The organism is Pseudonocardia sp. N23, assembly GCF_002583555.1.
Taxonomy (GTDB): Bacteria; Actinomycetota; Actinomycetes; order Mycobacteriales; family Pseudonocardiaceae; genus Pseudonocardia.
The window spans coordinates 59,762-173,574 of the sequence record NZ_BEGX01000077.1; the positions used below are offsets into that span (position 1 = coordinate 59,762).

Annotated in this window: 113 protein-coding genes and 3 pseudogenes (1 of these 116 cut by a window edge); 77 read left to right on the forward strand and 39 right to left on the reverse strand. The window is 72.9% G+C overall.

Translation table 11 applies throughout. The features are described 5' to 3' along the window. The 7 genes from TOK_RS31885 to TOK_RS21925 form a co-directional block, all read left to right on the forward strand. A partial coding sequence (locus TOK_RS31885; protein ID WP_216362050.1) for a hypothetical protein occupies nt 1–452 on the forward strand: 452 nt, incomplete at its 5' end. 11 nt (nt 453–463) lie between these two features. Further along, nucleotides 464–1,327: an ABC transporter permease subunit gene (locus TOK_RS21905; protein WP_098959877.1), complete on the forward strand. Its 864-nt coding sequence runs from the start codon at nt 464–466 to the stop codon at nt 1,325–1,327. Beyond that, nucleotides 1,324–2,109, forward strand: a complete 786-nt coding sequence (locus TOK_RS21910; RefSeq protein ID WP_216362051.1) for an ABC transporter permease — start codon at nt 1,324–1,326, stop codon at nt 2,107–2,109. The genes TOK_RS21905 and TOK_RS21910 overlap by 4 nt, the downstream gene beginning before the upstream one ends. Nucleotides 2,110–2,153: 44 nt before the next feature. Further along, nucleotides 2,154–3,266 carry an ABC transporter ATP-binding protein gene (locus TOK_RS21915; protein ID WP_172457699.1) on the forward strand — a complete coding sequence of 371 codons (1,113 nt, stop codon included), beginning with the start codon at nt 2,154–2,156 and terminating at the stop codon, nt 3,264–3,266. Next, nucleotides 3,259–3,387 carry a hypothetical protein gene (locus TOK_RS34765; protein WP_256387998.1) on the forward strand — a complete coding sequence of 43 codons (129 nt, stop codon included), beginning with the start codon at nt 3,259–3,261 and terminating at the stop codon, nt 3,385–3,387. Before TOK_RS21915 ends, TOK_RS34765 begins: the two co-directional genes overlap by 8 nt. A gap of 27 nt (nt 3,388–3,414) precedes the next feature. Next, nucleotides 3,415–3,801 carry a hypothetical protein gene (locus TOK_RS21920; protein ID WP_098959879.1) on the forward strand — a complete coding sequence of 129 codons (387 nt, stop codon included), beginning with the start codon at nt 3,415–3,417 and terminating at the stop codon, nt 3,799–3,801. Nucleotides 3,802–4,080: 279 nt separating this feature from the next. Further along, nucleotides 4,081–4,380 (forward strand): hypothetical protein, encoded by a 300-nt coding sequence (locus tag TOK_RS21925; RefSeq protein ID WP_141566492.1) that lies wholly within the window; start codon nt 4,081–4,083, stop codon nt 4,378–4,380. 213 nt (nt 4,381–4,593) lie between these two features. On the opposite strand, the gene TOK_RS35450 is transcribed toward TOK_RS21925, so the two are convergent. Next, the gene (locus TOK_RS35450; RefSeq protein WP_374754920.1) at nt 4,594–4,830 is read right to left on the reverse strand and encodes a hypothetical protein; all 237 of its coding nucleotides are present in this window, start codon (nt 4,828–4,830) and stop codon (nt 4,594–4,596) included. A 533-nt stretch (nt 4,831–5,363) separates the two neighbouring features. Between TOK_RS35450 and TOK_RS21930 the strand changes: the two genes are divergently transcribed. The 15 genes and pseudogenes from TOK_RS21930 (at nt 5,364) to TOK_RS33485 (ending at nt 21,034) form a co-directional block, all read left to right on the forward strand. After that, nucleotides 5,364–6,512 carry a DUF932 domain-containing protein gene (locus TOK_RS21930; protein WP_098960043.1) on the forward strand — a complete coding sequence of 383 codons (1,149 nt, stop codon included), beginning with the start codon at nt 5,364–5,366 and terminating at the stop codon, nt 6,510–6,512. A 92-nt stretch (nt 6,513–6,604) separates the two neighbouring features. After that, nucleotides 6,605–7,741, forward strand: coding sequence for a hypothetical protein (locus tag TOK_RS21935; protein ID WP_098959881.1), 1,137 nt, complete (start codon nt 6,605–6,607; stop codon nt 7,739–7,741). A 770-nt stretch (nt 7,742–8,511) separates the two neighbouring features. Then, nucleotides 8,512–10,266 (forward strand): ParB N-terminal domain-containing protein, encoded by a 1,755-nt coding sequence (locus TOK_RS21940; RefSeq protein WP_098959882.1) that lies wholly within the window; start codon nt 8,512–8,514, stop codon nt 10,264–10,266. A 64-nt stretch (nt 10,267–10,330) separates the two neighbouring features. Continuing rightward, nucleotides 10,331–10,765 carry a hypothetical protein gene (locus tag TOK_RS32780; RefSeq protein ID WP_098959883.1) on the forward strand — a complete coding sequence of 145 codons (435 nt, stop codon included), beginning with the start codon at nt 10,331–10,333 and terminating at the stop codon, nt 10,763–10,765. Between the two features lie 319 nt (nt 10,766–11,084). Further along, nucleotides 11,085–11,552, forward strand: a complete 468-nt coding sequence (gene ssb, locus TOK_RS21950) for a single-stranded DNA-binding protein (RefSeq protein WP_172457700.1) — start codon at nt 11,085–11,087, stop codon at nt 11,550–11,552. 215 nt (nt 11,553–11,767) lie between these two features. Continuing rightward, the gene (locus tag TOK_RS21955; protein ID WP_172457701.1) at nt 11,768–12,706 is read left to right on the forward strand and encodes a bifunctional DNA primase/polymerase; all 939 of its coding nucleotides are present in this window, start codon (nt 11,768–11,770) and stop codon (nt 12,704–12,706) included. Between the two features lie 307 nt (nt 12,707–13,013). Beyond that, nucleotides 13,014–13,235: a hypothetical protein gene (locus TOK_RS21960; RefSeq protein WP_098959886.1), complete on the forward strand. Its 222-nt coding sequence runs from the start codon at nt 13,014–13,016 to the stop codon at nt 13,233–13,235. A gap of 312 nt (nt 13,236–13,547) precedes the next feature. After that, nucleotides 13,548–15,341 (forward strand): DUF4041 domain-containing protein, encoded by a 1,794-nt coding sequence (locus tag TOK_RS21965; protein WP_172457702.1) that lies wholly within the window; start codon nt 13,548–13,550, stop codon nt 15,339–15,341. A 123-nt stretch (nt 15,342–15,464) separates the two neighbouring features. Continuing rightward, entirely contained in the window at nt 15,465–17,234 is a 1,770-nt protein-coding gene (locus tag TOK_RS21970) for a TerD family protein (protein ID WP_141566494.1), read from the forward strand. A 494-nt stretch (nt 17,235–17,728) separates the two neighbouring features. After that, nucleotides 17,729–18,193, forward strand: coding sequence for a hypothetical protein (locus TOK_RS21975; RefSeq protein ID WP_098959889.1), 465 nt, complete (start codon nt 17,729–17,731; stop codon nt 18,191–18,193). A gap of 269 nt (nt 18,194–18,462) precedes the next feature. Then, nucleotides 18,463–18,651, forward strand: a complete 189-nt coding sequence (locus TOK_RS31890) for a hypothetical protein (protein ID WP_141566495.1) — start codon at nt 18,463–18,465, stop codon at nt 18,649–18,651. 225 nt (nt 18,652–18,876) lie between these two features. Continuing rightward, nucleotides 18,877–19,635 (forward strand): SDR family NAD(P)-dependent oxidoreductase, encoded by a 759-nt coding sequence (locus tag TOK_RS21980; protein WP_098959890.1) that lies wholly within the window; start codon nt 18,877–18,879, stop codon nt 19,633–19,635. A gap of 125 nt (nt 19,636–19,760) precedes the next feature. Then, nucleotides 19,761–20,420: an aminotransferase class III-fold pyridoxal phosphate-dependent enzyme gene (locus TOK_RS35455; RefSeq protein ID WP_098960044.1), complete on the forward strand. Its 660-nt coding sequence runs from the start codon at nt 19,761–19,763 to the stop codon at nt 20,418–20,420. 13 nt (nt 20,421–20,433) lie between these two features. Further along, nucleotides 20,434–20,571, forward strand: a pseudogene (locus TOK_RS35460) (hypothetical protein); the annotation flags it as partial. 76 nt (nt 20,572–20,647) lie between these two features. Continuing rightward, nucleotides 20,648–21,034, forward strand: a complete 387-nt coding sequence (locus TOK_RS33485) for an aldehyde dehydrogenase family protein (RefSeq protein ID WP_216362053.1) — start codon at nt 20,648–20,650, stop codon at nt 21,032–21,034. Nucleotides 21,035–21,279: 245 nt separating this feature from the next. On the opposite strand, the gene TOK_RS21995 is transcribed toward TOK_RS33485, so the two are convergent. Both TOK_RS21995 and TOK_RS22000 read right to left on the reverse strand, forming a co-directional pair. Next, nucleotides 21,280–21,624 (reverse strand): helix-turn-helix domain-containing protein, encoded by a 345-nt coding sequence (locus TOK_RS21995; protein WP_098959891.1) that lies wholly within the window; start codon nt 21,622–21,624, stop codon nt 21,280–21,282. A gap of 64 nt (nt 21,625–21,688) precedes the next feature. Continuing rightward, a complete protein-coding gene (locus TOK_RS22000; RefSeq protein WP_216362062.1) occupies nt 21,689–23,740 on the reverse strand; it encodes a DEAD/DEAH box helicase in 2,052 nt (683 codons plus the stop codon). Between the two features lie 552 nt (nt 23,741–24,292). Between TOK_RS22000 and TOK_RS22005 the strand changes: the two genes are divergently transcribed. From TOK_RS22005 to TOK_RS22020, 4 genes are all read left to right on the forward strand, one after another. Then, a complete protein-coding gene (locus TOK_RS22005) occupies nt 24,293–25,327 on the forward strand; it encodes a LacI family DNA-binding transcriptional regulator (RefSeq protein WP_098959893.1) in 1,035 nt (344 codons plus the stop codon). Between the two features lie 61 nt (nt 25,328–25,388). After that, a complete protein-coding gene (locus TOK_RS22010) occupies nt 25,389–26,585 on the forward strand; it encodes a CaiB/BaiF CoA-transferase family protein (protein WP_098959894.1) in 1,197 nt (398 codons plus the stop codon). Next, on the forward strand, nt 26,585–27,514 hold the full coding sequence (locus TOK_RS22015; protein WP_098959895.1) for a CoA ester lyase: 930 nt from the start codon (nt 26,585–26,587) through the stop codon (nt 27,512–27,514). Before TOK_RS22010 ends, TOK_RS22015 begins: the two co-directional genes overlap by 1 nt. After that, nucleotides 27,511–28,842 carry an LLM class flavin-dependent oxidoreductase gene (locus TOK_RS22020; RefSeq protein WP_253258551.1) on the forward strand — a complete coding sequence of 444 codons (1,332 nt, stop codon included), beginning with the start codon at nt 27,511–27,513 and terminating at the stop codon, nt 28,840–28,842. The genes TOK_RS22015 and TOK_RS22020 overlap by 4 nt, the downstream gene beginning before the upstream one ends. A 34-nt stretch (nt 28,843–28,876) precedes the next feature. Here the strand turns inward: TOK_RS22020 and TOK_RS22025 are convergent, their stop codons facing one another. The 4 genes and pseudogenes from TOK_RS22025 to TOK_RS34335 all read right to left on the reverse strand — a co-directional run bounded on the left by TOK_RS22025 (nt 28,877) and on the right by TOK_RS34335 (nt 30,809). Beyond that, nucleotides 28,877–29,557: an LLM class flavin-dependent oxidoreductase gene (locus tag TOK_RS22025; RefSeq protein ID WP_253258552.1), complete on the reverse strand. Its 681-nt coding sequence runs from the start codon at nt 29,555–29,557 to the stop codon at nt 28,877–28,879. Nucleotides 29,558–29,639: 82 nt separating this feature from the next. Then, a pseudogene (locus tag TOK_RS35465) lies at nt 29,640–30,005 on the reverse strand (AAA family ATPase); the annotation flags it as partial. 316 nt (nt 30,006–30,321) lie between these two features. Next, nucleotides 30,322–30,600, reverse strand: a complete 279-nt coding sequence (locus TOK_RS34330; RefSeq protein ID WP_306305161.1) for a cytochrome P450 — start codon at nt 30,598–30,600, stop codon at nt 30,322–30,324. Further along, nucleotides 30,582–30,809, reverse strand: a complete 228-nt coding sequence (locus tag TOK_RS34335; protein ID WP_253258553.1) for a cytochrome P450 — start codon at nt 30,807–30,809, stop codon at nt 30,582–30,584. Before TOK_RS34335 ends, TOK_RS34330 begins: the two co-directional genes overlap by 19 nt. A gap of 442 nt (nt 30,810–31,251) precedes the next feature. On the opposite strand from TOK_RS34335, the gene TOK_RS22040 reads away from it, so the two are divergent. Together TOK_RS22040 and TOK_RS22045 are read left to right on the forward strand one after the other, a co-directional pair. Then, on the forward strand, nt 31,252–32,469 hold the full coding sequence (locus TOK_RS22040) for a 3-keto-5-aminohexanoate cleavage protein (protein ID WP_253258554.1): 1,218 nt from the start codon (nt 31,252–31,254) through the stop codon (nt 32,467–32,469). A 10-nt stretch (nt 32,470–32,479) separates the two neighbouring features. After that, on the forward strand, nt 32,480–33,334 hold the full coding sequence (locus TOK_RS22045) for a CBS domain-containing protein (RefSeq protein ID WP_098959896.1): 855 nt from the start codon (nt 32,480–32,482) through the stop codon (nt 33,332–33,334). Nucleotides 33,335–33,541: 207 nt separating this feature from the next. Here TOK_RS22045 and TOK_RS22050 read toward each other — a convergent pair whose 3' ends face one another. Further along, on the reverse strand, nt 33,542–34,165 hold the full coding sequence (locus tag TOK_RS22050; RefSeq protein WP_098959897.1) for a trimeric intracellular cation channel family protein: 624 nt from the start codon (nt 34,163–34,165) through the stop codon (nt 33,542–33,544). A gap of 125 nt (nt 34,166–34,290) precedes the next feature. Between TOK_RS22050 and TOK_RS22055 the strand changes: the two genes are divergently transcribed. Then, nucleotides 34,291–36,333, forward strand: a complete 2,043-nt coding sequence (locus TOK_RS22055) for an NAD(+) synthase (RefSeq protein WP_098959898.1) — start codon at nt 34,291–34,293, stop codon at nt 36,331–36,333. 75 nt (nt 36,334–36,408) lie between these two features. On the opposite strand, the gene TOK_RS22060 is transcribed toward TOK_RS22055, so the two are convergent. From TOK_RS22060 to TOK_RS22080, 5 genes are all read right to left on the reverse strand, one after another. Continuing rightward, nucleotides 36,409–36,669, reverse strand: coding sequence for a hypothetical protein (locus TOK_RS22060; protein WP_098959899.1), 261 nt, complete (start codon nt 36,667–36,669; stop codon nt 36,409–36,411). A gap of 90 nt (nt 36,670–36,759) precedes the next feature. Next, the gene (locus TOK_RS22065; protein ID WP_253258555.1) at nt 36,760–37,338 is read right to left on the reverse strand and encodes a PadR family transcriptional regulator; all 579 of its coding nucleotides are present in this window, start codon (nt 37,336–37,338) and stop codon (nt 36,760–36,762) included. Nucleotides 37,339–37,419: 81 nt separating this feature from the next. After that, on the reverse strand, nt 37,420–38,619 hold the full coding sequence (dinB, locus tag TOK_RS22070; protein WP_098959900.1) for a DNA polymerase IV: 1,200 nt from the start codon (nt 38,617–38,619) through the stop codon (nt 37,420–37,422). A 46-nt stretch (nt 38,620–38,665) separates the two neighbouring features. Further along, the gene (locus TOK_RS22075; RefSeq protein WP_098960047.1) at nt 38,666–39,040 is read right to left on the reverse strand and encodes a VOC family protein; all 375 of its coding nucleotides are present in this window, start codon (nt 39,038–39,040) and stop codon (nt 38,666–38,668) included. A gap of 42 nt (nt 39,041–39,082) precedes the next feature. Beyond that, nucleotides 39,083–39,532 carry a nuclear transport factor 2 family protein gene (locus tag TOK_RS22080; RefSeq protein WP_098959901.1) on the reverse strand — a complete coding sequence of 150 codons (450 nt, stop codon included), beginning with the start codon at nt 39,530–39,532 and terminating at the stop codon, nt 39,083–39,085. Nucleotides 39,533–39,534: 2 nt separating this feature from the next. On the opposite strand from TOK_RS22080, the gene TOK_RS22085 reads away from it, so the two are divergent. The 4 genes from TOK_RS22085 to TOK_RS22100 all read left to right on the forward strand — a co-directional run bounded on the left by TOK_RS22085 (nt 39,535) and on the right by TOK_RS22100 (nt 42,460). Continuing rightward, nucleotides 39,535–39,714: a YciI family protein gene (locus tag TOK_RS22085; RefSeq protein ID WP_098959902.1), complete on the forward strand. Its 180-nt coding sequence runs from the start codon at nt 39,535–39,537 to the stop codon at nt 39,712–39,714. Then, entirely contained in the window at nt 39,711–40,931 is a 1,221-nt protein-coding gene (locus TOK_RS22090) for an RNA polymerase sigma factor (RefSeq protein ID WP_098959903.1), read from the forward strand. The genes TOK_RS22085 and TOK_RS22090 overlap by 4 nt, the downstream gene beginning before the upstream one ends. A gap of 110 nt (nt 40,932–41,041) precedes the next feature. Further along, nucleotides 41,042–41,416 carry a hypothetical protein gene (locus tag TOK_RS22095; protein WP_141566496.1) on the forward strand — a complete coding sequence of 125 codons (375 nt, stop codon included), beginning with the start codon at nt 41,042–41,044 and terminating at the stop codon, nt 41,414–41,416. A gap of 138 nt (nt 41,417–41,554) precedes the next feature. Continuing rightward, a complete protein-coding gene (locus tag TOK_RS22100; protein ID WP_098959905.1) occupies nt 41,555–42,460 on the forward strand; it encodes a cation diffusion facilitator family transporter in 906 nt (301 codons plus the stop codon). On the opposite strand, the gene TOK_RS22105 is transcribed toward TOK_RS22100, so the two are convergent. Further along, a complete protein-coding gene (locus TOK_RS22105; RefSeq protein ID WP_098959906.1) occupies nt 42,406–44,715 on the reverse strand; it encodes an FUSC family protein in 2,310 nt (769 codons plus the stop codon). The genes TOK_RS22100 and TOK_RS22105 overlap by 55 nt on opposite strands. Nucleotides 44,716–44,831: 116 nt before the next feature. Here TOK_RS22105 and denD point away from each other — a divergent pair, with 116 nt between their 5' ends. The 5 genes from denD (at nt 44,832) to TOK_RS22130 (ending at nt 49,812) form a co-directional block, all read left to right on the forward strand. After that, complete coding sequence (gene denD / locus TOK_RS22110) at nt 44,832–45,791, forward strand: D-erythronate dehydrogenase (protein ID WP_098959907.1); 960 nt, start codon at nt 44,832–44,834, stop codon at nt 45,789–45,791. A gap of 73 nt (nt 45,792–45,864) precedes the next feature. After that, nucleotides 45,865–46,566 (forward strand): FadR/GntR family transcriptional regulator, encoded by a 702-nt coding sequence (locus TOK_RS22115; protein WP_098959908.1) that lies wholly within the window; start codon nt 45,865–45,867, stop codon nt 46,564–46,566. Beyond that, nucleotides 46,563–48,083, forward strand: a complete 1,521-nt coding sequence (locus TOK_RS22120) for a four-carbon acid sugar kinase family protein (RefSeq protein WP_098959909.1) — start codon at nt 46,563–46,565, stop codon at nt 48,081–48,083. The genes TOK_RS22115 and TOK_RS22120 overlap by 4 nt, the downstream gene beginning before the upstream one ends. Further along, entirely contained in the window at nt 48,080–48,979 is a 900-nt protein-coding gene (locus tag TOK_RS22125; RefSeq protein WP_098959910.1) for an NAD(P)-dependent oxidoreductase, read from the forward strand. Before TOK_RS22120 ends, TOK_RS22125 begins: the two co-directional genes overlap by 4 nt. A 2-nt stretch (nt 48,980–48,981) precedes the next feature. Next, nucleotides 48,982–49,812 (forward strand): oxidoreductase, encoded by an 831-nt coding sequence (locus TOK_RS22130; protein WP_098960048.1) that lies wholly within the window; start codon nt 48,982–48,984, stop codon nt 49,810–49,812. Nucleotides 49,813–50,079: 267 nt separating this feature from the next. Here the strand turns inward: TOK_RS22130 and TOK_RS22135 are convergent, their stop codons facing one another. Next, complete coding sequence (locus TOK_RS22135; protein WP_098959911.1) at nt 50,080–51,063, reverse strand: helix-turn-helix domain-containing protein; 984 nt, start codon at nt 51,061–51,063, stop codon at nt 50,080–50,082. Nucleotides 51,064–51,149: 86 nt separating this feature from the next. Here TOK_RS22135 and TOK_RS32785 point away from each other — a divergent pair, with 86 nt between their 5' ends. Next, nucleotides 51,150–51,365, forward strand: coding sequence for a hypothetical protein (locus tag TOK_RS32785; RefSeq protein ID WP_098959912.1), 216 nt, complete (start codon nt 51,150–51,152; stop codon nt 51,363–51,365). 209 nt (nt 51,366–51,574) lie between these two features. Here the strand turns inward: TOK_RS32785 and TOK_RS35470 are convergent. The 15 genes and pseudogenes from TOK_RS35470 to iolC form a co-directional block, all read right to left on the reverse strand. Beyond that, nucleotides 51,575–51,628: pseudogene (locus TOK_RS35470) on the reverse strand (hypothetical protein); the annotation flags it as partial. Next, a complete protein-coding gene (locus TOK_RS34340; protein ID WP_098959913.1) occupies nt 51,604–51,882 on the reverse strand; it encodes a Gfo/Idh/MocA family oxidoreductase in 279 nt (92 codons plus the stop codon). The pseudogene TOK_RS35470 and the gene TOK_RS34340, both read right to left, overlap by 25 nt. Next, complete coding sequence (locus TOK_RS22150) at nt 51,879–52,751, reverse strand: TIM barrel protein (RefSeq protein WP_098959914.1); 873 nt, start codon at nt 52,749–52,751, stop codon at nt 51,879–51,881. The genes TOK_RS34340 and TOK_RS22150 overlap by 4 nt, the downstream gene beginning before the upstream one ends. Continuing rightward, complete coding sequence (locus TOK_RS22155; RefSeq protein ID WP_253258556.1) at nt 52,748–53,785, reverse strand: Gfo/Idh/MocA family oxidoreductase; 1,038 nt, start codon at nt 53,783–53,785, stop codon at nt 52,748–52,750. The genes TOK_RS22150 and TOK_RS22155 overlap by 4 nt, the downstream gene beginning before the upstream one ends. Continuing rightward, nucleotides 53,782–54,651 (reverse strand): sugar phosphate isomerase/epimerase family protein, encoded by an 870-nt coding sequence (locus TOK_RS22160; protein ID WP_216362055.1) that lies wholly within the window; start codon nt 54,649–54,651, stop codon nt 53,782–53,784. The genes TOK_RS22155 and TOK_RS22160 overlap by 4 nt, the downstream gene beginning before the upstream one ends. A gap of 2 nt (nt 54,652–54,653) precedes the next feature. Further along, nucleotides 54,654–55,667 (reverse strand): Gfo/Idh/MocA family protein, encoded by a 1,014-nt coding sequence (locus TOK_RS22165; protein ID WP_098959915.1) that lies wholly within the window; start codon nt 55,665–55,667, stop codon nt 54,654–54,656. Between the two features lie 32 nt (nt 55,668–55,699). Further along, complete coding sequence (locus TOK_RS22170) at nt 55,700–56,518, reverse strand: ATP-binding cassette domain-containing protein (RefSeq protein ID WP_098959916.1); 819 nt, start codon at nt 56,516–56,518, stop codon at nt 55,700–55,702. 4 nt (nt 56,519–56,522) lie between these two features. Then, nucleotides 56,523–57,599 (reverse strand): ABC transporter permease, encoded by a 1,077-nt coding sequence (locus TOK_RS22175; protein WP_098959917.1) that lies wholly within the window; start codon nt 57,597–57,599, stop codon nt 56,523–56,525. Between the two features lie 87 nt (nt 57,600–57,686). Next, complete coding sequence (locus tag TOK_RS22180; protein ID WP_098959918.1) at nt 57,687–58,673, reverse strand: substrate-binding domain-containing protein; 987 nt, start codon at nt 58,671–58,673, stop codon at nt 57,687–57,689. Between the two features lie 89 nt (nt 58,674–58,762). Then, nucleotides 58,763–59,686 (reverse strand): TIM barrel protein, encoded by a 924-nt coding sequence (locus TOK_RS22185; RefSeq protein WP_098959919.1) that lies wholly within the window; start codon nt 59,684–59,686, stop codon nt 58,763–58,765. Next, nucleotides 59,686–61,182: a CoA-acylating methylmalonate-semialdehyde dehydrogenase gene (locus TOK_RS22190; RefSeq protein ID WP_098959920.1), complete on the reverse strand. Its 1,497-nt coding sequence runs from the start codon at nt 61,180–61,182 to the stop codon at nt 59,686–59,688. Before TOK_RS22190 ends, TOK_RS22185 begins: the two co-directional genes overlap by 1 nt. Beyond that, entirely contained in the window at nt 61,179–63,083 is a 1,905-nt protein-coding gene (iolD, locus tag TOK_RS22195) for a 3D-(3,5/4)-trihydroxycyclohexane-1,2-dione acylhydrolase (decyclizing) (protein ID WP_098959921.1), read from the reverse strand. Before iolD ends, TOK_RS22190 begins: the two co-directional genes overlap by 4 nt. Next, the gene (gene iolB / locus TOK_RS22200) at nt 63,080–63,949 is read right to left on the reverse strand and encodes a 5-deoxy-glucuronate isomerase (RefSeq protein ID WP_098959922.1); all 870 of its coding nucleotides are present in this window, start codon (nt 63,947–63,949) and stop codon (nt 63,080–63,082) included. The genes iolD and iolB overlap by 4 nt, the downstream gene beginning before the upstream one ends. Beyond that, complete coding sequence (locus tag TOK_RS22205; RefSeq protein ID WP_253258557.1) at nt 63,946–64,830, reverse strand: aldolase; 885 nt, start codon at nt 64,828–64,830, stop codon at nt 63,946–63,948. Before TOK_RS22205 ends, iolB begins: the two co-directional genes overlap by 4 nt. Beyond that, on the reverse strand, nt 64,823–65,833 hold the full coding sequence (gene iolC / locus TOK_RS22210; RefSeq protein ID WP_216362056.1) for a 5-dehydro-2-deoxygluconokinase: 1,011 nt from the start codon (nt 65,831–65,833) through the stop codon (nt 64,823–64,825). The genes TOK_RS22205 and iolC overlap by 8 nt, the downstream gene beginning before the upstream one ends. 166 nt (nt 65,834–65,999) lie before the next feature. Here iolC and TOK_RS22215 point away from each other — a divergent pair, with 166 nt between their 5' ends. Next, a complete protein-coding gene (locus tag TOK_RS22215) occupies nt 66,000–66,746 on the forward strand; it encodes a GntR family transcriptional regulator (protein WP_098960053.1) in 747 nt (248 codons plus the stop codon). Between the two features lie 16 nt (nt 66,747–66,762). Here the strand turns inward: TOK_RS22215 and TOK_RS22220 are convergent, their stop codons facing one another. The 3 genes from TOK_RS22220 to TOK_RS22230 all read right to left on the reverse strand — a co-directional run bounded on the left by TOK_RS22220 (nt 66,763) and on the right by TOK_RS22230 (nt 70,829). Next, complete coding sequence (locus TOK_RS22220; RefSeq protein WP_098960054.1) at nt 66,763–68,355, reverse strand: FMN-binding glutamate synthase family protein; 1,593 nt, start codon at nt 68,353–68,355, stop codon at nt 66,763–66,765. Nucleotides 68,356–68,455: 100 nt separating this feature from the next. Beyond that, nucleotides 68,456–69,847: an MFS transporter gene (locus TOK_RS22225; protein ID WP_098959923.1), complete on the reverse strand. Its 1,392-nt coding sequence runs from the start codon at nt 69,845–69,847 to the stop codon at nt 68,456–68,458. Between the two features lie 211 nt (nt 69,848–70,058). Further along, the gene (locus TOK_RS22230) at nt 70,059–70,829 is read right to left on the reverse strand and encodes an IclR family transcriptional regulator (RefSeq protein ID WP_172457704.1); all 771 of its coding nucleotides are present in this window, start codon (nt 70,827–70,829) and stop codon (nt 70,059–70,061) included. Nucleotides 70,830–70,992: 163 nt separating this feature from the next. Here TOK_RS22230 and TOK_RS22235 point away from each other — a divergent pair, with 163 nt between their 5' ends. From TOK_RS22235 to TOK_RS22260, 6 genes are all read left to right on the forward strand, one after another. Next, nucleotides 70,993–71,889 (forward strand): CoxG family protein, encoded by an 897-nt coding sequence (locus TOK_RS22235; RefSeq protein WP_098959925.1) that lies wholly within the window; start codon nt 70,993–70,995, stop codon nt 71,887–71,889. After that, nucleotides 71,886–72,806, forward strand: coding sequence for a xanthine dehydrogenase family protein subunit M (locus tag TOK_RS22240; protein WP_098959926.1), 921 nt, complete (start codon nt 71,886–71,888; stop codon nt 72,804–72,806). The genes TOK_RS22235 and TOK_RS22240 overlap by 4 nt, the downstream gene beginning before the upstream one ends. Continuing rightward, on the forward strand, nt 72,763–75,117 hold the full coding sequence (locus TOK_RS22245) for a xanthine dehydrogenase family protein molybdopterin-binding subunit (protein WP_098959927.1): 2,355 nt from the start codon (nt 72,763–72,765) through the stop codon (nt 75,115–75,117). The genes TOK_RS22240 and TOK_RS22245 overlap by 44 nt, the downstream gene beginning before the upstream one ends. Continuing rightward, nucleotides 75,114–75,596 (forward strand): (2Fe-2S)-binding protein, encoded by a 483-nt coding sequence (locus TOK_RS22250; protein ID WP_098959928.1) that lies wholly within the window; start codon nt 75,114–75,116, stop codon nt 75,594–75,596. The genes TOK_RS22245 and TOK_RS22250 overlap by 4 nt, the downstream gene beginning before the upstream one ends. Further along, entirely contained in the window at nt 75,593–76,369 is a 777-nt protein-coding gene (locus tag TOK_RS22255; protein WP_098959929.1) for an alpha/beta fold hydrolase, read from the forward strand. The genes TOK_RS22250 and TOK_RS22255 overlap by 4 nt, the downstream gene beginning before the upstream one ends. 232 nt (nt 76,370–76,601) lie before the next feature. Next, entirely contained in the window at nt 76,602–76,817 is a 216-nt protein-coding gene (locus TOK_RS22260; RefSeq protein ID WP_141566497.1) for a hypothetical protein, read from the forward strand. Nucleotides 76,818–76,906: 89 nt separating this feature from the next. Here the strand turns inward: TOK_RS22260 and TOK_RS22265 are convergent, their stop codons facing one another. Then, complete coding sequence (locus TOK_RS22265; protein WP_098959931.1) at nt 76,907–78,808, reverse strand: primary-amine oxidase; 1,902 nt, start codon at nt 78,806–78,808, stop codon at nt 76,907–76,909. A 15-nt stretch (nt 78,809–78,823) separates the two neighbouring features. Next, entirely contained in the window at nt 78,824–80,287 is a 1,464-nt protein-coding gene (locus tag TOK_RS22270; RefSeq protein ID WP_098959932.1) for an APC family permease, read from the reverse strand. Between the two features lie 260 nt (nt 80,288–80,547). On the opposite strand from TOK_RS22270, the gene TOK_RS22275 reads away from it, so the two are divergent. From TOK_RS22275 to TOK_RS22300, 6 genes are all read left to right on the forward strand, one after another. Then, a complete protein-coding gene (locus tag TOK_RS22275) occupies nt 80,548–81,993 on the forward strand; it encodes an APC family permease (protein WP_098959933.1) in 1,446 nt (481 codons plus the stop codon). Then, nucleotides 81,990–82,745 (forward strand): IclR family transcriptional regulator, encoded by a 756-nt coding sequence (locus TOK_RS34940; RefSeq protein ID WP_098959934.1) that lies wholly within the window; start codon nt 81,990–81,992, stop codon nt 82,743–82,745. The genes TOK_RS22275 and TOK_RS34940 overlap by 4 nt, the downstream gene beginning before the upstream one ends. Nucleotides 82,746–83,056: 311 nt before the next feature. Next, nucleotides 83,057–83,920, forward strand: coding sequence for an IclR family transcriptional regulator (locus tag TOK_RS22285; protein ID WP_253258558.1), 864 nt, complete (start codon nt 83,057–83,059; stop codon nt 83,918–83,920). A 351-nt stretch (nt 83,921–84,271) separates the two neighbouring features. Further along, nucleotides 84,272–84,667 (forward strand): cupin domain-containing protein, encoded by a 396-nt coding sequence (locus TOK_RS22290; protein WP_098959935.1) that lies wholly within the window; start codon nt 84,272–84,274, stop codon nt 84,665–84,667. Next, nucleotides 84,664–85,095 carry a carboxymuconolactone decarboxylase family protein gene (locus TOK_RS22295; protein WP_374754921.1) on the forward strand — a complete coding sequence of 144 codons (432 nt, stop codon included), beginning with the start codon at nt 84,664–84,666 and terminating at the stop codon, nt 85,093–85,095. Before TOK_RS22290 ends, TOK_RS22295 begins: the two co-directional genes overlap by 4 nt. Further along, nucleotides 85,092–85,976: an NAD(P)-dependent oxidoreductase gene (locus TOK_RS22300; protein WP_216362057.1), complete on the forward strand. Its 885-nt coding sequence runs from the start codon at nt 85,092–85,094 to the stop codon at nt 85,974–85,976. Before TOK_RS22295 ends, TOK_RS22300 begins: the two co-directional genes overlap by 4 nt. 6 nt (nt 85,977–85,982) lie before the next feature. Here the strand turns inward: TOK_RS22300 and TOK_RS22305 are convergent, their stop codons facing one another. Together TOK_RS22305 and TOK_RS22310 are read right to left on the reverse strand one after the other, a co-directional pair. After that, nucleotides 85,983–87,626: a class I adenylate-forming enzyme family protein gene (locus TOK_RS22305; RefSeq protein WP_253258559.1), complete on the reverse strand. Its 1,644-nt coding sequence runs from the start codon at nt 87,624–87,626 to the stop codon at nt 85,983–85,985. Nucleotides 87,627–87,672: 46 nt separating this feature from the next. Beyond that, nucleotides 87,673–88,437 carry an IclR family transcriptional regulator gene (locus TOK_RS22310; protein ID WP_098959937.1) on the reverse strand — a complete coding sequence of 255 codons (765 nt, stop codon included), beginning with the start codon at nt 88,435–88,437 and terminating at the stop codon, nt 87,673–87,675. Nucleotides 88,438–88,829: 392 nt separating this feature from the next. Here TOK_RS22310 and TOK_RS22315 point away from each other — a divergent pair, with 392 nt between their 5' ends. Genes TOK_RS22315 through TOK_RS22330 form a run of 4 tightly spaced genes read left to right on the forward strand, consistent with a single transcriptional unit; the run spans nt 88,830 to nt 92,289 of the window. After that, nucleotides 88,830–89,720 (forward strand): branched-chain amino acid ABC transporter permease, encoded by an 891-nt coding sequence (locus tag TOK_RS22315; RefSeq protein ID WP_172457705.1) that lies wholly within the window; start codon nt 88,830–88,832, stop codon nt 89,718–89,720. Further along, complete coding sequence (locus tag TOK_RS22320; protein ID WP_098959939.1) at nt 89,717–90,784, forward strand: branched-chain amino acid ABC transporter permease; 1,068 nt, start codon at nt 89,717–89,719, stop codon at nt 90,782–90,784. The genes TOK_RS22315 and TOK_RS22320 overlap by 4 nt, the downstream gene beginning before the upstream one ends. Before the next feature lie 3 nt (nt 90,785–90,787). Further along, complete coding sequence (locus TOK_RS22325) at nt 90,788–91,534, forward strand: ABC transporter ATP-binding protein (protein ID WP_098959940.1); 747 nt, start codon at nt 90,788–90,790, stop codon at nt 91,532–91,534. Continuing rightward, entirely contained in the window at nt 91,531–92,289 is a 759-nt protein-coding gene (locus tag TOK_RS22330; RefSeq protein WP_098959941.1) for an ABC transporter ATP-binding protein, read from the forward strand. The genes TOK_RS22325 and TOK_RS22330 overlap by 4 nt, the downstream gene beginning before the upstream one ends. A 69-nt stretch (nt 92,290–92,358) precedes the next feature. Here TOK_RS22330 and TOK_RS22335 read toward each other — a convergent pair whose 3' ends face one another. Continuing rightward, nucleotides 92,359–92,919, reverse strand: coding sequence for a carboxymuconolactone decarboxylase family protein (locus tag TOK_RS22335; protein WP_098959942.1), 561 nt, complete (start codon nt 92,917–92,919; stop codon nt 92,359–92,361). Nucleotides 92,920–93,146: 227 nt separating this feature from the next. Here TOK_RS22335 and TOK_RS22340 point away from each other — a divergent pair, with 227 nt between their 5' ends. The 15 genes from TOK_RS22340 (at nt 93,147) to TOK_RS22405 (ending at nt 106,130) form a co-directional block, all read left to right on the forward strand. Then, a complete protein-coding gene (locus TOK_RS22340) occupies nt 93,147–93,944 on the forward strand; it encodes an SDR family NAD(P)-dependent oxidoreductase (RefSeq protein WP_253258560.1) in 798 nt (265 codons plus the stop codon). A gap of 92 nt (nt 93,945–94,036) precedes the next feature. Then, a complete protein-coding gene (locus TOK_RS22345) occupies nt 94,037–95,014 on the forward strand; it encodes a thiamine pyrophosphate-dependent dehydrogenase E1 component subunit alpha (protein WP_098959943.1) in 978 nt (325 codons plus the stop codon). Then, a complete protein-coding gene (locus TOK_RS22350; RefSeq protein WP_098959944.1) occupies nt 95,007–96,026 on the forward strand; it encodes an alpha-ketoacid dehydrogenase subunit beta in 1,020 nt (339 codons plus the stop codon). The genes TOK_RS22345 and TOK_RS22350 overlap by 8 nt, the downstream gene beginning before the upstream one ends. 14 nt (nt 96,027–96,040) lie before the next feature. Then, on the forward strand, nt 96,041–96,940 hold the full coding sequence (locus tag TOK_RS22355) for a sugar phosphate isomerase/epimerase (protein ID WP_172457706.1): 900 nt from the start codon (nt 96,041–96,043) through the stop codon (nt 96,938–96,940). After that, nucleotides 96,937–98,193, forward strand: a complete 1,257-nt coding sequence (locus tag TOK_RS22360; RefSeq protein ID WP_098959946.1) for an ABC transporter substrate-binding protein — start codon at nt 96,937–96,939, stop codon at nt 98,191–98,193. The genes TOK_RS22355 and TOK_RS22360 overlap by 4 nt, the downstream gene beginning before the upstream one ends. An 87-nt stretch (nt 98,194–98,280) precedes the next feature. Further along, nucleotides 98,281–99,054: an SDR family oxidoreductase gene (locus TOK_RS22365; protein WP_098959947.1), complete on the forward strand. Its 774-nt coding sequence runs from the start codon at nt 98,281–98,283 to the stop codon at nt 99,052–99,054. Next, nucleotides 99,055–100,062, forward strand: coding sequence for a Gfo/Idh/MocA family protein (locus TOK_RS22370; RefSeq protein WP_098959948.1), 1,008 nt, complete (start codon nt 99,055–99,057; stop codon nt 100,060–100,062). Beyond that, nucleotides 100,059–100,412 carry a DUF4286 family protein gene (locus tag TOK_RS32790; protein ID WP_172457707.1) on the forward strand — a complete coding sequence of 118 codons (354 nt, stop codon included), beginning with the start codon at nt 100,059–100,061 and terminating at the stop codon, nt 100,410–100,412. The genes TOK_RS22370 and TOK_RS32790 overlap by 4 nt, the downstream gene beginning before the upstream one ends. A 1-nt stretch (nt 100,413) precedes the next feature. Beyond that, nucleotides 100,414–101,136 (forward strand): alpha/beta fold hydrolase, encoded by a 723-nt coding sequence (locus tag TOK_RS22375; protein WP_172457708.1) that lies wholly within the window; start codon nt 100,414–100,416, stop codon nt 101,134–101,136. Then, nucleotides 101,133–102,035: an amidohydrolase family protein gene (locus tag TOK_RS22380; protein WP_098959950.1), complete on the forward strand. Its 903-nt coding sequence runs from the start codon at nt 101,133–101,135 to the stop codon at nt 102,033–102,035. The genes TOK_RS22375 and TOK_RS22380 overlap by 4 nt, the downstream gene beginning before the upstream one ends. Next, on the forward strand, nt 102,032–102,727 hold the full coding sequence (locus TOK_RS22385; RefSeq protein WP_098959951.1) for a cyclase family protein: 696 nt from the start codon (nt 102,032–102,034) through the stop codon (nt 102,725–102,727). The genes TOK_RS22380 and TOK_RS22385 overlap by 4 nt, the downstream gene beginning before the upstream one ends. Next, nucleotides 102,724–103,548 (forward strand): SDR family NAD(P)-dependent oxidoreductase, encoded by an 825-nt coding sequence (locus tag TOK_RS22390; RefSeq protein ID WP_098959952.1) that lies wholly within the window; start codon nt 102,724–102,726, stop codon nt 103,546–103,548. The genes TOK_RS22385 and TOK_RS22390 overlap by 4 nt, the downstream gene beginning before the upstream one ends. 90 nt (nt 103,549–103,638) lie before the next feature. Continuing rightward, complete coding sequence (locus tag TOK_RS22395) at nt 103,639–104,427, forward strand: IclR family transcriptional regulator (protein WP_172457709.1); 789 nt, start codon at nt 103,639–103,641, stop codon at nt 104,425–104,427. A gap of 9 nt (nt 104,428–104,436) precedes the next feature. Further along, complete coding sequence (locus TOK_RS22400; RefSeq protein WP_098959954.1) at nt 104,437–105,180, forward strand: hypothetical protein; 744 nt, start codon at nt 104,437–104,439, stop codon at nt 105,178–105,180. A gap of 2 nt (nt 105,181–105,182) precedes the next feature. Continuing rightward, nucleotides 105,183–106,130, forward strand: coding sequence for a D-2-hydroxyacid dehydrogenase family protein (locus tag TOK_RS22405; RefSeq protein ID WP_216362065.1), 948 nt, complete (start codon nt 105,183–105,185; stop codon nt 106,128–106,130). Nucleotides 106,131–106,132: 2 nt separating this feature from the next. On the opposite strand, the gene TOK_RS31900 is transcribed toward TOK_RS22405, so the two are convergent. Then, nucleotides 106,133–107,185: a zinc-binding dehydrogenase gene (locus tag TOK_RS31900; protein WP_172457710.1), complete on the reverse strand. Its 1,053-nt coding sequence runs from the start codon at nt 107,183–107,185 to the stop codon at nt 106,133–106,135. 224 nt (nt 107,186–107,409) lie between these two features. On the opposite strand from TOK_RS31900, the gene TOK_RS22420 reads away from it, so the two are divergent. From TOK_RS22420 to TOK_RS22445, 6 genes are all read left to right on the forward strand, one after another. After that, on the forward strand, nt 107,410–108,414 hold the full coding sequence (locus tag TOK_RS22420) for a helix-turn-helix domain-containing protein (protein ID WP_098959957.1): 1,005 nt from the start codon (nt 107,410–107,412) through the stop codon (nt 108,412–108,414). 184 nt (nt 108,415–108,598) lie between these two features. Continuing rightward, nucleotides 108,599–109,951 carry a dihydrolipoamide acetyltransferase family protein gene (locus tag TOK_RS22425; protein ID WP_098959958.1) on the forward strand — a complete coding sequence of 451 codons (1,353 nt, stop codon included), beginning with the start codon at nt 108,599–108,601 and terminating at the stop codon, nt 109,949–109,951. Then, entirely contained in the window at nt 109,948–110,829 is an 882-nt protein-coding gene (locus TOK_RS22430) for a sugar phosphate isomerase/epimerase (protein ID WP_098959959.1), read from the forward strand. Before TOK_RS22425 ends, TOK_RS22430 begins: the two co-directional genes overlap by 4 nt. A 5-nt stretch (nt 110,830–110,834) precedes the next feature. Then, nucleotides 110,835–111,857 carry a thiamine pyrophosphate-dependent dehydrogenase E1 component subunit alpha gene (locus TOK_RS22435; RefSeq protein WP_253258571.1) on the forward strand — a complete coding sequence of 341 codons (1,023 nt, stop codon included), beginning with the start codon at nt 110,835–110,837 and terminating at the stop codon, nt 111,855–111,857. A gap of 36 nt (nt 111,858–111,893) precedes the next feature. Beyond that, nucleotides 111,894–112,877 carry an alpha-ketoacid dehydrogenase subunit beta gene (locus TOK_RS22440; RefSeq protein WP_098959961.1) on the forward strand — a complete coding sequence of 328 codons (984 nt, stop codon included), beginning with the start codon at nt 111,894–111,896 and terminating at the stop codon, nt 112,875–112,877. Continuing rightward, nucleotides 112,874–113,813, forward strand: the 5' portion of a protein-coding gene (locus TOK_RS22445) for a thiamine pyrophosphate-dependent dehydrogenase E1 component subunit alpha (RefSeq protein WP_253258561.1). The gene runs 23 nt beyond the window's last position; the window shows 940 of its 963 coding nt (coding positions 1–940); its start codon is at nt 112,874–112,876; its stop codon lies beyond the right edge, outside the window. The genes TOK_RS22440 and TOK_RS22445 overlap by 4 nt, the downstream gene beginning before the upstream one ends.

The following is a 113,813-nucleotide window of genomic DNA, read 5'->3' on the forward strand; positions in this document are numbered from 1 at the left end:
ACCCGACCAGCCAGGACGCCGTGGAGCAGCTCTACGCCTCCGGCGAGATCTCCGCCTACTTCACCTACGGCCCGGGCACGGTGTCGTCGAAGGTCGCCGACGGCGTCTTCCCGGCGGGCACCCGCACGACCGTGCCGGACGTCGGGAACATCGCGAACACCAGCTACCTCGCGATCCCCGCCGACGCCGCCGACTGGGCCGCCGCGCTGGTGCTGGCGAACCTGCTGCAGGACCCGCGGACGCAGCTGCGGTTCTACGCCGACGGCGGGATCTACCCGGTGATCGACCTCGACCGGGTGCCTGCCGACCTCCGCGCGCAGTTCGCTGCCGTCGACCTCGGCCCGTCGGTGCTGCCGCTCGCGGACCTCACCGCCCGGGTCCTCCCGGAGCTCGACGCGGGGCTCGCCGCCGCCGTCGACGACGGGTGGACGGCGCAGGTGCTGCAACGGTGAGGGCGGCAACGGTGAGCACGGTCCCGCGGGGCCTGCGCATCACGCTGTTGCTCGCGCCCGCGCTGCTGGTCGTCGTCGGGCTGTTCGGCGGCGGGCTCGCGCAGGCCGTGGCGCAGAGCCTCGGCTACCAGCCGTTCCTGCCGGGCCGGGAGCTCTCCCTCGACGCCTACCGCGCGCTGTGGGCCGACCCGGCCGTGCGCGCGTCGATCGGGATCACGCTGCGGGTCGCGCTGATCTCCACCGCGGCCGCCGCGGTGCTCGGGACGGCCGCCGCGCTGCTCGTGCGCTCGCTGGGCCGGCACCGGCGACGGTTCGCGGCGCTGCTGCAGGTGACGCTGCCGCTGCCGCACGCCGTCGCCGCGCTGGCGATGATCCTGCTGCTCGGGCAGAGCGGCGCGCTCTCGCGGGTCGCCGCCGCGCTCGGGCTGGTCGAGGACCCGTCGGGGTTCCCGGCGCTGACCCAGGACGGGTTCGGCTGGGGGATCATCGCCTCCTACGTGTGGAAGGAGGCGCCGTTCGTGGCCGTCGTGGTGCTGGCCGCGCTGTCGTCGGGGGTGGCCGAGCTGGAGGACGCCGCCCGCGCGCTCGGCGCGAACGCCGCGCAGCGGATGCGGCACGTGCTCGCCCCGGTGCTGGCACCCGCGGTCGCCGCCGCGTCGGTGCTGGTGTTCGCCTTCACCCTCGGCTCCTACGAGGTGCCGTTCCTGCTCGGGCGCCCCTTCCCGGCGACCCTGCCGGTGGTGGCCTACCAGCAGTTCCGCGACCCGGACCTGTCCGCGCGGCCGCTCGCGATGGCGATCGCCGTGGTCACCGCGCTGCTCGTCGGGGCGTGCGTGGTGGCGTACCTGTCGCTGAGCGAACGGCTGCGGCGGTGAGACGTGGGGCGGGCGCCGGCCTGCTCGCCGTCGGGTTGCTCGCGCCGCTGGTCCCGCTGCTGCTGTGGGCGGTGGCGGGGGAGTTCCGCTACCCGGCGCTGCTGCCGACCTTCTCCGGCCGCGGCCTGGCCCTGCTGGGGGACGCCGCCGTGCGGTCCGCGGTGGGCACGTCGGTGCTGATCGCGTCGAGCGTGGCCGTCCTCGCGACGCTCGCCGGGGCGGCCGCGGGCCGTGCGCTCGGGCTGTACGCGTTCCGGGGGCGGCGGGCGGTCCAGCTGCTGCTGCTGGCGCCGGTGCTCGTCCCGACGCTGGCGGTGACCCTGGGCATCCAGGTGTTCTTCATCCGCTACGGCCTCACCGACACCGTCGCGGGGGTGGTGCTGGTGCAGCTGATCCCCACCGTCCCCTACGCGAGCCTGGTGATGGCGTCGTCGTTCGCGTCGTTCGACCCGGACGTCGAGGACGCCGGGCGGGTGCTCGGCGCCGGTCCGCTGCGCCGGCTGCGGCACGTGACGCTGCCCGCCGTCGCCCCGGGACTGGCCGTCGCCGCGCTGTTCGCCTTCCTGATCTCCTGGAGCGAGTACATCCTCACGCTTCTGATCGGCGGGGGCACCGTGCAGACGCTGCCGCTGCTGCTGTTCGCCTCCATCGGCTCGGCCGATCTCGCCGCGGCGGCGGCGCTGTCGCTGGTGATCGCCGCGCCGCCGCTGTTGCTGGTGGGGCTCACCGCGCGGTTCCTCACCGGGGACCGGGCGGCCGTCGTCGGGTTCGGCCGCCTGTGATGCGGCTGCGCCGCCCGTGCGCGGACACCGCGGTCAGGGCCACGATGTCCGCTCACGAGCCCCGGAGGGGCGGGGAGCTGGTCGTCGACGGGCTGCGGGTGGCCTACGAACCGGGCGTCCCGGTCGTCGACGGGATCGACCTGGCCGTGCCTGCGGGCACGCTGACCGCGCTGCTCGGCCCGTCGGGCTGCGGCAAGACCACGGTGCTCAAGGTCGTCGCCGGGCTGCTCACCGCGGGCGCGGGCGAGGTGAGCGTCGACGGGATCGCGCTCGACACGACGCCCGCCGAGCGCCGCCCGGTTGGCATGGTGTTCCAGAAGCCGCTGCTGTTCGGTCACCTCACCGTCGGCGACAACGTCGCGTTCGGGCTGCGCATGCGCGGGGTCGGGCGGGCGGCGCGGCGCCGTCGGGTGGCGGAGATGCTGGAGCTCGTCGGGCTGCCCGAGCTGGCCGGGCGCCGGGTCGGGGAGCTCTCGGGCGGGCAGGAACAGCGCGTGGCGCTGGCCAGGGCGCTGGTGCTCGACCCGCGGGTGCTGCTGCTCGACGAGCCGTTCTCCGCGCTCGACGCGGAGCTGCGGCACCGGATGCGGGAGCTGGTCCGCCGGGTGCAGCGGGAACTGTCGATCACGATGCTGTTCGTGACCCACGACCAGCAGGAGGCGGTCGACCTCGCCGACGCCGTGGTTTTGATGCTCGGCGGCCGGATCGAGGGCGTCGGGTCGCCGTCGTCGTTCTACACCGACCCGCCGACGCTGGCCGCCGCCCGGTTCTTCGGCTCGACGAATGAGATTCCCGGCACCGTGACCGGGTCGGCGTTCACCTGCCCGCTGGGCGAGCTGCAGCTGGACCACCCCGGCCCCGACGGGCCTGGGGTCCTCGTCGTACGCCCCGAGGCCGTGCGCCTGCTCGGCGCCGACGGCCCACCTAACACCGTCACCACCACCGTGCGCGAGACGCGGTTCCGCGGCACCCACCGCACCGTCGTCACCGTGGCGGACGGGGGCACCATGGTCCTCACCGCCACGGTGGCGCCCGCCGTCCCCGTCGAGGCGGGCGACCGCGTCCACCTCCAGCTCCCCCCGTCCGCCTGCCGGGTGCTGCCCACCGCAGCACCCCGGATCGTCACCACCACCGAGAACGAGGACGCCCGTGCGTGAACTGACCGTCGACACCCCGCTCGAGGGTGTCGTGCTGACCGACGTTTCCACCGGCGGCCCCGTCGATCTCGGGCGCCTCGCCGGCGTCACGGTCGTGACGTTGATCCGGCACCGCTTTTGACTGCCCTGTCAGGAGCACCTGGTCCAGGTGCAGAACGAGCTGGACGGCGCCGTCCCGCTGATCGTCGTCGGGTTCAGCCCGGCCGACGCGCTCGCCCCGTTGGGTGAGTACCTCGGGCTGACCGGGCTGGTCCTCTCGGATCCCGGCCGGGTCCTCTACCACCGGCTGGGGCTGCGCCGGGCGCCGATCTGGCAGGTCTACTCGCCGGGCACGATCGCCCGGTACGCGCTGTTCAAGCTCCGGGGGGCGACGCTGCACAAACCGGTCGAGGACACCCGCCAGATGGGCGGCGACGCATTGGTCGTCGACGGGCGGGTCGAGCGGCTCTGGCGCCCCGCCACCCCCGACGACCGGGCCGCGCCCACCCGCATCGCCGCCGCTGCACGCGAACGGGGCCGCACTGGACCGGCGTGAACGCGGCCTCGGCACAGGCTTGCCGCGGTCACCTACCCGTCGGGGCCCGACACGCACCGAACATACTCGGCCGGTTCCGGAAGAGGGTGGTGATGCTCGCCTGCCGGGCGGCGTCGGCGAGGCGATCGAGGTTCTGGTGCGTTCCGCGCTCGACATCCTCAAAGCACACCCCGCCGTGACAACCAGCAGAAGGCCGTCGACCTCGCCGACGCCGTTGTGCAGATCCTCGGCGGCCGGATTGGGGGGACCGTCGGCTGGCCGGTCCAGCTTCGGTGGTTCATGGCCGGGCTGCTGCTCGACTCGGCGCCGCTCGGCCCGGTGACCTACGCCGTGGGATGCCGGGTGCTGCCCACCGCCGCACCCCGGATCGTCAGCACCACCGAGAACAAGGATGCCCCTGCGGTGACCGGGGCGGTGTTCGGAGCACCTGCTCGGTACCTCACGGGCCTGGGTCGGGCAGCTCTGGTCGCGTTCGTCCTGGCCAACCTGCCGTTCGTCGCGACGTACGGGCGGGAACGCCGAGCTGGGTGTCGAGTGCGTCTACGGCGCCAGCGGGTGGGCGGGGCGCAGCGGCATTAGGCGACTCTCGGCGTTCCGCGATTGCGGCCCGGCCGTGGTCCAAGCTCATCCACCCGGCCAGCTGGTAGGTCTCCGCAATGGTGGTGCTGAGACCGGGCCGCTGACCCTTGCCGACGCGGCCATGCACCCGTTCAGCGCGTCGCGCGTGGGCGAGGAGCCCGGCCGGTTCGGCGCGGTCGTTCATGGTGTGGTCGTCAGCACGGACAGTGTCGATCATCCGGTGCAGATCGGCAGGGCGGTGTCCGGCGACAGGCTTTCCTCGTCAGCAGTGTCCGCCGATCGGTGATGTCGTCGAGCAGGTCGGCACTTAGCTTGCGTCCGCCCGTCGGCCTCCAACACGACGTTGAGCCGCGTCAGCCGGTCGGGTTGCGGCCAGCGATCGGCCTTCTCGATCTTGCTGAGGAGATCTCCGCTGACGTGCACCAGCCTACCCAGCGCGGCCAACGCCAACCCACGACGGAGTCACAGCGCACGCAGCTCAGCTCCGAGCCACGCCCCGGGCGACGCGTGCGGGTCGAGCGTCCGTAGCCGGTTCGCCACCGGTCGCCTCCGGTCGCCGGTACGGCGCGTACCGGGCTGCCTCAGTACGCGAACCATGGCAGATCTGGCGCCGATGGGGGACCGCTCCGCAGGAGCGTCGGCAGAGCTGGCACGGGTCGGGCGAGCGAGGGGTCCGCAGGCAGTCGGGCAGGCTCGGATTCGACGGAGCCTCGGCTCATCACGACGTCCATCGGGTGGGGCATTCGACTCTGCCCGGCGTCGTCGCTTGCTGCGGAGGGGCCACATCACCCGCCCGATACGAGCGACACCGCCGGTAACCGCGGGCTGACGTGTCGAAGGGCGAGCGGCGGTCCCGCGTCGATCGAGCGAGTGCGTGGGTCCTCCGCGCTCGCGTCGCCGCCGGGCCGTGCAGTCGTGCCCCACCCGGCGGGTGGGGTCGCCGTGTCGATCCGCGCGGCGCATCCGACTCACCTGGAGTGATCATGCCCGCGCCCGACACCGTCCTCGGTACCCGCAACGCCTCCGTCGCCGATCTGGTCGCGCTGCTGCAGGCCCAGCACGCCGCGAAGCTCGACGTCGTCGCCCCCGCCCGACACCTCCTCGCCGACAACGGCCGCCTCCGGTTGATCGGGGTCGGCGAACCCCAACTCACCCCAGACGGGGTCACGGTGGGGGAGACCGTGCTGCGCCCCACCGCGGTCGCCGACGCCGGGATCGCCGACAAGCTGGGCATCCCACTGCCCTACCTGCGCCGGTTGCGCGCCGAGCAGGTCGGCCTGTACGACGCCAACGTCAACACCTGGCTGGCCGACGACCCGGACCGCCGCTTCCTCGTCCGCGGGCTGCACGACCCAGACGGCGGCACGGGGGTGGCGCGGGCGTTCCTGTCGGACTCCTACCGCATGGTCGACAACCTCGACGTCCTGATGGCCGCTCTCGAAGGAGTCCGCACCGCCGACGTTCCGGTCGACATCGCCGGCTGCGACCTTACCGAGCGCCGCATGTATGTGAAGGTCCGCGCCCAACAGGTCGCCGAGTACGCCCCCGAACTGCTGGCCGGGTATCGCAGCCCGTTCACCGGGGCGCGCGGGGCGGACAACCCCATGGTGTTCGCCGGGTTCGTGGTGTCGAACTCCGAGACCGGGCACGGCTCGTTCTCGCTGACCCCGCAGCTCACCGTCCAGGTCTGCGACAACGGCATGACCCTGACGAAGGACGCCGTCCGCGAGGTCCACCTCGGAGGACGCCTGTCCGACGGGGTCGTGCGGTGGTCGGCCGACACGCAGGACGCAGTGCTGGACCTGGTCGTCAAGCAGGCCCGCGACGCCGTGGCCACGTTCCTCGACCACGGTTACGTCCGGGCGAAGCTCGCTGAGATCACCCGTGACGCCGGGGTCGCGATCACCGATCCGGCCGCGACGTTGGAGCACGTCAGCAAGGCGCTGCGGTTCACCGCCGAGGCGCAGGCCACGATCCTGGCCCACTTCATCTCCGGCTCCGATATCACCTCCGGCGGTGTCCTGCACGCGGTGACCTCGGCCGCGCAGACCCTCGATGACGCCGACGCCGCGCATGACCTCGAGCGCCACGGGCTGCGCGCGATGGCGCTGGCCGCCGCCCACGCCGCCTAGCCACGCATCGACCACGTAGTGGGGCCGGTCCCGGGCGAGTCCTGGGACCGGCCCCGCCTCACCAGCTTCTACTCCGAGAAGGGACCTCCGTCATGACCATCGTTCCGAGTTCGTTCCCCACGATCCCTGCCGGGCAGTTGCGCGTCGGGGACCTCATCCACCACCCCGGCCACGGCGCCGCCACCTACGTCCTCGTGGCCCGGGTCGCCGTGGTCGACAACTTCGTGCACCTGATGGTCTACGACACTGCGTATCCCGAAGGCACCCCGGCGACCTACCGCCCGCAGGACCGGGTGTTGCTGGCGTGTCGGGACCTGATCGAACCCGACGACGGGCTCCGGGCGTGGACCGATGCGAGCTGGCGTCGCGCGCACCGGCGTGGCGCGGCGTTCGCGCTGATGGACCAGATCCGGGCTCGCAGCGTCGAGCTGCCCGCGATCATCGGCGCTGACACCGCCGTCGATGCGGAGATCGATCGCCTGCGCGGCCGCGACCCGCTACCGCCCCGGGTGGTGCCGGCCGCCGAGCTGGCCGATCTATTGGACATGCAGCATCGCGACGGTGCCCTGGTGCTGGACGTCGACCTGCCCGCGGTGCGCGCTGTTCTCGCCCTGTTCGCGCAGCTCAAGGATGCCGAGTACGGCGACGGGTCGTGGAACGGCGGGGACGTCGTCGCGATCGTGTCCGAGTGGTTCGCCCGGTTGGGGATCGACCCGGCCCGAACCCTCGACCAGCTCGAAGGCCGTGTCGTCACCACCCGCGGGGCTGCAGACCGCTTCATGCTCGACGAGGTCGCTCGCTCGACAGTGCGACCCGATCACGACGCGCCGGGCGGCGGGTTCGCGGTGATCGATCTGGACCGGGTCGCCGAGCTGGTCCGCGCCGCGAATGTCGAGTGTGTGATCGACACCCCGGGTGGCGGGGTCGCGGTGCTGCTGGCCGGTGCGCCGTCCGAGGAACCGGCGTGGGCGTTTCCCTGGGCGGTGCAGGTCGGGCCGGGTGGGTTCGACTGGGACGGGCCGTCGCTGGCCTCGACCCGTGACCTGCGGGTCGGCCCGGACACCGCCGACCGGGACGCCGCGGTACTGGTTCGGGAACTCGGCGCGGTGACCGAGGAGCAGATCGCCGACCTGGTCGTCACCCGGTCCCTGCGTCTGGGTGGCCGGGCGACGATGAGCGACCATACGGCGCAGCAACCGGTGACGCTCGCGGGCGGGTGGTCGGACTGACCGCCGGGTCGCGCTCGGCCGGTGTCACGCGCCTCTCCGGCCGAGCCTGTCAGCCAGGAACGGGGCCTCGGCCTTGCGACGGTCCGGGCTGGTGACAGCGGTTCGGACCGCCGGACCGCCGTCGGGCACTGCTCGCGGAACACCTGCTGGAGCCGGTCGTGATCGTGCGCGGTGACCCGGAAAGTCGGCCTACGGCAGGTAGTCGACCCGCCCCACGTCGCGACAGCCCAGCGGTTGACCAGCAGCGTGCTGACCAACACGGGTGTGCGGGCCGGACCTGGTCAGGCCGAGACGGCGTCGATTATGGACCAGCGGCCGTTCGCTCGCGCACCGCGAGCAGGTGCGGACGGCATGTGGGTCGATGTCGGGGACAAGCGCGCAGCCGTTGCCGCTCAGGCACAGCGGCGCGTGCAACCTCACGACCGAGTCGGTGCGTGGGGCGAGGCCGACGCTGGTGACGCCGAGGGTTGATCACGGGCCCGCTCTGGGTCAGGGGGCATCTGCGGTCGGCGAGGCGCCCGGGGTGTGCGCGGCGCCGCACTCTGGCATCACCGCCCGCGGCCATTGGGATGAACCCGGCCGACGCCATCGGGGTGAGCCGTCGCACCACCGACCCGTGCCGCCCACCGCTGGCTGCCGCCGGTCCACCCCGAGTGGCGCAGCCGGAACCCCCGCCCGCCGCGGACGGCGCTGCCCGGACGAGTGCGCCCCGCACCGGGGCGCCCGAACCGCCGGAGTCCCGCTCCGGCCAACCCTTCCAGGAGCCAGCCGTGACCCTCACCGCCAACCCCGGAGACACCGTCTCCACCATCACGCGACCCGACGAGCGACCGCACGCTGCCGTCCCCACCGCCGATGCCGCCGCCACTTCCGGTTCCGAGACCGATGACGCACCACCGCGTGCGGACGTCGATGCGACCACCGGCCAGGACAGTGAGCCGGTCGGCGAGCTGCTGCGTGTCGATCCACGCACTCTGGTGATCGGCGCGAACGTGCGCCGCGACGTGGTGCTGGACCGCCCGTTCCTGCGCTCGATCACCGACCGCGGTGTCCGAGAACCGATCATCGTCCGCCGTGACGACCACGGCGTGCTGGTGGTGCGCAAGGGCAAGCGCCGCACCCTGGCCGCGGTCGAGACCGGCCGCCCTACTGTCCCGGTGCTGGTCGAGTCCGGCCGGCCCGGTGAGGACCCGGACGCCGAGGACCGGGGAGAGGTGATCGACCGGATCGTTGATCAGCTCGAGGAGAATCATCATCGCGCCGCCACCCACGAGGCCGACGAGGTCCGGGCGCATCAGCAGCTGCTCGACCTCGGGTTGACCGCGGGGCAGATCGCTCGGCGCACCCACGTCCCGAACGCCCGGGTGAAGCAGACCACCGCGGTCGCGCGCAGCGAGATCGCCGCTGCGGCGATGGAGCGCTACGACCTCACCCTGGATCAGGTCGCGGTCATCGCTGAGTTCGACGGGCCGGACGGCCCGGACGTCGAAGCGGTGAAGGCGCTCACCGTGACCGCGGCCAAGGAGCCCGCCCAGTTCGCGCACGTCGCGCAGCGGCTGCGTGACCAGCGCGCCGACGCCCGCCAGGTCGCCGACACCGTCGCCGAGCTGACCAACCGGGGCGTGCGGGTCCTCGATCCGGAGGACACCGGCGGCGCGGCGCAGATCAGCGGGCTGCGGCTCGACGCGCAGACCCCCAGCGGAACCGAGTTCGACCCCACCACGCACAGCGGGTGTCCCGGCCACGCGGCCACGGTCGAGGTACACCGCAGCTGGGACCGCCAGCCCCAGGTCAAGGTCGTCCACTGGTGCACCGCCCCCGACGAGCACGGCCACGTCGCCCGGTGGGGCCGTGTCACGCCGACCGACGACAGCGGCGGCGGGGGCGACGGCGAGGTCGCACGCGAGCTCGCCCAGGCCGCCGAGCAGGCCAAGGCCGAACGGCGCCGGGTCATCGCGAACAATCGGGACTGGGCCTCCGCCACGTCCGTACGCCGTGACTGGATGCGCGGGCTTCTCGCCCGCCGTGCCGCTCCGCGCGACGCCTTGCCCTACATCGCGACGACTCTCGCCCGTGGCGGGCACGATCTGCGCCGGGCGATGGAATCGGGCCACCCCACGGCGTGCGAGCTGCTCGGCCTCACCCCGACCGGGAGCGTCTATGCCGGGAGTCCGAACCCGATCGAGGCCCTCACCGCGACAGCCACGTCGGCCCGGGCCACGCAGCTGATCCTCGCGGTGCTGCTCGGGGCAGCCGAGGATGCCAGCGGCCGCCAGACCTGGCGCAACCCGACCCGGGACAACCGCGCCTACTTCACCGCGCTGCGGGACTGGGGCTACCCCCTGTCCCCGGTCGAACAACTCGTCCTGACCGACGACGATGCCGCCACGCCATCGCAGCCCGCCGACACCACCACCCCCGCCGAGGCCACTCGCCCCGCTGAGGACGGTTCGCAGGACTGCGCGGTCCTCGACGCCGTCACCGAAGACGGCATGTCGGCCGCCGAGAAGCCGTCCACCACCTGACGTAGGACCGGGTGGGGCCGCTGAGACGGCCCCACCCGGTTCTTCACCGAGAGGAGTACCGGCGATGTCCCGGGACTGCTTCACCCCCTACGACTGGAGCCGCAGCTTCCTGCTGCCCGCCGACATGGCCAGCAACATCCCGCTGCGCGGCGCCGTCGGCATGCTCGGCGCCCACAACGCCGCTCGTGGCCTGCTCGTCGAGATCTGCCGCCACACCGGCGCGCACCCGACCTTCCTGCACTACGGCGAGACCGTGCTGGACCACGGCGCAATCATCGTTGTCGACGTCTCGGCGACCGCGCACCTTCCCAACGGCGAACCGCTATGTGTGAAGACCCGCACCCTGCACCGCCGCCACGACGACGACGCTCGCAACGGCGACTGGTCGATCAGCGTCGACGGTGTGACGTATCCCGGGGAGGACCGGAGGCGTTCGCCGTCGCCACCGATGCAGGGCTGGATCGTGCACCGGCTGGTGCGTCGTCCGACGTCGAGCTGATTGCGCCGCGGCTGGAGCGCATCGCCTGTGCACCGGCCGCGTGCCGTCGGGACGATCGTGTTCGCGGGTGGCGTCCTGGGAGCGCGGCGTGGGCAGGAGACGCCCGAAGGTCAGCACACCACGGGCGGGGCGAGCGGCGATGAACCCCGGCCCGGTCCGACCGGGTGGGACAGGCCTCGCTGCGCTCGGACGCCTGGCGGCGTTCCCACCCGCTCGGACGAGCCCGGAACCCCCGCCGTCCCTACCGGGACCCCACCCGCGGGGCGCTGAGGCCCAGGCCGCGTCACCCACCGACACCGAGCACCAGGGAGCCATCGTCATGAACAAGATCACCGTCCACGGCAACCTCACCGGCAAGCCCGAACTGCGCCACTCCCGCTCCGGGGTCCCGGTCGCCACGTTCACCATCGCCGCCAACCGGCGCCGCCTCAACCGCCAGACCGGGAACTGGGTGGACCTGCCCGCGGTGTTCCACCGGGTCGTGTGCTTCAACGCCCTGGCCGAGAACGTCGCCGCGAGCCTGGACAAGGGCACCCCGGTCGCGGTCACCGGCGAGTTCGCCGACGACAGCTACAAGCGTGAGGACGGCACCTCCATCCGCCGGATCCAGATCGAGGCCGCCGACGTCGCCGCGAGCCTGCGCTACGCCACCGCCACACTCACCAAGAACCCGCGAAACGGCGCAACCGCACAGCCTTCCGAGGAGCCCGGCCGCGCCGCAGACGTTGCCGAGGACGGCGCCGAAGCGGCCGACCGGCCGGCGCTGAGCGTCGTGGGAGCCGACTGAGTCGGCCACACGGCGGGCCTGGACCACAGCGGTCCGGGCCCGCCGCTGTGCCCAAAGACGCGCTACCACGGTGGGCGTCCTCGCGTCGGTGTCGCACCGTGCCCGCGAACCGGACCACGCGCCAAGCCGCTACCCGAGCACCCACACCCGGACACGATGCGGCGCGCGGCCCGGAACCACGGGCCGTCCCGGTGCTCCGACGCGAGGAGAACATCGTGAACGACGTCCCGCACCACCGACCCGCTGCGCCGACGCCCGCCCCGGGCCGGCTCGGCGCCGCAGCCGCACGCGCCGCTCGGAACGGCTGGCGGGTGTTCCCCGCCGTTCCCCGTGGCAAGGTGCCGGCGATCGCCGACTGGCAGAACGCTGCGACGATCGACCTCGACCAGATCACCGCATGGTGGCGGGCAATGCCGTGGAACGTGGCCGTCAGTGCGGGAAGATCCGGACTTCTCGTCATCGACCTCGACGTCCGGCGTAGCGCCTGCGCAGCGCCGCGGGGGGCCAGCACGCGGGACGGGTACGCCATGCTGCGTCAGCTCGCCGCCGCAGCCGGCGAGCCGCCGCCCACCGACACCTACACCGTCGCGACGCCGGGCGGGCTGCACCTGTACTTCCGCCAGCCCGACGGCGTACAACTGCGCAACACCCAGAGTGTTCTCGGGGCCAATGTGGACAGCCGCGGCCTCGGCGGATACGTCATCGCGGCAGGCTCCGTCCGCGCCGAAGGCACCTACCGGGTCGTCAGATCCTGCCCGGTCGCAGAGCTTCCGAACTGGCTGATCGCGGCGCTCACCCCAGCGCCGACACCCGCCCCACCGACGCGTGGCCACCCGTCGATGACACCGCTGCTCAACGGCAGGGCCGAGGCCTACCTGCGTGCGGTCGTCGACGGCGAATGCGCCGCCGTCACGGCGGCGACCGTCGGACACCGCCACCAGACACTGCTCCGCGCGGCGCGCCGACTCGGGCACTGGGTCGGTGGATCTGCCCTCAGCGCGACCGCCGTCCGCATCGCACTGGCCGATGCGGCCAAGGGCTACGTCGGCGTCGAGGGCTACACCGCCGCGCAGGTCGATCGCGACATCCGCGACGGGCTCGCCTACGGCGCGAGGTCCCCCCGATTCTTCGCCGGCGTCGAGAACCGGACATAGCTCCGGACGTCGCGGTCGGGCCGAAGGTAGGGAAGCGGCCCGGGTCGGCCGCAGCGATGGGTCGGGCCTCCGGTGCTCGGCTCAGGTGGATCGCCCGGAGGTCAGCACACCGGGGCGGGGGCGAGCGGCGATGAACCCGGCCCACCCATCCCGGTGAGATCGCGTACGGATCCGACATCGGCCGCCGGTCGGCAAGTCGATCACACCGGGATGAGCGAGCCGGAACCCCCGCCGTCCCTGCGGGACCCCCGCCCCGGCGCGCTGAGGCTGCGCCGCGTTCCCCCAACGCCGAGCACCGGAGGCCCTCATGATCATCACCGCCACCACCGAGATCACCGAGTCCGATACCCGCGCGACCCGACTCGCGGTCCTCGAAGCCCAGGTCTGCGAGGCCCGGGACGACATCCGCGTCGCCCGCCTCTGCGACGATATGTCCCTCGCCTTCGACGCGCTCGAGTCCCTGGCCACACTTCTGCAGCACACCCTGCAGGAGCTCGCACATCTCGGCATCGAGACCAGCCCGCGCTGACCGTCAGGGGTCATGGCCCGCCGAGCCGGGCGGGCCAGCTGGTGGGCTCCCGCGACACCATGCTCTGTGCCGATGGAGGGCCGGACCGCCGGCGACACGGGCGACCCTGCCGGGTGGTCAGGTCAGACCCGGGCACCGCGGCCGCCGACGATCAGTGGACGTCGCGTAACGGCATCCTGACTTACAGCGATGACGGGGCAGCGATCTCTTGGGGGACGAGTATGCGCCGAACCGGTGCAGCGACCGCGATCTCTGATGCCCCGACGATGCCGGGGTGTTCGGGCGCTGCCGCACCCAGAATATGGGCGGCGAATGTCTGAGCAGGTTCTTTCTCTTGCCGCTGGCCAAAATGTGGTGGCGCCGTCGGGCCTGTGGAACGTCGGGTTGGAGGTCCGGTCTGGCTGTGATGTCGATTTGTGCGCTCTGCTGGTCGGGGAGGACAGCAAGGTCGCGGGCGACGACGATTTCGTGTTCTACAACGCCCCCCACCACGTCAGCGGTGCCGTCACGCTGACTGACGATCCAACCGCGGCAGGGCTGCGAATCGACCCCGGCGCGGTGCCCGCGGGGGTGGCCCGGATCGTGATCGCGGTGACGGTCGAGGTCAAGGGCTCCTTGACCGGCATGGACGTGCGGCTGCAGGGGACGGGTGCCGGTCCGGTGTTGGCCTTCGCGCCGGTTCAGCTCGACGGGGTCACGGCGGCCGTGCTGTTAGAGATGTATCGGCGCGCTGGGTCCTGGAAGGTCCGGGCGGTCGGTCAGGGGTGGGCCACCGGACTGGCCGGTCTCGCCACCGACTACGGGATTGCGGTGGATGATGACTCGGGGGACGACGAGCCGGGCTCGCCGCACGGCGCCGGAACGCAGCGAGAGCCCGACGCTCGGCGCGTGGCCGGAGACGATCAGCAGGTGTCAGCGGACAGAGCTGCCCTGGCCGGCGACCTGAGCCGCCTCGCGGCACAGCGTGCAGCGCTGTCCGCCGAGTTGTTCTCGCTCACCAAGCGCGTCCGGGACGCCCGCGCCGAACTGGTGCAGACCGACGAGCTCGCTCTTCTTCAGGAGGTCGGCTACTACCAGTTCAGTCACCCGCTGGATGACGCGGTTGCCTATCGCGAGCGGCTCGAAGCGTTGCGCAGCAGGATCAAGGCGGCGATCAGGGACAAGGTGGCTGTGCGGAGCCGGCCGGGCTGGATGGTCAACGGTTCGGTGAAGGAGGGGGCGGCGCTCGTCCGCGATTTCGGCGCGCTGATGCTGCGCGCCTACAACGTGGAGGCGGACAACTGTGTCCGCACGGTGCGCCCGCACAGCATCGAGCCCGGTATCAAGCGGCTGGACCGCACCCGTGACGCGATCTTGAAGCTCGGGGCGTCGATGGGGATCACCATCGACGACGACTACCACGAGATGCGGGTGCGGGAGCTACGCCTGACGACGGACTTCTTGGCGAAGACTGCGCAGGAGAAGGAGGAGACTCGGGCCGAGCGCGAGCGGTTACGCGAGGAGGCGAAGGCACTCGCCGAGCTCCAGCGCGAGGAAGCGAAGCTGCTCAAGGAGCGCTCGCACTACGAGACCGCGCTGGCCCGGTTGCTCGAGGGCGACGATGTGGAGGCCCAGGAGCAGGTCCGTCAGCAGATCCGGGAGATCGACAGCAGCTTGGCCGGGGTTCGGGAGCGGGAGGCCAACACCCGCGCCGGCTTCGTCTACGTCATCTCCAACCCGGGCGCGTTCGGCGAGGTCATGGTCAAGATCGGGATGACGCGGCGCTATGACCCGATGGACCGGGTCAGGGAGCTGGGCAACGCCAGCGTCCCGTTCCGGTTCGACGTCCACGCGTTGATCTTCAGCAAGGATGCGCTCGGTCTGGAGGCGACCTTGCACAGGGCGTTCGACGCGCAGCGCGTCAATCGGGTCAACCTGCGACGTGAGTTCTTCTACGTCTCGCCCGCCGCGGTCCGCGAGGTATTGGTCGAGATCGGGCGCGATCACCTCCTCGAGTACAAGGACACCGCCGAGGCGCTGGAATGGCGACAGAGTCGGGACGGAGCGGGACCGGACCGCACGGCGGCCGGATTCGGGCGGGCCGGAGTCCAGCTGCGTCGGCAATAAGCATGAAGGTGCTCCCACCCGGGGACCGGGGGCGCGCTATCAGGGTGGGAAGCAGAACGGGCACGTCACGAGAGGGCAATCGTCATGGCACGACGGCGGGGACTGGTCGCGAGCATCGCGCGTATGCAGCGCGAGGCCGAGCGCGCACGAGCGGTACGTGAGCGTGATGCGGCACGCCGGGCACGTGACGCGCAGCGATCGCAGGCCGCGCGGGCGCGGGAGCGGGTGGCCGATCAGAAGGAACGAGCTCGCCTATACGCCGTGGCGCGGGCCGAGGAGGTCGCAGGGGACAACGCGGATCTCGAGGCCGAGGTCGCCGCGCTGGAGGGAGTGCTCGCCTCGACGCTGGACGTCGACGACTTCCTCGATCTGGAGACGCTCAAGCAGCCGCTGGTGCTGCCGCAGTTCGACCCGAGCGTTGCCGGTGCGGTGCGCCCGGCGCCGCGGTTGGAGGAGTTCCTGCCCGACGCGCCGTCCGGTTTGGGGCGGGCGTTCGGCGGAGCGGCGCGCCATCAGGAGCGTGTGCAGCAGGCGCAGGCTGCGTTCGGGCGGGCCGCCGCGGCGCACCAGGTGCAGCTACAGGCGCACGGCCGGGAGTTCGAGGCGGTCCGCCGTCGACACGACGCCGAGGTCGCGCGCCTGACCGATGAGCAGCGCGAGCAGATCGAGCAGGTCACGGCGTTGCAGCGTGGCCTTGCCGCGGGCCTGCCCGAGGCCGTCGTCGGATACCTCGACCTGGTGCTGGAAGCGGCGGCCTACCCGGACGGCTTCCCGCACGCCTGGCGCCTGGCGTACACACCCGAAACCCGCCAGCTCGTCGTGGAGTACGAGCTCCCCGCCCGCGAGGTGGTCCCGGTGGCGAAGGGCTACCGCTACGTCAAGAGCAGCGACACCGTCACGGCGGTTGCCCGGTCCCAGGCGCAGATCCGCGCTCTCTACAGCTCGGTCGTGGCCCAGACAGCGCTCCGGGTGGTGCACGAGGTCCTGGAATCCGATCGGGCGGGACGGGTCGCCTCGGTCGTGTTGAACGCGCATGTCACGGCCACGGATCCAGGGACCGGACGGCCGGTCCGGCCGTGCCTGGTCGCGCTCGGGACGACCCGGTCTCGGTTCATGGAGCTCGACCTGCGCCGGGTGGATCCGGCCGCCTGCCTGCGGCATCTCGAGGCCCGGGTCAGCCGGGACCCTGCCGCGCTCGTCCCGGTCGAGCCGATGGTGCGTTTCGATTCGATCGATCTGCGGTTCTCGTCCGAGACCGAGCAGGTCGGGTCGTTGGCGACCGCAGGTTCAGCGGTGGAGGAAAGCGCGCTGGCGCCGACGCCCGTGACGCCGGGATCCGACGAACGCCGACCCTCGGTTCCTGTTCGGCCGAAGCCCCCGCGTCCCAGCGCGGAGCAGGATCTGAGCGCGGGTCAGAACGTCGTACTGACCGGCCCGGTGATCGACATCAGTCTCCCCGAAGCGTGGACTTCGCCGGCCGACCTGTCCGTGCTGATGCTCGGTCCCGATGGCCGCGTCGGAGGGGACGACGACTTCATCTTTTTCAACAACCCGACCGCAGCCGACGGCGCGATCGGGCTTCGCGGAGGGGACAACCCCGACGGGGCCACGATCGACCTGTCGCTGCTGCCCGAGCACTGCGAACGCCTCGTTCTCGTCGCGAGCGGCGCCGACCCGACGGTCAACGTCGCGCGGACGGCTCTGCTGATCCTGGACCCCGCCGCCGAGACGAGCCAGTTGACGTTCCAACCGGCCGACGCAACCGTCATGCCCGCGCTCATCTGCGCGGAGATCTACCGTCGCCAAGGCGCCTGGCGACTGCGGGCAGTCGGCCAGGGTTACAGCGACGGCCTCGCCGGACTCGCTCGCGACTACGGCGTCAACGTCAACTGAGCAACGCCTCTGGCAGGCAAACCGTCACTGCGCGCTCGACCATCAGCGCTGGCGCCGTGGGCTGGTGCTCGGGTTCTGACCGCGGTAGTTGACAGCAACGTCCCCGACCACAGAGACATCCGCGGAAGTCGGTGTGGACCAGAACGCCACCTCAGCGACGGTCCGAGACCGTCCCACACGCGTCGGCCGAGCCTGGGGGTCAAGGGGTCGCAGGTTCAAATCCTGTCGTCCCGACGAGTCGCAAAGGCCGGTATCCATCCGTGGATGCCGGCCTTTTGTTGTGTCTGCCTGCGGAAACGCGGTACGGCGCGATCGCGCTGGTCCACGTCGTCGGCGCCCGCGGGGGCCCGGGCGAATGCCCCGGTGACCGGCCGGCGGGTGGTGACAGCGCGACCGGCGCGAACAGCTCCGCCGTGATCGCCGTCGGAGTGAATCGGACCGGTAGGTTCGTGGGTGGACCCGAGAAGCACTGACTCGCCGAGGAGCGTGCCCGAGTGGAACGACGCGTGGCGATCACCGGTACCCGCAGCATCGGTGATGCACCCGACGACCGGCTCGCTGCGGCGTTCGACGCCTACCTGCGTCCGTTCGCCGACTCCGCAGCCCACTTCTACGTGGGTGGGGCGTCGGGAGTCGACACCGCCGCGTTGCAGTGGCTGGCGACGAACACCGAGGCTGCGTTGACCGTGGTCGTGCCCTGCCGGATCGTCGACCAGCCGACCGGATCCGCGAACGTCATCGAGGCGTTGCGCGACGAGGGGCGTCTCGCCGACGTCGTCGAGATGGGCGCCACGCTGCTCGGCAAGGCCGCTTATCACGCGCGCAACCGGTGGATGGTGGACCACGCCGGCATCGTGATCGGGTTCCCGCGGGGGGACGAGTCCACCGGTGGCGGCACCTGGTACACGCTCAACTACGCCGCCGAGCAGGCGAAGGTCCGACTCGTCGTGCCGCTCTGACGAAGGGCTCCGACGCCGTTCAGACGGTCCGGGGCAGTGTCGGGGGCTCGCGGCGGACCGACGGAGACGTCGTCACACGGAGTCGCGTGCCGGGCCGGAGGACTCCGGTCCGGACGGCCGGGAGGGGCGGTGTCGGCCCGGCTCGCCGGAGTTCTGGAGCGAGGTCGGCGTACCGGTCTGGAAACCTGGAAACCTGAGGACGCCCGCGCCGCCCCCGCCCGCGGTCGCGGCTCGGGGGCGGCGATCAGGCGAACTCGTGACGATCGGGGGTGAGGGCCCGTCACGTCAGGCCGTCGACGCGGCGCGCCCGGGAATGTGTGACGCCGGGCGAGGAGCACAGCGACCACGGTGATCACGAGCGCCACGACGGCGACCACGAGCGCCTGGGTGGCCAGGCCGGCGACGAGGACACCGCCGACCAGGCCGCCGCCCGCGATGCCGATGTGCCCAGGCCGTGACCAGGATCGGCTGGGCGGTATCGGCTGCTCGTGCGCCGCAGCCATCTGTGCCCGCTGGACCAGCGGGGACGTCCCACCGAAGGCGAGACCCCACAGGACGACGGCGAGGTAGGTCACCACCTGGCTGTCGGTGCCGCGCGGGACGGTCGGCCCCTGCCCCGATCGGCGTCCGACCCTACAGTCCAGGGGTGACCGGAAAGACACCGAACAGGAAGTGACACCGCGATGACCGACCCGACGAGACGCGTCGCGCTGGTGACGGGGGCGACGTCGGGGATCGGCGTGGAGATCGCCCGCCGGCTCGCCCGCGACGGCCTGACCGTCGTGGTGAGCGGCCGCTCCGTCGAGCGGGGGAACGCCGTGGCGGACGAGGTGGTCGGCGACAGCGTCTTCGTCCGGGCCGATCTCACCGACCCCGGTGCGCCCGACCGGCTGGTCGACGAGGTGCTGGACCGGTGCGGGCACCTCGACGTGCTGGTGAACAACGCGGCCGTCGACCACACCGGCCCGCTGCTCGACGTCCCGGCCGCGGAGGTCCGCGCGATCTTCGAGACGAACACGTTCGCCACGATCGCCTGCCTGCAGGCTGCCGGGCGCGCCATGCGCACGCGCGGCGAGGGCGGGTCGATCGTCAACGTGACGTCCCGGCTGGCGAGCGTCGGGGTCCCGACGATGTCGGTGTACAGCGCGAGCAAGGGCGCGATCCGAAGCCTCACGACGGCCGCCGCGGTCGAGCTGGCGCCCTACGACATCCGGGTCAACGCCGTCGCGCCCGGCATGACCCGGACCCCGCTCTACGCCGAGTGGCTCGCGACCCAGGACGACCCGGCCGGGACCGAGCGGCAGGTCGCGGAGGCGATTCCCTTGCGCCGCATCGCCGAACCCGGCGACGTCGCCGCGGCGGTGTCCTATCTCGCGAGTCCCGACGCCGCATACGTCACCGGCACCACGATCCCCGTCGACGGCGGGTACCTGGCCCAGTAGGCCCCACCGTCGTCGACCCACCGACAGCGAGGACCGACACCTTGACCTCGACCGACGCATCCGCCGCGGGTTCCGCGCTCCTCGACGGGCCCGCTCTGTGGCCGGCCCAGGCACACACCCCCAGCGTGCTCGGTCGCCGGCTCGTCATCGAGCGCGGCGAGGGCTCCCACGTCCACACCACCGATGGGCGCCGCCTGCTCGACGGAACAGCCGGGCTCTGGCACGCCAACGTCGGGCACAGCAGGCCGGAGCTGGCCCCGGCCGCGTACGACCAGACGCTGCAGCTGGAGAGCTACCACACCTTCGCCCGCTACTCGAACGACAAGGCGATGGCGCCGGCCGAGCGGCTCGCCGCGATCTCGCCGATCGCCGACCCCAAGGTCGTTCTGAACTCGGGCGGGTCCGACGCCATCGACGTCGCGTGCAAGCTCGCCCGGCGGCACTGGCAGCGCGAGGGCCGCGAGGGCATGAAGACGATCATCAGCCGCGAGTTCACCTGCCGAGCGCGTCACCGACCGCCTCGTCGACCTCGGGTTCGTCTCACGTCCGCTGCGCGGCACCACGTTGCAGATCAGCCCGCCGTTCGTCACGACCCGACGACGGGCTGGTGTCGTTCGTGGCCGCGATCGAGCAGGCCGTCGGCGACGAGGAGAACCGGTGAACGCCCCCGCCCTGACCGCACTCGTCCCCGGCGACCCGGGGGCGGTCGGGATCGCGGACGCCGTCGTCCGTGGGCTCGGGCTCCTGTCCGAGGGCATCCCGGTCGCGGACCCCGCCACCGGTGAGGTCGTCGCCCACATCCCCGACGACGGTGTCGACGAGGCGGTCCGGGCCGCCGACGGACAAGGCCGGGCCTGGGCGGGCACGACGCCCCGGCAGCGCGCCGACGTGCTGCACGCCTGGTGGGAGTCGCTGGTCGCGCGCACCGAGGACCCGGCGCACCTGATCACGCGCGAGATGGGCAAGCCGCTCGCCGAGGCGCGGGCCGAGGTGAAGTGCGCGCACCGGGGGAGTGGAGCACGACGGCCCGGGCCACTTCTTCGGCCCCACGGTGCTCGACCGTCTGCCCCTCGCGGCGGACGCGGCCACCACCGAGATCTTCGGACCGGTCGCCGCGGTCCAGCGGTTCGCCGACCAGGCCGACGCCCTGGCCTGGGCGAACGGCACCGGGTTCGGCCTCGCGGGCCATGTCGTCACCGGGAACCTCGACCGCGCCCTCGACGTCGCGGACCGGCTCGCGACGGGGCTCGTCGGCATCAACCAGGGCGTTCCGTCGAACGCGGCGGCGCCCTTCGGCGGCGTGACGGCATCGGGTCTCGGCCGGGAGGGCAGCGCGGAGGGCCTCGACGAGTACCAGAGCATCCGCTTCTGCAACGTCGCGCGACGCGCCACCGACTGACGCCGGTCGCCGGGCCCGTGTTGCTGACCGTACGTTCGGTAACTCTGTGCGACGGGCAAGCTCGGCCCCGGAGGAACGACCGCACTGCCCCAGGAGGACGCGAAATGACCGTCGAGCAGGACTTCGCCCAGGTGGCCTCGGCGGCGCTGGAGGTCGTGATCGCGAGGCTACGTGTTCCCCGCCGGGGGAGTGGGCATGACGTCGATCCTCCCGATGATCACCGAGGCCGAGCGCTCGGGCGTCGGTCAGGCTGCGCCGGACTCCGGCACGAGCAGGGCGGGCAGGGCGGCGACGGCCTCGGCGAAGGCGTTGGTGCCGCCCGTCACGCGGGCCAGGACGAGCGCGCCCTCGATCCGCACGAACGCGTCGTTCGCGGCCCGGGACGCCGCCTCCGGGGGGCGTCCGGCGCGACGCGACGCGTCGGCCATCTCCTCCTTACCGTCGGGGAAACGGTGGTAGAGGCTCGCGCCCTGCAGGCCGGTGGCCGCCGCGAGGTCCGCGATCGCCGTGCCGTCGAAGCCCTTGTCGCGGAACACCGAGACGAGCACGTCGATCAGCTTGCCTTCTTCGATCGAGGGTGGACGCGCCATGGCCGCAGTGTTACCGAACTTTCGGCAACACTGCGGCGGTCGATCATCGGCGCGGCCGGGAACGTCAGTGGACCGCCACCGGCTGCTCGGCCAGCGCGTCCTCCAGCAGCGCGACGAGCGCCGCGTGCTGCACGTCGGCCGACGACCCGACCTCCTCGTCCGACCCGTCGAGGGCCTGCGCGGCGAGGCCGGCCTTGCTGTCGATCAGCTCGGCGATCCGGGCGTCGATCGTCTGCGCCGCGATGATCCGCCACGCCGTGACCGGCTTGTCCTGGCCGATCCGGTGGCTGCGGTCGATGGCCTGGGTCTGCTCGGCGGCGGTCCACGACAGCTCGGCGAGGACGACGTCGGAGGCGACCTGCAGGTTGAGCCCGACGCCCGCGGCGGTCAGCGAGCACACGGCAACCGCGACGTCGGGATCCTCGACGAAGGCGTCGATGTTGCGCTGACGCACCGTGCGTGTCTGATCGCCCCGGATCGAGGAGAACCGCACCCCGAGCTTGGTGAACGTCTCCTCGGCCGCGTCCATGACGTCGACGTGCTTGGCGAAGAACACGACCTTGCCCGCGCTGCGGGCCAGCTGCGCGGCGTAGTCCGCGGCGAGGCCGGCCTTGGCCTGCCCGATCCGCCGCATCATGCCGAAGACGTTGTCCCCGGCCGCGGACGTCGTCGCGTCCTTCTGCTCCCACTTCGCGACCTGACGCACGAGGTCGTGGTCGATTCCCTCGACGACGCTGCCCCCGCGGCGGGTGGCGAGCGCGTCGGTGTAGCGGGCCACCATCCGCCGGGCCAGTTCACGCTCGGCCGCCCGGATGGAGCGACCGGCGGGCCCGTCGAGCTCGACCGGGAGATCGGCGATGCGCCGGGCAGGGATGTCGGCGGCGACGTCGATCTTGCGCCGGCGGACGATGCCGCGCTCCACGACGCACTGCCGGGCCGCCGGGTAGAAGCCGGGATCCGCCGGCGTCAGCTCCGTCTCGGTCAGCGCGTTCATCAGCTCCGCGCGCGGCTTCGTCGCATCGATCCAGCCGAGGAACTGCCAGATGGCGAGGAAGTCCTCGATGTCGTTGATCAGCGGGGTACCGGTGAGCGCCATGAGCAGGGGCCGCGTGGTGAAGGAGCGGATCCGGTCGGCGAGCTGCAGCACGTGCTGCGACCGCTGCGACGTCTTGTTCTTGATGAAGTGCGCCTCGTCGACGACCATCCCGCGGAAGCCGAAGTCGCCGAGCCAGCCCATGTGCCGGTCGAGCACCTCGTAGTTGACGACGACGATGTCGGCGAACCCGTCGACGGTGTCGCCGTTGCCGTGGATGGCGGTGGCGGGGTGCCGCGGCGTCCACATTCCCGCCTCACGGACCCAGTTCGTCTTGACGACGTTGGGCACCACGACGAGCAGGGGATAGGCGTCCGCGGCCTCCGCGGCGAGCAGCGCCTGGGCCGTCTTGCCCAGACCCGGCTCGTCGGCGAGCAGGAACGTCCGGTGGCCGGCGGCCGCTGCGGCGATCAGCTCGGCCTGGTGCGGCATGAGCTCACGCCCACCGGGACCCCGCAGAGAGGACGGGCCGGGCAGCCGCATCGACGTGGACGCCCCGTCGGCGGCACGTTCGAACGACCGCAGCAGCGGCTCGAGCAGCTCCCAGCCGGCCAGCCGCGTCGGGCGCGTCGTGCTCGGGCGGGCGGCGGAGAAGTCGGGGGCGAGGAACGGGTTGGCCAGCTGCCGGGACACGACCGACTGCGGAACGACCCGCGGCTTCACGGGTGTGCCGGGCGCGGGCGCCGGTGCAGGCTCGACGACGTCGGTCTCGATGCCCGCGGTGCGCAGCACCTGCCGGGTCAGCGAGCGGGCCTCGTCCGAGACGGCGGCGTCCTCGGCGAGGGTCGCCAGCAACGTCGAGTCCCGGACGGCGATCATCGCGAGCGACTTCGCGAGGTCGTCGAGACGTTTGAGCTGCTCGTTGCGCTTGCGCTCGGTGATGGCGTCGTCGGCCCGCAGCCGGGTCCGCTCCTCGCGCAGCAGCAGCGTCGCGGCCTGCACCTTCGTGCGGGTGGTGGCGGTGGCGGGACCGCGGCGCAGCGCGGTCTCGATCTCGCGGACGGCGCGCGCGAGCGTCGACATCACGTCGGTCGGCTCGTCGGCGCGCTGACGCCGCCGGTCCTGCGGGGCACTACGGCGAGCCCTCGTCTGGGGCCTGCCTCGTCGAGCCACGTACTCCTCCTCCTGGATGCCCGTCGGCGGCCTGATGGCCGTGTCGGGACGCAGCGCCGGATCGGCCCTGCGTCGGCGACGAGCGCCGGGGGAGACGGCGACGTCTCCCCAGAAATTAGTGCGGCGTCCCCGGGGGCTGCGGCTGATCGCCGCTGCCGGGGACGGACTGTCTGCGGCGCTTGCCCGGGGGAGGCGATGCTTCCCGCCGAAGGGCTCGTCCGCATGGTGCCGACTGCCAGTGGCGACCGGCAGCGTGAACCTTCCTGTCAGATCATACCGCTACGGAGCCCGTTTCATTCCCGTGTCGCCGGTCCCGGGCGTGTCAGACGTCGCCAGGGCTGTCCCTCGGGGGTTGCCCGGTCACGGACGGGCGTGCTCTACTGATCTCGCAGGGTGATGTAAAGCTTTACATCAAATGGAACATCACCCGGAGTCATCGGCGACGGACACGGGAGACGGCACATGGGCGGGCGCACCCGGCGCAGCACGGTCGGCGTCGTCGACCTGGCGCGCGACCTGGGTGTGTCCACCGCGACCGTCTCGCGGGCCCTCAACGGCTCCCCGGCGGTGCGCCCCGAGCTCGCCGAGCGCATCCGGCAGTACGCAGCCGAGCAGGGCTACGTCGCCAACCGGCTGGCCCGCGGCCTGTCGGCCTCGATCAGCCGGGCCTTCGTCGGGTTCGTGATCCCGTACGTCGACACCCCGGCGTACTCGGGCGTGGCCGCCGAGTGCTCGCGGCAGCTGTCGACGGGCGGCACCCAGATGATCCTCACCGTCACGCAGAACGAGCCGGAGCGGGAGCTGCAGCAGCTGCGCGAGCTCGTCGCCAGCCGGATCGCCGGGCTGATCATCGCGCCGAGCACCGGGGTGCTGGAGGAGTCGCGGGCGATCCTGCGCGGCCTGCCCGTCGTCGAGCTGCACCGGTCCTGCGGGATCGGCGCGCCCGGCGTGTTCGCCGACGACGAGGGTGTCATGCGCGACGCCGTGACCCACCTCGTCGAGCTCGGGCACACCGACATCGCCTATCTCGGCACGCCCGAGGCCCTCTCCCACGGCGCGATGCGGCTGCGCGCCGTGTCGGGTGCGCTGGAGAAGGCGGGCCTGGACCCGGACCGGATGCCCGTGCGCCTCGTCGAGCCCACCCGCGACAACGGCAGGGCTGCGGTCAACGAGTTGCTCGACGGGCCCGTCCGGCCGACGGCGGTGGTCGTCGGCGGTGGCGCACTGTCCGTCGGTGCCGCCGAGGCGGTGCGGGCCCGCGGGCTGCGGCTGCCCGACGACCTGTCGCTGGTCGTCTACGGGGACCCGGCGTGGTTCTCCCTCAGTGACCCGCCGCTGACCGCGGTGAGCGTCCCGTACGACCGGCTCGCGAGCGAGGCGGCGACGCTGCTCTCCGGCCTGCTCGACGGCGCCGACGTCGCACCGGTCCCGCACCTTCTCGCCCCTGAGCTGCGCGTGGCCGGCTCCACCGGCCGACCGGGTCGCCCACTCCCGTGACGCTTCTCGGCGGCCGACCGCCCGCCGAGATCGACGACCGAGCCGACGAAGGAGCCGCGCCATGACCGACGGACCGTTGACGGGTCTGCGGGTGATCGACGCGGCCACGCTGGCGGCGGGCCCCCTCGTGGCGACGTGGCTGGGCGAGCACGGCGCCGAGGTCATCAAGATCGAGCAACCCGACGGCGGTGACCCCATGCGGCAGTGGGGGGCGCAGCGCGACGGCGTCGGCCTGATGTGGAAGAGCCTCAGCCGCAACAAGAAGTGCGTCACGCTGAACCTGCGCGAGGAGACGGGCCGCGACCTGCTGCGCGACCTCGCCCGCACCGCCGACGTCGTGATCATGAACCTGCGGCCCTCGACGCTGACCCGCTGGGGCCTGGACCACGAGAGCTTCGCCGCGGTGAACCCGAGCCTGGTGATGCTGCACGTCACCGGCTACGGCGCGGGCGGCCCGAAGTCCGACCGGCCGGGGTTCGGCACCCTCGGCGAGGCGATGTCGGGGTTCGCGCACATGACCGGCGAGGCCGACGGGCCGCCCACGCTGCCCGCCTTCATGCTGGCCGACGGCGTCGCCGCGCTCAACGCCACCTACGCCGTGATGATGGCGCTCTACCACCGCGATGTGCACGGCGGACCCGGGCAGCTGATCGACGTCAACCTCATCGAGCCGCTCGCCCGGCTGCTGGAGCAGCCACTGCTCACCTACGACCAGACCGGCGAGATCCCCGCCCGCATGGGCAACCGCTGGGACATCTCCGCCCCGCGCAACACGTACAGGACCTCCGACGGGCACTGGCTCGCGATGTCGGGCAGCGCGCCGTCGATCGCGATGCGTGCGCTCAAGGCCGTCGGCCGGTCCGACCTCACGACGGACCCGCGGTTCGCGCAGGCGCAGCAGCGGCTGCGCAACGCCGCCCTGGTCGACTCGGTGATGGCGGAATGGATCGCCGACCGCACCCTCGACGAGGCGATGACGGTCTTCGAGGATGCCGACGTCGCGGCCGCGCCGGTGTACGACGCGGCCCAGCTGCTCGCCGACCCGCAGCTGCAGGCGCGCGGGACCTACCAGCGGATCCCGGACCCCGACCTGGGGTCGATGACCGTGCAGGGCCCGGTGCCGCGGTTCTCCGCGACACCCGGCGGGATCGACCATCTCGGCGCCGGCATCGGCGAGCACAACGACGACGTCTACGGCGGGCTGCTGGGGCTGTCCGAGCAGCGTCGCCACGAGCTGCACGAGAACGGAGTCATCTGATGACGCGACCGATCCGGCCGCGGAGGTCGGAGCTGGCGACCCCCGCGAGCAACGACTGGATGTTCGCCAAGTCGGCGGCGTCCGACGCCGACCTCGTGTTCCTCGACCTCGAGGACGCGTGTGCCCCCGCCGAGCGTGAGGCCGCCCGCGGCAAGGCGGCCAAGGCGCTGCGCGAGCTCGACTGGGGCCGCACCGTCCGGGCGATCCGGTGCAACGGCGTCGGCACCCGCTGGGCCTACGGCGACGTGATCGAGGTCGTCACCGGCGCGCGGTCGGCGCTGGAGGTGATCATCGTCCCCAAGGTCCGCCGGGCCCGCGACGTCTGGTGGGTCGACACCCTGCTCACCCAGGTCGAGGAGACGCTCGGTCTGCCGCCCAAGGGGATCGGGCTCGAGGTGCTGATCGAGGAGACCGAGGGCCTGGAGAACGTCGGCGAGATCGTGCGGGCGTCGGACCGGCTGGAGGCGGTCATCTTCGGCGCCGGCGACTTCTCCGCCTCGCAGGGCGCCAAGGTCGACGGCAACTTCGACCCGCTCGTCGACTTCCCGGGCGACATCTGGTCCTATGCGCGATCCCGGGTCGTCGTCGCGGCCCGGTCGGCGGGGATCGACGCCATCGACGCGCCCTTCCCGAACTTCAAGGACCCCGACGCCTACCGCACGGCGTGCGACCGCGCCGCCGCGATGGGCTACGTCGGCAAGTGGGCGATCCACCCGTCCCAGATCGCGCTCGCCAACACCGCCTTCGCACCCACGCCGGAGGACATCACGAGGGCGCGGCGGCTCGTTGCGGCCTACCGCAAGGCCGAGGCCGCCGGCCGCGGCGCGGCGGCACTCGACGGGATGCTCGTCGACGCCGCGCACCTGCGCCACGCCGCGACCGTGACCCGTACCGCAGAGCTGTTGGGCCTCACCGAGGAGACCACGTGACCAGGCAGATGACCATGGTCGGGTTCATGCAGGCCGGCAACGTGACCGTCTACTCGGGATCCTGGCGGTACCCGTCCGCCGATCTCGGGTTCCTGACGATGGACTACTACCAGCACATCGCGAAGACCCTGGAGGCCGGCCGCTTCGACTGCGTGTTCTTCGACGACCGGCTCGCCATGCCCGGTGTCTACGGGAACTCCGTCGCCGACACCGTCCGCTACGGGGCCCGCCCGATCAAGCTCGACCTCACGGCCGTCCTCGGCGGGATCATCGGCGCCACCGACCGGATCGGCATCGGCGCGACGTACTCCACCACCTACTACGACCCGTTCCACGTCGCGCGCACTTTCGCGACGCTCGACCACCTCTCGCGCGGGCGGGCCGCCTGGAACGTCGTGACCTCGGTGAACGACTCGGAGGCCCAGAACTTCGGGCTCGAGTCCCACCTGGGCCACGACGAGCGCTACGACCGCGCCCAGGAGTTCCTCGAGGCCGTCTACGCGCTCTGGGACTCCTGGGAGGACGACGCGCTGATCCTCGACCGGGAGTCCGGTGAGTTCGCCGACCCGGCGAAGGTCCACGAGATCAACCACCACGGCACGTACTTCTCGGTGCGCGGCCCGCTGACCGTGCCGCGCACGCCGCAGGGCAGGCCCGCGATCCTGCAGGCCGGCTCGTCGGGACGCGGGCGGGAGTTCGCCGCCCAGTGGGCCGACATGATCTTCACCGCCGACCCGGGGCTCGCCGTCGCCCAGCAGCACTACAAGGACCAGCGGGAGCGGATCGCCGCGTCGGGCCGGGACCCGGACTCGGTGAAGATCCTGCCGATGGCCTACGCGGTGGTGGGGGAGACCCAGGCGATCGCGGAGGAGAAGGAGCGGCTGTTCCTCGACGCCTACGTGCACCCGGTCGCGTCGCTCGCACTGCTGTCGGAGGTCATGAACTACGACTTCGCCCAGCACGACCTCGACGACCCGGTGTCGGAGGAGATGATGGCCGCCGCCGGCGGGATCCGCGGGCTGGCCGACGGTGTGCGGCGCCACCTCGACCGGGAGGTCACCGTCCGCGACCTCGCGGCGCACCGCGCGACCCTGCTGCAGGGCCCGCGGTTCGTCGGTACGCCGGAACGGGTCGCCGACCAGATGCAGGAATGGGTCGAGTCCGACGGCTGCGACGGGTTCGTCCTCGCTGCGACCCACCTTCCCGGGGCATTCGAGGAGTTCGTCCGGATGGTCGTGCCGATCCTGCAGAAGCGTGGGCTGATGCGCACCGACTACGAGGGCACCACCCTGCGCGACCACCTCGGCATCGAGCGTCCGACGCGCTGACCCGCGTTCTCGTGTCCCGCGACGGCGGCCCCGCTCAGGACGACAGGGCCGCGGCCACCGGTGCCCAGCGGGTGACGTCGGCGGGGGACGTCAGGTCGGCCGGGGCGACGAACACCGTGCACACCCCGGCGTCGACGAGCCCGCGATAGCGCGCGACGTGCCGTTGCGCGGTGCCGGCGTGATGGCGGGCGGCGAAGGTCGTGGCGTCGGTGCGCCCACGCAGCCGTTCCACCAGCGTCGCGACGTGGTCGCGGTCGTCGCCGAGGACCGGCACGTCGAGCACGGTGACGCGACGCTGCGTGCCGGCCTCGCCCAGCCGGGCCACCGGCACGTTGCAGGCGTCGGCGGCGGTGGCCGCCAGCCGCAGGACCCGCGGGCCCGTCCCCCCGACGATGATCGGCAGCGCGCCGACCGGCCGCGGGTAGCAGGACGTCTCCTGCAGGCCCGCGGCCGGCCGGGTGCCGGTGGCCCACAGCGCGCGCAGCCTCGGGATCGCCCGTTCCAGCAGGTCGACGCGCTCTCCTGGTGACGGGAAGCCCAGCCCGAACGCCGTGTGCTCCCGTTCCCACCAGCCCGCGCCGAGCCCGCAGAACGCGCGTCCGCCGCTCAGCGCGTCGAGGGTGGCGAACGACTTCGCGGGAGACCGCGGCCGGTGCCGCTGCGGCGACCGGTGCGGGGCCCCCGTCGCTGCGGACGACGAGGTCCCAGCCCTCACCCGCGATCTCCGCCGACACACCCGCCATCCGCCGGACCTGCGCGGTGAGCGCGGGTCCGGGGACCGGGCGGTCGCGTTCCCGGTTGCGGGCCCGGCACACCGCAGCGGGGGTGTCAATGACCGTTGCGACGCAAGCGATCCCGGCCGTGCGGCCGGCGGCGAGCCAGGCTCGCCTGCGGCCGGTGTCGAGCCCGAGGGTGTCGACGACGGTCGTCAGTCGACGGCGCAGCCGGGCCGCGACGATCGCCTGCAGGACCGCGAAGGCGTCGTCGCTCGCGTCGAGGTCGGCGGGGCCGGTGCCGACGGGCCCGCGCAGCGCGTCGGACGACACGATCTCGGCATCGCGGTAGTGCGTCGCCGCCCACGCGGACTTCCCTGCACCGGCAGGCCCGACGAGCACCACCAGCGCCGGATCGGGCAGCTCCACGTGGGCGAGTATGCCCGCCACTCAGGTCCCCGGGGTGCCTTCGGCCAGCCGTTTCAGGTTCAGCAGCTGGCGCCGCGCCATCACCAGGTCGCCGACGGACACGACGGGCACGAGCAGGCGGCCCTGCCGGTGACGACCTTGAGCAGCAGCCGGGTGTCGTCGCCCGCCGGGACGAGGACGTAGGACATGACGCCGCCCATGATCCGAGACGCCACGCCAGACCGACAGGACGGGCCTCGGGACGTCCTGACGCTGCGGTCGCCCCGCTGACGCGCCTTCCCGACGCTTCCGTGCGCCGGGTTCGACGGTCCGGTGCCGGACCCGGCGCACGGGTTGGTCAGAAGCGCACCGGCAGCCGGTGCAGGCCGTGGATCAGCGAGCTCTCCCGCCACGCCAACGACTCCGGCTCCGCCGCCGGCGCAAGGTCCGGGAACCGCTCCAGCAACGTCCGGAACGCGATCTCGCCCTCCAGCCGCGCGAGCGGCGCGCCCAGGCAGTGGTGGATGCCGTAGCCGAACACGACGTGCCCCGACGTGTCGCGGGTGACGTCGAGCTCGGCGGGACGCTCGTAGCGGTCCGGGTCGCGGTTGGCCTCGATCAGCGAGACCAGGACCAGACCTCGACGTGGGACAGTCGGTCACCGTCCTCCGACGCCGCCACGATCGCGGACAGCATGTCGTCGCCCGGCTCTGCGGTTCTGCCCGCCACCAATTCCGCGAGGAACTGCGCCATCGCCTGCGCGGCGGCCGACCGCAGCTCGGGTTCGGCCGCCGACAGCAGGGTGTTCGACCAGGTGCGGAAGTCGTCGCGCCGTTCCTGCGGCACGCCGCAGCTCGCAGATGACGGTCATCGGCAGCGGGAAGGCGAACTCGTCGAGCAGGTCGACCTCCGGGCCGTGGGCGGTCATCGAGTCGGCCAGCTCCGTGGCGATCTCGGTGATCCGCGGCCGCATCCGCGCGATGGACCGCACCGTGAACGCGCGGTTGACCAGCTTCCGCAGCCGGGTGTGGTCCCGCGGGTCGCTGTTGAGCGTGTGTTCGACCAGTCGGTGTTCTCCACGGTCCGCGTCATCACAGTCGGTCCTCCTCCCGGCGGCCCCCCGCCGCCGTCGGCCGTTCTGACGCTAGCCCCGGCCGGCTGATACGACGCTGAGGTCTCGCTGACGGGTTCGTGATGCGTCCCCGGCCGTCCGGTTCGTGCCGCCGCCACGTGGCGGGGCTCACGTCGCGGGTGGTCCACATCTGTCGGCTCGGCCATCATCGGAACGGTGACGTCACCGGTGATCATCGAGCTCGCCCTGAACGGCCCCACCCCGCGGACGGTCAACCGGTACGTGCCGCGGACGCCGGAGGAGGTCACCGCGGTGGCGCTGGAGGGCATCGAGCTGGGTGCGTCGATCGTCCACAACCACACCGACGACGTCATGTTCTCCGCCGACGGCGCGCACGACGTCGAGCCGTACCTGCAGGCGTGGACGCCGATCCTCGACCGCCATCCCGACGTGCTGCTCTACCCGACGATGGGTGCCGCCGCCCGCGGCATCCCCGTGCAGCGCCGGTGGGGCCACGTCGAGGAGCTGGCCAGGCGGGGGATGGGCATGACGCTGGTCGACCCGGGCTCGGTGAACCTCGGTCTGACCTCGGACGGCAACCTCGATCCCGTCGCCGCGGTCGAGCCGTACGCCAACCCGCACGCCGACGTCGACCACATGATCACCCGCACCGCCGAGCTGGGTGCCGCCCTCAGCATCTCGATCTTCGAACCCGGCTACCTGCGCACCGCCCTGACCTGGCACCGGACCGGCCGGCTGCCCGCGGGCGCGATCGTCAAGCTCTACTTCGGGGGCCGGCTGGAGTTCGGGCTCCCGCCGACGGCGACCGCACTCGAGGCGTACCTGGAGATGCTGGAGCCGACGGGCCTGCCGTGGTCGGTGGCCGTGCTGGGCGGCGACGTCGTCGACTGCGGTCTCGCTGAGCTGGCGGTGCGCCGCGGTGGGCACGTCCGCGTCGGGCTGGAGGACCATGCCGGGCCGGGGGAGCCGAGCAACGCCGACCTGCTGCGTTCGCTGGCGGACCTTTTGCGCGACATGGGCCGCGCACCCGCGACGATCACGCAGACCCGGGCGATCCTGGGTGTCCCGTCGCGCACCGCGGGCCTGTGGGGGCGGACGTTCAGCGGGGACGCGCCCGCAGACGTCCTGGCGGGGGCCGTCGTCACGATGACCTTCACCGCGCCCGACGGCATCGCCGTCCACGCCGGCGGCAACCGGCTGGGCTTCCGTGCCACCGCCGGGCCCGACCGGCTCACCGTCGACGATCGTGTCCGCTCCACCCGGATGGCCTGCCCGCCGGAGGTCCAGTCCCTCGACGACTGGCTCGTCGCCCTGCTCACCGCCGGCCCGGCGTACTCGCTCGACGGGGACACCCTCACCCTGACCGCGGGGATCTCGCGGATCGACCTCGTCGCGAGCCCGGAACGGCACTAGCGTTGAGCGCATGGTGCTGCGCGCTCGGGAGATCATGAGCCATCGCGTCGTCACCGTCCGGGCCGACGCCCCGGTGTCGCTCGCGGAGAAACGGCTGGCGGAGTTCCGGTTCAGCGCACTGCCCGTGGTCGACGACCGCAACCGGCTCGTCGGCATGGTCAGCGTCGTGGATCTGTTGCGGCACCGCGAGGAGCAACCCGGCGGCTCGCAGGCGCCGGTCGAGTCCGTCATGACCCGCGACATCATCCACATGTCGCCCAACGCGGGCGTCGGGATCATCGCCCATCGCATGCGCACCTACGGTGAGCTGCGGGTCGTCCCGATCGTCGACCGGGGCGTGCTGGTCGGCGTGGTCACCCGCAGCGACCTGATCCGGCCGCGCCCGACCGGCGGCCCGGTCAGCCGCGCGGTCCGCCGGTTCGTCGAGCGCCGCTCCGAGGACCTGCGCGCGGAACCCTCCTACCGGCCGCCGCCGCGCCGCCCGCGGTCGCATCCCGCCGACGCCACGGTGCGCGACGCGATGACATCGACCGACCTGGTCTCCATCACCGAGGAGCAGACCACCGAAGACGCCGCGGCGCTGCTCACGGGCAGACGGCTGACGTCAGTGCCCGTCGTGCGGGCCGGCGACAGGCTCGTCGGGGTCATCAGCGAGGCCGACCTGCTGCGCGACCCGCTCGACGGGCGGCGCACCGGGCGGGCGCGCACCGTCGGCGGGGCGATGAGCCGCGACCCCGTCACCGTCGGACCTGACGACCCGCTGTCGGTGGCCCGGCGGCTGATGTCCGACCGCGGCTTCCGCATCCTGCCGGTGGTGCAGGCGGGCCGGTTGGTCGGCGTGGTCAGCCGCCGCGACCTGCTCTGACGTCGTCCGCCGAGTCCGGCACCCGGCTGCTCCCGGCGACGTCGGCGGCAGTCCCGCGTCCGGCCCGGTGTGTCGACGTCAGTTTCGTTCGCCTCCACCCGATCGTCGGCTGACGCGCAGAGAGCATCGCCTGGCAGGAGTCTGGATCGTCATCGCGGTCGTCTGCCTGTGGCCCCGGCTGCTCGCGCTCTGACCCCGGCTCACAGGTCAGGCTGTGACCTGGGGCAGGTGCCAGCCGAACGCGACGCTGACCAGCCGCAGGGTCAGGCAGGCGACCGCACCGGCGGCCATGGCGGCGGCGCGCGGCAGCCCGACGCGGCGGCCCAGCACGACCACGACGGCGCCCAGACCCGCGGCGACGGCGTAGATGTCGGTGCGCAGCACGGCGGGGACCTCGCGCAGCAGCAGGTCGCGCATGACGCCGCCGCCGACACCGGTGATCGTCCCCAGCAGGATCGCGAGGATCGGGTTGACCTTGAAGTCGAGTGCCTTGGTGGCCCCGACGACGCAGAACAGGCCGAGCCCGGCAGCGTCGAGGGTGACCAGGACCGGCGCCGGGATGGCCCGCACCCCCGAGTAGAGGACGACGACCACCAGCCAGCCGAGCCCGATCGCCGCCGGGTAGGCGACGGACCGCAGCGCCGCGGGCGGGACGTCGCCCAGCAGCAGGTCACGGACGATGCCGCCGCCGACGGCGGTCGTGGAGGACACGACGAGGACGCCGAACAGGTCGAGCCCGGCGGCGGCGCCGAGCGCGCCGCCCTCGACGGCGAACAGGAGGGTTGCGGCGAGATCGGCCACGGTCAGCACGCGGACCGGCTGGAGACGCACGCCACACCCTAGAACGCCCGTGCGGCAGGGTGATCGTCGCAGGGTTGCGACGGCTGGGGCAGACTTCATCCCACCGCGCCCGGCCCGGGCCGCGGCCGTCGCGAGGAAGGGCACCGCAGCCGGCCATGGACTTCTACTCCGCCTACCGGCACGGGTTCCTGCGCGTCGCCGCCGCCACCGTGCGGACCGTGATCGCCGATCCCGCCGCCAACGCCGCGTCCGTGCTGGAGACCGCCCGCACCCTGCACGACGACGGCGTCGGGCTGGCGGTCTTCCCCGAACTGACGTTGTCCGGGTACTCGATCGAGGACGTCCTGATGCAGGACACCCTGCTCGACGCGGTCGAGCAGGCGCTCGCGGAGGTCGTCGCCGGGTCGGCCGACCTGCTGCCGGTGCTCGTCGTCGGCGCGCCGCTGCGGTACCGGCACCGGATCCACAACTGTGCGGTCGTCGTGCACCGCGGCCGGGTCCTCGGGGTGGCGCCGAAGTCGTACCTGCCGACGTACCGGGAGTTCTACGAGCGTCGCCAGGTCGCGCCGGGCGACGACGTGCGGGGCGAGCTGCGCCTGGGCGGTGTCGACGTGCCGTTCGGGCCGGACCTGCTCTTCGCCGCGGCCGACGTGCCCGGGTTCGTGCTGCACGTCGAGGTCTGCGAGGACATGTGGGTGCCGATCCCGCCGAGCGCGGAGGCGGCGCTCGCGGGGGCGACGGTGCTGGCGAACCTGTCGGGCAGCCCGATCACGGTCGGCCGGGCCGACGACCGCACGCTGCTGTGCCGGTCGGCGTCGGCGCGGTGCCTCGCCGCGTACGTGTACGCGGCGGCGGGGGAGGGCGAGTCGAGCACCGACCTGGCCTGGGACGGCCAGACCATGATCCACGAGAACGGCGTCCTGCTCGCGGAGAGCGACCGCTTCCCGAACGGCCCCCGGCACTCGGTGGCCGACGTCGACCTCGACCTGCTGCGCGCCGAACGGCTGCGGATGGGCACGTTCGACGACAACCGTCGCCAGCACGCGGAGCGGGTGGACGCGTTCCGGCGCATCGAGTTCCGGCTCGACCCACCGGGCCGCGACATCGGGCTGCGCCGCGAGATCGAGCGGTTCCCGTTCGTGCCGGCGGACCCGGCCAGGTTGGAGCAGGACTGCTACGAGGCCTACAACATCCAGGTGTCGGGCCTGGAACAGCGGCTGCGCGCGATCGGCCAGCCGAAGATCGTCATCGGCGTCTCGGGCGGGCTCGACTCGACCCACGCGCTGATCGTCGCGGCCCGGGCGATGGACCGGGAGGGGCGCCCGCGCAGCGACATCCTGGCGTTCACGCTGCCCGGCTTCGCCACCGGTGAGCGGACGAGGAACAACGCGACGCGGCTGGCCGAGGCCCTCGGCGTCACATTCGAGACGATCGACATCACCGAGACCGCGCGGCTGATGCTGCGCAACCTCGAGCACCCGTTCTCCTCCGGCGAACCGCTCTACGACGTGACGTTCGAGAACGTGCAGGCCGGTCTGCGCACCGACTACCTGTTCCGGGCGGCCAACCAGCGCGGCGGGATCGTCCTGGGCACCGGGGACCTGTCCGAGCTCGCGCTGGGGTGGTCGACCTACGGCGTGGGCGACCAGATGTCGCACTACAACGTCAACGGCGGCGTGCCGAAGACGCTCATCCAGCACCTCATCCGCTGGGTGGTGTCGTCGAGGCAGTTCGACGACGAGGTCGGCGTGGTGCTGACCGATGTGCTCGACACGGAGATCACGCCTGAGCTCGTGCCGGTCGACGACGAGCGTCCGGTGCAGAGCAGCGAGGCCGCCGTGGGCCCGTACCCGTTGCAGGACTTCACGTTGTACCACGTGCTCCGGTGGGGGATGCGGCCGTCGAAGGTCGCGTTCCTCGCCTGGCACGCGTGGCACGACGTCGAGGCGGGGGACTGGCCCGTCGGTTTCCCCGACGACGACCGGGTCGCCTTCGCGATGGCCGACATCCGGCGCTGGCTCGAGGTGTTCGCGCAGCGGTACTTCTCGTTCGCCCAGTTCAAGCGCTCGGCGCTGCCCAACGGACCGAAGGTGTCGTCGGGCGGGTCGCTGTCGCCGCGCGGTGACTGGCGGGCGCCGTCGGACATGTCCGCGCGCATCTGGCTCGACGAGATCCGCCGTGAGGTCCCGGAGGCCTGACCGGCCCCGCACACACAGCAGCGCCGCCGGACGGGACCTGGAGGTCCGCCCGGCGGCGCCGTGGTGATCAGTGCGTCAGTGGTGCCCGCCGCCGTAGCCGCCGGAGTGGTCCCAGCTCTCGTCGCGGTGCGGCTGGCAGTGCTCCTCGTGCTGGTAGGACTTGTCCTCCCAGTGGTGCTGCGAGGACTTGTCGTCCCAGCTGTCGTTGCAGCTGGTGTCCTTCCAGTCGTGGGAACCCTTGTGGTGCTCGCCGTACTGCTCCTCGTACTTCCGGCTGTCGTGGTCCTTGTAACCGGAGTCGTGGTGTTCCTTGTTGTTGTGCGAGCTCTTGAACATGCCGACCTCGTCTCGTGACGGTGCTGGGGCTGCCGTGCGCGGGTCGTGCTGGTCCCGTACCCGGGAGAGTCGCGAACCGGGACGGTGGCGTTACGCCTGGTCGGCGGACCCGGCGGTGCGGCGGCGGCGTAGTCCGGCCAGGTCGCCCGCCGCGAGCGCGCGCCAGAAGCGCAACGTCGCGTACTCGACCTCGATCCCCAGCTCCAGGGTGATCAACCGCGGGTTGTCGGCGGGTTCCGGCCCGAACCGCTCGACCATGCCCTCGTAGAGCGCGATCCGCTCCTCGTGGCGGGCGATCTGGCCCTTCGCGAGCCGGGCGACGTCGTCGGGGGTGCCGACCTCGTTGAAGAACAGCTTCAGCTCGGCGGGGTCGCGCATCTGGAAGTGGCTGTCGCTCGGCGAGGCGATCCAGGTCTCCAGCGCCTCGGTGCCGGCGGAGGTGATCGAGTACGTCTTGCGACGGCGGCCCGCCGCCTCCGTCTCGCAGGTCAGCAGCCCGGCCTCGGTGAGCCGCTCCGGCTCGGAGTAGAGCTGGGCGTGCGGGAAGTGCCAGAAGTAGCCGACGGAGTGCCCGACCGCGCGCTTGAGGTCGTACGGGGTCGACGGCCCGCGCAACGAGATCATGCCCAGGACGACGTAGGAGGTGGGCGACAGGCGTACGGCGGACACGATTGTAGGGTATCCGGTCCGGACCGTCCGACGAGGACGATTGCGGTGCGTCGCACATCTGTGCCTCCCTCACAGCGCGCGTCACGGGTCCGGCAGCGTCGGCATCTGGACGCCGGGCGAGTGGCCGAGCCGCGCCGCGCGGGTGACCGCCTCCCCGCCGAACCGCTCGCGGAGCGCGTCGAGCGTCGCGTCGAGCTCCGGGCCGGAGTCGCGCGCGAACGGCAGCGTGAGCTGGACCGCGCCGTCCCGGTCGAGATTGGTCAGCGACAGTCCCACGAGGGTGATGCCGCGTTCCCGGACCAGCGGCATCGCGTCGACCAGCAACCGGCGCGCGGCCGCCAGGATCGTCGGGGTGTGCGCCGTCGCGTCGGCCACCGTGTGCGAGCGGGTGGCGCGGGTGAAGTCACCGAAGCGCAGCCGCAGCACCACCGTCCGGCACACCCGGTCGGCCCCGCGCAGCCGCTTGCCCAACCTGTCGACGATCCCGGCGACGATCGCGTCGAGCTCCTCGGCCGACCGCTCGCGGCGGCCCAGCGCCCGCTGCGACCCGATCGAACGCCGCCGCCGACCCGTCTCCACCCGGCGCGGGTCGAGGCCGTGCGCCAGCGCGTGCAGGTGCTGCCCCGGCGCGCGCCCCAGCAGCGACACGAGCGCCGGCTCGCCCAGGCCCGCCACGTCGGCGACGGTGCGCAGGCCCATCGCGTGCAGCTTCGCCGACGTCACCTTCCCGACGCCCCACAGCCGCTCCACCGGCAACGGGTGCAGGAACGCGAGCTCCGCCTCGGGCGGCACCCGCAGCAACCCGTCCGGCTTGGCGACGCCGCTGGCCACCTTGGCCAGGAACTTCGTGCGCGCCACCCCGACCGTGATGGGCAGCCCGACCTGCTCGGCGACCTGCCTGCGCAGCCCCTCGGCGATGCGGACCGGGGTGCCCGCGATCCGCCACAGGCCGCCCACCTCGAGGAACGCCTCGTCGATCGAGATCCCCTCGACCAGCGGCGTGGTGTCGCGGAAGACCTCGAACACCGCCTTCGACGCCGCCGAGTACGCGTGCATCCGCGGCGGCACCACGGTCGCGCCCGGGCACAGCGCGAGCGCCTGGCGCCCGCCCATCGCCGTGCGCACCCCGGCGGCCTTCGCCTCGTAGCTGCACGCCAGCACCACCCCGCCGCCGACGATCACCGGCCGGCCCCGCAACGACGGGTCGTCGCGCTGCTCGACCGAGGCGAAGAACGCGTCGAGGTCGGCGTGCAGGATGGTGGCGTCTCCGGACACGAACATATGTTCGCATCGGGCACCGACGGTTCGCGCCGTCCGAGCGGGTGCTCTACTCCTGGATCACGGAGAGCACGTTGCCGGCGGGGTCGGTGAACCACGCGATCGGCGGACCGTACCTCCGCTGCACACCCCGCTCGTCGGTCCAGTCGCTGACCTGGAACGTCACGCCCTTGTCGACGAGTGCGTCCACCGCGGCGTCGACGTCGCCGACCCGGAAGTTCAGGATCGTGAACGCCGCCGGGACGTGGTCGGGCTTGGGGTAGACCAGCGTGTCGCGGGTCGTGCCGGCGTCGCCCGCGAGGTGCAGCAGGAGCATGCCGTTGCGCTCCGTGAGCCGGACGCCGAGCACGTCGCCGTAGAAGGCCCGGGCGGCGGGGATGTCGTCGACGGAGAACCCGCTGAAGGCGGGGGTCTTCTCGAACATGTCGGTCCCTTCCTCGATGTGTCGATCGTGCCGTGTCACGGGTCAGGGCCGCAGATCGGTCGCTGCGCGGAACGAGCCGTCCATGTGGAACGGCGTGGAGGTGTGCTCGTGGACGACGAGCCAGTTCCCGTCCACCCGGCGCAGGCACGTCGTCGCGCGGTACCAGAAGGAGAAGCCCTCCGGCGCCCCGGCAGGGACGGCCGTCAGGCGGCGGAGGCACTGCGCGAAGGCGAGGTCGCCGTCGACGGACACCTCCAGGTCGGCGATCTCGATGCCGACGGGCCCGTCGAAACCGGTGAGCCAGGCCGCGACGCCCTCGGCGGTGCGGCCGCGGCGGCCCAGCGGCGGGGCGAGGTCGAAGATCACGGCGTCGGGGGCGTAGCGCGCCACCGCGCGCTCGGCATCGCGGGTGCGCATCGCCTCGGTCTCCTCGGCGAGCAGGGCGGCCACGGCGGCGGTGTCGTCGGTGTGGGTGGGGGCGGTGGCGTTCATCGGTGTCTCCTCGGTTCGCGGAGGTCGAGGAACATGTCGCGGGCTACTACCTCGTCGACTGCGACAGCCCGGAGAAGGCGATCGCGTGGGCGGCCGCGATGCCGGAGGCGCAGTACGTCGACATCGAGGTGCGCCCGGTGCTCGACCTGCACGCCGTCGTCGCGGCGGGGCCTGATACGTGACGGCACCGCACGGGGCGGCACAGCTCGGTGACCTCCTGCGCAGCCTGACCCCACAGGTCGTCACGGCGCTCGCGAGGCGCTACGGCGACTTCGAGACCTGCGAGGACGCGGTGCAGGAGGCGCTGGTGGTGGCGGCGACGCGTTGGCCGGCCGACGGGGTGCCCGACAACCCCAAGGCCTGGCTGATCAGGGTGGCGGCGCGTCGTCGGATCGAGCTCTGGCGCTCCGACGACGCCCGCCGGCGCCGGGAGGAGGCCGTCGCCACGCTGGAGCCGCCCGACCCCGGCCCGGCCCCGCAGGCCGACGACACCCGGACACTGATGCTGCTGTGCTGCCATCCGACGCTGACCCCGGCGTCGCAGGTCGCGCTGACGCTGCGCGCGGTCGGCGGGCTCACGACGGCGGAGATCGCCCGGGGGTTCCTGGTGCCCGAACCGACCGTCGGGCAACGGATCAGCCGCGCGAAGCAGCGCATCGTCGCCGGTGGACGGTTCCGGCTACCGCCGCCCGTCGAGCTCGACGAGCGCGTCGCGGCCGTCCTCGCGGTGCTCCACCTCGTGTTCAACGAGGGGTACACCGCGAGCGAGGGCCCTGACCTGCGCCGCGTCGAGCTGTCGGCGGAGGCGGTGCGGCTGACCAGGTTGCTGCGTTCCCTGCGTCCGGGCGACGACGAGGTGGCCGGGCTGCTGGCCCTCATGCTGCTGACCGACGCCCGCCGCGACGCCCGGACCGGAGCGGACGACGGGATCGTGCCGCTGGAGGAGCAGGACCGGTCGCGGTGGGACACCGTGATGATCGCGGAGGGGCTCGCCCTGGTGGCGGAGGTACTGCCCCGGGGCGCCGTCGGCCCCTACCAGGTGCAGGGGGCGATCGCGGCCGTGCACGCGGAGGCCGCGACCGCCGCCGACACCGACTGGCCGCAGATCCTGGGCCTGTACCGCCTCCTGGAACGGGTCGCGCCGGGACCGATGGTCGCGCTGAACAGGGTCGTAGCCTCGGCGATGGTCGACGGGCCGGTCGCCGGCCTCGCGGGGCTCGACGAGATCGCCGCCGACCCGGCGCTGGCAGGTCACCACCGGCTGCGCGCCGTCCGCGCCCATCTGCTGGAGCGGGCGGGCGACGCGACCGCCGCGCGCCGGGAGTACGCCGCCGCGGCGGAGCTGACCCGCAGCGAGCCGGAGCGTCGCTATCTGGAGGGCCGCGCGGCGGCGCTCTGATCCGGGGGTCCGCCCCCGTCCTCCGGGTGCCGCCCCCCTCGTCGGAGGCGGCCGCGCCCGCGACCCTGGCGGCCGGTCCGGAACATCCGGGCGGGGTGGGGGAGCGCGGGATGGACACGGTGACGACCCTCGGGGCCGGGATGATCATGGGGATCGGGGCGGTGCTCGTCGTGGTGCTGCTGCCGGTCGCGCGCGGAGGTGGACCGGTCGTGGGTGACGGGCTGCTGGGGCAGGTCCCTGCGGTGTCGACGCGCTGGGTCGCGGTGGTCGCCGGGGCGGCGTCGACCGCCACCGCCGCGGCGGCGCTGGCCGTGGGCGAACCGGTTGCCGGGCTGGCCGCGGCGGCGTTCGGCGGGCTCGCGGTGTTCCTCGTCGATGCGCAGCGCCGCGACCCGGCCCGCCGTCCGGTCCGCCGCTCCGACGGGCGGATCCCCCACGACGGAGGCGGGGCGTGGCTGCTCCTGCTCTTGTCGGGCGACTCGTAGGACCGGGAGAATCGGGCCCGTCCCGCGCCCCCGTTCGAGAGGACCCCCGATGCGCACGCCGCCGTTGTCGGTGCTTGTCGACGCGCGTTCGCAAGGTCCGCCCCGGCGCGGCGGGGAGCTGTCCGCCGGGCCCCGGGAATGACCGACCCGCGGACCGACGCCCGCACCCTGCTCGTCTCGGTGTGGGTGTCTGCCGCGTTCGCGGTGGTCTCGCTGGTGTGGGGGCTGGTCGTCGACTCGCGGCTGATCCTGTTCGACGGGCTGTACTCGTTCGCGAGCGTCGGGTTGTCGCTGCTCGGGGTGTGGGCGCTGCGCGCGTCGCGGCGCGGCCCCGACGACCGCTTCCCCTGGGGCCGGGAGATCTACGAGCCGCTCGCCATCGTCGTGAAGGCGGGCGCGCTCGGCGGACTGTGCATCTACGCGCTCGCCGGGGCGGTCGGCGACCTGCTCGCCGGCGGCCGCGACGTCGACGCCGGATGGGCGCTGGTCTACGCCGTCGTCGCGACCGCGGGCGGGGTCGCCACGACGGTCTACGTGCGCCGCCGTGCCCGCACCGGGTCGGACCTGGTGCGCGCCGAGGCCGCCGAGTGGTGGGGCGACACACTGCTCAGCCTGGGCGTGCTGGCCGGGTTCGGCCTCGCGTGGGGGCTCACCCTCGGCGGTCGCGACGACATCGCCCGCTACGTCGACCCCGCGATGGTCGCGCTGATCTCGGCGGCGTTCCTCGTCGTGCCGGCGCGGCTGCTGGCGACGGCGCTGCGGGAGGTCCTCACCATGTCGCCGCCCGCGCTGCGCGAGGAGCTGCTCGTGTGCGTGGAGGAGGTGCGCCGGGAGCGTGGACTCGCCGAGTCGTTCCTGCGGGTCTCGAAGGTCGGCAGCCGACTCGACGTGGAGGTCGACTTCGTCGTGACGCCGGAGTCGGCGGTGCAGACCGTCACCGACTTCGACGCGGTCCGCGCCGAACTGCGCGACCGGCTCCGCGCGCTCGGTCAGGACCCGTCGATCTCGGTCGGCTTCACGGCGGATCGCTCCTGGGTGCTCTGAGAAGGGGGGGTGGGCGGGGCCGGCGCCGGGAGCGTCGGGGCGTCGGGGCCGGACAGCACGGCGGTCAGCCGCTCCAGGTCGTCGACGGTCGTGACCACCCAGGCCCACGCGTCGAGGACGCGCAGGCCGGCGTCGACGTCGTCGGCGAGGTCGTGCGGCGCCTGCACGACGACCGACTCGCGGCACGCCCTGACCGTCGCGGCGGGGACGGCGTACCCGGCGTCGAGGGCGTCGGCCGCGCCCCGCAGCGACAGCGCCACCTCGGCCGCAGCCGCGTCGAGCCGGGTCGCCGCATCGGGCCACGGCAGCGGACCGGTGGCGGAGTGCCGGGCGCGCAACGTCTCCGAGTACGTCGCGAGCCGGTGCACCACCCCGATGACGGTGAGCCAGTCGGGTTGCGGGCCCGGGCCCACGGGCTCGCTGCGGTACTGCACGAACGTGTGGTCGAGCAGTGCGGAGAGCCGGTGCAGCGTCGAGAGGCCCTCCGGCGGGGCGGTGCCGTGGCTGAGCAGCCGGACCGTGTCGAGGAGCTCGTCGGCCCCGGCGCGCAACGCGTCGCCTGCGATCCGGCGGATCTCGCCGCCGCCCCCGCGGGGCCACACCGCGGCCCCGATGACGGCACCGATCGCGCCACCGGTCACGACGTCGACGAGCCGTACCTCGGCGAGCTGCCACGTCGACGGGTTGAGCTGGGCGAACATGACGGCGACGACGACGGTGAACCCGGCCTGCCCGGCGGCGACGCCGAACGCCGGTCCGACGACGAAGGCGACGACCATGATCGCGGGCAGGATCCACGGGTACACCGAAGGGGAGACGTAGGTCAGCGCGAGGCCTGCGACGACCGCGCCGACCAGCGTCCCGACGAACGCCTTGACCAGCATCGACCGGCTCGCGACGGCGGAGGTGCGCATCAGGCTCAGCGTCGCGAGCAGCACCCAGAAGCCGTGCGAGAGGTCGAAGACGCCGGCGACGAGCCGCGCGACGCCCAGCCCCAGCGCGACGCGCAGCGCGTTCTGCAGGTACACCGACCGCGGGGTGACGTTGTTGACCAGCCGCCGCCACACCAGCTGCCACGGTGACCCGCGCAGGAACCACAGCTCGTCGGGTAGCGGCCCCGCGGGCACGGGGGCGCGGGCGATGCCGTGGGCGGCCAGGCCCGCCACCCGTGCGGTCTGTGCCACGGCCGCGGCAGCCAGCCCGGCGCGCAGGTCGGCCGTCGGGCCGTCGGGCAGCGGGAGGTGCCGAACCCGCATCCCGACGTAGGTCGAGAGCGCCGCGTCGAGCTCGGCCAGCGCCGGTGGGGGGCCGCCGCGCAGCGTGCGGGCCCCGCCCTCGAGGACGGTCGCGGCGGCGTCGAGCAGGTCCGCGGTGACGGGATGGCGCGGGTGCGGGCCGTCGGTGTCGAGCAGGTCGGCGAGGGTGACCGTGCGGGCGGCGGCGAGCCGGGCCGAGGCACCCAGCACGAACAGCGACCGGTCGCGGCGCCCGCTGCCCAGTGGGCGCTCGGCCAGCGGGATGTTGACCAGCCGCAGGGCGTCCGCGGCGGCGAGCGCCTCGTCGCGGGGCAGTGCCCGGGAGCCACCGGCGCCGCCGGTGGAGCGCAGGTCGGTGGCGAGGCGTGTCGCGAACGCGGCGGCCGTCGAGAGGGCGGCGCCGAACCGGTGCGCGGGGTCGGCCGGCGCGGGGGCCGGCAGCAGGGTCCGGTCGGTCACGGCGAGCAGGACGACGCCGATCACCAGGCCCGCGAGCCGTTCGCCGAGCTGGTCGGGGGCGAACGGTGGGAAGCAGGGCAGCACGTAGAACAGCTGCAGCCCGTTGGCGACGGAGCCGACGCGCGGGCCGACCACGCCGGAGTAGGCGATCGCGAAGCCGAGCACCAGCATCCCGGCGACGGCGAGTGCGGTGGTGGCGGCCAGCAGCGTCCCGGCCGTGACGAGGACGACCCCGGCGCCGAGCACGACGCCGTAGGCGCGGGTGCGTTCGGCCGGGCTCCCCAGCACCTCGGCCAGCGCGCCGACCGCGACAGCGGAGAACAACGCGTAGAGCGCCATCGTGTCCTCGCCGAGCGCGAGATGGCACGCGAAGAACCCGACGCACGCCGCGACGGTCACCCGTACCGCGCGCCGCAGGGCCGTGAACCCGGGATCGTGACGCGCCAGAGCCGCCGACGGGGCCTGCCAGAGGCGGGCCGCGGCGGGCGCGACGACGGAGCCGATCGCCAGCGTCGCCTCCTCCCACGGTGCCGGGGCCACGCTAGCGACAGCAGGTCCGGCCCGCGTACCGCACTTCGGGCGATCACCGGCGCGCATAGGCTCGGGTCGATCTCACAACGACGTGCGGCGCCACCGGCGCCGGGGCGGAGGGACGGATGAAGGTCGTCGTCACGGGTGGTGCGGGCTTCCTGGGTGGCAGGCTCGCCCGCACGCTGCTGGACCGCGGCATGCTCGACGGGCGGTCGATCGACGAGCTGGTGCTGCTCGACGTCGTCGCCGCCACGGCGGGCGCGGGCGACCCACGGGTGCGCACGGTCGTCGGGGATGTCGCCGATCCCGCGCTGCTGGGCGAGCTGGTCGACGCCGGCACCGACGTGGTGTTCCACCTGGCCGCGGTCGTCAGCGGGCAGGCCGAGGCCGAGTTCGACCTGGGGATGCGGATCAACCTGGACGGTTCGCGGCTGCTGCTGGACGCCTGCCGCGTGGCGGGGAACGTCCCCCGCGTGGTGTTCACCAGCTCCGTCGCGGTGTACGGCGGCGACCTGCCCGCCGTCGTCACCGACTCGACGCCGCTGACCCCGCAGACCTCCTACGGCACCCAGAAGGCGTGCGCGGAGCTGCTGCTGGCCGACCACACTCGCAAGGGGCACGTCGACGGCCGGGTGCTCCGGCTGCCGACGGTCACCGTGCGCCCGGGCAGGCCCAACGCGGCGGCGTCGGGGTTCGCGAGCGGGGTGATCCGCGAGCCGCTGGCCGGCGTCGAGTCCGTGGTGCCGGTGCCGCCGGAGGTACGGATGTGGGTGCTCTCGCCGCGGCATGCGACGGAGTGCCTGGTCGCGGGCGCGGAGCTGCCGACCGAGGCGCTCGGGGCGTCGCGGGCGGTCAACCTGCCGGGGGTGTCGGTGTCGGTGGGGGAGATGGTCGAGGCGCTCGACCGCGTCGCCGGTGCCGACGTCGCCGCCCGGGTGCGGTGGCAGCGTGACCCGGCGGTCGAGGCCATCGCCGCGACCTGGCCGGGAGCGTGGGACACGGCCCGCGCCGAGGCGCTCGGGCTGCGCGGTGACGCCGACTTCGACGCGATCGTCCGCGCCTACATGGACGACGACATGCCTTGACGCGACGCGGGGCGCGGGAAGAGAGTGGCCGAGGACATCAGACGTCTGATGTTGCGGCTGCGGAGGTGACCGGGTGGCGACGCTGGCCGAGACCGTGGCCGACGCGCTGCTCGACGCCGTCGTCGCCGGCCGCTATCCCGCCGGCACCGCGCTGCCGCCCGAGGGCGAGCTCGCCACCGCGCACGGCGCCAGCCGGCTGACCGTCCGGGAGGCGGTCCGCATCCTGCGCGCCACCAACGTTCTGGAGGTCCGGCGCGGCCTCGGCACCTACGTGACGCCGCCGGAACGGTGGCGCTCGCTCGACCTGCTGGTCCGCACGCACGACACCGACGGGGCCGGCCCCGCGGTGCCGGAGCTGCTGCTCGAGGCGCGGCGCATGGTGGAGGTCGGTGCCGCCCGGCTGGCGGCACTGCGCCGCACCGAGGAACACCTCACCGCCCTGCGCGCCGGGGTCGAGGAGATGCGGGCGGCGTCGACGGCCGGTGAGGTCGACCGGTTCGTCGACGCCGACATCGCCTTCCACGACACCGTCATGCGTGCCACCGGCAACGTGTTCGTCCCGTTCCTGCTCGAACCGTTCGGCGCGCTGCTGGTCGCAGCCCGCCGGCAGACCTCGTCGGTGCCCCGGATCCGGGACAACGCCGTCGCCGAGCACGCGCGCATCATCGACGCGCTCACGGCGGCCGATCCGGACCTGGCCCGCGACGCGATGGAGTCGCACATGAACCAGACACTGTCCGACCTGCGCGAACACGTGCTCGGGACGGGCTCATGAGCCCGCTGCCCGCCGTCACCGGACCCGTCGACCCCGACGAGCTCGTCCGCGGCTACCCGCCGCCCTGGCAGATCGACGCCGCCGACCTCGCCCACCGGGTCGCCGCCGGACGGCGCGTCGTGGTGCTCGACGACGACCCGACCGGCACCCAGTCCGTCGCCGACGTCCCGGTGCTCACCGCGTGGTCGCCCCCCGACCTCGCGTGGGCGTTCGCACAGGACACCCCCGGCTTCTTCGTCCTCACCAACACCCGCAGCCTCGCCGAGGCCGACGCCGTCGCGCTGGGCGAGGAGATCGCCGGCGCCGTCGTACGGGCGGGTGCCGAGGCGGGCGTCGACCACATGCTGGTCTCGCGCAGCGACTCGACCCTGCGCGGTCACTTCCCGGCCGAGACCGACGTCCTCGTCCGCGCGGCCGCCGCGGCCGGGGCCCCCGTCGACGGCATCGTGATCGTCCCGGCCATGATCGAGCCGGGCCGGCTCACCGTCGGTTCGGTGCACTGGATGCGTACCCCCGACGGGATGATCCCGGTGTCGCACAGCGAGTTCGCCCGCGACGCCACCTTCGGCTACACCAACGCCGACCTACGGGACTGGGTCGCCGAGAAGACCGGTGGCCGGGTCGGCCGCGGCGCCGTCGCCACCGTCACGCTCACCGACCTGCGCGGCGGCGGGCCCGCACGGGTCGCCGAGGTCCTGGGCGGGCTGACCGACGCGCAGCCCGTCGTCGTCGACGCCGCGACCGACGACGACCTGCGTGTCCTCGTCGAGGGGCTGCTGGTCGCGGAGGCCGCGGGCAAGCGGTTCGTGCACCGGTCCGGGCCGTCGTTCGTCCGGGCCCGGCTCGGGCAGACGGCGCGGGCGCCGCTCACCGCCGCCGACCTCGCCGCGACCCTGCCGGGCGCCGATCCCGCCGACACCCGGCCGGCGGTCCCGCACGGGCTGGTCGTCGCCGGGTCGCACGTCGGGCTCACCACCCGCCAGCTCGACCGGCTCCGCGCCGCGGGCGGTACCACCGACGTCGAGCTCGACGTGCCGACGCTGCTCGACCCGGCCCGCCGCGAGCCCCACGTGCGGGCCACCGCCGAACGGGCGATCGACCTGCTCGGTGGTTCGGCAGCCCCCGGCGACGCGACCGACGTCGTGCTGCGCACCAGCCGCAGACTGGTCACCGGCGCGGACGCCGACGAGAGCCTCGCGATCGCCCGGAGCGTCAGTGCGGCGATGGTCGACGTGGTCGCCGACGTCGTCGCCCGGGTACGGCCGCGGTTCGTCGTCGCGAAGGGTGGGATCACCTCGTCGGACACCGCGACGGGTGCGCTGGGCGTGAGCCGTGCCTGGGCCCGCGGGACGTTGCTGCCGGGCATCGTCTCGGTGTGGGAACCGGTCGCCGGGCCCGCTCGCGGCATCCCGTACGTGGTGTTCGCGGGCAACGTCGGCGACGACGACGGCCTCGCGGGCGCCGTGTCGACCTTGCGATCGCTCGTGACCGCGTCGACGTCGAAGGGGAACCGATGACCGCGGTCGCCGTACTCGGCCTGGGCGCCATGGGCCTCCCCACAGCCACCCGCCTCGCCGGCCCGTTCGACGTCAGCGCCTACGACGTGAGCGCCGAGCGCCGTGCGCTCGCCGAGGCCGGCGGTGTCCGGTCCGCGGCCTGCCCCGCCGCCGCCGTGACACCCGGCGGGACCGCGCTGCTGGCCGTGCGCGACGAGACGCAGGTCCGCGACGCCCTCTTCGGCGCCGACGGGGCCGCCGCAGCGCTCGGCGAGGGCGGCATCGTCATCCTGACCAGCACGATCGGCCCGGCCGCGGTGCGCGAACTGGATGACGAGCTGGCGGCGTCGGGGATCGCGCTCGTCGACGCGCCCGTGAGCGGAGGTCCCGCCCGGGCCGGAGCCGGCGACCTGCTCATCGTCGTCGGGGTGGCGCCCGACGTGCTGGAACGCGCCCGCCCGGTGCTCGAACGGCTGGCCTCGACGCTGGCCGTCGTCGGGGAGCGGCCCGGTGCCGGGCAGGCGATGAAGACGGTCAACCAGCTCCTCGCGGGCGTGCACATCGCGGCCGCGGCGGAGGCGGTCGCGCTCGCGCGTGGCCTCGGGCTGGACCCGGCGACCGTCGTCGAGACGCTGTCCGCCGGTGCGGCCGGGTCGTTCATGCTCGCCGACCGCGGGCCCCGGATGGCCCAGGCCTACGGCGATGAGGCCGACGCCGTCGAGGTCCGGTCGCGGCTCGACATCTTCGTCAAGGACATGGGCATCGTCACCGACGCCGGTCGCGCCGCCCGCGTCCCGCTGCCGGTGGCCGCCGCGGCGCAACAGCTCTACCTCCTGGGGCACACCGCGGGGATGGACGCCCGCGACGACTCCAGCGTCGTCACGCTCCTGTCGCCACCCGCCGCAGAGGAAAGGTGATCATGGCTCCCAAGGTCTGGTTCGTCACCGGTACCAGCACCGGCTTCGGCCGGCTCATCGCCCAGGAGGCCCTCGCCGTCGGCGACCTGGTCGTCGCCACCGCGCGGGACCCGCGGTCACTCGACGATCTCGTCGCGGCCGCCCCCGACCGGGTCCGCGCGCTCGCGCTCGACGTGACCGACGGCGCCGCCGTCACGGAGGCGGTGGCCGAGGCCGTCGACGCGTTCGGGCGCGTCGACGTCCTCGTCAACAACGCGGGCTACGGGCTGCGCGGCGCCGTCGAGGAGCTCACCGACGAGCAGCTGCGCCGGGTCTTCGACACGAACGTCTTCGGTCTGCTCGCCGTGACCCGCGCCGTCCTGCCGACGATGCGCGCGCAGGGCAGCGGGCTGATCGTGCAGATGTCGTCGGTCGGGGGAGTGACGTCCCGCCTGGGCAGCACCGCATACGCCGGAACCAAGTTCGCCGTCGAGGGGCTGTCCGAGGGGCTGGCGACCGAGGTCGCGCACCTCGGCATCAAGGTCGTGATATGTGAGCCCGGGCCGTTCCGGACCGACTTCGCCGGCCGCTCGATCCAGTGGTCGGAACCCATGGACGCCTACGCCGCAGTGCTCGGTCCCGAACGCGCGCGGTTCGCCGCCGAGGACGGCCGCCAGCCCGGTGATCCGCTGGCGGCCGCGAAGGTGATCGTCGGGCTGGCATCGATGGCGGACCCGCCGCTGCGGCTGCCGATGGGGCACGCAGCGTTCCGGCGGATCCGCGAGCACCTCACGACGCGCCTGCACGAGCTCGACGCGGTCGCGCCGCTGGGGCTGGACCTCGACTACGCCTGAGCCCCGACCGCGGGCTGCTCGGCCGGCGCCGGGCCGGCGGCCGCGGAGCGCGAGCGTCGCGGCGACGAACCGTCGCGACCACGCCGGCATCGACAACCGTGCGGCCGGCGAGACCGCCGCCAACCTCGTCGACCGATGGGGCGGACGCCGCCCTCGACGCCCACCCCGGCATCGTCGGCGGCATCCACTCGTGGCCGTCGAGCGTGCAGGTCATGACGTCGTTCAACACCCCGCACCCGGCGCTGCTGCGCACCGGCCGAGCCCGGGTCACGAACCCGCGACCGCCGTGGGGTGTCGTGAGCCGGTGCTCTCGTGGAAGGTCCGCCGGTAGTCGCCGGGGGTCACGCCGATCGCCTTGCGGAAGTGGTGACGCAGCATCGCGGGCGTGCCGAAGCCGCAGGTCCGGGCGACCTCGTCGATGCCCAGGCCGGTCTGTTCCAGCAGCTGGCGGGCTCGCAGGACCCGTTGCTGGGTGATCCAGCGGTGAGGGGTTGTGCCCGTCTCGGCGAGGAACCGGCGCGAGAAGCTGCGCTCGGACATCAACGACCGCTGCGCGAGGTCCGCGACGCTGTGCTCGCGGTCGATGTGGGTGAGCACCCAGTCCAGCGTCGGCGCGATCGCGGCGTTGGTGCACTCGGGGACCGGCTGGTCGAGGAACTGACGCTGCCCGCCCTCGCGTTGCGGTGCGACGACCATCAGCCTGGCGATGGTGTTCACCGCGGCGCTGCCGAGCGTCCGGCGCACCACGTGCAGGCAGGCGTCGATGCCCGCTGCCGACCCCGCGCTGCTGACGAGGTTCCCGTCGTCCACGAACAGCACGTCGGGGTCGACGATCGCGAGCGGGTGCCGCTCCCGCAGCTCGTCGACGTTGCGCCAGTGCGAGGTGCACCGGCGGCCGTCGAGCAGACCCGCGGCGCCGGCGACGAACACCCCGGAACAGATGGTGAGCACGGTCGCCCCGGCGGCCGCGGCGGCCCGGACGGCGTCGAGGACCTCCTCGGGGAACTCCCGCAGGTTGGTCGCGGGGAGCGCGACGAGGTCGGCGCCGACGAGGCCGTCGAGCCCGTGTCCGGGAACGACGTGCAGCCCCTCGACGGTGCGGACGGGCTGGTGGGCGCGGACACCGCAGGTGCGGAACCCGATCGGCGGGATGCCGTCCTCGGTGCGGTCGAGGCCGAAGACCTCACACAGCACGCCGAACTCGAAGACGATCATCTCGTCGAGGGCGAGGACGGCGACGGTGCTGAGCACGACCCGACAGTAGTTGGCTGGATTTGGATGTACAACGACTTCTGCCCATCTGTTGGCTGGAAGTCGCTGGAGGTCAGAATCCAGCCATGTCCGATCTGCCTCCCCCCAGGATCTGCGAACGCTGCTACAGCGCCATCGGGCGCGACGAGGACCACCTGCGCCTCGCGCACCTCGGCTGGGCCCGCCCCGACGGCTCGATCCAGTGGCTCGACTCGTTCGTCCACACGACCGTATGTGTGCCGGCCACCGCCGCCCGCGAGACCCGCCGCCGACACGACGCGCCGACCTCGACGACCCTGTGAGCAGGTGTGGCGTGGGCAGGAAGCCGCCGGAGTCGACCTCGGCGCTGTCGGGCCCGAGGAAGTGCGTCTCGATGCGCCGGACCGGCCCCAGCCCGCCCGACCTCACCAGGGCGAGCAGACGTTTGCGCCACCGGGTGGTGCACGTAGTGGAAGTCCTCGACCAGCGTCACCCCCGCGGCGACGGCGGCGTCACGCACGGTCCTCGCCTCGGCGGCGTTGGACGCGGAGGGCTTCTCCGTCAGGACGTGCTTGCCGGCCTGCATGGCGGCGAGGTTCGGCCGTGCAGGGCGTTGGCCAGCGGGTTGTGGACGACGTCGACCTCGGGGTCGGCCACGAGCTCCGCACAGGAGCCGACGACCCGCTCGACGCCGTGCACGGACGCGAAGTCCTTCGCCCGCGAGGGGTCCCGGGCCGCGACAGCGACGAGCCGGTCGCCGGTCGTCCGCGCCGGTTCGACGATCGCCTGTCCCGCGATCCGGGAGGCGCCGAGGACGCCGATCCGCAGCGGTTCGCTCACGCCAGCAGGCCGGACAGGTACGAGACGCTGGTCCGGACGTCGGCGAGCGGGCCCTCGCCGCGCGGCTCCTCGGTGAGGATCGTGTCCTGCTCCAGGACGTACCAGCCGTCGTAGTCCCTGCCGCGCAACGAGTCCACGATGGACCCGAAGTCGACGTCACCCGACCCGAGCGGCCGGTACATGCCGTCGCGGACGGCGTCGGTGTAGCTGCGTCGGCCGTCCTGGACCTCTCGGGCCATGGAGGCGTCGACGTCCTTGAAGTGGGTGTGCGCCACCCGGTGCGGGGCCTCGCGGGTCAGCTCGGCGGGGTCGACGCCGCCGATGAGCAGGTGTCCGGTGTCCAGGCACAGGGCGATGTCGGAGCCCTCCAGGACGCGGCGGACGTCGTCACCGTTCTCGACCATCGTGCCGACGTGCGGGTGCAGGACCGCCTGCACCCCGGCGGCGGAGGTGACGGCGCTGAGCCGGTCGAGGTTGCCCAGCAACGTCGTCCAGCCCGCGGAGCCGAGCACGGGGCGGCTGTCGTAGCCGTCCTGCCCGGTGGTCGCGGAGAGCACCATCGTCGACGAGCCGGTCGCGGCGTAGGCCTGCAGCAGCTTCTCGACCTCGGGCACCGGGTCGTGCCCGGGGACGTGCAGCAGCAGCGGGGTGAACCCGCCGATGGCCTCGAGATGATGCTGCTCCAGTACCGCCGCCATCGCAGTGGGCGACGCGGGCAGGAAACCGTCGGGGCCCAGCTCGGTGGCCGAGAGCCCGACGTCCTGCATCTCCTGCAGGACGCGTGCCGGGGTGAGCTGGTATCCCCAGCCGGGGACCTCGCACACGCCCCAGGAGATGGGGGCGCCGGCAATACGGTCGAGGGAGCTCATGCGGACACCTCGTGCAGCGAGTAGTCGATCCCGGCGGCGGTGCGCCGCGGGGTGAGCGTCACGGCCGCGCCGGTGCGCCACGAGCGGGTCGCGGCCTCGGCGAGGTCGGACGCGGCGATCGCGTCGCGGCCCGCGGCGAGCGGCTCGGTGTCGTCGAGGACGCAGCGGGCGAACGCCTCCAGCTCGGCGGTGTAGGCGACGGGGTAGCGCTCCTCGAAGTCGCGCACCAGGTCCCGGGACGCGAGCCCGGGGGTGCGCCACTCGTAGCCGTGGCGGTGCGGGGAGTCGATCCGGGCGGTCGCGGCGGTGCCGAGCACCTCGGTGGAGCACTCGTAGCCGTAGCCGGCGCTGCGGCTGTTGTCGATCACGCCGAGCGCGCCGTTCTCGAACCGCAGCACGACGACGGCGGTGTCGATGTCGCCGATCTCGCCGAACGCGGGGTCGGCGGCGGCGCCATGGGCGTGCACCTCGACGACCTCGCCGACGAGCCAGCGCGCGACGTCGAGGTCGTGCACGGTGACGTCGGCGAATAACCCGCCGGACCCGGACAGGAACGACGGTGGGGGAGAGGTCATGTCGCGCAACGAGGTCCGGAACAGCGTGACCTCGCCGAGCTCACCGTCGTGGATGCGCCGGGCGGCGGCGGCCCAGTCGGGGTCGTAGCGGCGGTGGAAGCCCACCTGCAGCAGCACCCCGGCCTGCTCGACGGCCTCGACGGCGGCGACGGCCGCGGCGCGGTCGGCCGACACCGGCTTCTCGCAGAACATCGACTTCCCTGCGCTCGCGGCCTCCACGATCAGGGGCGCGTGCGACGCCGTCGAGGTGGCGATCGCGACCGCGTCGGAGGCGTCGAGCAGCTCCTCGAACGACGCCGTCCACGGCACGCCGTGCTCGGCGGCGGTCTGCTCGGCGACGACGGGGTCGACGTCGTAGACGCACGCCAGCTCGGCCGACGGGCAACGCCCGGCGAGGCTCCCGAGATGGATGCGCCCCATCCGGCCCAGCCCGGCGAGGCCGATCGCGAGTCGGCTCATGATCCCGCCCCCAGTTCCGAGGTGACTCGTTCGAGCATCCGACGGTGGATCCCGTCGGCGTCGTCCTCCCAGCCGAAGACACACACTGTCGCGATGCCCTCGAACGACAGGTCACGCAGCGTGCCGAACACCTCGTCCCACGAGACGTCGCCGCGGCCGATCTCGTTGTGCTGGTGGATCCGCGCGTCGACGCCCGGCGGGTTGAGGATGTAGCGGTTGCCGACGCCCGCGCGGTGGTTCCAGCAGTCCGCGAGGTGCACGTGGCGCAGCTTGCGCGCGGCGTAGCTCAGCATCCGCTGGAAGTCCCCGACGCCGTCGGAGAGGTGGAACGCGTGCGGCGCGCACCAGACGTAGCCCACCCACGGCAGGTCGAGCCCGCGCACGATCTGCACGGCGTCGTCGTTGGTCTCGGAGAAGTCGTAGGGGTGCGCCTCGATGTTGAGCGAGATGCCCAGGCGCTCGAAGTCGGGCGCCAGCTCCTCCATCGACCGGTAGAACGCGTGCTCGGAGCGGCGCGCGTCGTTGGGGTCGCCGGACAGCTCGGAGTTGACCAGCGGGCAGTCGAGGTCCGACGCGATCTGCAGCAGCCGCCGCCAGTTGCGGATCTGGGCCTGGCGTTCCTGCTCGTCGGGGCTCGACCAGTCGAACACCGGCACGAGGCTCGCGAACCCGACGCCCGTCTCCGCCGACGCCTTGCGCGCCTGCGCGATCAGCTCGCGGTCGGCCTTGGGGTAGCGGTGCCAGAAGAACCAGTCGGCCCGCGGCGAGAGCTCCAGCCACCGGTACCCGAGGTCCGCGGCGCGCCGCAGCTCCTCGGGCACCGAGAGCTGCGCGTGGTACATGTGCGGGTCGAGCGCGATCCGCACGGTCAGCTCTCCTTGTAGAGGTCGGGCCGCTCGCGCATCGTCACCGGCTCACGCACCCCGGAGGCCAGCGCGCGCAACCCGGTCTCGCACGCGACGGTGGCGGCGTAGCCGTCCCACGCCGACGGCCCGGCGGTCCCGCCCGCGGCGACGGCGTCGATCCAGGTCTGGAACTCGACGTCGAACGCCCGGACGAAGCGCTCGCGCCAGTCCGCCGGCACCCGGCCGCCGAACCGCCCGGCACCCTTGACGATCGCACCGGCACTCTCCGACAGCTCGACGGTGCCGTCCTCGCAGACGACCTCGCCGCGGATGTCGTAGCCGAAACCGGCGTTGACCGACGCCTCGACGTCGACGATCACCCCGGACTCCATCTCCAGCAGCACGAGCAGCGGGTCGTTGAAGCCCTCGCGGGCCTTGCTCGACACCCGCGGCGTGAGCACCGTCACCGCGGCGATCTCGTCGTCGAACATCCAGCGGGCGACGTCGATGTCGTGGACCGTGGAGTCGTTGATGATCATGTCGCTGGTGAAGAAGTCCGGCACCGACGGGTTGCGGTGCGCGGCGTGCATGACCAGCGCCACGCCGATCTCCCCGCCGGTGACGACGGCCTTCATCGCGCGGTACTGGTCGTCGTAGCGGCGCATGAAACCGACGGAGACGAGCCGACGGCCCGTCGCGACCTCGGCGTCGACGATCCGCGAGCAGGCATCCTCGGTGGTGGCCAGCGGCTTCTCACAGAACACCTGCTTGCCCGCGGCGATCCCGGCCAGCACGTAGCCCTCGTGCGTCGGCCCCCACGAGGTGACGACGACGGCGTCGACCCCCGGGTCGGCGATCAGGTCCTCGCCGGTGGCGTGCACGCTCGCCCCCGGGAGGTCGGCCGCGACCGTGCGGGCCCGGTCGAGGTCGACGTCGGTGACCGCGGCGACGCGGACCCCCGACAGGACATGGGTGAGCCGCCGGATGTGGTCCTGGCCGATCATGCCCACGCCGATGACGCCGACGTTGAGTGTCACGAGAGCTGCCCTTTCGTCAGGGAGGGAGGTCGTCAGCCGCGCTTGAGCTCGTGCTGGAGCTCCTCGAGCTCCTGCCCGCCCGCCATCTGCGTGGTGAGCTCCTCGAGGGTGACCGCGGAGCGCTTGCGGTCGAGCACGCACCGGCCCAGCTTCAGGATGATGAAGTGGTCGCCGACCATGTAGGCGTGGTGCGGGTTGTGGGTGATGAACACGACGCCGAGGCCCGCGTCGCGCGCGGCCGAGGTGTACTTGAGCACCACACCGGACTGCTTGACGCCCAGGGCGGCCGTCGGTTCGTCGAGGATCAGCACCCGGGCCCCGAAGTACACGGCGCGGGCGATCGCGACGCACTGGCGCTGCCCACCGGACAGGGTGCCGATGGGCTGGTTGATGTCCTTGACGTGGATGCCCATCTTCTTGAGCTCCTGGTCGGCGATCTCCCGCATGCCTTTGATGTCCATCGGGGCGCCCGGGAAGGTGCCCTTGCGGATCTCCGAGCCCAGGAAGAAGTTCCGCCAGACCTCCATCAGGGAGACGACGGCGAGGTCCTGGTAGACAGTGGCGATGCCGTGGTCGAGCGACTCGCGGGGCGAGCCGAACGAGACGACCTCGTCGTCGACCTTCAGAACACCCTCGGTGTGCGGGTGCAGCCCTGAGATGATCTTGATCAGGGTGGACTTGCCGGCGCCGTTGTCGCCGAGGACGCAGGAGACCTCGCCCGCGTTCACGGTCAGGTTGATGCCCTCCAGCGCGCGGATGGCGCCGTAGGCCTTGCCGACGTTCTCCATCTGGACCAGCGGCGTCCCCGCCTGCAGGCCCGGGGCCGCGTGTTCGGCGATCGTGTCGGTCATCGGTCTACCGCCTCTGTGTCGCGAGGTTCTTGACGTACAGGTTGACGAGCACCGCGAGCAGCAGCATCGCGCCGAGGAAGGCCTTGAACCAGTTGGGGTCCCAGCCGGCGAACACGATTCCCTGCGTCACCATGCCGAAGATGAAGGCGCCGAGCGCCGAGCCGATCGCCGACCCGTAGCCGCCGGTGAGCAGTGCGCCGCCGACGACGGCGGCGATGATGTAGATGAACTCGTTGCCGACGCCGAGGCCTGCCTGCACGGACGAGAAGTTGAAGAGCAGGTGCATGCCCAGGAACCATGCGCAGAACGCAACGCCCATGAACAGGCCGATCTTGACCTTCTTGGCGGGGACGCCGACGGCGCGCGCGGAGTCCTGGTTGCCGCCGGAGGCGAAGATCCAGTTGCCGGTGCGGGTGCGCAACAGCACCCAGGTGGCGATGGCGACGAACAGGATCCACCACAGCACCGTGATCTTCAGCGTGATGAACCCGAGGTCGATGTCGCCCGCGAAGATCGCCCGGGCGGAGGCGAACCCGTCGAGCCGGTCGATGTTCGTGGTGGCGACGGTGCCGGTGACCAGTTTCGTCACACCGAGGTTGATGCCCTGCAGCACGAAGAAGGTGCTGAGGGTGATCAGGAAGCTGGGGATCCCGGTGCGTACCACCAGGTATCCGTTGACGAACCCGATGGCCAGCGCTATCAGCAGGCTGACCAGCACGCCGACCCAGGCGTTGACGCTGAACTGGTAGGCGATCATCGCCGACGCGAGTGCGGTGGTGGCGACCGCGACACCCGCGGACAGGTCGAACTCACCGCCGATCATCAACAACGCGACGGCGACGGCGACGATGCCGATGGTGGAGCTCGCGTAGAGCACCGTCGCGAAGGCGGGCAGCGTCCGGAAGGGCGCGGCGACGGCGAAGAAGAAGATGAAGATCGCGATCGCAGCCGCGAGGGCTCCGACCTCGGGACGGCCGAGGATGCGGGCGGCGAGGGAACGCTGGACGCGGACGGGCTCGTCGACCGGGGGCTTCGGTCGCGGCGATTCCGGCGACGGCTCTGTCTCCACGGATGTACTCATCGCGTGCTCCAGGGGGTGTGGCTCAAGGGCGGGACGTGAGGGGCGGATGGAGGGGCCGGACGGCGTCGCCCGGCCCCTCCGGGCGCATCAGCGCGTGTTGTTCGCGGCGTAGCCCGCGATCTTCTCGATGTTCGACTTGTCGACGAAGGACGGCCCGGTCAGGACCGGCTTGCCGCCGCCGAGGTCGTTGCCGTTGGTGAGGTTCAGCCACAGCGACTGCACCGCCATGTAGCCCTGGACGTAGGGCTGCTGGTCGATCGAGAAGTCGATCGTCCCGGCCTTGATGTCGTTCGCGACGTCGGCGTTGAGGTCGAACGTCACGATCTTGGCCTGGCTGTTCGCACCCTGCTTGGCCTGCAGCGCGGCGAGCGCGATGGGCGCGCCGAGGGTCACCACGTAGGTGATCGACGGGTCCTGCTGCAGCTTCGCGCCGATGGTCTGCTGCACCGACGGCAGGTCGGTGCCGTTGACCTGCAGGTTCTCGGTGTTCGGGAAGCTGGCCTTCACACCGGCGCAGCGCGCCTCGAGCGCGACGGAGCCCTGCTCCTGGACGACGCAGATCGCCTTGCCACCCGGGGTCATCTTCGTGCCGGCGGACTGGCCCGCGAGGGTCTCGTCGGAGCCGAAGTACATCCCGATGCCGTACTTCGTGTAGTCGTTGATGCCCGAGTTGAACGCGACGGTCGGGATGCCCGCCGCCACGGCCTTCTGGGCGGCCGGGCCGACCTGGTCGGCGTAGGCCAGCGTCACGGCGAGGCCGTCGACCTTGGAGTCGATGGCGTTCTGGATGAGCGTGGCCTGCTGGCCCGCGTCGTTGTTGTTCGAGTACTTCAGGTTGACGTTGAGCTCCTTGGCGGCCTGCTCCGCCCCGGCGCGGATCTTGTCCCAGAAGGAGTCGCCCGGAGCCTCGTGGGTCACCATCGCGATCGTGTACTGCTTGCCGCCGGCGTTGCCGACGGCAGGACCGCTGTTGTTGGTGGCCTCGTTCGCGCCACCTTGACTGCTGCACGCAGCCAGCGCGGCGCTCAGAGCGGCCACGACGGCCAGTCCTCGCACCAGCTTCCGCTTGCTCATCGTTGAGACTTCCCTTCGGAGGGCGACAGCCCGGACGGGCTGCAAGGGGACTGCTGTGTCGGTACTGCGGTGGTGCCGTTACTGCGGGTTCAGTAGGGCCAGCGGCGCACGGGACCGAGCCCGCAGCCGCGCAGATAGCCCGCGGTCCGGGCGCCGATCGGCAGCGGGATGTGCGGCTCGACCGGGTAGAGGTCCTGCTCGACGACGGTGAACAGGTCGGTGTCGACGGCGGCCAGCGCGTCGAGCAGCGGCGGCATGTCGGGCTCGCCGCAGGGCGGTTCGACCATGACACCCAGCGGCACGGCCTCGGCCAGCGAGAGCTTCTCGCGGCGGACGCGGTCGCGGACGACGGGATCCACCTGCTTGAGGTGGACGTAGCGGATCCGCTCGGGGAACCGCTCCACGATGGCGATGTTGTCGCCGTCGCAGTAGGAGATGTGCCCGGTGTCCAGGCACAGGTTGACGAACCGCGGGTCGGTGTCGGCCAGGAACCGCTCGACCCGTTGCTGGGTGTCGACGTGGGTGTCGGCGTGCGGGTGGAACACCAGGTCGACGCCGTGCTCCTCGGCGAGGATGCGCCCGAGCCGGTCGTAGCCGGTGACCAGGTTCTTCCACTGGTCGGGGTCGATGTCCCCGGCCTGGGTGGCCGCGCCGGTGTGCATGTCGGTGTACTGCTCGGGCAGCAGCACGAGGTGCCGCGCGCCGACCGCGGTGAGCAGCCGGGCCTCCTTCGCGCACGCCTCGACGGCCTCGTCGAGGGCGTCGGCGCCGCGGTGCAGGCCGGCGAAGATCGTCCCGCCGCACACCTTCAGGTCGCGCACCGCCAGCTCGTCACGCAGCTGCGACGGGTCCTGGGGCATGAACCCGGTCGGGCCGAGCTCGGTCCAGGAGTAGCCGGCCTGCGCGATCTCGTCGAGGTAGGTCTCCCAGCCGACCTGGTGGGGGTCGGAGGCGAACCACACGCCCCACGAGTCGGGGGCGGTGCCGAGGGTGAGGCGCTCGAGGGAACCCATTACTCGGCCGTCGGGAAGTGGAAGCCGGCCTCGCTCGGCGCAGCGACCCGCGGCCAGCGCGTCGTCACGACCTTGGCGCGGGTGTAGAACGCGACGCCCTCGGGGCCGTGGATGTGGGACTGCCCGAACAGCGAGTCCTTCCAGCCGCCGAAGGAGTAGTAGGCCATCGGCACCGGGATGGGGACGTTGATGCCGATCATGCCGACCTTCACGCCGCGCTGGAACCGCCGCGCCGCCTCGCCGGACGAGGTGAAGATGGCGGTGCCGTTGCCGTAGGGGTTGGCGTTGATCAGCGCGATCGCCTCGTCGACGTCGCCTGCCCGGACGACCGTCAGCACCGGGCCGAAGATCTCCTCGGTGTAGACGTCCATGTCGGGGGTGACGCCGTCGATCACGGTGGGGCCCACGAAGAACCCGTTCTCGTGGCCGGGGACCGACAGGCCGCGACCGTCGACGGTGAGTGTCGCGCCCTGGGCCTCGCCGGTCCCGATGAGCCCGACGATGCGGTCGCGGGCGGCGGCGGTGACGACCGGGCCCATCTCGGAGGTGTCGTCGCGACCCGGGCCGACCTTGACCGCGCGGGCCTTCTCGGCGACGGCGGCGACCAGATCGTCGCCCGCCCCGCCGACGGCCACGGCCGCGGAGATCGCCATGCAACGCTCACCGGCGGAGCCGAACGCGGCGGCGACGAGATGGTCGGAGGCGAAGTCGATCGACGCGTCGGGCAGCACGACGGCGTGGTTCTTCGCCCCGCCCAGTGCCTGCACGCGCTTGCCGTTGGCCGTGCCGCGCTCGTGGATGTAGCGGGCGATCGGGGTCGAGCCGACGAACGAGACCGCGGCGACGTCGTCGTGGTCGAGCAGCGCGTCGACGGCGGTCTTGTCGCCGTGCAGGACGGTGAACACGCCGTCGGGCAGCCCGGCCGCGGACCACATCTCCGCGATCAGCATCGACGCGGACGGGTCGCGCTCGGACGGCTTGAGGACGAACGTGTTGCCGCACGCGATCGCCACCGGGTGCATCCACATCGGGACCATCACCGGGAAGTTGAACGGCGTGATCCCCGCGCAGACGCCGATCGGCTCGCGGAACGAGTGCACGTCGACGCCGGTGGAGACCTGGTCGGAGAAGTCGCCCTTGAGCAGCTGCGGGATGCCGCAGGCGAACTCGACGACCTCCAGGCCGCGCTGCACCTCGCCGCGGGCGTCGGAGACGACCTTGCCGTGCTCGTCGGACACGATCTCGGCGAGCTCGCCGATGCGGGCGTTGACGATCTCGCGGAACGCGAAGAGCACCTTGGTCCGCGCCGAGAGCGACGACTGGGACCAGTCGGCGAACGCCGTGGCGGCCGACCGGACGGCGCTGTCGACGTCGGCGACGTCGGCGAGCACCACCTCGGCCTGCTGCTCCCCGGTCGCCGGGTTCCACACGGGCGCGGTCCGGCCGGACGTGCCGGTCTCGGGCTTGCCGCCGATCCAGTGGGTGATGGTCCTCAACGGTCGTCCTCTCGGTTCTCTGCCGGCGTGACGAGCGGGCGCTGGCCCGCCTTCGCGTGCTCGTAGGTCTTGCGGGCCTCGCGGGTCGAGCCGAGCGCGGAGACCTCGGAGACGGGAACGTCCCACCAGCTCTCCGGCGACGGGACCGGCGCGAGCGGGTCGGTCTCGATGTGGATGGCGGTCGTGCGGGTGGCGGCCCGCGCGACGACGATCGCGTCGCGCAGTTCGGCGATCGTACGGACCCGGATGACGTCCGCGCCCAGGCTCGCCACGTTCGCGGCCAGGTCGACCGGCAGTGTCGCGCCGTCGAGCTCACCCGTCGCCGGGTCGCGGAAGCGGTAGGACGTGCCGAAGCGCTGGCTGCCCAGTGACTCCGACAGCGCCCCGATGGAGGAGAAGCCGTGGTTCTGCACGAGGACCAGGTTGAGCTTGATCCCCTCGGACACCGCCGTCACGACCTCGCTGCTCATCATCAGGTACGAGCCGTCGCCGACCAGGGCGAACACCTCGCGGTCGGGCGCGGCCATCTTGACCCCGAGCGCGCCGGCGATCTCGTAGCCCATGCAGGAGTACGCGTACTCGACGTGGTAGGCCTTCTCCTCGCGCGCCCGCCACAGCATCTGCAGGTCACCGGGCAGCGACCCGGCCGCCTGCACGACGACGTCGCGCGGGTCGAGCATCTCGTCGAGGGCACCGAGGACCTCGGTCTGCGCCGGCAGCGGGGTGTGCCCGAGGTGGTACGCGTCGTCGACGACCCGGGTCCAGCGCTCGCGGTGCTCGGTGTAGGAGGCGAGGTGGGCGTCGCCGACGCGGTACCCCTCGACCGCGTCGGCGAGCGCCTCCAACCCGGCCCGGGCGTCGGTGACCACCGACGCCCCGGCGTGCTTGCCCGCGTCGAACGCGGCGACATTGAGGTTCACGAAGCGTACGTCCGGGTTCGCGAACGCGGTGCGGGACGCGGTGGTGAAGTCGCTCCAGCGGGTCCCGACGCCGATGACGACGTCGGCGTCGCGGGCCAGCGCGTTGGCGACCGGCGAGCCGGTGGACCCGACCCCGCCGACGGCCTGGGGGTGGTCCCACAGCAGCGCACCCTTGCCCGCCTGGGTGTCGGCGACCGGGATGCCGGTGGCCTCGGCGAACGCGCGCAACGCGGCGTAGGCCTCGGAGTAGTGGACACCGCCACCGGCGACGAGCAGCGGCTTCGTCGCGGCGCGGACGATCTCCGCGGCGCGGGCGATCGCGGCGGGCTCCGGCACCGGGCGGGCGACGTGCCAGACCCGGCGCGCGAACAGCTCCTGGGGCCAGTCGAACGCCTCGGCCTGCACGTCCTGGGGGAGCGCGATCGTCACCGCGCCGGTCTCGGCGGGGTCGGTGAGTGCCCGCATCGCGCCCAGCAGCGCCGAGGGCAGCTGCTCGGGACGCCACACCCGGTCGAAGAACCGCGACAGCGGCCGGAACGCGTCGTTGACCGAGACGTCGCCGGAGTCGGGGCGCTCCAGCTCCTGCAGCACCGGCGAGGCGACGCGGGTGGCGAAGACGTCGCTGGGCAGCAGCAGGACCGGGATCCGGTTGGTCGTCGCGAGCGCGGCGCCGGTGAGCATGTTCGTCGAACCCGGGCCGATCGACGCGGTGCAGGCCATGGCCTGCAGCCGGTTGCGCATCCGTGAGTAGCCGACGGCCGCGTGCACCATGCCCTGCTCGTTGCGGGCCAGGTGGTAGGGCAGGTCGTCGTCGCCGGTGCGGGCGGCCTGCAGCAGCGCCTGGCCGACGCCGGCGACGTTGCCGTGGCCGAAGATGCCGAAGCAACCCGGGATCAGCCGCTGCTCGACGCCGTCGCGCTCGCTGTACTGGTTCGCGAGGAACCGCACGAGTGCCTGGGCGACGGTGAGCCGGACGGTCACTGAGAGGCCTCCGTCGTGGTCGTGAGGGGCAGCCGGGCGTCGACGGCCTGGGACTCCCACGTGCCGCGGACCCAGGCGTGCGCCGGGTCGTCGCAGATCAGCCACGCGCGTTCCGGGTCGGGTCCGGCCATGACGTTGAGGTAGTAGAGGTGGTAGCCGGGCATGGCCATCGACGGGCCGTGCCAGCCGTGCGGGATGAGTACGGTGTCCCCGGTCCGGACCTCGGCGCACACGTCGATCTCCCGGTCGGGCCCGGAGGTGTAGACGCGCTGGAAGCCGGGGCCGTCGCCGTCGACCTCGAAGTAGTAGATCTCCTCGAGCCGGGCCTCGCCCTCGCGCGCCTCGTCGTGCTTGTGCGGGGGATAGGACGACCAGTTGCCCTCCGGCGTCAGGACCTCGACGGCGATCAGCTTGTCGGCCTCGAACGCGGCGGGCGTGCAGAAGTTGTTGACCTGCCGGCTCGACTGGCCGGCGCCGCGCAGCTCGACCTGAACGCCCTCGGCGGGGCCGTAGCGGGCGGGCAGCCGCCGCGACGCACGAGCCGCGGGCAGCGCGAACCTGCCGCCGGCCTGCGAGGACACGGTGACCTCCGCGTCGCGAGGCGCGTACGCGAAGTCGGTGACCCGGGTGAAGACGCCCCGGCGACCGGCCAGCTCGAACCGTTCCCCGTCGACCTCGACCACGCAGGAGCCCGACAGCGGCAGGACGACGGTCTCGTCCTCGCCCGTCGCGAAGCTCGCGGTGCCGCCGGCCGGGAGGTCGAGCACGCGCAGCGAGCTGTAGCCCCAGCCCACGGACTCCGGGGTCACGACCAGGGAGAACGTCCCGTCGGCGGTCTCCCCCTGGCGAACGACGTGCGTGCTCACAGGATCCTCACCGCCGTGTCGACGGCCTTCGCGACGTCGTCGCCGGGCGGGTACAGCAGCGACCGTCCGATGACGAGGCCCTGCACCGTCGGCAGCGCGAGGGCCTTGGCCCAGCCGGCGACGGCGGCGTCCTGGTCGTCGGCGACCTCGCCACCGAGGATCAGCGCCGGGAGCGTGGTGGCCTCCATGGCCCGTTCCATCTCGTCGACGATCGGGACCTTCAGCCACGTGTAGGCCGACGTGGTGCCCAGCCCGGCGGCCACGGCGGTCGCCCGGACCATCGCGTCGGCGGTCAGCTCGTTGCGGACCCGGCCGCCCGCGTCGCGGTGGGAGATGAACGGTTCGATCATGGCCATCAGACCGTGCCCGGCCAGCGCGCTGACCGCACGTCCTGACGCCTCGAGCGTCGCGACGGTGCCGGGGTCGTCGGGGTCGATGCGGGTCAGCATCTTGCCGCCCTCGAACCCCGCGGCGGCGATCGCGGCGGCGTCATAGGCGGTGAAGCGGTCGTCGATCTCGAACGCCGTGCCCGCGAGCCCGCCACGGTTCATCGAGCCGACGACGACCTTGCCCTCCAACGCCCCCAGCAGGAGCAGGTCCTCCAGGATGTCGGGGGTCCCGAGCACGCCGTTGACCCCGGGCCGCGCGAGAGCGACACAGAGCCGGTCGAGCAGGTCGGCGCGGTCGCCCATGGCGAGGGGCTTGTCGCCGGCGCGCAGCGCGCCGCGGGCGGGGTGGTCGGCGGCGATCATCATCAGCTTGCCGTGCTCGCCGAGCACCGAGGCCGGGCGGGCGCGCCGGGCGGCGGCCTCGGCGATCTGCGCCGGGCGGCGCACCCGCGTCTGCACGAGGCGCTCCAGGGTGGCTCCGGCGTCAGGCACCGACGACCTCCTCGATCTTCGTCCCCGCCAGCACCGCGTCGACCTCGTCGGTCGTCGGCATCGCGTCGGAGCAGGCCAGCCGCGAGGCGACGATCGCGCCCGCGACGTTGCAGAACCGCATCGCGTGCTCGAGCTCCCAACCCGACAGCATCGCGTGACACAGTGCGCCACCGAACGCGTCACCGGCGCCGAGACCGTTGACGACCTCGACCGGCACCGGCGGCACCTCGACCTGGCCGGGCTCGCCACCGACCAGCAGGGGAGACCCGCCGGTCGCCGACGCGAGCACGCCGGCCGGTCCCTGCTTGACGACGGCCAGCTCGACGCCGGCGTCGTGCAGCGCGGCGGCGGCCGACCGCGGCTCGCATTGCCCGACCGCGGTGTCGCACTCGTCGAGGTTGCCGACGGCGACGCTCACGAACGGCAGCGCCTGCGCGTACGCGGCCCGGGCCTGTTCGCGGGAGGACCAGAACATCGGCCGGTAGTCGAGATCGAACACCGAGAGCCCGCCGCCGTCCTCGGCGCGCATCCGCAGCGCGGCGAGGGTGGCCGAGCGGCTCGGCTCCTCGCACAGCCCGGTGCCCGTGACCCACAGGAGCGACGCGCCGCACACGGCGTCGCGGTCGAGCTCGTCGGCACGGATCTGCAGGTCGGGGGCCGAGGGGCGGCGGTAGAAGTAGAGCGGGAAGTCGTCGGGCGGGAAGATCTCGCAGAACGTGACGGGTGTCGGCAGGTCGTCGACGGGCCGGACGAGCCGGTCGTCGACACCGTATCCGCGCAGTGCGTCGTGGAGGAACTCGCCGAACGGGTCGGCGCCGGTGCGGGTGTCGATCGCGACCCGTCGCCCGTGGCGGGCCGCGGCGACCGCGACGTTGGCGGCGCTGCCGCCGAGGTACTTGCCGAACGTCTCCACGTGACGCAGGGAGACGCCGATCTGGAGCGGATAGATGTCGACGCCCAGCCGGCCCATCGTCAGCACGTCGAGCGTGTCGGCGCCGGTCATCGGGGTGGTCCCAGCTGCATCGCTGTAGGTCCTCTCCGTGCCGCCGACCGCCCGGCGGGCACAGCGACCAGATTGACGCCCGCCGTACTAGCACGTCAATACTTTGTCCTGACATACTTACAAGCGATCGTCAGCAACCTTCGAACGGAGCACCGGGGTGGAGCGCATGGCCGAGGACGTCCGCTATCCCGACGTCGTCATCGACCGGGAGAGCCCCGTGCCGCTGTACTTCCAGGTCGCGTCCCGGCTGCAGCAGCAGATCGAGAGCGGCGAGATGCCCGTCGGCAGCAGGCTCGAGAACGAGATAGAGCTGGCCGACCGGCTCGGCGTCTCCCGCCCGACCATGCGCCGCGCCATCTCCTACCTCGTCGAGCGCGGCATGCTCGTGCGCAAGCGCGGCGTCGGAACCCAGATCGTGCACCCCAAGGTCCGCCGCCCCGTCGAGCTCACGAGCCTGCACGACGACCTGCTCAAGAACGGTCAGGAGCCGCGCACCGTCGTGCGCGAGACCAAGGTCCTCGCCGCCCCCGACGACGTCGCCCAAGCCCTCGGCATCCCGTTCGGCTCCGAGGTCACCTGGATCGAACGGCTGCGCTACGCCGGCGACGAACCGTTGGCGCTCATGCACAACGCCGTCCCCGCGTCGGTGCTGGAGATCGACCCCGAGGTGCTGGAGCGGCGCGGTCTCTACGACCTGCTCCGCGCCGCCGGGCACGCGCCGCGGATGGCCAAACAGGTCGTCGGCGCCCGGACGGCGACGAGCGCCGAAGGACGGCTGCTGGGGGAGCCGCGCGGCGCCGCGATGCTGACGATGACCCGCACCGCGTGGGACGAGGCGGGCCGCGCCGTCGAGTACGGCTCACACGTCTACCGGGCGAGCCTCTACAGCTTCGAGCTGAACCTCACGACCTGAGCCGGCTGCCGCCGGGTCAGGGCGTGTACCGGCCGAAGTGGTCGGGCGAGGCGAGGTTCCAGTCGCCCGCCCACCCGCGCGGCGGCTCGGCGAGCAGCTCCCCGTCCTCCAGCCAGTCGAACAGCTCCGCGTAGGAACGGGTGTCCATGTGCCCGATCCGGCGCCGCAGCTGGTGCGGCCCGAGCTCGCCGGGGCCGCGGGAGCCCATCGACCCCATCAGCCGCTGCGCCTCGGCGACGGTGGCCTGCTGGAAGCGGCGCACGCGCTCGGCCTTGTCGTCGACGTCGAGGGCCGCGGCCCGGCGCGGGTCCTGGGTGGCGACGCCCACCGGGCAGGTGTTCGTGTGGCAGCGCTGGCTCTGGATGCAGCCGGTCGCCATCATCATCGCCCGCGCCGAGTTGGTGAAGTCCGCGCCCTGGATGAGCCGTTTGACGATGTCGGAGCCGGTGGAGACCTTCCCCGACGCCCCGACCCGGACGCGTCCGCGCAGCCCGGCGCCGACGAGCGCGTTGTGCACCGTCATGAGGCCCTCGGTGAGCGGCGCGCCGACGTGGTCCTCGTACTCCGGTGGCGCGGCGCCGGTGCCGCCCTCGGACCCGTCGACGACGACGAAGTCGGGACCGGTGCCCTCGGCGACCATCGCCTTGCACAGCGCGAGGACGTCGACGCGGGACCCGACGCACAGCTTGATGCCGGTCGGCTTACCCCCCGCGAGCTCCCGCATCCGGGCGAGGAACCGGACCAGCTCGCGCGGCGTCGTGAACACACGATGCGCCGACGGGCTCACGCACGTCACGCCCTCCGGCACGCTGCGCGCCGCCGCGATCTCCGCAGACACCTTGGGAGCGGGCAGCACGCCGCCGAGCCCGGGCTTCGCGCCCTGGCTCAGCTTGAGCGACACGCACGTCACCGCGGGGTGCGCGGCCTTGGCAGCGAACATGTCCGGGTCGAAGTCGCCGTCGCGGGTGCGGGCACCGAAGTAGCCGCTGCCCAGCTCCCACACGAGGTCGCCGCCGTGTTCGAGGTGATGGCGCGACAGGCCGCCCTCGCCGGTGTCGTGGGCGAAGCCACCCGCGGCCGCGCCCTTGTTCAGGGCGAGGATCGCGTTGGCGGACAACGCCCCGAAGCTCATCGCCGACACGTTGAGCAATGCCATGTCGTAGGGCCGGGCGCAGTCGGGGCCCCCGATGCGCACCCGGTGCGGTTCGTCGGGCGGCGGTAGCGGGACGGTGGCGTGGAGCAGGTACTCGTAGCCGACCTCGTTGACGTCGCGCTCGGTGCCGAACGCCTTCTCCCCGGCGGTTCCCTTGGCGCGCTGGTAGATCAGGCTGCGGGTGTCACGGTCGAACGGCCTGCCGTCGACGTTGCGCTCGACGAAGTACTGCTGGACCTCGGGCCGGATGCCCTCCAGCAGGTAGCGCAGGTGCCCGACGACGGGGTAGTTGCGCAGCACGGCGTGGCGGCGCTGGACGACGTCGTACACGGCGAGGGCGAGCAGCGCGACGAGCACGGCGGCGGCGACCCACCAGGCGGGGTGCACGAGCAGCGCCACGACGACGGCGAGTGCGCCGAGGACCGTGAGCGTCCCGATCGTCGCGATGCGCAGCACGGCGACACGGTAGACCGGGCCGGCCACGAATGCCCGCCGGCTCGCGGCCGGTCCCGGATCCGGTCGGTGGACGCACCGCGACGGCCGGTCCGGCTCCCGGTCACTCGGGGAGCGGGCGGCCCCTGGTCTCCGGGCAGAACGGCGCGACGACGATGCCCAGGATGTAGATGCACCCGACGACGGTCGCGGCGGTCCCGTAGCCGCCGAGCTGGGAGATGATCCAGCCGGACAGCAGTGGGCCGAGGAACGCGATGAACCGGGCGGCGTTGAAGACGAACGCGGCGCCCGTGGCGCGCAGGTGGGTCGGGTAGAACTCCGGCAGCCAGACCGGCATCCAGGTGTACTGGCCGAGGGTGAAGAACCCGTTGATGATCAGCACGATCACGACGAGCCCGATGCTGTGGGTCCAGAGGAACAGCACGGGGGTCATGACGAGCGACGCGGCGAAGTAGAGCAGCACCGTCGGCTTGCGCCCGAAGCGGTCCGCGAGGAAGCCGAAGGCGATGTAGCCCGCGATCGCGCCGGCGTTGTAGATCATCCCGGCGCCGCTGGCCCAGCTCGACGCGGAGTGCCCCTGACCGGCGGCGAGGCCGGACACGTAGAGCGGCACCCAGGTGGAGATGCCCCACCAGGCGAGCGTCGTCGTCAGCGACATGAGCGACCCGAGGATGGTGAGCCGGCGCAGCTTCGGGTCGGCCATGATCTGGCGCAGCGTGAGCCGGGTGAAGGAGCGTTCGCTCTCGGTGAGCTCCGCGGCCTTGCGCGCCTTGAGGTTCTTGCGACGCTCCGAGGCGCTCGTCCAGTTCGCGGACTCCGGGACCTTGCGCCGCAGCCACAACGCGAACAGCGCAGGCAGCACCCCGATGGCGAACATGATCCGCCAGGCGTCAGGGCCGAAGGGGGCGACGAAGAACCAGACGGCGGAGGCGATGAAGAAGCCCAGACCCAGGCCGCACTGCATGAGCCCGGCCGCCTTGGCCCGTGCCTTGGCGGGCCACATCTCGGCGACGAGCGAGGTCCCGGTGCCCCACTCGGAGCCGAGGGCGAAGCCGGTGATGAAGCGCAGCACCAGGAACGACGCCCACGACCAGGACAGCGCCGACAGGCCGGTGAACGTCGCGTACAGGACCATCGAGGTGAGAAGGGCCCGGCGGCGGCCGAAGTAGTCCGCGAAGATGCCGCCGAGGATTCCGCCCATGCCCCAGCCGAGCAGGGTGATCGCGATGGTCACGCCGGTCAGGAACGCGACCTGGCTCTGCGGGGCGCCGGGGTCGAGACGGCGCAGGACGATTCCCGCGGTGAGGATCAGCGCGTAGGTCTCGAAGCCGTCGAAGAGCCAGCCGAGGTTGGCCGCGAACAGCGACCGCCACTGCGAGCGGTCGAGGTCCTGGTACCAGCGGCGGCCCGAGCCCTCGCCGTACCCGGGGGCCGTCGCCCGAGGCGGGTCCGTGGGGGCTGTCGTGCTCGTGGTCGTGGTGGTGTCGTCCTGCACCGGTGCTCCTCTTCCGGGCGCCCGGGGGCGCGGCGGTGGCACGAGCCGTCGAGGCGTGGTGTCCGTGTGCGGCCACTCTGCCTGTAGGACGTGATGTCCTGTAGGCAGGACATCCTGTGCAGCGCGAAACGGTAGGACCGCCGACGGGAGCCGTCAAGCGGTATCGAATCGATCACCACATATGCGGATTGGGGTGGCGAATATCTCCGAATCAGCGGATCGGAAGCGCGCCACCGGTGCGTTCGGTGATGCGCACGCCGCATGCCCGGACGAGTTCGCCGGTGTTCGCGACGGTCCGCTCGTTGAGCTCGGAGGAGAACGCGAGCGAGCACAGCGCCATCGCGACGTTGCCGTTCGCGTCGAACACCGGCGCGGAGACACCGGACTGACCGAGCTCGTACTCGCGAAGGCTCACCCCGTACCCGCGCTCGCGGGTCGCGGCCAGCTCGGTGCGCAGCGCCGCGCGCCCGACCTTCGTCTCGTCGGTGAAGGCGGTCAGGCCGTGCTTGTCGATGAGCCGGTCGACCTCGTCGGGGTCGGACCAGGCGTGGAACGCCCGCATGATCGCGGGCGCGGAGAACGGGAACGTGTCACCCACCCCGACGGTCATCCGCACGCCGTGACCGCGGTCGGCCTTCGCGACGACGGCATAGTCCGACGGCCCGTGCCTGCGCAGGGCGAACGCCAGGAAGCCGAGCCGGCGGCTCAGGTCCTCGAGCTCCTGGCGGACGATGTCGCCCACCCAGTCCGGCGCCGAACCGGCCACCGCGAGCAGGCGGGGACCGAGCCACCAGCCGCCGCGGTCGCCGCGCGAGGCGGCCCAGCCGGCGCGCTGCAGGGTGCCGAGGATGTTGTAGCAGGTGCTGCGGTTGAGGCCGAGCTCCTCGATCAACGTCCCCGTCGGGACCGGGTCGGGCCACTCCCGCGCGATCCGCTCCAGGAGCCGGACCGCATTCAGGACCGCGGGCACGTCGCTCGCCATGTCTCCCCCCACCGCAACTGCCGAGGTCGGACCGCAGGTGAGCGGGCCGCCGTTGCGGCACACGGTAGCGCCGAGCCCGACCGCGGCGCGCAGCATCGGTCGACGCCACGCGCCGCGTGCTAACGTCCTCCATGCGAGATAACTAGTCCTCTCTGGTGGTCACATGAAGCTCACCTCGTCGTTCCGGGTCCCGGCACCGCCGGACCAGGTGTTCGCGCACTTCCTCGACCCCGACTCCATGCGGGTCTGCGTCCCGGGGTGCGAGGAGCTGGAGCGCCCCGACCCCGGGCACTATCGCGGCCGGCTGGTCAACGAGATCGCGCACGTCCGGTTCAGCGCCGGGTTCACCGCCGACATCACCGAGGCCGCCGAGGTCACCGACAGCGGAGACCCGGCGCAGGTGCGGGCCGTGCTGCGCGGGGAGGACCTGCGCCTCGGCAGCTCCATCAAGGTCGACGCCCGCCTCGGCGTGCGCCCTGCGGCCGGCGACGCCGCGGCGTCCGACGTGGACTGGGACCTCGAGATCACGTTGTGGGGCAAGCTCGGGCGCCTCGGCGAGTCGATCGTCGGACGCCGCAGCCGGGAGGTGGAGCGCCAGTTCGTCGAGCGCTTCACCGCGGTCTGCGCGGCCGGGCCGCCGGGTCGGGGCAACGCGGAGGTCCGGGCCCACGTGGGCGCGCCCGCCGTCTCCCGGGACGCCGCCGTCCCCGTCGCGGCCGCGGCCGTCCCCGCCCGGCCGGTCACCAGGGTCGTGCCCCGGCCCGCGGCCGCCACCACCGGCACGGCGGGTGCGGCGACCGTGGTGGCCTCGCGGCACCGGCCGGTGACCCCGGTCCCCGAGATCGTCCCGGTCCCCGCGGCCCGTCCTCGTCCGGCGGCGCGCATCGCCGCACTGCGGGTCCGGGCCACCGACCTGGGTGCCCGGACCCGCGTCGGCGTGACCGACGTCGGCGGCCGGGTCGCGGAGCACGCCGCGCGGTGGGTCGTCGACCGCGGGACACGGTTCCTGGAGCACCGGCGAGGCTCCGCGCCCTCCGATCACGCGGGAGCCGCCCGATGACCGCCACCCTGCACCGCCCGCGCGACCTCGGCACCGCGCTGGACCTGCTCGCCGGGCTCGGCGACCCGATGGTCTTCGGCGGCGGCACCGCTGTGCAGATCCTGCTCAAGCAGGGCGTGCTGTTCGCGTCCGACCTCGTCGACATCGCCGGGGTCCCCGGGCTCGCGGACCTGGTCGCGACACCGGGCGGTCTGCGCGCCGGGACCATGGTCACGTTGCGCCGTATGGAGACCGACCCGCTCGTCCACGACCGGGCGCCGCTGCTCGCCCAGGTCTACGGCCGCGTCGCGAACCCCCGGGTGCGCAACACCGCGAGCGTCGGCGGCAACATCGCCCACGGCGACTACCGCCTCGACCCGCCGACGGCCCTGCTGGTGCTCGACGCCCGCGTCGAGCTGTCGTCGGCCGCCGGGGCCCGGCACGTCCCGATCCGGGAGTTCTTCACCGGCTTCCAGGAGACCACGGTCCGGTCCGGCGAGATGGTCACCGCCATCGACGTCCCGACCCAGCCCCTCGGCGGCGCCGCGTTCACCAAGCTGTCGAGCCTCGCCGCCAACGACTGGCCCGTCGCCTCGGCCGCCGTGCTCGTCACCGCGGCCGACGTCGGCGACCGCGAGATCCGGATCGGCCTGGGCGCCCTCGCCCCGACACCGGTGTACGTCGCCGTCGCCCTGCCCGCGACCGCATCCGACGACGACGCCGTCGACGCCGCACTCGCGGCCGTCGAACCCCTGATCGACCCGCTGCCCGACGTCCGCGGCGGCGTCGCGCACAAGCGCCGGCTCGGCCGCGTCGCCGTCGCCGACGCCACGCGTGCCGCCTGGCACGACACCCCGCACGACCTGCGGGGGACCCCAGGAGAGGAGGCCATCGATGACCGTCGACCCACGTTCCTCCGTCGCCACCGCAGGCACTGAGCCCGGCGGCGCCGTCGGGGAGCGCTGGACCCGCGTCGACGCCCGGGCCAAGGTCCGCGGCGAGCTGCACCACGCCGCCGACGAGGCCCTGCGCCCGTGCCTGGACGTCGTCGTGGCCCGCAGCACCCGCCCCCATGCGCTGATCGAGTCCGTCGACGCCGCTGCTGCGAAGGCCGTCGACGGTGTCGTCGACGTCGTCACCGGGGCCGACCTGCACGCCCTGCTCGGCGACGCGATCTTCACCGGCCCGGCGTTCGCCGACCAGCCGTGCCTGGCCGTCGGCAAGGTCCGCTACGTCGGCGAGCCGGTCGCGGCCGTGATCGCCCGCGGCCAGGCCGCCGCGCGCGCCGGTGCCGAGGAGGTCGCCGTCGGGTATCGGGAGCTCGACCCGGTGCACGACGTCGACGCCGCCGTCCTCGGCGCGCCGTTCGTGCACGACGTGCTGCGGCCCTCGATCGTCTTCGGCGATCTCGCGCACCTGCGCGACAAGCGTGACACCAACGTCAACTACGAGTACACGCTGCGCCACGGCGAGCCCGCCGAGCCGCCGCCCGGCTCGGTCACGGTGTCGCACGAGTTCTGGTGCCCGCCGACCCACCACGTGCCGATCGAGCTGCCCTTCACCGCGGCCTGGCGCATCGGGGACCGGCTGGAGATCCTCTCGGCCACCCAGACGCCGTCCTACGTCCGACAGTCTGTCGCGGACCTGCTCGGCATCCCGCTGGGCTCGGTCCGGGTGCGCAGCGCACCGCTCGGCGGGAGCTTCGGCGCGAAGATGTACGACCGGCTCGAACCGCTGGCCGCTGCCCTGGCCTGGACGCGCAACACCGCGGTGCGCCTCGCCGTCACGCGGGAGGAGGCGTTCCTGCTCACCACCCGCCACGGTTGCGCCGTCACCGGCTCGATGACCGCCGACGCCGACGGGAACATCGTCGCCGCCGACTCCGACGTCCGCTACGACACCGGCGCCTACGCCGATGTCGGGCCGCGGATCACGGCGAAGTCGGGCATGGTCGCGTCGGGGCCGTACCGGATCGCGCAGGCCCACGTGCGGTCGCGCTGCGTCTACACCAACAAGCCCTCGGCCGGCCCGTTCCGCGGGTTCGGGGTGCCGCAGGTGACGTGGTCGCACGAGTCGCTGGTCGACGAGCTGGCCCGTGCCCGTGGCGAGGACCCGGCCGCGTTCCGGCGGCGCAACCTGCTGCGCGAGGGCGACGTCTCCGTCGTCGGGACGCCGATGCACTCCGCGGACTTCGTCGGCTGCCTCGACGCCGTCACCGACGCGCTCGACTGGGACTCGCCCCTTCACCGCCCGACCGGGCGCTACCGCCGGGGCCGCGGCGTGGCCGTCGGCATCAAGGCGGTGCTCACCCCGACGATCTCCAACGCCGTGCTGCAGCTCAACCAGGACGCGTCGGCGACGCTGATGATCAGCACCGTCGACATGGGTCAGGGCAGCGACACGATCATGGCCCAGATCGCGGCCGAGCCGCTGGGCCTGCCGGAGGGCTCGGTGCGGGTCGTCACCGCCGACACCGACGTCACCCCCTACGACACGATCACCGCGGGCAGCCGCTCGACCTACCACACCGGCAACGCGGTCCGCCGCGCCGCGGAAGCCATGCGCGACAAGCTCGTCGACATCGCCGCCGCCCGGTTCGGGGTGCCGGCGACCGACGTCAAGCTCACCGGCGACGGCCTGGTCAGCACGCAGACGCAGGAGTCCGCGTCGATCCCGGAGCTGCTGCACGGACACTTCGGCGCCCGCGGCACGACGCTGACCAGCGAGGCCGAGTTCCGCACGACCTGGCAGCCCTACGACAAGGAGACCGGCCGGTCGCCCCAGGTCACCGAGCACTGGTTCGCCGGGGCCGCGGCCGCGCAGCTGACCGTCGACACCATGACGGGCCGGGTGCACGTCGAGCACCTCGCGATCGCGGGCGACGTCGGCCGCGCCATCAACCCGGCCATGGTCGAACAGCAGCTCACCGGCGCGGCGATCATGGGTGTCGGGCACGCGCTGTTCGACCAGATCGTCTTCGACGAGGGCCAGATCGTGAACGGGACACTGCTGGACTACCAGCTGCCCTCGATCCACGACGTGCCCGACAAGGTCACGCCGATCATCGTCGAGAACCCGCACCGGACCGGCCCGTTCGGGGCAAAGGGCGTCGGCGAGACGACGATCATCCCGCTCGCCCCGGCCATCGCCAACGCGGTGCGCGACGCGATCGGCATCCGCCTCACCCGGCTACCGCTGACGTCCGAACGCATCCTCGACGCGCTCGCCGCCCAGGAGGAGCAGTCATGACCCCCATCGACCTGGTCGTCAACGGCGAGCGCCGCAGCGTGACCGTCGGCGACGACGACCTCCTGCTCGACGTGCTGCGCGGCCTCGGGCACACCAGCGTCCGCGAGGGCTGCGGCGTCGGCGCCTGCGGCGCGTGCACCGTGCTGGCCGACGGGCACAGCGTGTCGAGCTGCCTGGCCCGCGCCGTCCGCTACGACGGCGTCGCGCTCACCACGGCCGACGGGCTGCCCGCCGCCGACGACGTCGTCGAGGAGTTCGTCGCCGCCCGCGCGATGCAGTGCGGCTACTGCATCCCCGGGTTCGTGTTGATGGGCCACGAGCTGCTCGCCGAGAACCCCGACGCCGGAGCCGCGGAGATCGACGCCCACCTCGAGGGCAACATCTGCCGCTGCGGCACCTACCTGGAGATCCGCACCGCACTCGAGAACGCCGCCCGGCGCCGCCGGGAGGCGACCCGAACGGAGAAGGAGCCCGCGTGAAGGTCACGACCGCCCGAGGCACCATCGAGGCCGGCGCCGTCGGCGAGGGCAGGCCCGTCGTCCTCCTGCACGCGCTCGCGTTGTCCGGCAAGCTGTTCGATCCGATCGCAGCGGCGTGGTCGGGGCACCGGCGTGTCATCACCCCGGACGCGCGCGGGCACGGCGGCTCGGACTGGGACGGCCGCCCCTACACCGGTGCGGACATGGCCGACGACGTCGCCGCCCTGATCGAGACGGTCGTCGGCGGCCCGGCCGACGTCATCGGGATGTCGATGGGCGGCAGCACCGCAGTCCTTCTGGCCCAGCGCCGCCCCGACCTCGTGGCCCGCCTCGTGCTGGCCGACGCCACCGCCGACTACGGCCCCGACAAGGTCGCGTCGTGGGCCGAGCGGGCCGAGAAGGCCGTGAACGTGCCGCGTGAGAAGCAGGTCGAGTTCCAGATCGACCGCTGGTTCAGCCCGTCGTTCGTCGACGCGAACCCCGACGAGGTCCAGCGGGTCTGCGACATCTTCGTCGCCACCGACTCCGCCGCCCACGCCGCCGCCTGCCGGGCGCTCGGCACCGTCTCGGCCGCGGACGGACTCGGCTCGATCGCCGCGCCGACGTTCGTGCTGGTCGGCGACGAGGACTACGCCACCCCTCCCGCGATGGCCGAGCAGCTGGCGGCGGGCATCCCGGACTCCCACCTGGAGGTGCTCACCGCGACGCGGCACCTGAGCCTGATCCAGCGCCCCGACGTCTGGCCGTCGATCGAGAAGCACCTGGACGGCTGACGGGTCACCGCTGCTCGGCCTGCGCCCCGGATCGACGACATCGGGAAGCTGCAGGAGCTGCGCCACGTACGCCGGGCCGGCGCAGGGTGCCAGACATGGGCGTCCGCGCGGCCTGAGCGTCGTTGTTCGGTGGACCAAGCCGGCGACGGACGCGTTGAGCTGCGACACATGTCGGACATCGCGCCCGCGTCGATAGCGTGACCGGACGGTCGCCGAGCGAAGAGGTGTCGACGTGGAAACCAGCCTGCGCCCCGTGGTGGACGAGCTCTCGCGCCTCACCGGCGACGTCGAGACCGTGCGTGCCGCGGCCGACCGCGAGACCATCGAGCACCTGCGCGACGAGGTCGTCGCCCTGCGCCGCGCGGTCGCCCACCTGCGGGTCTCGCACCTGCCGGTCCCCGAGCCCCTGCGCCCCGTCGTCGCCCGCGCGATGGTCGAGGCGAGCTGACCCCGACCACCCCGTGAGTGGCAACAGTCGCTGCAGCGACTGTTGCCACTCACGAGCGCGCGGAGTGCGTCGGCCCTGAGCGGAGCGTGTCAGCCGCTGCAGTGGTCCGACACCGTCGGCGGGACGTCGAGCGCCGGGTTGCGGTCGAAGAACCCCGCAGGCTTCAGGACGAAGCCCGTGTAGTCGACCGGCATGACCGGCCAGTCCTCCGGGCGCGGGAAGTGCGTGAGCCCGAAGGTGTGCCACACGACGATGTCCTCGCCGTCGACCGGGCGGTCCGCCTGCACCCACGCCGGCAGCCCCGCGCCGCCGGGGTTCTGGTTGACGAAGTCGCCCGCCGAGTAGCGCTGCGCCGGGTCGTACTGCGTCACCCACAGCGCCTTCGTCGAGAACGCGGCCCGCGCCGCGATCGACGACGCCTCGTCGGCCAGCAGCGTCGGCTGCCCGGTCGGGTGCAGGACGTAGCCCACCGGCTGCCCCAGCGCGTTGAGCTTCTCCGGGTTGACGATGTGCCACACTCGCGCCGAGGCGGCGTTGGCGTCACGCTGGGCGTCGGACTCCCGGTTCAGCCGGGTCACCGAGCGCCGGAAGGCGTTGCCGTAGGGGTTGCCCTCGCCCATCGGCACCCGCTGGGCCTCGACCTCCTCGACGGAGTTGCGCGCCCCGTCGACGGTCATGTCCAGCCGCGCGGAGAACAGGTGCTGATGGAACGGCGCCCCCAGGCCCGGCGCGATCTCGGTGGCGTACTCGCCCGGCGTGCCGGAGGTGAACACGATGCCGGTGGCCTTGCACTCCAGCTCGATCGTGCCGTCGAGGTACAGGTACCAGTAGAAGCCGTAGTCGTAGTTGCCGATCGGGGTGAAGAACGAGATCACCAGCCGCCGCTGCCGCCGGGTCTCCCGCGACCCGGTGAACATGTCCGAGTGCTTCCAGAGGACGCCGTAGTCCTCCTCGTGCATGCAGATCGCGTTCGCAATGGTGCGCGGGTTGCCGAGGTCGTCGGCGATGACGGCGTCGCTGTAGTGGATGTCGCCCAGGCAGTCACAGCCCAGCTGCAGCGAGTCGGAGTAGCGGGCGAACATGTACTCGCCGCAGTCGAAGTAGTTCTGCCAGAACCGCACCGGCGCCGGGTCGGCGTAGGGCACGACCATCTCGGCGACGGACGCGCGGTAGCAGATGGGCCGCTCGTCGAACGCGATCTGGTGCAGGGTGAGGCCCTCGCGCTCGTTGAAGCCGATCCGCAGGTCCCACTTGCCCCAGCGGACGCGACCGTCTTCCACGGTGAACGAGCGGCCCTGCGGCTGGGTGATCTCGATCGGCGTGAGCGAGTCCAGCGGCGGGCCCTGGACCTCGGGGTCGTCGAAGTTGCCCGACGTCGACGGCACCGGGTGCGCGGCCTCGTCGACGATCCGGTCGACGCTGCGGCGGGTCAGGTCGACGTAGGCGACGAGCCCGTCGATCGGGTGCGCCCAGGGGTGGTCGCGCTCGTGGTCCTGCTGGAACCCGAAGGCGCGCACGATCCGCCGCCCGACCTCGTCGGGGTAGTCGTACACGCCGGCGGACAGCGGCACCGCACGCACCGAGGCCGGTTCGATGCCGCGCTCCTGCAGCGCCGCGAGCCAGCCCGCGTCCGCGTTGAGGATGTCCTCGATCATCTCGAACTCGGTGTCGATGATCGGGGGCTGGCCGTCGCGCGGCGGGTCCAGCTCACGCTGCGACACGACGGCGCGGTCGGTGGTGGAGACGACGGTGTCGAAGGAGCGGCCCGTCGAGATGTCGAGGAGCACCGCGCGGAACCGGCGGTCGCAGTCGCCGCCCGCGAGGACGTCGGCCTTGGCGGGCTCCTCGGGCGCGAAGAACGCGTAGCGGACGTGCTCGGTGAGCAGGCCGGCGTCGACGAGCACCTCGCGGACGGTGGCGACCTCCTCGGCGGTCGTCATCGACAGCGGGTGGCCCGTGGCGGACTCGGTGCGGGACTCGGCGAGAGTCATGGGGTTCCTTTCCGGTCAGGCGGCGTCGGCGGCCGGCGAGGGCGTGTCGGGCGTCGGTGTCGGGTCCGGCGGGGTGGCGGGACGGCGGCGCGACCACACGAGGCCGAACACGAAGGCCACCACCAGCACAGCACCGATCGCCGTCGCGAGGGCAGGGGATCCACCGATCAGCGTCGGGAAGTTGGAGACCGTCAGCCACAGGCACACCAGCAGCCCCGCGAGCCCCAGTACCGGTGCGACGACGGTGTTCCACGGCCGGGTGTCGACGCGCTCCCAGCGGAAGAACACGATCACCGCCGCGCAGGTCAGGGCCATCAGCGCGAGGACACCCAGGGTCGCCGTGCCGGCCATCCAGGCGAACACCTGCGTCACCGGGTCCATCCCGGCGACCGCGAACACGACGATGAACACCAGCGCGGTGACGGTCTGCGTCGCCGACGCGATGTGCGGGGACCGGTGCCGCGGGTGGCTGCGCCCGCACGCGGCGGGCAGCGTGCGCGAGGCGCCGAGCGTGAAGTAGTAGCGGGCCAGCACGTTGTGGAACGACAGCAGCGCCGCGAACATGCTGGTGACCAGCAGGACCTGCGCGACGTCGCCGCCGACGGGCCCGAGCACGTTCGTGATCGTCGTGATGAGCATGTTCCCGGGATCGGCGGTCGCCTGCTCGACGGCCGCGGTGTCGCCCCACGCGGAGACGACCGCCCAGCTCGAGAGCGTGTAGAACACGCCGATCAGGATGAGCGCCAGGTACGTCGCGCGCGGGATGGTGCGCTCGGGGTCGCGGGCCTCGTCGCGGAACACCGCCGTCGCCTCGAACCCGATGAACGACGCGATCGCGAACATGATCGCGATGCCGAGCGACCCGGACACCACCTGCGACGGCTGGACCAGGGCGGACGAGAGCCCCTCGGGGCTGCCGCCGCCGCGGCCGACGACGACGACGTCGAGGACGAGGACGATCGCGACCTCGGCGAGCAGCAGCGTGCCCAGCACCCGGCTCGACAGCTCGATGTGGCGATAGCCCAGGACCGCGACGATCGCCAGTGCGACGATCGACCACAGCCACCACGGCAGCGCGGGACCGCCGTAGTTCTGCACCAGCCCGTCGACGACCGCGCCGATGTAGCCGTACACCGCCAGCTGCACCGCGGTGTAGGTGACGAGCGCGAGGAATGCCGCACCCGTCCCGGTGGCCCGGCCCAGTCCGCGGGCGATGTAGGTGTAGAAGGCGCCCGCGTTCGGGATGTGGCTGCTCATCGCGCAGAACCCGACCGCGAACAGCAGCAGGACCACGCAGCAGAGCGCGAACGTCGTCGGGAAGGCGGCGCCGTTGCCTGCGGCGATCCCGAGCGGGACGGTGCCCGCGATGACGGTGAGCGGGGCCGCCGCGGCGACCACCATGAAGACGATCGACCCGACACCGAGCGATCCGGTGAGGCCGCGTGTGGATTCGGGGGCGTGCCTGTCCGTTGTGCTCATCGATGAGACTCCCGGGGGACGCGGGTGTGACGGGTGACGACGGTCACTCCCCGCGACGGGCACGTCAAAGGCCGGTCCCGGGCAGCGCGAATCGGGCCGGCGCAGGTTCCCGTCCTGCGGGAATCCGTCCGCAGGAATTCTCATTCGACCGTCCCCGCAGGTGAGACGGTGGATCCGGGACGGGCCGCGGTCGTAGGCTCCGCGTCGGTCCGGACCCGCCGCGTCCCGCGTGGCACCGGCCGCCCAGGCGAGGAGGCCCGTTGCGCGATCGTCCCGTGCTGCCGCGGTTGCGTGAGCGCTCGCCCGTGCACGGCCTGCGCCGCCGGGGCCTCGCTCCGCTGGAGGTGTTCGCGCAGTCGGTGTCGGGTGCCGCGCCGTCGGCCGCGATGGCGGCGACCCCGGCGATCGTCGCGGTGTCGGCGGGCGGCGGGACGGTGTGGTCGTTCGCGGTGGCGACGGGCCTCGCGCTGCTCGTCGCGAGCTGCATCGCCCGGTTCACCCGGCGGATGGCCGCGACCGGTGGGCTCTACAGCCTCACGGCCAAGGGCCTCAACCCCGGCGCCGCCTTCGCCAGCGGGGCGGCGCTGCTCGTCGGCTACGGGATGCTCGCCGCGGCGGCGCTCACCGGCGGCGCGACGTACCTCCAGGCGCTCGTCGCCCGGCTCGGGGGGTCGGTGTCGGTGCTGGTGCCGGTGGGTGCGGTCGTGGTCGTCGGGCTCGGCGCGGGCGCGCTGGCGCTGCGCGGCGTGCGGCTGTCGGCGCGGGTGGTGCTGCTCGTCGAGCTCGTGTCGATCACGTTGATGCTCGCGATCTTCGGGCTGCTGCTCGCCGCCCCACCCGCCGGACCCGAGCTGCCGCAACCGGATCCCGGTCTCGGCGGTGTCATCGCCGGCGTGCTGCCTGCGCTCGCGGCGTTCATCGGATTCGAGATCGCGACGGCACTCGGCTCCGAGGCACGCCGTCCGTTCCGCACGGTGCCCCGTGCCGTGACGTGGACGGCCGCCGTGTCGGGCCTGCTGTGCGTGTTCGCGGCGCAGACCCAGGTCGTCGGGTTCGCGTCCGTGCCGGGTGGGCTCGCCGCGCAGGACGCCCCGGTGCCGACCCTCGCCGCGGCCGGTGGCTGGCCCTGGCTCACCCCGCTGCTCGACCTCGGCCTCACGATGTCGTTCTTCGCCTGCGCGCTCGCGACCACGAACGCGCTGGCCCGGATCCTGTTCTCGCTCGCCCGCGACGGCGTCGCCCCGCGCGCCTTCGGCCGCACGCATCCCCGGTTCGCGACGCCGCACGTCGCGATCGCCGTCGTCGTGCCGGTGCTCGTCGTCGGGCTCGCGACGTGCATGGTGGCCGGGGTCGCGCTGGGGCCGCTGCTGGTGTTCCTGCTGACCGTCGCCACGGGCGGTTTCCTCGTCGCCTACCTGCTGGTGTGCCTGGCCGCACCGGTGTTCCTGCGCCGCATCGGGGAGCTGACCTGGCCCGCCGTGGCCGCGACCTCGATCATCGTCCCGATCCTGCTCGCCGCGCTCGTCGCGTACGTCGTCGCCTCCGGCGGGACGCCGGTCGTCGCCGCGCTCGCCGCGCTCGCCGGTGCGGCCGTCACCTGGTTCGTGTGGGCGCGGGTGCGCAGACCCCGCGAGGTCGCGGCGATCGGCGTCTACGACGAGACCGTCGCCGCCGATGTCCTCGGCGACCCGGGCCGGGCCGCGTGACCACGCCGCGGGACCCGCTCCCGCTCTCGGGCCGCCAGCCCCGCGCCGTCCGCAGCGCGCTCGCCGTCCTCGAGGAGGTCGTCGCCGCCGGACCCGGCGTCACCGCCAAGGAGATCTCCGCCGCGCTCAAGATGCCGCAGGCCACCACCTACCGGCTGCTCAACCTGCTGGTGGGGGAGGAGTACCTGGTCCGGCTGCCCGACCTGAAGGGGTTCGCGCTCGGCCGTCGCGCCGCCCGCCTGGCCGTCCCGGTGACGACGACCCCGCCGACGGCGGCCCGCGGCGTCGTCGACCATCTGCGCGGCCTCGTCCGCTGGGGGGTGCACCTCGCCGCGTTCGGGTCCGGGCAGGTGACGCTCGTCGACCCGGATCCGGACCATCCGCCCAGCGACGCCGCGCTGCTCGCCCGCTACCCGCAGGTCTCCGCGCTCGGCAGGCTGCTGCTCGCCGACCAGCCCGAGTGGCGCGCCCTCGTCCGTGAGCTGCGGGTGTTCACCGAGCACACGGTGTCGTCGACGAGCGAGCTCGCCGTCCGCATCGACGAGGTCGCCCACGACGGCATCGCCCGGCAGTGCGGCGAGCTGCGCGCCGACCGGGGTTGCCTCGCCGTGCCCGTGCGGGCTCCGGGCGACGGGCGGCTCGTCGCCGGGCTGGCGTTGTCGGGCCCGGCGAGCCGGGTGGCCGACCCGAACACCGAGCTCGTCGCGCTGCTGCGCGAGCACGCCGACCGCCTCGGCCCGCTGCTGGCGTGAGCCCACGGCTGGTCCGCCGAGCCCGGCGTCGGGACCGCGGGGCCTGCGGGGGCAGCCTCACGTCGAACTCGGCGCGCCCCCTGCCACTCGTATCGTGGGGAGTGAACCCAGAGCGTGGGAGCGCTCCGCCGCGCACCACGTGGCCTCGGCGATACGATGCGCAGCGTCACACGGGTTCGAATGACGACCGTGCCGGATCGGACGGCCCGCCGCCACCGCAGGCGTCCCGCTCCGTGGGCGTGGATCGCAGGCCCGTGGGCGTGGATCGCAGGCCCGTGGCGCGGAACGCAGGCGAGGACGTGGGTGAGCGCGTGAACGAGAACGTGGTCGACGGGACGGCCGAGGCGGGGGACGGCGACGAGCCCGCCGAAGGGCGGGCGGGGGAGAGCCGGGGCGCCGCCGCACCGTTGCTGGTGCTGCGCAAGATCGTCCAGATCCTCGACGCGTTCTCCATCGAGTCCTCCGAGCTCGGGCTGCAGCAGATCACCCGCGCCACCGGGCTGCCCGCCAGCACCTGTCAGCGGCTGGTGCGCAACATGGTCGCCGAGGGCTTCCTCGACCGGGTCGACGACCGCTACCGGATCGGCATGGGTCTCGTGCAGCGGGCCGCGCCCGGCACCTTCGGGCTCGACCTCGTCGCCCTGTCGCGGCCGGTGCTGCAGGCGCTGCGCGACGAGACCGGTGAGACGGCCTGCCTCTACGTGCGCAGCGGTCCGTACCGGACCATCGTGGCCCTCGCGGAGTCGCGCCACCCGGTGATGCGGCTGTTCGTCGTCGGCATGGTGATGCCGCTGCACGCCGGGTCGGCGGGCAAGGTGCTCATGGCCTGGGATCCGACCGCGCGCAAGGAGGCCGTCGGGCACGGGCTGGGCCGTTTCACCGACCACACGGTCGTCGACATCGACGTCCTCACCGCTCAGCTCGCCGACGTCCGCGACGCCGGGTTCGCTGCGAGCTTCGAGGAGCGCGACGCGGGCGCGGCGTCGATCAGTGCGCCGGTGTTCGGGCTGTCCGGCGAACTGGTGGCGGCGCTGGGGATCGGCGCACCGCTGCAGCGGCTCAACCCGGTCGACGTCGACCGGCTGGCCCCGGTCGTCGTCGACGCCGCCGCCGATGCGTCGCGGCGGCTGGGCTACCGCGCCGACCTCCACGCCGCGGTCGAGCGCACGGGCTGAGCCTGCGCGCTCGCGAGGCGGGGGGCGCTGTCCGCCTCCGTTCGACGATGCCGGCCCGGCCCGACCGGCCGGCGTGCCCTGCCCCGGGCTCGGTCCGCGCCGGACCGGCCCTCGCGGTCCGCGTCGTGGGATGTCCCGGGCCCGGTGTGCGACCGCCCGCGGGCGGTCGCCGGCCGGCGTGTTCGTCGCACCGGTGGGCCGGTGCCGGCCGCCCCCGCGGTCGATCCTGGTGTTCGGCTTCCCCTGAACCGGTCGGTCGTCGTGAGGTGCCTCCCGTTGCCCGGGCCAGGATTGTCGGACAGTCTGACAAGGCCGACCACGGCGGGCAGGCATGACGACGAGGAGGTCGACGTGGAGATCGTCAGGGGGCGGGCCCCGGAGGGCACCCCGACGCAGGTACGGGCCGACACGTTCACCGGGACGGTCTGGGGCGACCCGGTGCTGCCGGCCACCGACGGCACGACGATCGGGTCGGTGACCTTCACCCCGGGCGCGCGGACGTTCTGGCACAGCCACACCGACGGGCAGCTGCTCGTCGTCACGGCTGGGCTGGGATGGGTGTGCACCGAGGGCGGCGCGCCGGAGGTCGTGCGCGCGGGTGACGTCGTCTGGGTGCCGCCGGGCGAGCAGCACTGGCACGGCGGCACCACCGAGACGATCATGACCCATCTCGCGGTGTCGCTGGGCCCGACGGTCTGGGCCGACGAGGTGGCCCAGCACGACTACCTGTCCCGGGAGGGATCGTGAGCGAGTTCGGACCGGGCAGTACCCATTGGGACGCAGGGCTCGCCGTGCGCCGCGACGTCGTCGGTGACGCGCACGTCGACCGGTCGATGGCGGCGGTGAGCGAGTTCTCCCGGCCTATCCAGGAGTTCGTGACCGGCGCGCTGTGGGGCGGGGTGTGGACCCGCGAGGGACTCGACCGGCGCACCCGCAGCCTGCTGACGATCGTCATGCTCACGGCGCTGAACCGGAACCACGAGCTGTCGGTGCACGTCCGCGGCGCGGTGCGCAACGGCTGCACCCACGAGGAGATCCAGGAAGCACTGTTGCAGACGGTCGCGTACTGCGGGGCGCCGGCGGCGCTGGAGGCGTTCCGGGTCGCGGAGAAGACACTCGGCGAGCTGTCCGACGACGACGTCGCGGCGGGGGACACGGCCCGGGAGAATCAGTGACCGGGCCGGCGCTGCCGTCCGTCGTCGGGTTCGTCGGCCTCGGACGCATGGGCGACCCGATGGCCCGTCACGTCGCTGCGGGCGGGGTCGCGGTCCGCGCGTTCGACGCCGACCCCGCGGCGCTGCGCCGCCTCGACGGTGTGGTGACGTCCGTCGGGTCGGTCGCCGAGGCGGCCGAGGGGATGCCGGTGGTGATCCTGATGCTGCCGGACTCCGACGTCGTCGACGCGGTCGTCGGCGACGGCCTGCTCGATGCGCTGGAGCCGGGCGCGGTGCTGGTGGACATGAGCTCGTCGGAGCCGCTGCGCACCCGGGAGCTGGCCGGACGTGTCGCCGACGCGGGTGCCGAGCTGGTGGACGCTCCCGTCTCGGGCGGGGTCCGCGGCGCCGAGGCGGCGACGCTCGCGATCATGGTCGGCGGTGACGAGGTCACCGCGCGGCGGTTGGGTCCGCTGCTCGCGTCGATGGGCCGGCCGCGCCGGGTCGGCGACGTCGGCGCGGGCCACGCGCTCAAGGCGCTCAACAACCTCATGTCGGCGGCCAACCTGCTGGCCGCGTCGGAGGCGCTGCTCGCGGGTCAGCGGTTCGGACTCGACCCCGCGGTGATGCTCGAGGTCGTCAACGGGGCGAGCGGGCGCAGCAACGGCACGGAGACGAAGTGGCCCGACCACGTGCTGCCGGGCACCTTCGGGTCCGGGTTCACCGCCGGCCTGATGGCCAAGGACGTCCGGATCGCGCTCGGCCTGATCGAGGCCACCGGGATCCGGGGCGGGGTGGCGGGCGAGGTCGTCGACCGTTGGCGGGCCGCGGTCGAGCTGCTCGGCCCGGCCGCCGATCACACCGAGATCGTCCGCTACCTGCAGCGGACGAGCGGGGAGTAGGACCGCTCAGACCGCCCGGCGCACCCGCTCGGCGGCGTCCTCGGCGAGCGTGAGTCGGGTCAGCTTCCCGGTCCCGGTGCGCGGCAAGGCATCCACCACGACGACCTCCCACGGCACCTTGTACCCGGCGATCGACGCCCGGCAGTGCTCACGCAGCTCCTGGCCGGTGGTGTGGGAGCCGGGCACCAGCGTCGCGAAGGCGACGACGACCTCCCCGCGGCCCGGGTGCGGAGCCCCGACGACCGCGACCTCGGCGACCGCGGGATGCCCGGACAGGAACCCCTCCACCTCGGCGGGCGCGACGTTGATGCCGTTGGTCTTGATCATGTCGGTGAGGCGGGCGCCGAACTCGACCCAGCCGTCGTCGCGGATCCTCAGCCGGTCGCCGGTGCGGTACCAGCCGTCGGCGGTGAGGGCCTTGGCGTTGTTGTCGGCGGTCTCGGCGTCGTCGCCGAGGTAGCCGCGCATGACCCGGCCGTGGACCTGCAGCTCCCCGAACTCGCCGACGCCCAGCACGGTCCCGGCGTCGTCGACGACGCGCAGCTCGTTGCCGGGCAGCGCCGGGCCCTGCGCCGTGAGCCGCATCTCCAGCGGGGCGTCGTGCGGGGTGACGCAGCAGTTCCCGTAGGTCTCGGTGGAGCCGTAGATGTTGCAGATGCCGGGGATGTCGAGGTCGTCGACGATGCGGCGCAGCTCGTCGGGCCGCCCGATCGAGAGGCCGGTGCGCAGCGTGGTGACGGCGCGGACCTGCTCGGCGACGCCGGCGAGCGCGTCGGCGAGGGTGGGGAGCAGGTAGGCGGCGGTGCAGCGGTGCTCGGCGAGCATCGCGGCGGTCGCGGCCGGCTCGAACTGGTCCTGCACCACCAGGCAGGCGCCGTGGGAGAACGTGGCGGGCAACGCGTTGGCGGCCCCGAAGCTCCAGAACAGCGGGGAGCCGAGCCACACCCGGTCGTCGGCGGTCAGGCCCATGCGTTCGCCGATGTGGAATCCGTTGACGACGGTGTCGCGCTGGCGCAGCGGCACGGCCTTGGGGTGGCGCGTCGAGCCGGAGGTGTACAGGACGAATGCGGTGTCGCCGGGTTGCGCGGCGCAGACGTCGGCGGGCGCGACATCGGTGAGCCCGGACCAGCGGCGGGCCCCGCGGGGGACGTCGGTGCCGGGATCGCGGTCGAGGACGACGACCTCGCGCAGCGCCGGGAACTCCACCGACGTCCAGTCGCCGGGGTCGGTGTCCCACAGCTGAGGCAGCAGCTCGCGCAGGGCGCCGAGGAGGTCGCTGGAGCGTACGGCCGCGTCCATGACCAGGACGGGCGCGTCGCAGGTCGCGAGCAGGTGGCGCAGGTCCCAGGCCTTCACCCAGGTGTTGACGGCGTCGACCCGTGCCCCGGTGCGCATCGCGCCGAGCGTGGCGGCGAGCCATTCGGCGCTGTTGCCGGCGAGCAGCGCGACGGGTTCGCCCGGTCCGGCCCCGAGCCCGGCGAGTGCGGCGGCGGCACGGCGGGCGGCGTCGTCGAGCTCGGCGTAGGTCCAGGCCGTCGCGGCGCCGGGCCCGCCTGCGACGACGGCGGGCGCGTCCGGGGTCGCGGCGGCGAGGTCGGCGACGAGTGCGGGCAGCGTTGCCGAGGCGGGCGGGGTCCCGGGATCGGGCACGTGTCCTCCGATGGGATCGGGCATTCCGAGGGGATCGGGCACGAGGTCAGCCGGCGTCGGCCGTGGCGGCACCGGCCGGGTCGGCGAGTTCGGCCTCGATCGCCGTCGACGTGGCGTGCATGGCGTCGGTGACCTCGCCGAGGCGGCGTGCGGGCAGCGTCGTCCGCAGCGCGGAGACGTGGACGGCCGCGACGACGGTGCCGCCGGGGTCGCGGACGGCGGTCGCGAGGCCGACGACGCCGCGGATGCTCTCGCCGCGGCTGATGCTGACGCCGCGACTGCGGATGCCTGCGAGGTCGCGGTCGAGCTCGGCGGGGGAGGTGCGGGTCTGCGGGGTGAGGGCCGGGCGCGGTTTGCGGAGCATGGCGTCGGCGACCTCGGGCCGGTACGCGGCGAACAGCTTGCCGACGGCGGTGCTGTGCAGGTGCAGGCTGCGTCCGAGGGGGATGTCGAGGTTGACGTGCTGGCGCCCGGCGTGGCGCGACACGTAGACGATGCGGCTTCCCGTGGCGACGGCGAGGTAGGTGTCGAAGCCGGTGCGGTCGGCGAGCACGTCGAGGTGCGGTGCGGCGATGCGGCGGACGGCGACGCTGTCGAGCACGCCGATGGCGGTGCGGATGGCGCGCGGGCCGAGACCGTAGCGGCGCCCGGACAGGTGCAGGGTCTTGGCCTCGACCATGGCGCGCAACAGGTCGTGGGTGCTCGACAGGGGCAGGTCGAGTCGGGCGCTCAGCTCGGAGACGGTGCCCGGTCCGTGCGCGGCGAGGTGGTCGACGATGTCGAAGATGCGGCCGAGGCGCCGACTGTCCACGGTGTGCTCCCGCGTCCGGGGCGGCCCCGGGCAGGGATGGCGGCGCCGCCTTCTTCGCCGACCCGTGTCCGTTTTCCGGGATCCCGAAGGGTCGGTCCCGCCCGAAGGTAGGTCGCGGCGGGCTGTGCGGACAAGGCGCTTTCGCGTTCACGGAGGAACGTGACGAGGTCGCGACGTGGGCTCAGAATCCGGCGCGCGCGATGGTCCGGGACGGTGCCGGACGAGCGTCCGGACGGTCCTTGACGCACCCCGGGCCCGCCGCTAGCTTCTTTTCACATCCTCACGATGTCATTCAGGATGTGAAATTCCCGGCCCGCGGTCGTAGTTCTCGCGGCCGGTTGCTCGTCCCAGAACAGACGATCCTCGGTCCAACGGCGGAGCGTGATCCCTTGGTGACGACTCTCGTGCAGACGCTGGTGAGTGGAATCCTCGTCGGCGGCCTCTACGGGCTGTTCTCCAGCGGCCTGACCCTCATCTTCGGCATCACCCGTGTCATCAACTTCGCCCACGGCGACTTCGTGACGCTGGGGATGTACGGGGCGGTACTGCTGTTCGCGAGCGCGGGGCTCAGCCCGCTGATCGGGATCATCCCCGTCGCGATCATCTCGTTCGTGCTGGGTCTGATCGTCTACCGCGTCATCGTGCGGCGGACGCTCTCGGTGAAGGGCATCTCGGCCGTCGACGCCCAGCACGGTCAGCTGGTGCTCACGCTCGCGGTCTCGATCCTCATCTCCAACGTGCTGCTGATGATCTTCGGGCCGTCGCCGCAGGCCGTCCAGGGCGTGCTCCCGGCGGTCTACAACGTCTTCGGCGTCTACATCGCGCAGGCACGGCTGGTGTCGTTCGTGATCGCGCTCGTGGTGTTCGGGCTGCTCTACCTCGCGCTGCAACGGACCCTGTACGGCAAGGCGATCCGCGCGACGGTCGACGACCGCGACATGGCCTCGATGGTCGGTGTCGACCCGAACAAGGTCTACGCGGTGAGCTTCAGCGTCGGGATCATGCTCACCGGCATCGCGGGCTGCGTGCTCGCCACCTACTACCCGGTGACACCGACGACCGGGGCCGGCTTCCTGATCATCGCGTTCGTGACCGTCGTGATGGGCGGGCTGGGCAACGTCGTCGGCGCGTTCGTCGCGGGCCTGCTCGTCGGCATCATCCAGCAGGTCACGGCCATCTACGTCGCGGTCGACCTGCAGGACGTCGGGCTGTTCCTGGTCTTCGTGCTGGTGCTGGTGCTGCGACCACAGGGAATCCTGGCCGGACGGAGGGCCTCGGCATGAACCCCGTGACGCGCGTGCTGCGCTCGACCGGCGGCCTGGGGCTGGTGGTCCTCGTCCTGGTCGCGAGCCTGCCGCTGTGGTTCATCCAGACCAACTTCGTGCTCAGCGTCGCGACGCTCACGCTGATCTTCATGGCAGCCTCGCTGGGCTGGAACGTCATCAGCGGGTTCGGCGGCCAGATCTCTTTCGGGCACAGCATCTTCTTCGGGCTCGGCGCCTACACGACGGCGATCCTGCAGGTGCACTACCACCTCAACGCCTACCTGGGCGTGCTGGTGGGCGTCGTCGTCGCGGTCGCCCTCGCCGTCCTGCTCGGCGCGGTGACGCTGCGGCTGCGCGGCATCTACTTCTCGCTGGCGACGTTCGCGCTCACACTGGTGTTCGCGATCCTCACCGGGCACTACGAGGGATTCACCGGCGGCGAGGTCGGGCTGACGCTGCCGCTGCTCGGCGACGCGCCCGGCCAGTTCTCCTTCGAGAACAAGGTGACCTTCTACTGGATCGCGATGATCCTGGCCGCGCTCGCGTTCGTCGTGACCTGGCTGGTGCTGCGGTCGCGGCTGGGTCTGCAGCTGCGCGCGATCCAGGCGGACCAGGAGGCCGCGCAGGCGTCCGGGGTGCTGGTGTTCCGGGTCAAGCTCACCGGCCTGGTCATCAGTGCGGTGCCCGGGGCGGTGGCCGGTTCGGTCTACATGCAGTACATCGGGTTCATCGACCCCGACAGCGCGTTCGGCGCGACGCTCGCCACCCAGATCGCGGTCATCGCGTTCGTCGGCGGTGCGGGCAAGCTCTGGGGGCCGGTCGTCGGCGCGGTGATCCTGGTGCCCCTGCAGCAGCTGCTCAACTCGTCGCTCTCGGCGTACCCGGCCGGGTTCAACCTCGTCGTCTATGCCCTCGTCGTGCTCGTCATCCTCTGGATCGAGCCGCGCGGAATCATGTCGATGCGGATCGGGCGACGCCGCCCGCGGCCCCCGCGCAGCGCCGCGCCGCCGGGCGGGCCCGATCCTGAACCGGCGTCCCCCGATGCCGAGGCAGCCGTCCCCACCAGCCGGAACGGGGGCTGAGCCGTGACCGACACACTCCTGCGCGTCGAGGGACTGACCGTCCGCTTCGGAGGCCTCGTCGCCGTCAACGACGTCAACTTCACGGTCCACGAGGGCGAGCTGCTGGGCATCATCGGGCCCAACGGCGCGGGCAAGACGACCATGTTCAACGCCGTCGCCGGCGCGGTGCGGCCCACCTCGGGCACCATCCGGATCGGCGACGAGCTGGTCAGCGGCCGCCCGCCGGAACGCGTGGCGCGCCTCGGCATCGCGCGGACGTTCCAGTCGGTGCGGCTGTTCAAGGCGATGACGGTCGCGGAGAACGTGACGCTCTCGGCCAGCACGGTGTGCCCGTCGATGGCCGCGGCCCGGGCCCGCGCCGACGAGGTGGCCGAGCTCCTGGGGATGCAGGCGCTGCAGCCGATCCGGGTCGAGGAGCTGCCGCTGGCGGACCAGAAGCGGGTGGAGATCGCGAGAGCGCTCGCGCTGCGCCCCCGGCTGCTGCTGCTCGACGAGATGATGAGCGGGCTCAACCAGGCCGAGACCCGCGACATCATCGGGGTCATCAAGCAGCTCAACGGCGACGGCCTGACCACGATCGTCATCGAGCACGTGCTGCGGGTGATCATGGAGCTGAGCCACCGCGTCCTCGTCCTCGACCACGGCGTCCAGATCGCCGAGGGCCCACCGCGGGAGGTCATGGGCGACCCACGGGTCGTCGAGGCCTACCTCGGCCGCAGCGCTGCGAAGAACCTCGGGGAGCCGGCATGAGACTGCCCTGGACGCCGGCCGCGGCCGAGCGCGACAGCAGCGCGGCGGCGTTGCGCGTGCAGAACCTCTCGGTCGACTACGGCAACATCCGCGCGCTCGTCGACGTCTCGTTCGAGCTGTTGCCCGGCGAGTTCATGGGCGTGCTCGGCGCGAACGGTGCCGGCAAGTCGACGCTGCTCAAGGCGGTGTCGGGGCTCGTCCGCCCGGCGTCGGGGTCGATCCGGCTCGGCGAGACCGAGCTGGTCGGCGTCCCGGCACACCGGGTCCCGGCGACCGGGCTGGCGCACGTCCCCGAGCGGCGGCGGGTGTTCCCGTCACTGTCGGTGCAGGACAACCTCGCCCTCGGCGCGTACGCAACCCCGCCGGACCGCTCGCGCGCCGAGCTGCTCGACGAGGTGTTCACGCTGTTCCCGCGGCTGAAGGAGCGGGCGACGCAGCTGGCGGGGTCGCTGTCGGGCGGCGAGCAGCAGATGCTCGCGGTGGGCCGGGCGCTGATGCTGGCACCGCGGCTGCTCATGCTCGACGAGCCGTCGCTCGGGCTGGCACCGGTGATCGTCGAGGAGATGTTCGACCGGCTCGCCGCGATCCACCGTGAGCTCGGTGTGTCGGTCCTGCTGATCGAGCAGAACGCGACGCAGGCGCTGGAGGTCATCGAGCGAGCGATCGTGCTGACGACCGGTGAGGTCACCTTCACGGGGACTCGCGGGGAGCTCGAGGGCAGCGAGTACCTCCAGCGCGCCTACCTCGGGTTGTGACCCGTGCGGAGACGGCGGACGGCGGCGCCGGTGGCGGGCCCGGTCGGGGGACGGGCCCGCCACCACGGCTCAGGCCAGTGGCTTCTCCGGCAACGGGAACTTCTCCAGGTAGCCGGCGTACTCGGGCTCGACGTCGATCTGCAGCGTTCCGAGGATGCGGATCACCGCGTTGTAGAACGACGCCACGATCACGAGGTCGACGAGCCGTGCGCGACCGAGCCGGCCCTCCAGGGCCGACCAGGTCGCCGGGCTCATCGCGCGGTCCGCGGTGACCTCGCGGGCACCGGTGACCACGAGCGTCTCCAGCTCGCCGAGTGTGTGCTCCTCGCCGTTGCTGGCCTTGACCAGCTCGGCGACGTCGTCGTCGGTGACGCCGAAGTCGTGCCCGATCTTGACGTGGTGGCTCCACTCGTAGGGGCTCGCCGTCAGGTAGCCGACCTGCAGGATCGCCAGCTCCCGCAGGCGCGGGTCGAGCTCGCACCCGTGGCGGATCCACTGGCCGAGGACCTGGAAGTGGCGCAGCCCGTCGGGGCTGTTGGCGAGACCGCGGAACAGGTTGATCGGCCTGACGAGCAGCTCGCGATCGGTCTCGGCGAGGTCCGACTCGGACAGATAGGGCAACAGTGCCATCGTCGCTCCGTGTGGCGGTCCGGGGTGTCCGCGGGGGTGCTCCACGACCTTCGGACCGCCGGTCGGCGCCGGGTTCCCGCGGGTGCCCCGGCGGTGTTGACGGGGCGACGGCCCATGATTACCGTCGTTCACGAAATGACGCAAGTATTCATCATTTGAAATGCGACGTTTCGAATCCAGTGGCGGGTGATGTGACGAAGGAGTCGGCGATGGCGGGGACCGGCAGGGTGGCAAGCAGGACGGCGCTCGTGATGGGCGCGGGCCAGACCCCCGGGCAGACGACGGGCAACGGCCGCGCGACGGCCGTGCTGCTCGCCCGCGAGGGTGCGAAGGTGCTGTGCGCCGACCGCGACCTCGCCGCCGCCGAGGAGACCGTCACCCAGATCGCCGACGAGGGCGGTGAGGCGTTCGCGATCGGTGCCGACGTCACCGTCGAGGACGAGGTCGCCGCCGCCGTCGCCGCCTGCGTGCAGCAGTGGGGCCGGCTCGACATCCTGCACAACAACGTCGGCATCTCCATCGCCGGCGGCGACGCGTCCGTCGCCGACATCGAGGCCGAGGCCTTCGCGCTGATCACCGCGGTGAACCTGCAGGGCATGGTGATGACCTGCAAGCACGCGATCCGGGTCATGCGCGGCCAGGACAGCGGCGGCGTCATCACCAACATCTCCTCGATCGCCGCACAGATCAACTACCCCTACGTCACCTACCGGACCTCCAAGGCCGGCGTCGTGACGCTCACCGAGCACATCGCGATCACCAACGCCCAGTACGGGATCCGGGCCAACGCGATCCTCCCCGGGCTGATGGACACCCCGATGGCGATCGAGAACCGCGTCGGCCTCGACGGCCGTACCCGCGAGGACGTCTACGCCGAGCGCAACTCCCACGTCCCGCTGCGCAACAAGATGGGCACCGCCTGGGACGTCGCCAACGCCGCGCTGTTCCTGGCCTCCGAGGAGGCCGCGTTCATCACCGGCGTCGCACTGGCCGTCGACGGCGGCCAGAGCCTGGCCTCCGGCTGACAGCCCCAGGGCCTGAGCTGCGGCAACCCTGAACCGACCGGCGTGAGGCCGGCACCCGCTGACGAGGAGACGGACATGAACGGCACCACGCCGTGACGGCGACCGATGCCGCCGCGGGCAGCGCGACCGCCACCGCGCTCGCCGACCTGCGCCAGGTCTGGCGGATGCGCGCCTTCGAGGAGCGGGTCCGCGAGCTGCGGCTCGCGGGCGACGCCGTCGGCTCGATCCACCTCGGGATCGGCCAGGAGGGCGTCGCCGTCGGGGCGTCCGGGCTGATCGGCCCCGACGACGCCGTCTTCGCCACCTACCGCGGCCACTCGTGGGCCATCGCGTGCGGTGTGGAACCCGAGGCGCTGTTCGCCGAGATCCTCGGCCGCGCCACCGGCGTCAACGGCGGCCGCGGCGGATCGGCTCACCTCACCGCCCCCGGCCACGGGTTCTTCGGCGAGAACAGCATCGTCGGCGCCGGCGCGCCGATCGCATGCGGTGCGGCACTGGCGGGGCGCCACGACGGCACCGACCGGGTCGCGCTGACCGTCTTCGGCGACGGCGCGATGAACCAGGGCGCGGTGCACGAGGCCATGAACTTCGCCGCCGCGTTCTCGCTGCCCGTGGTGTTCCTGTGCGAGAACAACTCCTGGTCCGAGCTCACCCCGATCGACGAGATGGTCGGGCAGCCGGAGCTGTTCCGCCGCGCCGCCGGGTACGGCATGCCGGGGGAGCGGATCGACGGCAACGACCCGGAGCAGGTCCGCGACCGGCTCGGCGACGCGTTCGAGGTCGCCCGCGAGGGTGGCGGCCCGACGCTGGTCGAGGCCATGACGCAGCGGCTCGTCGGGCACTACATCGGTGACGCCGACCAGTACCGCCGCCCCGGTGAGCGTGAGCGCGACGCCGAGAACGAGCCGGTCGCGCTGCTGACGCGGCGGCTGCGCGACGCCGGCACGTCCGACGACGACATCGCCGGCGCCGAGCGCGCCGCCCGGGAGGAGATGGAGTCGGCGTCCGCGGCCGCGCTGGCCGCGCCGCTCGCCGACCCCACGACCGCGAAGGAGCACCTCTATGCCTGACACGGCCGTGTCCCCGGCGAGCACCGCCACCGAGACCCGCGAGCTCACCTACGGCGAGGCGGTCAACGCGGCCCTGCGCCGCTGTCTCGACGAGATCCCCGAGACGCTGCTCTACGGCGAGGACATCGCGACGCCCGGCGGGGTCTTCGGCGTCACCCGCGGGCTGCGCCGTGACTTCGGGGACCGCGTCTTCGACACCCCGATCAGCGAGTCCGCGATCCTCGGCTCCGCCGTCGGCGCGGCGATGCTGGGCAGGCGGCCGATCGTCGAGATCATGTGGGTCGACTTCTCCCTCGTCGCGTTCGACCAGGTCGTCAACCAGCTCGCCAACGTGCGGTACGTCAGCCGTGGCGAGCTCACCGCGCCCGTCACGATCCGCACCCAGCAGGGCAGCGCACCCGGCGCGTGCGCCCAGCACAGCCAGAGCCTGGAGGCGCTGTTCCTGCACGTCCCGGGCCTGCGGGTGTGCATGCCGTGGACCGCGCAGGACGCCTACGACCTGCTCGTCGCGGCGGTGCACAGCGACGACCCGGTCCTCGTCATCGAGAACCGGACGCTCTACCCGACGGGCAAGGGGCCCGTCCGGCTCGGTGGGCCGGTGCAGACTCCGGGCGGGCTCCGGGTGCGCCGGAAGGGCAGCGACGCCACCGTCGTCACCTGGGGTGCGATGACCGCCCGGGTGCTGGAGGCGGCCGCGACGCTCGCCGAGCAGGGCATCTCCCTGGAGGTCCTGGAAACGGTGTGGCTCAACCCGTTCCCCACCGACGAGGTCGTCGCGAGCGCCGCCCGGACCGGGGCGCTGGCCGTGGTGCACGAGGCGAACACGACCGGCGGCTTCGGCGCCGAGGTCGTCGCCCGCGTCGCGGGTGCCGGGGTCGCGCTGCGGGTGCCGCCGCTGCGGCTCGGGCTGCCCGACAGCCGGGTGCCGGCCGCACCCAGCCTCGTCGCCGGCCTGCTGCCCGGCGCGGGAGACATTTCGGAGTCCGTGCGCGACTGGCTGCACAGCGCCTGAGGAAGGGACCGACCGTGGACATCGTGCTGGGCGTCGACACGCTCTCCTACCACTGCCGCCTCGAGGCCGGCGAGATCTCCCTCGAGGACGTGCTGCGCGAGGTCGCCGACCTCGGCTACACCTTCGTCCAGTTCAACGCCGTGCACGTGCGCGACCGCGACACCGCCGGGCTGGAGTCCCTGCGCGGGCTCGCGGGCGACCTGGGTCTGGGCATCACACTGTCCGGCGACGTCGTGGGCCGGGTCGGCAACGGCGACACGATCGACGGCGGGGTCGAGCGCATCACCCGCTGGGTCGCTCTCGCCGAGACCATCGGCAGCCCCTTCGCCCGCGTCTCCTCCGGCTTCTACCGCGCCGAGCTGTTCGACCGTCCCGGGCTCATCGCGGCCGAGCAGCGCTACGTCACCGACACGCTGCGGCGTGCCGCCGACGAGGTCTCCGGCGACGTGCAGATCCTGCTGGAGAACCACTCGGACTTCACCGCCGACGAGTACGCCGAGATCATCGACGGCGTCGGCACCGACCGGGTCGGGGTGTTCCTCGACCTGATCAACCCGATCTCGTCGCTGCAGGACCCGCTGCCGGTCATCACCCGGCTCGCCCCGCTCGCACCCTCGGGTCACGTGAAGGATTTCCGGCTCGTCTCGCGCTACGTGGAGGACCGTTTCCACCGGCGCGGGTTCGACGTGCAGTGGTGCTACCCGGGCGAAGGGGTCGCCGACCTCACCTCGCTCGTCGGCGTGCTGGCGGGATCCGCCGACCGCGCCGAGCCGTACCGGCTCTCCGTCGAGGGCCTGGACAACCACCCCGGCGTCGCCGACCAGCGTGACCGGCTCGCGGCATCGCTGACATTCCTCCAGAAGGTCATCACCGGCGCCCCCGCGGCGACGGCCACGTCAAAGGAGACGCGATGAGGACCAGGATCGCCGGGGCGGCGGCAGCCGTCGCCCTGCTGACACTCGCCACCGCCTGCGGTGGCATCGCCACCCAGGACCAGGGCGGGCAGTCGATCGACTGCGGTGACACCGTCAACATCGGTGCGCCCTACCCCCTGTCCGGGGTCTGGGCCGAGAACGGCCAGAACTCGCTCAACGGCATGCAGCTCGCCGCCGACGAGATCAACGCCGCCGGCGGGATCAAGGGCCTGAACGGGGCCAAGATCAAGGTCGTCAGCGGGGACACCAGCTCCGACAACCCCGGGCAGGCCAAGACGGTCACCGAGAACCTGTTGCAGTCCAACAACGTCTCGGCGGTCGTCGGCTCCTACCTGTCGAGCATGACGCTGACGACGGTCGTCGCCACGGAGACCAAGAAGGTCCCGCTGATCACGCAGTCGTTCGTGGACGACCTCACGGCCAAGGGCTACAAGTACCTGTTCCAGATCCCGCCGAAGGCCTCGGCGTTCGGCTCGGAGACGGTGACCGACGCCAAGGGCGTCTACACCGCGCAGAACCGGCCGCTGCGCACCCTCGCGGTCGCGGGCTCCGACGACGCGTCGACCAAGGCCCAGACCGCGGGCGTCGTCGCCGGCGCGGGCAAGGAGGGCGTGCAGGTCAAGGAACAGGTCATCTTCCCCAACGGCCTGTCCGACGCCACCGCCATCGTCAACCGGGTCTCCGACGCCAACGCCGACCTGATCGTGCTGGGCGGCAACGTCTCCGACCTGTCGCTCATCATCAAGGGCATCCGGGCCCGCGGCGTCACGACGCCGATCGCGACGTCCGGCGGCGGCGGTGCGCTCGCCCCGCAGTTCGCCAAGGCCCTCGGCGACTCGGCCAACGGGATCATGGCCTCGGCCGCGTGGAACTCCGACGTCACGCTCACCGGCGTCGCCGACTCCGCCGCGGAGTACCAGAAGAAGTACAACGCGTTCATGCCGCAGGAGGCCGGTGAGTCGTGGGCCGCGATCTACGAGCTCGCCCAGGTCATGGACACCGGCAAGACGTGTGACCCGCAGAAGATCCGCGACGCCCTGTCGAGCACGGACTTCACCACCGGCCAGGCGTCGGCCGTCCCGCCGGGCAAGGTCGGCTTCGACGCCACCGGCGCGAACAAGTACATCAAGCCGATCCTGGTGCAGTGGCAGAACGGGACGCTCAAGACGGTGTTCCCGAAGGACGTCGCGTCGACCGACGCATTGCCGCTGGGTGCGGGTCCCACCCCGTGACCCGGGCCTGATCGTCCGGCCGCCGCGGTGTCGTCGACCCCACCGCGGCGGCCCGGACCCCTTGTTCGTTTCTCCCGAGAGGACGCGATGGACCTCGGCCTCACCGGCACCCGGGCGCTCGTCACCGCGGCGAGCTCCGGGCTCGGCAGCGCATGCGCGGCGGCCCTGACCGCGGAGGGGGCGCGGGTGGTCGTGTCTTCGCGCGACCCCGGGCGTCTCGCCGCCGCGGCGCGCGACGTCGGCGCCGCCGGGCACGTCCCCGCCGACCTGGAGAGTGCCGACGACATCGCCGCGCTCGTCGCCCGCACGGTCGAGACGCTCGGCGGGCTGGACGTGCTCGTCGTCAACTGCGGTCCGCCGCCGGCGGTCACCTTCGCCGAGTCCGGCGACGACGACTGGGACACCGGCCACCGGCAGGTCCTGATGAGCGCGGTCCGCCTGCTGCGCGCGGCGCTGCCGCATCTCGTCGCGTCCGGCCGCGGCCGGGTCGTCGCCCTCACCGGCTACGGCGTGCGCGAACCGAAGCCCGGGCTCGTGATCTCCGAGGCCACCCGGGCCGGGGTCACCGTGCTGGCCAAGGTCGTCGCCGACACCCACGCCGGCGACGGCGTCACCGTCAACACCATCGCGCCCGGGCCGATCCTCACCGACCGGCTCCGCGAGCTGCAGGGCATGGTCGCCGCCACGGCCGGGATCGACCTCGACGAGCAGCTGCGCCGCCATTCCGCCGAGATCCCGGTGGGGCGCATCGGCCGGCCGTCCGACGTCGGCGATCTGTGCGCGTTCCTGTGCTCCGACCGAGCGGGATACGTGACCGGCCAGACGATCGTCGTCGACGGCGGCGTCAACAGGAGCCTGTAGATGAGCAGACCGCGGATCGCCGTCACCGGTGCCGGGCACTGGCACCTCGACCTGTTCGCGCCGACGCTGCGCCAGGAGGGCGACATCGTCGGGGTGCACGACCCGGACCCCGCCACAGCCACCCGGATCGCCGACGACCTCGGTGCCGCGGCGGCCACCGACGTCGACGCGCTGCTGCGCGACACCGCACCCGACTTCGTCCTGGCCCTCGGTGCCCACGACGAGATGGCGGCCACCGCGCGCACGCTCATCGCGAACGGGACCCCGTTCGCGATGGAGAAGCCGTGCGGGCTCACCCCGGAGCAGGTGCACGACATCGCCGACCGGGCCCGCGACGCCGGCGTCTTCGCCGCGGTGCCGTTCGTGTGGCGGCAGAGCGAGCTGCTCACCGTCATGCGGGAGCGCTTCGCCGACACCGATCCGTCGTACCTGTCGTTCCGCTGGATCGCCGGGCCGCCGACGCGTTACCCCGACTCGGGCTGCGGCTGGATGCTCGACCCGGCCCGTTCCGGCGGCGGCTGCACGGTCAACCTCGGCGTGCACTTCATCGACCTCGCCCGCGTCCTGTTCGGTGACGACGTGTGGGTCTCGTCGGCGACGATGTCCAACGCCGCCTACGGTCTGCCGGTCGAGGACTACTCGCTGGTCACGCTGCGCTCGGGCGGGCGGGTGTTCGTCGGCGAGGTGGGGTACCTGATGCCCGGCCCGCACTCGGACTTCGACATGCACTTCTCCGTCAAGGCGCGCGACCACTACGTCATCGCGACGTCGCCCACCGACGTCGAGATCGTCGCACCCGACGGCACCCGGGAGCACATCACGGCGCACACCACGAACGTGCCGCACTACCCGGTGTTCGTGCGCGACGCGCTGCGCCGCGTCCGCGAGGGCGAACCGCCGCTCGCCTCGCTCACCGACATGGCCGCGGTCATGGACCTGACCCGCGACGCCTACGCACTGGCCGGGCCGCTCCCGGTCCGCCCGTCAGTTCAGGAGGACACCGCGTGACTGCCAAGGGCCTGCTGCTCGTCCTGATCGACATCGATCCGGAGTACGAGGAGGAGTTCAACCGCTGGTACACCGAGGAGCACTTCCCCGAGCGGGTCCGGTGCCCGGGGTTCCTCACCGCCCGGCGCTTCGTCTCCGTCGAGGGCGAACCCAAGTACCTGGCGCTCTACGACCTCGACGACCCCGACGTGCTGGAGACCGAGGAGTACTGCCGGATCCGCCCGCCGAGCGAGTGGACCAAGAAGCTGCAGCCGCACTTCACGACGATGGTGCGCAACGTCTACCGCGAGATCACCCCCGACATCCCCGAGGGCCACGAAGTGCACGCCGTCCGCTCGCCGGAGGCCTGACGTGACGATCCTGTTCCTGCACCCCGTCGGGCTGGACCGCGACGCCGCCGGGTTCCTCGACCCCGGTGACAGCCCCGACACCCTCGACGTGCACGCGGTCACCTTCCCCGGCCACGGCGACCGCCGTCGTGCCCGGCCCGGGCTGACCCTCGCCGACATGGCCGACGAGATCGCCGGGCACACACGCGGCCCGTTCGACGTCGTCGGCGCCTCGCTCGGCGGGATGGTCGCGATGCACCTCGCGCTCGACCACCCCGCGATTGTGCGCTCGCTGGTGCTGGCCTGCACCACACCCGACGGCGCCACCGACGTCATGGAGGACCGCGCGGCCGCCACCGAGGAGCGCGGGTCCGCGGGCATGCTCGACGACACCATGACCCGCTGGTTCACCGCCGACGGCCTGGCCTCCGGCGCGCCCTACCTCGGCTACTCCCGGGACCGGCTGCTCGCCATGGACCCCGGCGCCCTCGCCGACACCTGGCGGGCCGTCGGCACCCACCACGTCCTGGACCGGCTGCCGGAGATCACCGTGCCGACGACGTGCATCGCCGGCCGCGTCGACGCATCCACGCCGCTGGAGGTCATGAAGGACCTGGCGTCCCGGCTGCCGAACGCGCGCCTCGTCGAGCTGGACGCCCCGCACATGGCCTTCATGGAGAACGCCGACGAGTTCGCCGCCGCCGTACGCGCCCACCTGGAGTGGGTGGGAGGGGAGCACCGATGATCATCGACCTGCACCGGCACCTCTGGTCGATCTTCGAGCGCTACGCCGTGGTCCGCGAGATCGCCGCGCGCGGCACCGCCGTCGGGCACGCCCACGGCGGCGACACCGTCCAGGACGTCGGCGTCCGCGCCGCCGAGATCCGCACCGAGATGGAGAAGGCCGGCGTCGACCGCTCGTGCCTGCTGCTCGGGGACTACGGGCTGCGCCTGGGCGAGGGCGACCGGAGCATCGCCGAGGAGAACCGCCTCGCGACCGACCTGGCCCGTGCCGACCCGGACCACTTCATCGCGTTCTTCGGCGTCGACCCCCGCCGCCCGGACGCGGCCGCGCTGTTCCGCGACGCGCTCGACGCCGGTGCGAAAGGCCTGAAGCTGCACCCGTGCGCCGGGTTCTCCCCGGCCGACCCGGTGTGCCGCCCGCTCTACGAGCTCGCGCGGGAGTACTCGGTCCCCGTCGTGTCGCACACCGGGCCGCTGGCCGCGCCGTTGGTCAGCACCTACTGCAGCCCGCTGCACCTCGACGAGCCCGCCGCCGACTTCCCCGACGTCGACTTCGTGATCCTGCACGCCGGGCAGCGCGCCTACTTCGACCTCGCGCTCGACATGGCCCGCTGGAAGCCGAACCTCTACCTCGAGCTGTCGCTGTGGCAGGGCCTGTTCCTGGAGGACGAGGCCCGGTTCGTCGCCCGCGTCGCCGAGATCCGGAACGGCATCGGGCTGGACCGGGTGATCTTCGGCAGCGACTGCCCGGGCGTCTCGACGGTCATGCCGCTCGACGCCTGGGTCGACACCTTCCGCGACCTGCCCGCCATCGCCGCCCGCCACGGGGCCACCGTCACCGAGGACGAGGTCACCGCGATGCTCGGCGGCACCGCGTCGATGCTGCTGGGGCTGTCGTGAGCCGGCCCGTCGGGACCGGCGAGTGGGTCGACCTCTCCCAGCCGATGTACGAGGAGATGCCGCGGGCCCTGCCGGAGAGCCAGGTCTGCTTCACCCCGCAGTACATCGGGACCGGGCCACCCGGGTCGGCGGTGCGGATCACGCACCTGACCCTGTCGACGCACGTCGGCACCCACGTCGACGCCGCGCTGCACTTCCTGCCCGGCGGCAGGGCGATCGAGGAGTACCCGGTCGACGCGTTCGTCGGGCCGGGCGTCGTCATCGACGCCCGCCGCGAAGGCGTCGTCCCGGTGACGCGCGCCGAGATCGAGGCGATGGACCCCGACGTGCGCGAGGGCGACATCGTCTTCTTCTGTTTCGGCTACGGCCGCCACTTCGGCACCCCGGAGTACCGCGACCACCCCTATCTCGGCGACGACGCCGCGGACTGGCTCGTCGAACGCGGTGTGAAGCTCGTGGGCGTCGACACGACGACGCCGGATCTCGGTGGCGCGCACCGTCCGTCGGACTACGCCTATCCCGTGCACATGACGTTGCTGCCGCGCGACATCCTGATCATCGAGCACCTCGGACCGCGCCTGGAGGAGCTGGCCGGGCAGCGGGTGGAGATCAACGCAGTCCCGCTGCCGATCCGCGGCGGCGACGGCGCCCCGGCCCCGGTGATCGCCCGCGCAGTGAAGGAGAACGCATGACCGCCCCTGGTCTCGACGCCGCTCTGCCCCAGACCGAACCCAACCCGCGCCGCCTCGACGGCAAGATCGCGATCGTCACCGGCGGCGGTTCCCGCGGCGACGGTATCGGCACCGGCCGGGCTGCGGCGATCCTGTTCGCCCGCCACGGCGCGAAGGTCATGGTCGTCGACCGCGACACCACCGCGGCGAAGGCCACCGTCGACGGGATCGAGTCCGAGGGCGGCGAGGCCGTCGCCTTCGAGGCCGACCTCACCTCTGCCGACGACTGCGCCGCCATGGTCGCCGCCGCCGTCGACCGCTGGGGCCGCATCGACATCCTGGACAACAACGTCGGCACGGAGGGCGCGGGCACGATCCTGCAGACCACCGACGAGGACTGGGACCGCGTCATCGACGTGAACCTGCGCACGGTCGTCTCGGCCAGCCGCGCCGTGATCCCCGTGATGGCCGACGGTGGGGGCGGCGCGATCGTCAACCTGTCGTCGATCTCCGCGATCCGTCCGCGGGGGCTCACCCCGTACACGACGGCGAAGGGCGCGGTCATCGCGCTCACCAAGGCCATGGCGATCGATCATGCGGCGCAAGGGATTCGGGTCAACGCGATCCTGCCCGGGCCGATCTACACGCCGATGGTCGCGTCCGAGGGAATGGACCCGTCGTTGCGGGACAAGCGGCGCGCGGCGTCCCCGCTGGGGATCGAGGGCACCGGCTGGGACGTCGGCTACACGGCCCTGTTCCTGGTGTCGGACGAGGCCCGCTACATCACAGGGACGACACTGCCCGTCGACGGCGGGGTGTCGGTCCGCAGCCCGGACCGCTGACCGCCGCCGCACGGACAGGCCGACGAGGACGACGAGAGTGCAGGGCGACGTATGCCGGACGAGGGACGAACGGGCACCAGGATCCAGTCGGTGTCGCGTGCTGCGCAGCTGCTGATGCTCATCGCGGCGCTGCCCGAGTCGGAACGCTCGGTGAACCGGATGGCGGCCGAGCTGGGCACGTCGGTGCCGACGGTGTACCACCTGCTCAACACGCTCGTCGACGCCAAGCTGCTCACCCGCGACGAGCGCAAGCAGTACCGGTTCGGGCTGGCGATGGAGGTGCTGTCGGTCGCCTACGCCCAGCAGACAGTGCCGCCGCCCGAGCTCGTCGCGCCGCTGCGGCGCATCATCGAGGAGACCGGTGAGAGCGCCTACCTCACGGCGTGGCGCAGCGGGAACCCCGTCGTGCTCGCGCACCTGTCCGGCACGCACGCTGTGCAGGTGACCAACCTGCGGCCCGGCTACCGCGGCGTCGCCAACGCCCGCGCCTCCGGAAAGGTGCTGCTGGCCTTCGCGGAACCGGAGGATCGCGAGCGCTACCTCGCGATGCACCCGCTCACGGCCGTCACCGACCGGACGATCACCGACCCCGACGTGTTCGCCAAGGAGCTCGCCCAGGTGGCGCGCAACGGCTACGCCACCGAGGTCGAGGAGTTCTCCGCCGGCGTCGCCTGCGTCGCGGTGCCGGTGTGGCGCAACGGGATGCTCATGGGTTGCTACACGGTCTCCGCGCCCGTGGAGCGGTACCGCAAGCAGCGCAACGTGTACCTGGGGGTGCTGCGCGACGCCGTCGCGATGCTCGACGAGGACGGCCGGGACGACGATGCGGAACCCACCGGCGACGACCGCGATCCCGCGCCCGCGCGGGGCGGGGGCTGAGCCGCCCGCGTGAGACCGACAAGCGCACCCGTCCGCCCCGGCCTGCTCGGCCGCGGGCTGCTGATCGTGCACGGACCCGGCGACCCGGCGGGCCACCCCGGTTTCGACGACTGGTACACCCACGAGCACCTGCCCGAACGCGTCGCCACCCCGGGGTTCCGCCGGGCCCGGCGCTGGGTGGCGCCGGGCCCGGACCCCGTCTCCTACCTCGCGGTGTACGAGACCGACGACGTCGCCGTCCTGCGCTCGCCGGCCTACCTCGCCGCCCTCGACGACCCGACGCCCGGCACCGCGCGCTGGGTCCCGGTGATGTCGCGGATGAGCCGCACGGTCTGCGACGTGGTGCACACCGCCGCCCGCGGCGAGGGTGGCGACCTGGTGCTCGCCGAGTTCGGGCCCGCGACGCAGGACCCCGACCCGTTGCGCGACAAGGTCGTCGGGGAACTCGCGACGGACCTCCTCCACCGGTCCGGCACCCTCGCCGTGCACGTCGCCGACGTGGATCCCGCGGTCACGACGGCCCGCGACGCCACCGGCACCTACCGCGACGTCCCGACGGGCGTCGGCCGCCGGTTCCTGCTCGTCGAGGGTGCGTGGCCCGACCCCGCGTCGGCCGACGCCGTCCGCGCCACCGTCGCCGACGGGCTCAGCGCGGCGGGCGCCGACATCGGCACCGTCGTCGTGATGCGGCTGCTCGCGCGGCTGACCCGGGACCAGGTGGTCCCCACCGGAGCTCCCCAGGAGGACACGTGACGCTGCGCTGTGCCGTGCTCGACGACTACCAGGGCGTCGCGCTCACCTCGGCCGACTGGACGGGCCTCGACGCGACGGTCGACGTGTTCGGCGACCACCTCGCCGACGAGGACGCGCTCGTCGCGCGGCTCGCCGGGTACGACACCGTCGTGCTCATGCGTGAGCGCACCCCGTTCCCGCGCAACGTCCTCGAGAAGCTGCCCGACCTGCGACTGCTGGTCACCACGGGGATGCGCAACGCGTCCGTCGACATGGCCACCGCCGCCGAGCGCGGGGTCACGGTGTGCGGCACGGGCGGGGTCGCGACGTCGACCCCCGAGCTGACGTGGGCGCTGATCACCGGGCTCGCGCGCCACCTCGTCGCCGAGAACACCGGGCTGCGCGGCAACGCCCCGTGGCAGCAGACGATCGGCGTCGACCTCGCGGGCGCCACCCTCGGGGTGCTGGGCCTGGGGCGCATCGGGTCCCGCGTCGCGAAGGTCGGCCTCGCGTTCGGGTGCGACGTCCTCGCGTGGAGCCAGAACCTGACCGCCGACGCCGCGGACGCCGCCGGGGTGCGCCTGGCCGCGTCGAAGGCCGAGCTCGTCTCGGCCGCCGACTTCCTGACCATCCACCTCGTGCTCTCCGACCGCAGCCGCGGCCTCGTCGGGGCCGACGAGATCGCCCTGATGAAACCGACCGCGTACCTGGTGAACACGTCGCGGGCACCGATCGTCGACCAGGACGCGCTGGTCGCGGCCCTGCGTGACGGGCGGATCGCGGGGGCGGGGCTCGACGTGTTCGACGTCGAACCGCTGCCCGCGGACCACCCGTACCGGACGCTGCCGAACGTCCTGGCCACCCCGCACCTGGGCTACGTCACCCGTGACGGTTACGCGATCTTCTGGCGCGAGGTCGTCGAGGACATCGCGGCGTTCGCCGCCGGCACGCCGGTCCGGGTGATCACGTGAGATCAGCGGGTCGTGACCAGCACCTTCACCGCCGCGGTCGCGTCGAGCTGGGCCTCGAAGGCCTCCTGTACCCGCTCCAGCGGGACCCGGTGGGTGAGCAGTGAGGCGGTCGCGACGGCTCCCGACCCGATCAGGTCGATCGCGTCGCGGAAGTCCTCGGGGGTGACGTTCGCGCTGCCGCGCAGCACCACCTCGCGCTGCACCGCGCGCATCGGCTCGAACGTCGTGGGGGAGTGGTAGAGCGCCACCAGGACGACGGTCCCGCGGGGGCGCACGATCTCCATCGCCCCGGCGACCAGCGCGCCGACGCCGCTGGCCTCCACCACGATGTCGGCCTCCCCGTCGCCGGTGAGCGCGCACAACGTTCCCGCGAGGGCGTCCTCGCCCAGCGTCGGGTCGACCGTCACGATGCCCAGCTCCTCGGCGACCGCCCGGCGCAGCGGCGCAGGATCGACGCCGACCACCGGCCCACAACCCCTGGCCCGCAACGTCTGCGCGGCCTGCAGCCCGATCGTCCCCAGCCCGGTGACGACGGCGCTGCGCCCCGGCCCAGGATCGGCGAGCCGCACCGCGTGCACGGCCACCGACAACGGTTCCACCAGCGTCCCCGCGTCCAGCGCCGCCTCGGGCCCGGCGTCGGGACGGTCCGGGAGCCGGTGCACGTTCTGCCCGAGCCGCGCGTCGGGGATGCGCAGCCGCTCCGCGAACCCGCCGGGCAGGCCGAACGCGATGCTGCGGGTCGTCCACCGCTCGCACAGGTGTGCGAGCCCGGCGCGGCAGCGGCGGCAGTCGCCGCACGGCTGGATCGGCAGCCCGGTGAGCCGGTCGCCCTCGGCGATGCCCTCGACGCGGGCGCCGACCTGCACGACCGTGCCCGCGAACTCGTGGCCCATGATCTGGCCGTCGCGGGCGCTGCCTGCGCGGAACTGTCCGATGTCGGAGCCGCAGACGCCGCAGCCGTGGACGTCGAGGACCACGTCGGCCGGGCCGGCGACGGGATCGGGGACGTCCTCGACCTCGATGCGGCCCTTGCCACGGAACACCCCGGCACGCATGACGCCTCCTCGCCGGCCGAAGTGTCCTGCGTCGGCAGGGCCGGCCGCGGCGGACGCTACCGGCGCTGCTGCGTCCATCGCGCCGGTGCGGCGTGGATGCACATGCAACGGTGCGCGGCCTGCCAAACCGCGCGCTGCGGGTTGAGGGGGAACGGGGCCGTGGGTCACGCTGGACGGGTGGCTCCGGGCGACGGCCGGACGACCACGACGGAAGGGGCGAGGCGATGACTGCCCTGTCGACACCGATGTCGACGAGCACGACCGGGCCGGTGGACGACGCATCGGAGAGCTGGCGCGTCGACCCCAGCTCGGTCCGGCCCGTGCCGGAGTGGGAGGACGTGCTCGCCGCGACACACGTCGCGTTCGACGTGCGGCTGCCCGACATCGGGCGCTTCGCCGGCCGCGTCGAGCGGCGCCACTTCGGCGACCTCGACCTCGTCGAGTGCTCCTGCACCCCGTTCGCCGGGCGCCGCACGTCAGCGCTGATGGGCGACCCCGGGGAGGACCACATCGGGCTGCAGATGGTGCTGCGCGGGGCGGAGAAGGTCATCCGGTCCCGCACCGAGCACCACGTCCTGGAGGCAGGCGCGGTCGGGCTGTGGGACGGGTCCCGTGCCGTCGGCGTGGAGGTCGTGGAGCCGTTCACCAAACGCACCCTGATCCTCCCGCGCGACCTCGTGCACGCGGTGAGCCCGCGGCTGGCCGACGTGGGCTCGGTGACGTCACTGGAGAAGCGGCCGGGAACCCGGCTGCTCGTCCGCTACGTCGACGCGCTCGCCGCCGAGCTGCCACTGCTCGACGAGCGCACCGGTGCCGCGGCCGCCGACGTCGTCCTGGAGCTGCTGCGCGCCGTCGTCGAACCGGGGATGCCCGAGACCAGGGAGGCACGCCGGGAGGCGTTGCGCGCCCGGGTCCGCCGCTACGTGCGTGCGAACCTGCCCGACCCCGGCCTCGGCCCGGAGACCATCGCAAAGGTGCTCGCCATCTCGGTGCGGACCCTGCACTCGGCGTTCGAGGACACCGGCGAGTCGGTCGCGGCGCTGGTCCGCCGGTCGCGGCTGGCCCGCTGCCGCGAGGACCTCGAGGAGCCGACCGCGGGCACCGTCACCGAGATCGCGTTCCGGTGGGGTTTCTCCGATGCCACGCACTTCTCGCACGTCTTCAAACGGGAGTACGGCATCTCCCCGCGCGACGTCCGACGCGCTGCCCGGGAGACCGCCGCGAGCTGATCCCGTCGCCCGGCCCGCGCCGGGGGTGCACGCATCGACAGGTAATCGGGCGCGTACCCGATGGCTCACAACGGGTCCTGACGGCGACGCTTGTCCTACCCCGTGACGCGGCGTGCAACCGTCGACGCCCGCCGCGTCGCGGGGCCGCCGCGGAGCCGTGGCGGAGGACGGGGCGAGGAGCGCGATGACCGGCACGGGCCCCGCGGCCGTCGACGTGCGGATGCCGAGGCTGTCGGAGTCGATGGCCGAGGGGACGATCGTGCGCTGGCTGCACGAGTCCGGCGCCGCCGTCGCCCGCGGCGACGAGCTCGCCGAGATCGAGACCGACAAGGCGACAGTGGCGTTCGAGGCCGACGCGGCCGGGGTGCTGCACATCCTCGCCGCCGAGGGACAGACGCTGCCCGTCGGCGCCGTGATCGCCAGGGTCGGCGGTACGGGTGCCGACACGACCACGGCAGGGACGACCACGGCAGGGACGACCACGGCAGGGACGACCACGGCAGGGACGACACCGGTGCCGGACCCGGCGGCCGACGCGGACACCACGCGGGCGGCCGGCCCGGGACCCACCGGACAGGACCGCGGTGCGGCAGGCACGGGCGAGGGGCCCGGGTCCGGCGTGCCGGGGACGGCCGCACCCGGTGCGGTGTCCGGGGCGGAGCCCGGACCCGCCCGGGTGCGGGTCGCATCCTCCCCGCTCGCGCGCCGCCGCGCCCGCGAGCTGGCGGTCGACCTCGCCACCGTGACCGGTACCGGCCCGCACGGGCGCGTCGTGCGGGCCGACATCGAGTCCGCCGCCGAGTCGGCAGCCGCCGGGTCCTGCAACGCCCGCGGCGCCGTGGCCCCGTTGCCGCGCAGCAGGATCCAGGTCGTCACCGCCGAGCGCATGGCGCGGTCCGCCCGCGAGATCCCCGCCTTCGCGCTCACTGCCGACGCCGACATGACCGCCGCGCTCGACCTGCGCACCGCGCTGGCCGCTGCCGCCGACCACGTCGGCAGGCCGGCGCCGACGGTCACCGACCTCGTCGTCGCTGCCGCCGGCCGTGCCCTGCGCCGCCACCCGCACGTCAACGCCGGAGTCCCCGACGGCACCGACACCCCGGCCGGCTACGGGCGGGTCAACGTCGGCGTCGCCGTCGAGACCACCGCGGGGCTCGTCGTCCCGGTCGTCAGCGACACCGACACCCGGACCCTCGGCGGGGTTGCGGCCGCGAGCCGCGCGGTCGTCGCCCGGGCCCGGGAGGGCCGGCTCACCCCCGCCGACCTCGACGGCGCCACCTTCACCGTCTCCAACCTCGGCATGTTCGGGGTCCGCGAGTTCCAGGCCGTCGTCATCCCCGGGCAGGCGGCGATCCTCGCCGTCGGCGCGGTACGCCCGGAACCGGGCACCGGCCGCACGGTCATGACGCTCACCCTCGCCTGCGACCACCGCGTCCTCGACGGGGCGGAGGCCGCCCGCTTCCTGCGCGACCTCGTCGACCTGCTCGCCCATCCGCACACCCTGCTGCTCGACGTCCCGGGAGGGGCAGCCACATGAGTGGAACCGACGTCCTCGGCTCGTACTGGACCGTCGCCGGCCCGGTCGAGATCGGGACCGGCCGCGAATGGAGCCTGTTCGACTGGCCCGACCGCTGCGCCCAGGCCGCGCGCGTCGGGCTGACGGGCCTCGGCCTGTGGCATGCCGACCTCGAACACCTGCTCGAGGAGCGCACCCTCGGCGAGATCCGGTCGATCTTCGTCGACTCCGGCCTGCGCGACCTGGAGGTCGAGTTCCTCAACGACTGGTTCGTCGAGCCCGGCGACCCCCGCCGGACCGCGTCGGACGCCCAGCGCGACCTGCTGTTCACCGCCGCCGTCGAGCTGGGCGCCCACCACATCAAGCTCGGGAACCTCAGGCGTACCGAGGCGTCGATGGCGCAGCTGACTGACGGCTTCGCCGCGATGTGCGCCGACGCCGCGGACCGCGGGGTACCGCCGCTGGCCTACGAGCTCATGCCCTTCGACGTGAACGCGCCGTCGATCGCCGGGGTGTGCGAGATCGTGTCGGCGTCCGACCCCGCCCAGGGCGGCATCGCGATCGACACCTGGCACCTCGGCAAGCTCGGGATCACCCCGGGTGACCTCGCGGCGATCCCGCCGGAGCGGCTCACGTTCGTCGAGCTCTCCGACGGGCAGGTCGCGAACATGCCCGACCACAGCCGGGAGACGACGCGCCACCGCAGGCTGCCGGGCGAGGGCGAGTTCGACATCACCGGATACGTGGCCGCGCTGCGGGGGCTGGGCTACCGCGGGCCGTGGGGCGTCGAGGTGCTCTCCGACGCGCTGCGCGCACTGCCCGTCGAGGAGATCTTCCGGCGGACGGCCGACACGACCTCCGCTGCACTGGCCGCGCCGGTCGCGGCGGAAGGGGCGTGACGGCGATGGACCGCGTCGGGACCTACCGGCAGATGGTGCGCATCCGCGAGTTCGAGGAGCGCGTCAAGCGCAGCTTCGCCGAACACCCGGGCGTCATCCGCGGGCACACCCACCTCGCCGACGGTGCGGAGGCGTCGATCGTCGGGTCGATCGCCGCGCTCCGGCCCGGCGACCAGGTCATGGCCACCTATCGCTGCCACGGCTACCCGATCGCGCTCGGCAGTGACCCCGGGGCCCTGATGGCCGAGATCTACGGCAGGACGACGGGCATCTGCGGCGGGTACGGCGGCTCGATGCACCTCGCCGATCCCGCCCACGGGTTCCTCGGCACGTCGGGGATCGTCGGCCAGTCCATCCCGCAGGCCACCGGCGCCGCCTACGCCGCGCAGGTCCGCAGCGCCGGATCCGCCGCCCGCACGGGCGACGTGGTTCTCTGCTTCTTCGGCGACGGCGCCAGCAAACAGGGCGCGTTCCACGAGTCGCTGAACATCGCGTCGCTGTGGAAGCTGCCGATCGTCTACGTCATGGAGAACAACAGCTACAGCGTGTCGGTGCGCGTCGAGCAGGAGGACGCCAACGCCGCCGCCGGGGAACCGTTGGCCACCAAGGCGAAGGCCTACAGCATGCCGGGCGTGACGATCGACGGTGGCGACGCCGACGTCGTGCACGCGACCCTCGCCGAGGCGGTGGCCCGGGCCCGCGCGGGCGAGGGGCCGACGCTCGTCGAGTCGCTCGTCTACCGGCTCTCCGCGCACGGCAACTCGATCGCCCCGCCCGGGGTGCCGCTGCACTACCCGGAGCACGAGGCCGTCACCGTCTTCGGCGACGTCGCCGAGTACGAGGCCGCGAAGCGCGGCGACCCGGTCCCGCGCTACCGCGGCGCGCTCGTCACCGGCGGCGTCCTCGACGCCGCGGCGGCCGACGCGATCGTCGCCGGGGCGGTCGCGGAGATGCAGGGCGCGGTCGACTTCGCGCTCGCGAGCCCGGATCCCGATCCGGCCGCGGCCCTGCGGTTCGTCCACGCCTGATCCCGTCCGACGCACGTACGACCCCAGGAGCACGTGATGGCCCGCGAGATCACCTACATCGCCGCGATCATGGAGGGCATCCATCAGGAGATGGCCCGCGACGACGACGTCCTGCTGATCGGGCAGAGCGTCGGCGGCAGCCCGGAGGACCCGTTCGTCGCCACCTTCGGCCCCGACCGGGTCCGGGTCACCCCGATCTCGGAGACCGCGGAGATCGGCATGGCCGCGGGGGCGGCGCTGGCGGGCAAACGGCCCGTCGTCGACTGCACGATGGCCGAGTTCCTGCTCGTCGCCATGGACCAGGTGGTCAACGAGGCCAACCGGTTCCACTACATGTCCGGCGGCCAGGTCACCGCGCCGCTCGTGCTCAAGGCCGGCTACGGCTTCACCGCGGGCTGGGCGGGCCAGCACACCGGCTCCATCTACGGGATGTTCATGGGCGTCCCCGGCCTCAAGGTCGCGCTGCCCTCGACACCCGCGGACGCCAAGGGGCTCATGGCCACCGCGATCCGCGACGACAACCCGGTGCTGTTCCTGCACCACTACCTGCTGACGCTGGAGACCGGTGACGTCCCCGAGGGCGAGCACCTCGTCCCGTTCGGGCAGGCCGCGATCGTCCGCCCGGGCACCGACGTCACGATCGTCGCCACCGGGTGGACGGTGCACCGGGCGCTGGAGGCCGCCGAGGAGCTGGCGGCCGACGGGGTGTCGGTCGAGGTGATCGACCCGCGCACCATCGCGCCGCTGGACGTCGACACGATCCTCGCGTCGGTGGCGCGCACCGGCCGGCTGGTGCTCGTGGACCAGGCGACGAAGCACGCGTCGGTGTCGGCGATCGTCGCCGCGGAGGTCGCCGAGGCCGGGTTCTCCTCACTACGGGCGCCGATCGTGCAGGTCACCGCCCTGGACGCGCCGATCGCCTACGCCAAGCCGATGGAGGACTTCGTGCTGCCCGACGTCGGCAAGATCGTCGCCGGGGTGCGCCGGGCGGTGGACGCGACCGTCGGGGCCGGCCGGTGACCACGGCGGTCACCGTGGACGCCCGGGTCCTTCGCGACCTCCTCGCCACGATGTGGCGCATCCGGGCGTTCGAGGAGCAGGTCGGCGCCCTGAAACGGGCCGACGAGGTCCACGGGCTCATCCACCTCTCGATCGGCGGCGAGGGCGTCGCCGCCGCGGTCTGTCGCCAGCTGCGCGACGACGACGCCGTGTACAGCGGACACCGCGCCCACGGCCACGCCGTCGCGAAGGGTGCCCCGCTCGACCGCACCATGGCCGAGCTGATGGGCCGCGACGGCGGGCTGTGCCAGGGGATGGGCGGGTCGATGCACCTCGTCGACGTCGCGCACGGCTTCCTGGGGGCGACCGGTGTCGTCGGCGGCAACATCCCCCTCGCGCTCGGCTCCGCGCTCGCCGCGAAACAGCGCGGCACCGACGTCGTGGCCGTCGTGTTCTTCGGCGACGGCGCGGTGCAGGCGGGGCTGTTCACCGAGTCGGTCAACCTGGCGACGCTGTGGCGGCTGCCGGTGCTGCTGGTCTGTGAGAACAACGGGTTCGCCGAGTTCACCCCGCGCTCGGCGCACACCACCGTCGAGCGGGTCGGCGACGTCGTCGCGCCCTACCCGTTACCCCGACAGACCGTCGACGGCAACGAGGTCGCCGACGTCTGGTCCGCGTTCTCCGCGCTGCTCGCCCGCGCCCGGGCGGGGGAGGGGCCGGCCCTGCTGGAGTGCCTCACCCACCGGCTGCGCGGGCACTACGAGGGCGACCCCGACCGCTACCGCGAGGCCGTGTCCACCGAGGACTGGCAGCGCAAGGACCCGATCCTGCGGCTGCAGCGCGCGGGCCACGACGCCGGCTGGCTTCCCGCCGGCGAGCCCGCCGAGCTGGAGAAACGTGCGCGCGCCGAGGTCGAGGACGCCGTGACGTGGGCGCGGTCGAGCCCCTTCCCGTCGG

What these genes read in the sequence shown, in the direction of transcription:
- TOK_RS21930 (WP_098960043.1), top strand. Translation starts at nt 5,364, where the DNA reads ATGCCCGCGCCCGACACCGTCCTCGGTACCCGCAACGCCTCCGTCGCC.
- TOK_RS22015 (WP_098959895.1), top strand. Translation starts at nt 26,585, where the DNA reads ATGACGCGACCGATCCGGCCGCGGAGGTCGGAGCTGGCGACCCCCGCG.
- TOK_RS22175 (WP_098959917.1), bottom strand. Translation starts at nt 57,599, where the DNA reads ATGAGTACATCCGTGGAGACAGAGCCGTCGCCGGAATCGCCGCGACCG.
- TOK_RS21960 (WP_098959886.1), top strand. Translation starts at nt 13,014, where the DNA reads ATGATCATCACCGCCACCACCGAGATCACCGAGTCCGATACCCGCGCG.
- ssb (WP_172457700.1), top strand. Translation starts at nt 11,085, where the DNA reads ATGAACAAGATCACCGTCCACGGCAACCTCACCGGCAAGCCCGAACTG.
- TOK_RS22215 (WP_098960053.1), top strand. Translation starts at nt 66,000, where the DNA reads ATGGCCGAGGACGTCCGCTATCCCGACGTCGTCATCGACCGGGAGAGC.
- denD (WP_098959907.1), top strand. Translation starts at nt 44,832, where the DNA reads ATGAAGGTCGTCGTCACGGGTGGTGCGGGCTTCCTGGGTGGCAGGCTC.
- TOK_RS22420 (WP_098959957.1), top strand. Translation starts at nt 107,410, where the DNA reads ATGACTGCCCTGTCGACACCGATGTCGACGAGCACGACCGGGCCGGTG.
- TOK_RS21980 (WP_098959890.1), top strand. Translation starts at nt 18,877, where the DNA reads ATGACCGACCCGACGAGACGCGTCGCGCTGGTGACGGGGGCGACGTCG.
- TOK_RS32785 (WP_098959912.1), top strand. Translation starts at nt 51,150, where the DNA reads ATGTCCGATCTGCCTCCCCCCAGGATCTGCGAACGCTGCTACAGCGCC.
- TOK_RS22125 (WP_098959910.1), top strand. Translation starts at nt 48,080, where the DNA reads ATGACCGCGGTCGCCGTACTCGGCCTGGGCGCCATGGGCCTCCCCACA.
- TOK_RS22000 (WP_216362062.1), bottom strand. Translation starts at nt 23,740, where the DNA reads ATGTCGACGCTCGCGCGCGCCGTCCGCGAGATCGAGACCGCGCTGCGC.
- TOK_RS22045 (WP_098959896.1), top strand. Translation starts at nt 32,480, where the DNA reads ATGGTGCTGCGCGCTCGGGAGATCATGAGCCATCGCGTCGTCACCGTC.
- TOK_RS22155 (WP_253258556.1), bottom strand. Translation starts at nt 53,785, where the DNA reads ATGAGCCGACTCGCGATCGGCCTCGCCGGGCTGGGCCGGATGGGGCGC.
- TOK_RS22320 (WP_098959939.1), top strand. Translation starts at nt 89,717, where the DNA reads ATGAACCCCGTGACGCGCGTGCTGCGCTCGACCGGCGGCCTGGGGCTG.
- TOK_RS32780 (WP_098959883.1), top strand. Translation starts at nt 10,331, where the DNA reads ATGTCCCGGGACTGCTTCACCCCCTACGACTGGAGCCGCAGCTTCCTG.
- TOK_RS22095 (WP_141566496.1), top strand. Translation starts at nt 41,042, where the DNA reads ATGGACACGGTGACGACCCTCGGGGCCGGGATGATCATGGGGATCGGG.
- TOK_RS22080 (WP_098959901.1), bottom strand. Translation starts at nt 39,532, where the DNA reads ATGAACGCCACCGCCCCCACCCACACCGACGACACCGCCGCCGTGGCC.
- TOK_RS22055 (WP_098959898.1), top strand. Translation starts at nt 34,291, where the DNA reads ATGGACTTCTACTCCGCCTACCGGCACGGGTTCCTGCGCGTCGCCGCC.
- TOK_RS22390 (WP_098959952.1), top strand. Translation starts at nt 102,724, where the DNA reads ATGACCGCCCCTGGTCTCGACGCCGCTCTGCCCCAGACCGAACCCAAC.
- TOK_RS22010 (WP_098959894.1), top strand. Translation starts at nt 25,389, where the DNA reads ATGACCGACGGACCGTTGACGGGTCTGCGGGTGATCGACGCGGCCACG.
- TOK_RS22380 (WP_098959950.1), top strand. Translation starts at nt 101,133, where the DNA reads ATGATCATCGACCTGCACCGGCACCTCTGGTCGATCTTCGAGCGCTAC.
- TOK_RS22365 (WP_098959947.1), top strand. Translation starts at nt 98,281, where the DNA reads ATGGACCTCGGCCTCACCGGCACCCGGGCGCTCGTCACCGCGGCGAGC.
- TOK_RS22120 (WP_098959909.1), top strand. Translation starts at nt 46,563, where the DNA reads ATGAGCCCGCTGCCCGCCGTCACCGGACCCGTCGACCCCGACGAGCTC.
- TOK_RS22330 (WP_098959941.1), top strand. Translation starts at nt 91,531, where the DNA reads ATGAGACTGCCCTGGACGCCGGCCGCGGCCGAGCGCGACAGCAGCGCG.
- iolC (WP_216362056.1), bottom strand. Translation starts at nt 65,833, where the DNA reads ATGACCGGCGCCGACACGCTCGACGTGCTGACGATGGGCCGGCTGGGC.
- TOK_RS22100 (WP_098959905.1), top strand. Translation starts at nt 41,555, where the DNA reads ATGACCGACCCGCGGACCGACGCCCGCACCCTGCTCGTCTCGGTGTGG.
- TOK_RS22075 (WP_098960047.1), bottom strand. Translation starts at nt 39,040, where the DNA reads ATGTTCGAGAAGACCCCCGCCTTCAGCGGGTTCTCCGTCGACGACATC.
- TOK_RS22180 (WP_098959918.1), bottom strand. Translation starts at nt 58,673, where the DNA reads ATGAGCAAGCGGAAGCTGGTGCGAGGACTGGCCGTCGTGGCCGCTCTG.
- TOK_RS21935 (WP_098959881.1), top strand. Translation starts at nt 6,605, where the DNA reads ATGACCATCGTTCCGAGTTCGTTCCCCACGATCCCTGCCGGGCAGTTG.
- TOK_RS21915 (WP_172457699.1), top strand. Translation starts at nt 2,154, where the DNA reads ATGTCCGCTCACGAGCCCCGGAGGGGCGGGGAGCTGGTCGTCGACGGG.
- TOK_RS22370 (WP_098959948.1), top strand. Translation starts at nt 99,055, where the DNA reads ATGAGCAGACCGCGGATCGCCGTCACCGGTGCCGGGCACTGGCACCTC.
- TOK_RS22350 (WP_098959944.1), top strand. Translation starts at nt 95,007, where the DNA reads ATGCCTGACACGGCCGTGTCCCCGGCGAGCACCGCCACCGAGACCCGC.
- TOK_RS21965 (WP_172457702.1), top strand. Translation starts at nt 13,548, where the DNA reads ATGTCTGAGCAGGTTCTTTCTCTTGCCGCTGGCCAAAATGTGGTGGCG.
- TOK_RS22440 (WP_098959961.1), top strand. Translation starts at nt 111,894, where the DNA reads ATGGCCCGCGAGATCACCTACATCGCCGCGATCATGGAGGGCATCCAT.
- TOK_RS21925 (WP_141566492.1), top strand. Translation starts at nt 4,081, where the DNA reads ATGGCCGGGCTGCTGCTCGACTCGGCGCCGCTCGGCCCGGTGACCTAC.
- TOK_RS22435 (WP_253258571.1), top strand. Translation starts at nt 110,835, where the DNA reads ATGGACCGCGTCGGGACCTACCGGCAGATGGTGCGCATCCGCGAGTTC.
- TOK_RS22245 (WP_098959927.1), top strand. Translation starts at nt 72,763, where the DNA reads ATGACCGTCGACCCACGTTCCTCCGTCGCCACCGCAGGCACTGAGCCC.
- TOK_RS21995 (WP_098959891.1), bottom strand. Translation starts at nt 21,624, where the DNA reads ATGGCGCGTCCACCCTCGATCGAAGAAGGCAAGCTGATCGACGTGCTC.
- TOK_RS22250 (WP_098959928.1), top strand. Translation starts at nt 75,114, where the DNA reads ATGACCCCCATCGACCTGGTCGTCAACGGCGAGCGCCGCAGCGTGACC.
- TOK_RS22130 (WP_098960048.1), top strand. Translation starts at nt 48,982, where the DNA reads ATGGCTCCCAAGGTCTGGTTCGTCACCGGTACCAGCACCGGCTTCGGC.
- TOK_RS22265 (WP_098959931.1), bottom strand. Translation starts at nt 78,808, where the DNA reads ATGACTCTCGCCGAGTCCCGCACCGAGTCCGCCACGGGCCACCCGCTG.
- TOK_RS22185 (WP_098959919.1), bottom strand. Translation starts at nt 59,686, where the DNA reads ATGGGTTCCCTCGAGCGCCTCACCCTCGGCACCGCCCCCGACTCGTGG.
- TOK_RS22335 (WP_098959942.1), bottom strand. Translation starts at nt 92,919, where the DNA reads ATGGCACTGTTGCCCTATCTGTCCGAGTCGGACCTCGCCGAGACCGAT.
- TOK_RS22270 (WP_098959932.1), bottom strand. Translation starts at nt 80,287, where the DNA reads ATGAGCACAACGGACAGGCACGCCCCCGAATCCACACGCGGCCTCACC.
- TOK_RS22230 (WP_172457704.1), bottom strand. Translation starts at nt 70,829, where the DNA reads ATGGCGAGCGACGTGCCCGCGGTCCTGAATGCGGTCCGGCTCCTGGAG.
- TOK_RS22005 (WP_098959893.1), top strand. Translation starts at nt 24,293, where the DNA reads ATGGGCGGGCGCACCCGGCGCAGCACGGTCGGCGTCGTCGACCTGGCG.
- TOK_RS22425 (WP_098959958.1), top strand. Translation starts at nt 108,599, where the DNA reads ATGACCGGCACGGGCCCCGCGGCCGTCGACGTGCGGATGCCGAGGCTG.
- TOK_RS22240 (WP_098959926.1), top strand. Translation starts at nt 71,886, where the DNA reads ATGACCGCCACCCTGCACCGCCCGCGCGACCTCGGCACCGCGCTGGAC.
- TOK_RS22360 (WP_098959946.1), top strand. Translation starts at nt 96,937, where the DNA reads ATGAGGACCAGGATCGCCGGGGCGGCGGCAGCCGTCGCCCTGCTGACA.
- TOK_RS22235 (WP_098959925.1), top strand. Translation starts at nt 70,993, where the DNA reads ATGAAGCTCACCTCGTCGTTCCGGGTCCCGGCACCGCCGGACCAGGTG.
- TOK_RS21970 (WP_141566494.1), top strand. Translation starts at nt 15,465, where the DNA reads ATGCAGCGCGAGGCCGAGCGCGCACGAGCGGTACGTGAGCGTGATGCG.
- TOK_RS22430 (WP_098959959.1), top strand. Translation starts at nt 109,948, where the DNA reads ATGAGTGGAACCGACGTCCTCGGCTCGTACTGGACCGTCGCCGGCCCG.
- TOK_RS22150 (WP_098959914.1), bottom strand. Translation starts at nt 52,751, where the DNA reads ATGAGCTCCCTCGACCGTATTGCCGGCGCCCCCATCTCCTGGGGCGTG.
- TOK_RS22060 (WP_098959899.1), bottom strand. Translation starts at nt 36,669, where the DNA reads ATGTTCAAGAGCTCGCACAACAACAAGGAACACCACGACTCCGGTTAC.
- dinB (WP_098959900.1), bottom strand. Translation starts at nt 38,619, where the DNA reads ATGTTCGTGTCCGGAGACGCCACCATCCTGCACGCCGACCTCGACGCG.
- TOK_RS22170 (WP_098959916.1), bottom strand. Translation starts at nt 56,518, where the DNA reads ATGACCGACACGATCGCCGAACACGCGGCCCCGGGCCTGCAGGCGGGG.
- TOK_RS31900 (WP_172457710.1), bottom strand. Translation starts at nt 107,185, where the DNA reads ATGCGTGCCGGGGTGTTCCGTGGCAAGGGCCGCATCGAGGTCGAGGAC.